At 38.9% G+C, this 115,343-nt stretch carries 78 protein-coding genes and 2 pseudogenes (2 of these 80 running past the window's edge); 56 read left to right on the top strand and 24 right to left on the bottom strand.

Annotation, left to right across the window (positions count from 1 at the left end):
• The 23 genes from KMW37_RS10790 to KMW37_RS10900 form a co-directional block, all read left to right on the top strand.
• On the top strand, positions 1-262 hold the 3' portion of the coding sequence (locus KMW37_RS10790) for a glycoside hydrolase family 43 protein (RefSeq protein ID WP_215224634.1). It extends 842 nt beyond the left edge of the window; 262 of the gene's 1,104 nt are visible here — the last part of the coding sequence; the start codon falls outside the window, past its left edge; it ends in the stop codon at positions 260-262.
• Between the two features lie 322 nt (positions 263-584).
• Positions 585-3,473 (top strand): glycosyl hydrolase 115 family protein, encoded by a 2,889-nt coding sequence (locus KMW37_RS10795; RefSeq protein WP_215224635.1) that lies wholly within the window; start codon positions 585-587, stop codon positions 3,471-3,473.
• 6 nt (positions 3,474-3,479) lie between these two features.
• Positions 3,480-5,450: a sialate O-acetylesterase gene (locus tag KMW37_RS10800; RefSeq protein ID WP_215224636.1), complete on the top strand. Its 1,971-nt coding sequence runs from the start codon at positions 3,480-3,482 to the stop codon at positions 5,448-5,450.
• 783 nt (positions 5,451-6,233) lie between these two features.
• Positions 6,234-7,091, top strand: coding sequence for a COG1470 family protein (locus KMW37_RS10805; protein WP_215224637.1), 858 nt, complete (start codon positions 6,234-6,236; stop codon positions 7,089-7,091).
• A gap of 4 nt (positions 7,092-7,095) precedes the next feature.
• Positions 7,096-8,067, top strand: a complete 972-nt coding sequence (locus KMW37_RS10810) for an ABC transporter ATP-binding protein (protein WP_246581445.1) — start codon at positions 7,096-7,098, stop codon at positions 8,065-8,067.
• Entirely contained in the window at positions 8,064-9,071 is a 1,008-nt protein-coding gene (locus tag KMW37_RS10815) for an ABC transporter permease (RefSeq protein WP_215224638.1), read from the top strand. The genes KMW37_RS10810 and KMW37_RS10815 overlap by 4 nt, the downstream gene beginning before the upstream one ends.
• Positions 9,072-10,310: 1,239 nt before the next feature.
• The gene (locus KMW37_RS10820; RefSeq protein ID WP_215224639.1) at positions 10,311-13,412 is read left to right on the top strand and encodes a SusC/RagA family TonB-linked outer membrane protein; all 3,102 of its coding nucleotides are present in this window, start codon (positions 10,311-10,313) and stop codon (positions 13,410-13,412) included.
• A 29-nt stretch (positions 13,413-13,441) separates the two neighbouring features.
• Positions 13,442-14,863 (top strand): RagB/SusD family nutrient uptake outer membrane protein, encoded by a 1,422-nt coding sequence (locus KMW37_RS10825; protein ID WP_215224640.1) that lies wholly within the window; start codon positions 13,442-13,444, stop codon positions 14,861-14,863.
• A gap of 94 nt (positions 14,864-14,957) precedes the next feature.
• Positions 14,958-16,367, top strand: coding sequence for a sulfatase-like hydrolase/transferase (locus tag KMW37_RS10830; protein ID WP_215224641.1), 1,410 nt, complete (start codon positions 14,958-14,960; stop codon positions 16,365-16,367).
• Positions 16,368-16,930: 563 nt separating this feature from the next.
• Positions 16,931-18,529: a sulfatase family protein gene (locus tag KMW37_RS10835; protein ID WP_215224642.1), complete on the top strand. Its 1,599-nt coding sequence runs from the start codon at positions 16,931-16,933 to the stop codon at positions 18,527-18,529.
• 882 nt (positions 18,530-19,411) lie between these two features.
• Positions 19,412-22,666 carry a SusC/RagA family TonB-linked outer membrane protein gene (locus tag KMW37_RS10840; protein ID WP_215224643.1) on the top strand — a complete coding sequence of 1,085 codons (3,255 nt, stop codon included), beginning with the start codon at positions 19,412-19,414 and terminating at the stop codon, positions 22,664-22,666.
• Between the two features lie 10 nt (positions 22,667-22,676).
• Complete coding sequence (locus tag KMW37_RS10845) at positions 22,677-24,416, top strand: RagB/SusD family nutrient uptake outer membrane protein (RefSeq protein WP_215224644.1); 1,740 nt, start codon at positions 22,677-22,679, stop codon at positions 24,414-24,416.
• Positions 24,417-24,447: 31 nt separating this feature from the next.
• Complete coding sequence (locus KMW37_RS10850) at positions 24,448-27,480, top strand: SusC/RagA family TonB-linked outer membrane protein (protein ID WP_215224645.1); 3,033 nt, start codon at positions 24,448-24,450, stop codon at positions 27,478-27,480.
• A gap of 27 nt (positions 27,481-27,507) precedes the next feature.
• Complete coding sequence (locus tag KMW37_RS10855; protein WP_215224646.1) at positions 27,508-29,268, top strand: RagB/SusD family nutrient uptake outer membrane protein; 1,761 nt, start codon at positions 27,508-27,510, stop codon at positions 29,266-29,268.
• An 18-nt stretch (positions 29,269-29,286) separates the two neighbouring features.
• A complete protein-coding gene (locus KMW37_RS10860) occupies positions 29,287-30,201 on the top strand; it encodes a DUF1735 domain-containing protein (RefSeq protein WP_215224647.1) in 915 nt (304 codons plus the stop codon).
• Between the two features lie 579 nt (positions 30,202-30,780).
• Entirely contained in the window at positions 30,781-33,117 is a 2,337-nt protein-coding gene (locus KMW37_RS10865) for a glycoside hydrolase family 2 protein (protein WP_215224648.1), read from the top strand.
• Between the two features lie 111 nt (positions 33,118-33,228).
• Positions 33,229-35,286 (top strand): arylsulfatase, encoded by a 2,058-nt coding sequence (locus KMW37_RS10870; RefSeq protein WP_215224649.1) that lies wholly within the window; start codon positions 33,229-33,231, stop codon positions 35,284-35,286.
• A gap of 15 nt (positions 35,287-35,301) precedes the next feature.
• Positions 35,302-36,780, top strand: coding sequence for a sulfatase family protein (locus KMW37_RS10875; protein WP_215224650.1), 1,479 nt, complete (start codon positions 35,302-35,304; stop codon positions 36,778-36,780).
• 69 nt (positions 36,781-36,849) lie between these two features.
• Positions 36,850-38,256: a sulfatase family protein gene (locus KMW37_RS10880; protein WP_215224651.1), complete on the top strand. Its 1,407-nt coding sequence runs from the start codon at positions 36,850-36,852 to the stop codon at positions 38,254-38,256.
• A gap of 78 nt (positions 38,257-38,334) precedes the next feature.
• Positions 38,335-42,408 (top strand): hybrid sensor histidine kinase/response regulator transcription factor, encoded by a 4,074-nt coding sequence (locus KMW37_RS10885; protein ID WP_215224652.1) that lies wholly within the window; start codon positions 38,335-38,337, stop codon positions 42,406-42,408.
• A 35-nt stretch (positions 42,409-42,443) separates the two neighbouring features.
• Positions 42,444-43,886: an arylsulfatase B gene (locus KMW37_RS10890; protein ID WP_215224653.1), complete on the top strand. Its 1,443-nt coding sequence runs from the start codon at positions 42,444-42,446 to the stop codon at positions 43,884-43,886.
• Positions 43,887-44,088: 202 nt separating this feature from the next.
• Positions 44,089-45,447, top strand: a complete 1,359-nt coding sequence (locus tag KMW37_RS10895) for a sulfatase (protein ID WP_215224654.1) — start codon at positions 44,089-44,091, stop codon at positions 45,445-45,447.
• A 12-nt stretch (positions 45,448-45,459) separates the two neighbouring features.
• Complete coding sequence (locus tag KMW37_RS10900; RefSeq protein WP_215224655.1) at positions 45,460-46,470, top strand: glycoside hydrolase family 43 protein; 1,011 nt, start codon at positions 45,460-45,462, stop codon at positions 46,468-46,470.
• Between the two features lie 493 nt (positions 46,471-46,963).
• On the opposite strand, the gene KMW37_RS10905 is transcribed toward KMW37_RS10900, so the two are convergent.
• The 3 genes from KMW37_RS10905 to KMW37_RS10915 form a co-directional block, all read right to left on the bottom strand.
• Positions 46,964-47,659, bottom strand: a complete 696-nt coding sequence (locus KMW37_RS10905) for a GDSL-type esterase/lipase family protein (protein ID WP_215224656.1) — start codon at positions 47,657-47,659, stop codon at positions 46,964-46,966.
• Positions 47,660-47,669: 10 nt separating this feature from the next.
• Positions 47,670-48,425 (bottom strand): GDSL-type esterase/lipase family protein, encoded by a 756-nt coding sequence (locus tag KMW37_RS10910; RefSeq protein WP_215224657.1) that lies wholly within the window; start codon positions 48,423-48,425, stop codon positions 47,670-47,672.
• Between the two features lie 82 nt (positions 48,426-48,507).
• A complete protein-coding gene (locus KMW37_RS10915; protein ID WP_215224658.1) occupies positions 48,508-49,749 on the bottom strand; it encodes an ROK family protein in 1,242 nt (413 codons plus the stop codon).
• 466 nt (positions 49,750-50,215) lie between these two features.
• Here KMW37_RS10915 and KMW37_RS10920 point away from each other — a divergent pair, with 466 nt between their 5' ends.
• The 11 genes from KMW37_RS10920 (at position 50,216) to KMW37_RS10970 (ending at position 67,851) form a co-directional block, all read left to right on the top strand.
• Positions 50,216-51,301: a DUF4434 domain-containing protein gene (locus KMW37_RS10920; RefSeq protein WP_215224659.1), complete on the top strand. Its 1,086-nt coding sequence runs from the start codon at positions 50,216-50,218 to the stop codon at positions 51,299-51,301.
• A complete protein-coding gene (locus tag KMW37_RS10925; RefSeq protein WP_215224660.1) occupies positions 51,301-52,728 on the top strand; it encodes a sugar porter family MFS transporter in 1,428 nt (475 codons plus the stop codon). The genes KMW37_RS10920 and KMW37_RS10925 overlap by 1 nt, the downstream gene beginning before the upstream one ends.
• Before the next feature lie 42 nt (positions 52,729-52,770).
• Positions 52,771-53,964 (top strand): AGE family epimerase/isomerase, encoded by a 1,194-nt coding sequence (locus KMW37_RS10930; protein WP_215224661.1) that lies wholly within the window; start codon positions 52,771-52,773, stop codon positions 53,962-53,964.
• Between the two features lie 10 nt (positions 53,965-53,974).
• Complete coding sequence (locus tag KMW37_RS10935; RefSeq protein WP_215224662.1) at positions 53,975-54,868, top strand: alpha/beta hydrolase; 894 nt, start codon at positions 53,975-53,977, stop codon at positions 54,866-54,868.
• A gap of 2 nt (positions 54,869-54,870) precedes the next feature.
• On the top strand, positions 54,871-56,607 hold the full coding sequence (locus KMW37_RS10940) for an FAD-dependent oxidoreductase (RefSeq protein WP_215224663.1): 1,737 nt from the start codon (positions 54,871-54,873) through the stop codon (positions 56,605-56,607).
• 53 nt (positions 56,608-56,660) lie between these two features.
• On the top strand, positions 56,661-58,190 hold the full coding sequence (locus KMW37_RS10945) for a DUF4127 family protein (protein WP_215224664.1): 1,530 nt from the start codon (positions 56,661-56,663) through the stop codon (positions 58,188-58,190).
• A gap of 490 nt (positions 58,191-58,680) precedes the next feature.
• Entirely contained in the window at positions 58,681-61,770 is a 3,090-nt protein-coding gene (locus KMW37_RS10950) for a SusC/RagA family TonB-linked outer membrane protein (RefSeq protein WP_215224665.1), read from the top strand.
• 19 nt (positions 61,771-61,789) lie between these two features.
• Positions 61,790-63,427: a RagB/SusD family nutrient uptake outer membrane protein gene (locus KMW37_RS10955; protein ID WP_215224666.1), complete on the top strand. Its 1,638-nt coding sequence runs from the start codon at positions 61,790-61,792 to the stop codon at positions 63,425-63,427.
• Between the two features lie 13 nt (positions 63,428-63,440).
• Positions 63,441-65,111, top strand: coding sequence for a DUF5018 domain-containing protein (locus KMW37_RS10960; RefSeq protein WP_215224667.1), 1,671 nt, complete (start codon positions 63,441-63,443; stop codon positions 65,109-65,111).
• A gap of 53 nt (positions 65,112-65,164) precedes the next feature.
• Positions 65,165-66,532 carry an alpha amylase family protein gene (locus KMW37_RS10965; RefSeq protein WP_215224668.1) on the top strand — a complete coding sequence of 456 codons (1,368 nt, stop codon included), beginning with the start codon at positions 65,165-65,167 and terminating at the stop codon, positions 66,530-66,532.
• A gap of 146 nt (positions 66,533-66,678) precedes the next feature.
• The gene (locus KMW37_RS10970; RefSeq protein ID WP_215224669.1) at positions 66,679-67,851 is read left to right on the top strand and encodes a hypothetical protein; all 1,173 of its coding nucleotides are present in this window, start codon (positions 66,679-66,681) and stop codon (positions 67,849-67,851) included.
• Positions 67,852-68,933: 1,082 nt separating this feature from the next.
• On the opposite strand, the gene KMW37_RS10975 is transcribed toward KMW37_RS10970, so the two are convergent.
• Positions 68,934-69,482 (bottom strand): hypothetical protein, encoded by a 549-nt coding sequence (locus KMW37_RS10975; RefSeq protein WP_215224670.1) that lies wholly within the window; start codon positions 69,480-69,482, stop codon positions 68,934-68,936.
• A gap of 928 nt (positions 69,483-70,410) precedes the next feature.
• On the opposite strand from KMW37_RS10975, the gene KMW37_RS10980 reads away from it, so the two are divergent.
• On the top strand, positions 70,411-71,061 hold the full coding sequence (locus KMW37_RS10980) for a hypothetical protein (RefSeq protein ID WP_215224671.1): 651 nt from the start codon (positions 70,411-70,413) through the stop codon (positions 71,059-71,061).
• A gap of 17 nt (positions 71,062-71,078) precedes the next feature.
• Here the strand turns inward: KMW37_RS10980 and KMW37_RS10985 are convergent, their stop codons facing one another.
• From KMW37_RS10985 to KMW37_RS11050, 14 genes are all read right to left on the bottom strand, one after another.
• On the bottom strand, positions 71,079-71,261 hold the full coding sequence (locus KMW37_RS10985; protein WP_215224672.1) for a hypothetical protein: 183 nt from the start codon (positions 71,259-71,261) through the stop codon (positions 71,079-71,081).
• 32 nt (positions 71,262-71,293) lie between these two features.
• Positions 71,294-71,539 carry a DUF3892 domain-containing protein gene (locus KMW37_RS10990; protein ID WP_215224673.1) on the bottom strand — a complete coding sequence of 82 codons (246 nt, stop codon included), beginning with the start codon at positions 71,537-71,539 and terminating at the stop codon, positions 71,294-71,296.
• A 116-nt stretch (positions 71,540-71,655) separates the two neighbouring features.
• Complete coding sequence (locus tag KMW37_RS10995; RefSeq protein ID WP_215224674.1) at positions 71,656-72,156, bottom strand: hypothetical protein; 501 nt, start codon at positions 72,154-72,156, stop codon at positions 71,656-71,658.
• 53 nt (positions 72,157-72,209) lie between these two features.
• Positions 72,210-73,499 (bottom strand): hypothetical protein, encoded by a 1,290-nt coding sequence (locus KMW37_RS11000; protein WP_215224675.1) that lies wholly within the window; start codon positions 73,497-73,499, stop codon positions 72,210-72,212.
• A gap of 4 nt (positions 73,500-73,503) precedes the next feature.
• On the bottom strand, positions 73,504-74,796 hold the full coding sequence (locus tag KMW37_RS11005) for a PA3715 family protein (RefSeq protein ID WP_215224676.1): 1,293 nt from the start codon (positions 74,794-74,796) through the stop codon (positions 73,504-73,506).
• Between the two features lie 7 nt (positions 74,797-74,803).
• Complete coding sequence (locus KMW37_RS11010) at positions 74,804-75,367, bottom strand: hypothetical protein (protein WP_215224677.1); 564 nt, start codon at positions 75,365-75,367, stop codon at positions 74,804-74,806.
• Positions 75,368-75,481: 114 nt separating this feature from the next.
• A complete protein-coding gene (locus KMW37_RS11015; protein WP_215224678.1) occupies positions 75,482-75,823 on the bottom strand; it encodes a hypothetical protein in 342 nt (113 codons plus the stop codon).
• 1 nt (position 75,824) lies between these two features.
• The gene (locus KMW37_RS11020; protein ID WP_215224679.1) at positions 75,825-76,484 is read right to left on the bottom strand and encodes a hypothetical protein; all 660 of its coding nucleotides are present in this window, start codon (positions 76,482-76,484) and stop codon (positions 75,825-75,827) included.
• A 1-nt stretch (position 76,485) separates the two neighbouring features.
• Entirely contained in the window at positions 76,486-76,881 is a 396-nt protein-coding gene (locus KMW37_RS11025; protein WP_215224680.1) for a hypothetical protein, read from the bottom strand.
• Between the two features lie 32 nt (positions 76,882-76,913).
• On the bottom strand, positions 76,914-77,978 hold the full coding sequence (locus KMW37_RS11030) for a DUF3137 domain-containing protein (protein ID WP_215224681.1): 1,065 nt from the start codon (positions 77,976-77,978) through the stop codon (positions 76,914-76,916).
• Complete coding sequence (locus tag KMW37_RS11035; RefSeq protein ID WP_215224682.1) at positions 77,978-78,802, bottom strand: DUF1266 domain-containing protein; 825 nt, start codon at positions 78,800-78,802, stop codon at positions 77,978-77,980. The genes KMW37_RS11030 and KMW37_RS11035 overlap by 1 nt, the downstream gene beginning before the upstream one ends.
• Before the next feature lie 2 nt (positions 78,803-78,804).
• Complete coding sequence (locus tag KMW37_RS11040) at positions 78,805-79,368, bottom strand: LemA family protein (RefSeq protein WP_215224683.1); 564 nt, start codon at positions 79,366-79,368, stop codon at positions 78,805-78,807.
• A gap of 355 nt (positions 79,369-79,723) precedes the next feature.
• The gene (locus tag KMW37_RS11045) at positions 79,724-80,461 is read right to left on the bottom strand and encodes a LytR/AlgR family response regulator transcription factor (protein ID WP_215224684.1); all 738 of its coding nucleotides are present in this window, start codon (positions 80,459-80,461) and stop codon (positions 79,724-79,726) included.
• Positions 80,442-82,673: a tetratricopeptide repeat-containing sensor histidine kinase gene (locus KMW37_RS11050; RefSeq protein WP_215224685.1), complete on the bottom strand. Its 2,232-nt coding sequence runs from the start codon at positions 82,671-82,673 to the stop codon at positions 80,442-80,444. Before KMW37_RS11050 ends, KMW37_RS11045 begins: the two co-directional genes overlap by 20 nt.
• A gap of 314 nt (positions 82,674-82,987) precedes the next feature.
• Between KMW37_RS11050 and KMW37_RS11055 the strand changes: the two genes are divergently transcribed.
• A complete protein-coding gene (locus tag KMW37_RS11055) occupies positions 82,988-85,348 on the top strand; it encodes a TonB-dependent receptor (protein WP_215224686.1) in 2,361 nt (786 codons plus the stop codon).
• Positions 85,349-85,751: 403 nt separating this feature from the next.
• Here KMW37_RS11055 and KMW37_RS22445 read toward each other — a convergent pair whose 3' ends face one another.
• Positions 85,752-86,138 carry a cation transporter gene (locus KMW37_RS22445; RefSeq protein ID WP_317195569.1) on the bottom strand — a complete coding sequence of 129 codons (387 nt, stop codon included), beginning with the start codon at positions 86,136-86,138 and terminating at the stop codon, positions 85,752-85,754.
• Entirely contained in the window at positions 86,054-86,410 is a 357-nt protein-coding gene (locus KMW37_RS22450) for a hypothetical protein (RefSeq protein ID WP_246581446.1), read from the bottom strand. The genes KMW37_RS22445 and KMW37_RS22450 overlap by 85 nt, the downstream gene beginning before the upstream one ends.
• Positions 86,411-87,022: 612 nt before the next feature.
• Here KMW37_RS22450 and KMW37_RS11065 point away from each other — a divergent pair.
• The 3 genes from KMW37_RS11065 to KMW37_RS11075 all read left to right on the top strand — a co-directional run bounded on the left by KMW37_RS11065 (position 87,023) and on the right by KMW37_RS11075 (position 88,835).
• Positions 87,023-87,499, top strand: a complete 477-nt coding sequence (locus KMW37_RS11065; RefSeq protein WP_215224687.1) for a hypothetical protein — start codon at positions 87,023-87,025, stop codon at positions 87,497-87,499.
• Between the two features lie 11 nt (positions 87,500-87,510).
• Complete coding sequence (locus KMW37_RS11070; protein WP_215224688.1) at positions 87,511-87,726, top strand: SHOCT domain-containing protein; 216 nt, start codon at positions 87,511-87,513, stop codon at positions 87,724-87,726.
• Between the two features lie 260 nt (positions 87,727-87,986).
• Positions 87,987-88,835 (top strand): ATP cone domain-containing protein, encoded by an 849-nt coding sequence (locus tag KMW37_RS11075; RefSeq protein ID WP_215224689.1) that lies wholly within the window; start codon positions 87,987-87,989, stop codon positions 88,833-88,835.
• Between the two features lie 154 nt (positions 88,836-88,989).
• On the opposite strand, the gene KMW37_RS11080 is transcribed toward KMW37_RS11075, so the two are convergent.
• Positions 88,990-89,376: a hypothetical protein gene (locus KMW37_RS11080; RefSeq protein WP_215224690.1), complete on the bottom strand. Its 387-nt coding sequence runs from the start codon at positions 89,374-89,376 to the stop codon at positions 88,990-88,992.
• 631 nt (positions 89,377-90,007) lie between these two features.
• Between KMW37_RS11080 and KMW37_RS11085 the strand changes: the two genes are divergently transcribed.
• A complete protein-coding gene (locus KMW37_RS11085; RefSeq protein WP_215224691.1) occupies positions 90,008-93,472 on the top strand; it encodes a PAS domain S-box protein in 3,465 nt (1,154 codons plus the stop codon).
• Positions 93,473-93,616: 144 nt separating this feature from the next.
• Here the strand turns inward: KMW37_RS11085 and KMW37_RS11090 are convergent, their stop codons facing one another.
• A complete protein-coding gene (locus tag KMW37_RS11090; RefSeq protein WP_215224692.1) occupies positions 93,617-93,871 on the bottom strand; it encodes a hypothetical protein in 255 nt (84 codons plus the stop codon).
• Positions 93,872-94,762: 891 nt separating this feature from the next.
• Here KMW37_RS11090 and KMW37_RS11095 point away from each other — a divergent pair.
• Together KMW37_RS11095 and KMW37_RS11100 are read left to right on the top strand one after the other, a co-directional pair.
• Positions 94,763-95,410, top strand: a complete 648-nt coding sequence (locus KMW37_RS11095) for a 7-cyano-7-deazaguanine synthase (RefSeq protein WP_215224693.1) — start codon at positions 94,763-94,765, stop codon at positions 95,408-95,410.
• A gap of 346 nt (positions 95,411-95,756) precedes the next feature.
• Positions 95,757-95,942, top strand: a pseudogene (locus KMW37_RS11100) (IS1595 family transposase); the annotation flags it as partial.
• A gap of 10 nt (positions 95,943-95,952) precedes the next feature.
• On the opposite strand, the gene KMW37_RS11105 reads toward KMW37_RS11100, so the two are convergent.
• Complete coding sequence (locus KMW37_RS11105) at positions 95,953-98,328, bottom strand: kelch repeat-containing protein (RefSeq protein ID WP_215224694.1); 2,376 nt, start codon at positions 98,326-98,328, stop codon at positions 95,953-95,955.
• A gap of 853 nt (positions 98,329-99,181) precedes the next feature.
• Here KMW37_RS11105 and KMW37_RS11110 point away from each other — a divergent pair.
• The 9 genes and pseudogenes from KMW37_RS11110 to KMW37_RS22655 all read left to right on the top strand — a co-directional run.
• A complete protein-coding gene (locus KMW37_RS11110; protein WP_215224695.1) occupies positions 99,182-102,328 on the top strand; it encodes a SusC/RagA family TonB-linked outer membrane protein in 3,147 nt (1,048 codons plus the stop codon).
• Positions 102,329-102,340: 12 nt separating this feature from the next.
• The gene (locus tag KMW37_RS11115; RefSeq protein ID WP_215224696.1) at positions 102,341-104,236 is read left to right on the top strand and encodes a RagB/SusD family nutrient uptake outer membrane protein; all 1,896 of its coding nucleotides are present in this window, start codon (positions 102,341-102,343) and stop codon (positions 104,234-104,236) included.
• A gap of 30 nt (positions 104,237-104,266) precedes the next feature.
• On the top strand, positions 104,267-104,953 hold the full coding sequence (locus tag KMW37_RS11120; RefSeq protein ID WP_215224697.1) for a DUF3823 domain-containing protein: 687 nt from the start codon (positions 104,267-104,269) through the stop codon (positions 104,951-104,953).
• Positions 104,954-104,988: 35 nt separating this feature from the next.
• Positions 104,989-106,278, top strand: a complete 1,290-nt coding sequence (locus KMW37_RS11125; protein ID WP_246581447.1) for a glycoside hydrolase family 71/99-like protein — start codon at positions 104,989-104,991, stop codon at positions 106,276-106,278.
• A 71-nt stretch (positions 106,279-106,349) separates the two neighbouring features.
• Complete coding sequence (locus KMW37_RS11130) at positions 106,350-107,609, top strand: hypothetical protein (protein ID WP_215224698.1); 1,260 nt, start codon at positions 106,350-106,352, stop codon at positions 107,607-107,609.
• A 2-nt stretch (positions 107,610-107,611) separates the two neighbouring features.
• Positions 107,612-108,907 (top strand): glycoside hydrolase family 71/99-like protein, encoded by a 1,296-nt coding sequence (locus KMW37_RS11135; protein WP_215224699.1) that lies wholly within the window; start codon positions 107,612-107,614, stop codon positions 108,905-108,907.
• Positions 108,908-109,876: a family 43 glycosylhydrolase gene (locus tag KMW37_RS11140; RefSeq protein ID WP_215224700.1), complete on the top strand. Its 969-nt coding sequence runs from the start codon at positions 108,908-108,910 to the stop codon at positions 109,874-109,876. It abuts the gene before it with no gap.
• Positions 109,877-110,026: 150 nt separating this feature from the next.
• Entirely contained in the window at positions 110,027-110,443 is a 417-nt protein-coding gene (locus tag KMW37_RS11145; RefSeq protein WP_215224701.1) for a hypothetical protein, read from the top strand.
• Between the two features lie 227 nt (positions 110,444-110,670).
• Positions 110,671-110,847 (top strand): annotated as a pseudogene (locus tag KMW37_RS22655) (DUF6088 family protein); the annotation flags it as partial.
• A gap of 58 nt (positions 110,848-110,905) precedes the next feature.
• Here the strand turns inward: KMW37_RS22655 and KMW37_RS11150 are convergent.
• Positions 110,906-111,799 (bottom strand): glycoside hydrolase family 16 protein, encoded by an 894-nt coding sequence (locus KMW37_RS11150; protein ID WP_215224702.1) that lies wholly within the window; start codon positions 111,797-111,799, stop codon positions 110,906-110,908.
• Positions 111,800-112,106: 307 nt separating this feature from the next.
• Here KMW37_RS11150 and KMW37_RS11155 point away from each other — a divergent pair, with 307 nt between their 5' ends.
• The 5 genes from KMW37_RS11155 to KMW37_RS11175 form a co-directional block, all read left to right on the top strand.
• Complete coding sequence (locus tag KMW37_RS11155; RefSeq protein WP_215224703.1) at positions 112,107-112,472, top strand: DUF1304 domain-containing protein; 366 nt, start codon at positions 112,107-112,109, stop codon at positions 112,470-112,472.
• A 527-nt stretch (positions 112,473-112,999) separates the two neighbouring features.
• On the top strand, positions 113,000-113,146 hold the full coding sequence (locus KMW37_RS11160; RefSeq protein ID WP_215224704.1) for a hypothetical protein: 147 nt from the start codon (positions 113,000-113,002) through the stop codon (positions 113,144-113,146).
• Positions 113,147-113,180: 34 nt separating this feature from the next.
• Entirely contained in the window at positions 113,181-113,711 is a 531-nt protein-coding gene (locus KMW37_RS11165) for a sigma-70 family RNA polymerase sigma factor (protein ID WP_215224705.1), read from the top strand.
• A gap of 627 nt (positions 113,712-114,338) precedes the next feature.
• Positions 114,339-114,719 (top strand): tetratricopeptide repeat protein, encoded by a 381-nt coding sequence (locus tag KMW37_RS11170; RefSeq protein WP_215224706.1) that lies wholly within the window; start codon positions 114,339-114,341, stop codon positions 114,717-114,719.
• A gap of 410 nt (positions 114,720-115,129) precedes the next feature.
• On the top strand, positions 115,130-115,343 hold the 5' portion of the coding sequence (locus tag KMW37_RS11175; protein WP_215224707.1) for an ArsR/SmtB family transcription factor. Its footprint extends 110 nt past the window's final position; only the first 214 of its 324 coding nucleotides appear in the window; it begins with the start codon at positions 115,130-115,132; its stop codon lies beyond the right edge, outside the window.

Raw genomic sequence — 115,343 nt, forward strand, 5'->3', positions numbered from 1 at the left:
ATACTCTACTGGAGATACGCATAAGATAGTTTATGCTACAGGAGATAATCCATACGGCCCATTTACTTACCAAGGTGTTATTTTAAATCCAGTACAGGGCTGGACCAATCACCACTCAATTGTTAACCATGAAGGGCAGTGGTATATTTTTTATCACGATACAGAACTTTCAGGTAAAAATTATTTAAGGAATGTAAAAATGAGCCCTCTTCGACATTTGGAAGATGGCAGTATAGAAGTTATTGATCCAATAATTAAATAGATAATGCTAAGCTGGAGCCTCATATTGGTTTGTGGGAGGATTTTAACGTGGGGTTTACCACTTGCAAGCCAGATGAGGTCGCCCAGTTAAGCAGACAGGTTGAAAAGATAGATGAGTGGTAAACAGAATAGTGATCTGGTTGTGGGGATAAAAATATTGGATAAAAAAGAATTAACACTGAACCATAGATAGGTTTAGGTTAGAATAGGGCTATACATAACGAAAAATCAGGAGGGATTCTCTCCTGATTTTTTCTACAAATGAGACAAAATGATTTATGCCATTTCAAAGGATTCTGAAAGACGATTTAATCGAAAAATACATGTTTATAATTAATGGAGTTAATATTAGATCAATATTACTTGTTTGGTTTGGACTTATACTTTCAATTCCTGCTCTGAAAGCCCAGCAATTGGCGGGAATTGTAAATTTTGAGGAAAATGAAACGGATTTTCCATTGGTTGGACCATATGGTTCTACTGCTTTTTTATTGGAAGCGGACACTGATGAAGGGGTGAAGATAGCAGCTGGTAATTTTTTAAATGATATTAGAGCTGTCACCGGAATTGCTCCAAAATTGTTTGATAGACCATTAGATGGTCAATCATCCCGAATGGTGATTATTGGTACCATTGGAGAAAGTAATTTGATCAATGAACTTATTGAAAGTAGGAAATTAGAAGTTGCTGATGTGGGAGGAAAATGGGAAAGCTTTGTGATTCAAACCATCCAAAACCCATTTCCAGGTATTGAAGAAGCGTTAGTGATTGCAGGCAGTGACAAGCGGGGAACAATTTTCGGAATTTATGAGATGTCTCGCCAGATTGGGGTAAGCCCCTGGAGCTGGTGGGCTGATGTGCCTGTAAAAAAGTCAGCATCACTTTTTGTCAAAAAAGGCAGATTCGTTTTGGGAAGTCCTGCGGTAAAATATAGGGGGATATTTATCAATGACGAAGCACCGGCTCTAAGTGGCTGGGCCCATGAGAAATTTGGCGGCTTCAACCATAAGTTTTATGAGAAGGTCTATGAGCTGATTTTACGATTAAAGGGAAATTTCCTTTGGCCGGCCATGTGGGGACGTTCCTTATATGAAGATGATCCTATGAATCCGGTTTTGGCTGATAAATATGGGGTGGTCATTGGTACATCTCATCATGAGCCTTTGATGCGTGCCCATGTAGATTGGGCCAGACATGGTGAAGGTGAATGGGACTATACCAAAAATGAAGAAAAATTAAGGCAGTTTTGGAGAGAAGGTATGGAGCGGATGGGAAGCCATGAAAGTTTGGTAACGATAGGGATGCGCGGAGATGGTGATGAGGCCATGAGCGAGGAAAGCAATGTGGCACTTCTGGAAAAAATAGTAAATGACCAACGGGAGATCATTGCAGAGGTCACCGGAAAGCCAGCCCAAGAAACCCCTCAGGTATGGGCCTTGTACAAAGAAGTACAGGAATACTATGACAAAGGCATGCGGGTACCGGATGATGTGACTTTATTATTGTGCGATGATAACTGGGGGAATGTCAGGAAGCTTCCCAAAATTGGTGAAAAACAGCATTCCGGTGGTTATGGTATGTATTATCATTTTGACTACGTGGGTGGTCCCAGAAATTACAAGTGGCTCAATACCAATTCCATTCCACGAATTTGGGAACAGATGCATTTGACCTATGAACATGGGGTGGATGAGATTTGGATTGTCAACGTGGGAGATATCAAACCCATGGAACTGCCCACCAGCTTCTTTTTGGATTATGCCTGGAACCCCAATGCTTGGTCAGCGGAAAGATTGCCTGAATATACGCGTAGATGGGCAGCGCAGCAATTTGGAGAAAAATTTAAGGTGGAAATCGCTGAGATCCTTGACCTATATACCAAATATAATGCCCGAAGAACCCCGGAAATGTTAGATCAGAACACTTACAGCCTTAGCCATTATCAGGAGGCCGAAAGGGTAGTGACTGATTATAAGGTTTTGGCTCAGAAGGCACAGGCCATTTATGACCGATTGGAAGGACAGTATAAGCCTGCTTATTATCAGTTGGTATTATTTCCGGTGTTAGCTTGTTCTAATCTGTATGAACTGTATTTAGCTTCAGCTAAGAACCAACTTTATGCCCAACAGGGCAGGGCCCTGACCAATGATATGGCGAAAAAGGTGGAAGAGCTGTTTGTTCGTGATGCGGAATTAACTCGCTACTATAACGAGGAACTTTCTGACGGTAAATGGAACCATATGATGGACCAGAATCATATCGGTTATACCTATTGGCAGGAACCAAAATCCAATGTCATTCCGGAAGTAAAACGCATTGAACTGCCTGAAACGGGAAATTTGGGAGTGACGATATCAAATGCTGATGCGTTTTATCCCCAAACCACTGAATTGGTGCTCGAAGAGATGAGTACTTTCCAAACCTATGATCAACAAATTGTTCTATTTAACCGTGGTCAATTGCCTATCCAATTCGACATCCAAAAAAGACCCAAATGGCTTGTACTGGATAAGGTTTCTGGCAATGTGGATGAACAAGAGGTATTGAAAATCAAGATAGACTGGGAAAAGCTTCCCTTAGGAAGAACTGAAGGAACGTTGACCATCAGGTCTGGTAAAGAAAAGGTGCAAATTCAAATTCCTGTTCATCGGTTTGAAGTGCCTGAAGACTTTATGGGTTTTGTGGAGAGCAACGGTTATATATCGATGGAAGCAGACCATTTTACTTCTAAAGAAGAGATCACGCCAGTGAGTTGGCAGATTATTCCTGGTTTGGGTAAAACCGGTTCTGCGGTTACAGCTTTTCCGGTGGCTTATGAAAGGGAGGATACAGGTGTACTAAAGCACCATGTTTCATTTGATACTTATTTTACTTCTTCTGGTGAAATCACTATTCATACTTATATGTCTCCAACCTTGAACTTCAAAAATACAGAAGAGGGGCTGTGTTTTGGGATTTCTGTTGATGATGGTGAGCCTCAGATCATTTCTATGCATAAGGAAGAAAGACCGGGAAGCTGGGATAAATGGGTCGGTGAGCACATCAATATTAAAAGCAGCCAGCACCTTATCAATCGGCCTGGGAAACACCAAATCAAACTATGGTTGGTAGATCCTGGCGTGGTGATCCAAAAAATAGTGGTGGATACAGGGGGATTGAAAGAGAGTTATTTAGGCCCGGAAGAAAGTTTTTTTAAGACCTCAAATAAATAATGAAGGATGAAAGTTTGTTTGAATAGAAATGCAGTTGTTTGTCTGATTATTTTATTGGTCCTTAAGGTTCAGTGGGGCTATGGAGAAGTAAAACTGCCCCATTTGATCAGTGATGGAATGGTGCTGCAAAGGAATCATGAAATCCGTATTTGGGGTTGGGCGGATGCCGGGGAAGAGGTGAATGTGGCTTTTGAAGGAAAAAGCAGGGCCGTCACGGCCAGAGCAGATGGCATATGGGAAGTGGTTTTTCCTGCGATGAAGGCAGGGGGACCCTATGCGATGAAAATTTCCGGAAATGCCAATGCCATTTCATTGGAGGATATCTGGCTGGGGGATGTGTGGATTTGCTCCGGTCAGTCCAATATGGAGCAGACCATGGCCAGGGTGGAGCCCATGTTCCCAGACGAAGTGAAAAGTGCCAATAACCCAAAAATCCGTTATTTTGATGTACCGGATGCCTATGATTTTGCTAGTCCCCAACTGGATGTGAGAGGGGGAAAGTGGCTCCCTGCTGATCAGGAAAATATCAAACAGTTTTCCGCTGTAGCTTATTTTTTTGCACAAAAGGTCTACCAGAAGTATGGAATTCCAATAGGTTTGGTCAATGCTAGTGTGGGTGGATCACCGATTCAATCATGGATCAGGGAGCGTGAACTCAAGCGTTTTCCAGAAGATTACGATGAAGCCGTTCGTTTTCAAAATCCCAATTTGATCAAAGAAATCCAACAGCAGGACCGTGACAATATGCGGGATTGGCACCGAACAGTCAGAAGTAAGGATAAGGGCTATGCCAATACTTCCATTCCCTGGCATGATCCAAAATATCATCCAGAAAACTGGAAGGAAATGGGGCGATTGGATCTGCTTCCAGTAGCACCAGGAAAACGGCCCGAAAATGGGGTGTATTGGTTCCGTAAGGAATTTTTTCTGGAGCAGGAAAATGTAGGAGATGTAGAGGCCAAATTGTTGTTGGGGACCATTGTGGACAGTGATTCAGCATATATCAATGGAAAACTGGTAGGCACCACCGCTTATCAATATCCTCCGAGAAGGTATAAAGTTTCTAAGGGTGTTTTGAAGCCTGGGAAAAACATATTGGTAGTGCGAGTGATCAATGAGCGGGGCAGAGGAGGCTTTGTCAAGGAAAAGCCTTATCAGCTGGAAGTAGGAGAAGAGATCATCAACCTAAAAAATAACTGGTACTATAAGCAAGGAGCAGTCATGCCACCCATGCCAGGACAGACTTTTATTAGGTTTAAGCCTTTAGGGCTTTATAATGCTATGATAGCTCCTTTGCAAGAATATACAGTAAAAGGTGTGCTTTGGTACCAGGGAGAATCCAATGCTGGCCAGCCTCATATATACGAGGATCAAATGCAAGCACTGATTGAAGGTTGGAGGAAATCCTGGGGCAGGCCGGATTTGCCATTTCTTTTTGTGCAACTCCCCAATTTTATGGCTCCAACGGACGACCCACATTCAGGAAACTGGCCTGAACTGAGGGAAGCCCAACGACAGACCTTAAAGGTTCCCCATACAGGAATGGCAGTAACCATCGATGTGGGTGAAGCCAATGATATCCATCCATTGGATAAAAAGACAGTTGGAAATAGGTTGGCCCTACAGGCTTTTAAAGTGGCTTATGGTGAAAAAGAAGGTCTTTTTTCAGGCCCTGCTTTGAAACAAGTAAAAGTTAAGGAAAGTAAAATAATCCTCACCTTCAGTGAGGTTGGGAAAGGACTAATTACAAAAGATGATAAGCAACTAAAAGGCTTTGCCGTAGCAGGAAAGGGGCAAAAATATCAGTGGGTAGATGCCAAGATTGAAAATAAAAAAGTCATCTTGGATTGCTCCGGTATTGAACAGCCCAATAAGGTTTGTTATGCCTGGGCAAATAATCCAGTAGAGGCCAATCTGATCAATGAAAAGGGATTGCCTGCCTCTCCCTTTGAAGTTGCCATAAGTGATCCTCGTTAATGATTATTAATATGGTGAAAAATTAATCCAATCGGTAGTTGTATAAATTTTTAATTAACGAAAATAATTGAGTCAAATATAATGGGGTAAGTGGTTTTAATATTTCAGGGAATTTAAATTCTTAATGTTACTCTTGTTTAGGATTAGTGTTTATATTTTGGAATTACTTGAAATTGATTGCAGTATTGTGATATCTTTTCATGTTTTCTTGAGACTAAAATCACTTCCCCATTTACCACTCGTTCTTATCCCAATTTTTTATAATAACAATCTGTGGTGAAATAGTAGGTTGGAAGTTGCTATTAGAGCTTTGGGTTGTGGGCCTTTAAGTACTTATTGCAAACGGATTTGTTTGAGTTGTGTGTGTCAATCGTGACTAAAACAATTATTAATAATCTTATGAGCTGGAACTGGGCTTGTTTTGGGGGCAGCAATAGGTAGATTGTTTAAGAGATGAGATTAAGGTAGAGGTAAAATAACTTTATTAACCTCTTTAACCATTCGGTAATTGGAAAGGTCAAAGCGTCTATGCGTTGATTGTTATGTCCAAAAATGAAAATAAGAGAAACATGATTTCAGTATTATATGGTGAACATTTAAATGATTTTACTATTTATTTAGGGACCAAAACTTAAAATGTGTTTGTTAAAAAATGTTAATTTACTTGTAAATTTTTTTCTTCAATTATAAAATTGAAGCCGTATTTCTAAAGTGCTATCATACGATAAATAGGCTAGGATTTAACTTTATTCATTTAATTTATAAATTTCACTTATTTATATTATGTCAGTAATCAAAGTTCACGAAAGAGTCCTCTGCGGGGGCTTATGCAGTTTATTATCGCTATTTGTGTTTTTTGTATCAGCTCTTTCTCCCTTGAATGCATGGGCAGAAAACAGTGATTCAGGTTCTTCTTTTACCGCACGTTTGATCAATATTGAAGCACCTGTCAACGAGACTTTTCGTTACCAAACTACACTCCAAAACAATTCAGAAAAAGCCCAGCGTTTTGAATTGAAATCAGATGTTCCCGAGGGATGGAGGGTAGTGTTCAAGGCAATGGGAAGCCAGCTTACTTCCATTAAATTGGAACCAGGTAAATCCGAAAGTATCAGTGTGGAGGTAAACCCTGCTTATGGCGCAAAACCTGATCAATATGAAATCCCTGTTCATGCAGTTTCTGGTGATGAGTCATTGGAACTTGAACTTGAGGCCGTTGTGGAAGGGGCTTATGATTTGGAGCTGAGCACTCCTACAGGTAGGCTAAGTGGGGAAATCACTGAAGGTGAAAAAGCTGAAATTCACCTAAAGGTGAAAAATACGGGCTCCCTGCCTCTAAATGAAATCTCCCTTTCATCCAAGAATCCCCCCAATTGGGAGGTGACTTTTTCTCCTTCTGAATTAAATCAGCTAGCCCCAGGTAAAACAGCGGATGTGGTGGCCACCTTGACGGTCCCCGACAAAACTTTGGCTGGTGATTATGTCACGAAGTTCACCGCAAAAAATGCTTCGAGTACAAGCGCTGCGACCTACAGGATGACAGTAAAGACCTCCATGCTTTCGGGGGGAATTGGGGTTTTGGTGATATTCCTTGCCATTGGTTTTGTAATTCAGCTTATCCGCAAATTCGGAAGAAGATAGGTATATGATGGATCAGCAAGTCATAAAGTTAAGTGGCCTTACAAAATGTTATGGCACTTTCAAGGCTGTCAATGAGTTGAACCTAAGCATCAATAAGGGAGAAATATTTGGTCTTTTGGGACCAAATGGCGCCGGTAAGACCACTACAATCCTTATGATGATGGGCTTAACGGAACCAACAGAAGGAACCGTTCATGTCTGTGGATACAATTCAACATATGATCCCATATCAGTGAAAAAGCAGGTGGGGTATATGCCGGATAGTGTGGGCTTCTATGATAATATGACGGCCTTGGAAAACCTGATGTACATAGGTGAGTTGAATGGGATTCCAGCTGATGAACTGGAGGAAAGGGCACTCGAAGTCATGGATGTTGTAGGGCTTTCAGGGGCGGCTATTCATAAAAAGACGTCTGCCTATTCTAGGGGAATGAAACAACGTTTGGGATTGACTGAAGTACTCATTAAAAAGCCTCAGATTATAATTCTGGATGAACCGACACTGGGGATTGATCCGAGTGGGGTAAAAGAGTTCCTTTCCTTGATAAGGAGATTGAGTAGGGAAAGGGGGCTTACGGTATTGCTTTCCTCCCACCACCTTTACCAGGTGCAGCAAGTGTGTGATCGTGTAGGCATTTTTGTTAAAGGAGAACTTTTGGTAGAGGGCAATTTGGATTCGCTTTCCAAGGGGCTTTTTTCTGAGAAATCCTATGAAATATGTGTCAGCTTGATGGATGATATTGAGGTGCCATGGAGGGAAGAATCTGCTTTATTACAGCTGGATGGCATTCAAAATGTATTAGTGGATGGAAATAAAGTTGAAATTACCGGTAATGAGGATGTCACCCCTGATATCGTAAGTTTTTTTGTGGAAAAGGGTTATCGCGTTACCGGTGTTCATAAGAAAGAATATGGACTGGAAGATATTTACCAAAAGTATTTTGAGAATAATAAAACGGAGGAGGTATATCAATGAAAGCAATCATAAATTCGTTTGAGAGACATTATTCTACAATATCATTGAATAAACCCACCAATCCTTTTTGGGTAATAGTGAGGAAGGAGGTTGCTGGACATATTCGAAGTTGGAGATTTATCATTTTACTGGCGCTGATCCTCCTTACATTTTGGGGGGCTACTGCTGTAGCGATGGCCAATTTGAGAGAAGTGGTAGCTAAGGTGAAAGATGCAGACCAGCTTTTCATATACCTAAAACTACTGACAACCACGGAAGGAGCTTTGCCACCCTTTCATGTCTTTCTGAATTTCTTGGGTCCATTGTTGGGAATAAGCCTGGGGTTTGATGCCATGAATTCCGAACAGCAAAATGGAACTTTGACAAGGATAATGGCGCAACCAGTTTACCGGGACAATTTACTCCTGTCAAAATTCGTAGGTTCCATGATCCTGGTAAGTACCTTATTGTTCAGCCTTTCTCTTTTGATGATTGGTGCTGGAATGGTGATTACAGGGGTGATGATCGAGGCTGAAGAGGTGTTTAGAATTATAGGTTTTAATATCCTATGTGTAGTATATGTTGGGTTCTGGTTGGGGATGGCTATCCTTTTGTCCATCCTATTTAAACAGGCTTCAACATCAGCTATTACTGCCATTGGTATTTGGTTGTTTTTTACGGTGTTCTATCAAATAATCATAAATATTGCTGTTAAGGCATTTGCTCCTGAAGTCAATGAAATATCACAAATTGAAATGTTGCATTTCAATGAGATGATATTAAATGTTTTAAGGTTGGCACCCAGTCAGCTATATAATGATGCCACTACTACTTTATTGATGCCCTCGGTAAGAAGTTTAGGACCAATCACCATGGAACAGATGGCAGGGGCAATCCCCTCACCACTTCCTCTTAGGGAAAGTTTGGTGATTGTCTGGCCACAGTTGAGCGGACTAATTGCGTCTACAGTATTGTGTTTTGCACTTTCTTATTATTTCTTTATGAGGAGGGAAATAAGGACTTAATAGGAAATCTTGACCATTTTACTGGAGCCTACCTATTTAATCAATTGATCTAAATTTGAAATAATAACTATTGGTAGTCACTTTGTAAGTGAGGAAGTAGTAAGGTGACCACGATGCTATATTTTTAGCAATTACTCCATCAATCTGCAAAGGTATTCCGAAAAGAAAAAGGATCAGGGGCAAGCTGAATGCTTCCTTTCGTCAGCGCCCTTGACTTCTTTTTCTTTCCATTTTTAAATGGGATCCAAGAGGAGTGAATGTGGTGGTTTGGTCAATTTTTTATACTAACTCAGAAATAAGGGATTAGTTAATTTGCGTTCTTATTTCCAAAAAGGTTGTTATTTCGATTTTTCAGGGCATATGTTATAATTCCTGCATCTTGTAAAAAATGGTGTCCAATTGTTGGGAAAGTATTTTAAGCAGTTATTTATAGCGGTCTTAGGTGGTATACAAAAAACCAGGTATAAATCTAGGCAAGGGGATAGTAATTGTCTTCTTATTTAGTTAATTAAAGGAAAGGGGGATTAGTCCTAATGAAGCTTTTTGAGATGATTTTTTTATTTGTTTTACCATATTTTAATCATTGAGTTTTTATTTTGAAGAAATTTAAGTGGCTCGGATTTTTAAAGTGGGATTGAAGTGGATTTTTGTAACTTTTCTCTTTTTTAAATTAGCTTGACTTGTACCAAAATATACAAATTTCACTTAATTCTGACATATTTTTTTTCTGCTCTAATGAAATTTAATATTCATAATGGCAATCAAATTTCTTTTCAAGCTAGGGCTCCACAATTACGCTGAAAAATGAGGAATCACCATTTTATAAAATATTCATCACAAAATGTAAAAAAAACATCAACCTAATTTGGATATATACAAAGATATTACTGATTGTATTTTCCTGTTAAAGATTTTGTAAACTAAAGCATTTTTTATGTTTTTTTTTATTTAAGTTGTTGTTTTTCATGTTTTTGTGTCTTTTTCTTCTGAGTTGTTTTTCCAAGTAAACCATTTTAAGGATTGGTGTTTACATAATTATAGACCTTTTGGACATTCCTGCTAACGGAAAAGTGAGAGGTGAAGTAATTTTAATTTCACACAGTTAGAAATACTAAATCAAGCCCTTAATTCAGCGTAGAGTGTTATCAAAAATTATCTACAATGAATTTTGGTCATTTTATTATGACCAAGCGGATGAATGCAACCGAATAACCATTTTAACATCAATAAATCCAAAATATGAAACCAAAAATTACACATTGGCTTTTAGCTAGAAAAAAATACTGGTTATTGGGAATAATAATTCTCATAGCATCGCAAGGTATTGCTCAAAATATTACGGTGAGCGGTCTTGTTGTCGACAAGTCGGGAGAAAGTCTACCAGGAGTTAATATTATTATTAAGGGGAGTACTAAAGGAACGATCACTGATCTGGATGGTAAATTTAGTATTGATGCTTCCAGTGAAGCTATACTGGTATTTTCCTTTTTGGGTTTTACTCCAAAGGAAGTGAAGGTAGGCAATCAGGATTTCCTAAATATTACCTTGGAAGAGGACCTTTCTGATCTGGATGAAGTGGTAGTGGTAGGCTACGGTACTGTAAAGAAAAGTGATCTTACAGGTTCAGTGGCTTCTGTCAAACCCGATGAGCTGAATTTGGGATCACTTCAAAATATCGACCAGATGCTGACAGGAAGGATGCCAGGTGTGCAGATTAACCAGAACAGTGCTGAGCCGGGAGGTTCTGTAAATGTAAGGATTAGGGGTGTTGGCTCTATTAATGCAGGGAATGAACCACTCTATGTGATCGATGGAATGCCTATTGATAATAGTCCATCTATATCAGGCTCAGGCTCGGGAATCAGTGATAACAGGAATCCGAAAAATCCACTCAACTTGATCAATCCCAATGATATCGCTTCTATTGAGGTACTGAAAGATGCATCCGCTACCGCTATTTATGGTTCGAGAGGAGCGAACGGTGTCATCATGATCACCACCAAAAGAGGAAGCAATAAGGGTACTCAGGTAACTTATGATTTTTCTGGAAGTCTTCAGCGAATGGCCAATAAAGTGGACTTGTTGAGCTCAACTGAATTTGCACAGGTGGTCAATGATATTCAAGAAGACAGCGGATTGGATCCATTGTATGATATGTCGCAAGTTACTGAGCAGTCTGATTGGTTGGATGAAGTTACCAGAACTGGTTATATACAAAATCACAATTTGGCCGTTAGCGGAGGGAATGACAAGAGCTCTTTCTATTCTTCTGTAAGTTATTATGACCAAAAAGGTATAGTGGTAAGTTCTGGCATGGAGCGTTTGTCTGCGAGATTAAATGCCGAATTTAAAGCCAGTGATAAGTTCCGTTATGGCGTCAACCTGACCAATTCCTATGTGAAAAATGACAATGTACCTTTTGGTACCGGCTTTAATGCCAGTGCGGGGGTGATCAACTCGGCCATGGAAATCGACCCCACTATAGACAAGTTCAATCCTGACGGAACACCCTATCAGGATTTTAGTATAGATATGGACAATCCCCTTATCATTGCAGATGTCTTTACAGAAGAAGAGAATACCAGGCTTTTGGGAAATGTTTTTGGTGAGTACACCATTATACCGGATCTTAATGCCAAGCTGACCTTGGGATTTGATAGGCTGAATGCCAGGAAGGATACTTATGTACAGTCGACCACCAAGACAGGGATTGCCAATGGCAGTGGTATCGGGACCATCATCACTGGTGATAAATCCAATAAAATGCTCGAGGCCACTGTGAACTATAAGAAGAGCTGGTCTGTCCACAATTTCAACTTTTTGGCCGGCTATACTTATCAGGACTTTATCAATAAGGGCTTTAGTGGTACCATTGATGGCTTTCCTTCAGATGCACTGTTGACCAATAATTTTGGTCTTGGAAATACAGAAAGGGATGAGGTAAACAGCTACAAAAACTCCAATAAGCTGATCTCATACCTTACAAGGGTCAATTACGACTATAATAGTAAATACTATATTACTTTTTCCATGCGAGCTGATGGTTCTTCCAAGTTTGGGGAAAACAATAAATATGGTTATTTCCCAAGTATGGCACTGTCATGGAGGGTTTCACAAGAGTCTTTTCTTTCCAGTTCAGAAGTGGTTACCAACCTAAAATTAAGAACCAGCTGGGGAAAAACCGGTAACCAAAGTATCGGGAATTTCATGTCACTTTCCACTTTAGGGGCTGGGGGACTGGCCTTGATCAATGGCCTGCAGCAGCAAGGAATTACGGCAACGAGGATTCCTAACCCGAATTTGAAATGGGAAACGACCACACAGTTTGATATAGGAGTGGACTTGGAACTTTGGGCAGGACGTTTAAATTTCGTCGCAGATTATTTTATCCGAAATACGGATGATTTATTGCTCAACCTTCCCCTACCAAAATCTTCAGGTTTTAATTCGATATTGGACAATGTGGGTTCTGTAGAAAACAAAGGATTTGAACTGGCCATTGAATCTTATAATATAGACGGACAAAAGTTTGCTTGGACAACAAGTTTTAATTTTACCAAGGTGAAGAATACAGTGACTGATTTGGCCGGAAGTGACCAGATCCTTCAGGGAGGACTGCCATTTACTTCTGATATTACAATAGTAACCGAAGGTCAACCGCTTAATAGTTACTATGGACATATTGTAGATGGTATATGGCAAGAAGGTGAAGATATCGCCAATTCGGCACAGCCTAATGCCCAGCCAGGTTATCCGAAATTTAGGGATATCAGTGGACCTGAAGGGGTGCCAGATGGAGCGATCAGTGATGCAGATAAAACGGTTATTGGAAGCCCGTTTCCTGATTTTTCTTTGGGATTACGTAATAATTTCCAGTATGGAAGGTTGAATTTGGATGTGTTCTTTGCCGGAGACTTTGGGCAAAGTTTACTTAACCAAAATTTATTGAATTCTCTTTATCCAATCGATCCAGGAAGAAACCGTTTGGCGGAGCCCCTGTTGAACAGGTGGACGCCTCAAAATCCAAGCAATGTATGGCCATCCGGTGTAAACCCAACCTCTTATGGAGGAAGCACGGTAAATAGTCTTTCAGTGGAAGATGCTACATTCATTCGCTTAAGGAACTTGAGATTAAGCTATGACTTCAATGTGGCCAATCATAAATTTCTACGAGGGGTGAACTTTTACCTTCAGGGAAGCAATCTATTGTTGATCACTGACTATATGGGCTTTGACCCTGAGGTCAATTCCCTGAACAATGGAGCGAATTCAGCTAGGGCTGATTATAACGCCTATCCTAATGCTAGAACCTATAGTTTGGGATGTAGACTTTCCTTTTAAGTTACGCTGTAAATTAAAATTGAAAACAAATGAAAAAATATAGTTTATATATCGCTGGATTGTTGCTGATGACCACCTTTACTGCTTGTGAAGAGCAGCTGGTTGAAGAACCTTATGACCAGCTTAGCCCCAGCAATATTCTTAATAATGAGGTGGGATTGGAATCTTTGTTAACATCTGCCTATGGATTTATGCAAGTCCATCGATTTGGACTTATCCAGTGGCACTATCTCGAAGAAGGTCCTTCTGATCTGTTTTTCGAATCAGGAGGCGGTCAAGCCCGGGATGCGGCATTTATACAGGATTTCACTTTTAATTCCGAGCATCCTTGGATAGGAGGTGTTTATAATGGCAGATGGAATGCCATTAGGGATGTCAATTTGTTTTTGGATAATGTGGAGGCGGTGAATTATTCCCAAGCAGATAAAGACGTGAGAATAGCTGAAGCCAGATTTATACGTGCCTTTAGTTACTACTTGTTGACCAAGTGGTTTGGGGAAGTGCCATTGACACTAAGCAGCACTCCTGAGCTATATCCTGCAAAGACTCCTTCCAATGAGATGAACCAATTTATTGAGTCCGAGCTACGTGCTGCTGCGAATGGACTGCCGCCAATTCAAGTGGAAGCCAACAGGATCACAAAAGGAGCTGCTTTGGGCATATTGACCAAGTTTTTCCTCAATACCAAACAATGGCAGAAATGTGTGGATGCTGCAGATGAGCTTATTGACTTAGAGATATATGATTTATATCCTGATTACAAAAGCATGTTTGCTCCGGAAAATGAGGTCAATTCAGAATTTATCTTTGTAATGCCTCAGACCCGGGATGCAAGTGGTATGGGTACGGAGTGGCTATCACTTTCCCTTCCTCCTGCTTATCCAATTGAGGGACCAAACTTTGCCGCACAATTCAGGTATTATGATGCCTTTGTCAACTCTTTCGCCGAAGAGGACAGCAGAAAGAGCCTGATACTTACCAGTTATGTCAGGACTGACGGCCAGCCTGTGCAGCTATTGGGGAATGACAATTCCAGAAGTTTCAAATTCTTGGATCCTAACCGTATAGGAGCTGATCAGGAAAATGATTTCCCTATGGTGAGATATGCGGATATTTTACTTAGCAAGGCAGAGGCATTGAATGAACTGCAAGGCCCCAATCAAGAAAGTATAGACTTGATTAACCGTGTTCGGTTGAGGGCGGGTGAGAATATGGAATTACTACAATTGACCAACTTTGATCAAAGTGCCTTGAGAGACCATATTTTGCAGGAAAGGGCATGGGAGTTTTACTCTGAGACCAAAAGAAGAAGTGATCTCTTAAGACATGGAAAGTTCATTGACAGGGCATTGGAAAGAGGAAAGGATGCCAAGCCATACAACGTATTGTATCCCATACCACAAGGGGAAATTAATGCCAATGAAAATCTCGTTCAAAACGATGGATATTGAGGGTTAAGGTCAGTCGGCCGATGCTATTCATCCCGCTTGGGGTGGGAGCTTCGGCTGACCCTTTTTAATGGTTTTAGTAAAATGGTCCAAAACAATGAATATAAAAGCATCAATAAAATACAATAACTTTATTTTTCTAAATTTCAGCTTATTGCTGCTTGTTCTGTTGTCATCATGTACAAGTGAGGAAAGTAGGCATGAAGCCAAAAAGCCAAACATTATTGTTATCTATACTGATGATATGGGAATTGGAGATTTGTCCTGTTATAACAGCGGATGGGTCAAAACACCTCATATAGATAAATTAGCAGCTAAGGGCATTAAGTTTAATCATTATTACGCCGGTTCCCCAGTGTGCTCACCATCTAGGGTTTCGATTACTACTGGAATGTTTCCTACTGAATGGGGCATCAATACATATTTGCATGATAGGAAAGGAAATGCTCGATGTGAACAATTAGACTATCTTGATGTTTCTACACCATCGATGGCCAGAGTGCTCAAGCAAATAGGATATAAAACCAGCCATGTAGGAAAATGGCATATGGGAGGAGGGAGAGATGTCGATGATGCGCCCCAAATTACTGAATATGGTTTTGATGAATATACTACGACTTATGAAGGTCCTGATCCCGATGAGTTGATCACAGCTTCCAACTGGATATGGAGTAAGCAAGACAGTATAAAAAGGTGGGAAAGAACGGGGTATTTTGTGGACAAAACCTTAGACTTTTTATCCAGAAATCAAGATAAACCTTGTTTTGTCAACTTGTGGCCCGATGATATGCATGATCCTTGGATTCCCAGTGACGAGTTTTATGATAAAAGGGAGACTTGGCCTAGTAAGCCAAATTTTGTTCCTGTTTTAGAAGAGTATGACCGTCAGATAGGAAGGTTGATGTCTGGACTGGAAGAGATGGGAATTATGGAAAATACATTGATTATTTTTACAAGCGACAATGGAGCCTATCCGACTTACGAGCAGATCAGAACAAACAGTCAGCGTGGAGCTAAAAACAGCCTCTATGAAGGTGGAATCCGTATGCCTTTCATAGTTAGTTGGCCAGAGGTGATTACTCCCGGAAAGACGGACAATGAAAGTGTAATTTGCTCTGTGGACCTTTTGCCGACTTTATGTGCTATTACAGGGGCAAGGCTTCCTGATGGATTTGATCTTGCAGGACAGGATATGAGTGATGCACTTTTGGGGATAAATACCCAAAGCAGACAAAAAGATATTATGTGGGATTTTGGTAGGAACCAACATTTTGGAAGGCCTCATAGACCCTACCACCAAAGCCCTCATCTAGCTATCAGGAGAGATGATTGGAAATTATTGATCAATTCGGACAGCAGTAGACTAGAATTATATGACATAAAAAAAGACCCTAATGAAACTACCAATATAGCTGACCAATACAAAGGTTTGGCAGGAGAGTTGAGCCATGAAGTGATCAACTGGTATTTCACAAAAAGGGTGGTTAGAGAAGAAAGAAATAATTAGGAAACTCAAATAGCCCAATAAATAGTACAAAACTTGAAATTGAATTATTCATTATTGTATTGATTTATTGTCCAATGGAATCTAACTGTTGAAACCAATTGTTTGTAGGACAGTGGTAGCAAAGGGTTGGTTTAGACTATGGATCTAGATGAAGCCATTTATCAATTTTTTTAGGGATTTTGGAAGGACCGGCCAGGATATAACTGGTCGGTCTGATTGTACTTATTGAGTTTACTTTTGCTATTTGTGGGAGTTATCAAAAGGATGGTAATTATTAGGCAGAGAAAGTATTCTTACTTTTAGTTTTTTCAGTTGAGAATAAAGTGCCCATTAACTTGATCATGAAAAATACCTAGTTATCCGAAATCATTTATTAGCGGTTTAGTTATTGAATCATCTCTTATAGAATACTACCGAACGGAATTGTTTTTCTTTGCTATTCCGTGTAAATGCCTATCAGCTAAGGTACAGGAAAGACATCGGATGATCATAAAAATCAATTTATTGTGCTGTTATTTAATAGGATTGTTATTTTGGACAAGATTTTAAATGGAAAAAACTATATGAAAGCTTTTTACCTACATTTATTTCCAATAATTTTTCTTGCTTTTTTTAGCTGCACAGAGGAAAAGCAGGACTTTAAATCTCCCAATATTCTATTTGTAATTAGTGATGATCAATCTTTTTCCCACACTAGTTTTTCTGGAAGTAGCTTTGTTGATACACCTGCCTTTGATAGGATAGCCAGCGAAGGTGTCTATTTTGCCCATTGTATTGCGGGATCTCCTGGTTGTGCCCCATCAAGAAGTTCAATAGTTACGGGAAGGTATCCTTGGCAAAATGAACAATCTGGCCAACATGCTTCTTCTTGGTTAAAGAAGTATGTACCATTTATAGATGTTTTGGGTGAAAATGGCTATATGACAGGAAGGACAGGAAAAGGGGTGGCTCCTTTTCAATATGCCAGCAGCCCTAAAGACTCACTTTGGAGAACTACAGATGCGGGGGGGATTGCCCATTCCAATATTCGCTATGAAGATGATAAAGAGGGGATTGAAGGATATGCAAAAGGAGTAAGTGGATTAGATTATTTTGAGAATTTTAAACACTTTATCGAAAATAAGAAAAAGGATCAGCCTTTCTTTTTTTGGTTTGGACCTTCTGAACCCCATAGGGCCTATGAAAAAGGTTCCTGGAAAAGAATGGGGAAGAATTTGGAGGATGTGGAGGTGCCAGGATTTCTTCCTGATAACGACGAAATACGAGGCGATTTATTGGACTATGCCGTGGAGATTGAATGGTTTGACAAGCATCTGGGAAAAATGTTAAAGTACTTGGAAGACATCGGAGAATTGGAAAACACCATCGTGATCGTCACTTCTGATAATGGAAAACCCTTCCCTAGGGCCAAGGCCAATGCCTATGAGTATGGTATTCATGTGCCCATGGCTGTGAGATACCCTAAAGCGTTTCCCGGAGGAAGAGTTATTGATGCACCCATATCCTTTGTTGACATTGCTCCAACTATTTTGGAAATAGCTGGCGCATCTCCAGAAGGGATGATGCCCATTACAGGTGAAAGCTTTTTGAAGCTCCTTACTTCAGAAGGAATAAATGAAAAGATCTTTTCCTATGCCTATTCAGGCCGAGAGCGTCATTCATCTTCTAGGTATAAAAATTGGGGATATCCCCAAAGAGCGATTCGCAGCAGAGATTACTTATATATTTGGAATATGAAGCCCGAGAGATGGCCCGCAGGAGCCCCTCAAAAATATAACCCTAAGGATACCGTACAGCTATTACCGATAAACGGTATTGGCTCCGATGGTAAATATATAGCCCAAAGTGCCTATACGGACATTGATGATTGCCCTACTAAGACCTATCTATTGGAGCATGGTGGAGATAGTGATATACAGCCTTATCTGGATTTGGCCATAGCAAAAAGACCAGAATTTGAATTGTATGATATTCGAAAAGACCCTGATTGTCTGAAAAACTTGGTTGGTAAGGAAGGATTCACTAAAGTGGAGGAAACATTAAATAAAGCTTTAGTAGCTGAACTTATAAGGACCCAAGATCCCAGAGTTGTGGGGCCTAAAAAGGATGTTTTTGATACGTATAAGCGATATTCCCCTATTAGAAGTTTTCCTAAACCATAATAGGGATAGTTCACTGTGGCACATATGATTGGATAAGGAGGGGGAAGTGGATGGTGAATATTGTTTTTAGGTTATTTTTTATTGAAGAATTGTACTTTTTGGGAAAATCATTGACCCTTGGGTCAGAGTATACCCAGCTTTACCCCAGCTTTGATGCAGCTTTGCCCCAGCTTTGGTATGGCTTTGCCTCGTCCTAAAATAGCTGGTTTGTGAAATTGTTTAGCTGTTTAACCCGAAATATCAATGTCGTTCAGTTAAGTGAAGCGCGGGACAGAGTCACCCTGAGCGGAGTCGAAGGGTAAGACACTGGACCTCGACTCCGCTCGGTCTGACATCTCTATAAATCCCTTAACTAAACGACATTGCCCGAAATATGCATTAGCCTATCTATTACGATTTAATCCGCTGCGGCTGATAAAATCAGTCGCTTTTGATAGGCAGTCAAAATGTTTGATATACGATGATGGCGTGTGAATATCTATCAAGTCTTAAGAGGTTGCTAGTAGCCCCAAATATCAGCCTATCTTGCTAAGGTTTTACACAATTAATTGTTTTTCAGTTGTTTATTATTGCCTTGTACAGGGTGGTATATTGGTTTTAAACATCATTCCACATTTTTTGTACATAAGTGCTACACCCTCCACCCTTCAAAAACTAGATTTAACACTAGCTAAAACCATTTAGATACTTTTGGATTCATTGTTTAAGATAGTTTTAAACCTAAAGTTGATAAACCTATAACCTTTAATAACCTATATCAAATGATACAGAAAACACCTGTGTAATTCTTTTTTCGAGTTCATGTAGCTCGTGAAATGCAAGGAAGGATATGCTAACCTATGTCATTCCAATTAAAAATAACCCAATCTAAACCATTTTCAAATGAAAAAAACATTACCAATGGCAGTAATTTTTTTTACTGTTAAGAAGCTATTTTTTCTTCTTTTTCTGATGTTTATCCTGGGCCCGCCCATAGCCTTTGGAGCCATTAGATCAGAAGAATTTTTTTCAGACTACGATGAGACCAATAAAGGTCGCTATCGGTGGGGAATAAAAGTCCCTATTGAACACCTTGTTAAAGGTAAAGTACTGGAGAAAGAAACAGGAGAGACCTTGCCGGGAGTGGCCATTATGCTTAAGGGGACCTCTATCGGGACAATTACTGATTTGGATGGGAATTATAGTTTAACTATTCCCGATGGACATGAAAACCCAGTAATTGTTTTCCGCTCTTTGGGATATTTACCAATCGAGATAGCAGTAGATGGGAAATCCCAAATTGATGTGGAATTGGTTTCGAGCATGGAAAATCTTGACGAAGTAGTCGTGGTAGGTTATGGTGTTCAGGAAAAAGAAAGCTCATTGGCTTCCATTTCACAGGTTACAGGCGAGGACCTTCAAAAAAATGGGGCAGTATCCTTATCGAATGCCCTCACCGGCCGTGCCCCTGGGGTTTTTACTGTTCAGACTTCAGGAGAACCTGGGGCCGATGCTGCTAGGCTGCTAATCAGAGGTAAATCATCATGGGTTGATAATAGTCCTCTTGTATTAGTGGATGGTGTTGAACGGAATTATAATGATATTGACCCCAATGAGGTTGAAACCATTTCTGTATTGAAAGATGCCTCTGCTACTGCTGTATTTGGGGTTAAGGGAGCAAATGGCGTAATATTGATTACCACCAAACGAGGTAGGGAAGGCGCTATTAAGCTCAATTATACTTCTGAATTAAGTTTAAAAGAGCCCTTGCTAAGAAGAAATATGGCAGGTAGTTATGAGACTGCATTGGTCATGAATGAAGCCTATAGAAATGATGGTAGCTGGAATTCCCTCATTCCAGAGTCGATTCTGGAGCATTACCGATTACAGGACATGCCCTATATTTATCCAAACACTGATTGGGAAGAAATGACGATCAGGGATTATGGTTATGCCCAAAAACACAACCTAAATTTTTCCGGGGGAACTAAGTTTGCAAAAATATTTACATCGCTAAGTTATTTGTACGATGGAGATATTTATAAGACGGTTAAGAATCCATTATACGATCCTGAGTTTAAATACAACAGGTATAATTATCGGACAAATATTGATATGGATATTACCTCTACTACCAAATTGTCTTTAGATGCAGGTGGTTATGTAGGGGTGAAAAACTCGCCAAACGAAACAGCTGGAATTAGGATTAACCGACCTATTTTTATGTTAGGGCCCATGGAAATTCCTCCATTCTATCCTTCAGAAGTGCTGGAGCAGTATCCTGATAGTGTATTCCCTGATGAAACGGGCCTAAGGTATTCCACCACTGGAATAATGAATGCTAATAACCCTTATAACGCATTGAATAATAGCGGGTTTAGGCAGATAAAAACAACCGAGCTAAATACCACCCTAAAATTGCGCCAAAAGCTAGACTTTATTACTGAAGGTTTGGTGGTGCAAGGTAGGTTGGCCTATAACCATGTGGAGGGCTATCAGAAGAATTATAATGTGGATGAGGTAGCCTATAAACTCTTGCCAGATGGAACTTGGGAAAGGTATAAGGGCAGGGATAATGAGGATAATCACGGTCCTAAATTGCCGATTTCTCCCGGGGATGAGTTTATTAACAGAGGGCCCTTCAGGAGTACTTATTATGAGGCTTCTATTAATTACGCAAGAAAATTCAACAGACATGATATTACCGCTTTATTCCTAGGAAATAGAAGGACTTGGCAGAATGATGTTGATTTCCCGCATTATGAAGAAGGGATAGTGGGAAGGGTGACTTATAACTATAATAAAAAATACTTGGTGGAAGTAAATATGGGACTGAATGGATCCGAACAGTTTGCTCCCAAGCACCGCTATGGTTTTTTTCCTTCCTATGCTGTGGGGTGGAACCTGCACAATGAAGACTTTGTGAAATCATTATTTCCATTTCTGACCAAGGCAAAAGCGAGGTATTCATATGGGGAAGTGGGATATGATGGTTCAGGTGGACAAAGGTGGCTTTACACATCTACCTATGTGAATGGAGGTACCAATCCAGAACACTATATGCCAGGTACAAAATCTAATTCTGGTTATAATATAACCCCAATTTTAGAAGGACAGGTGGCCAATATAAATGCCTCATGGGAAAGGGCCATCAAGCAGGATTTGGGTTTTGAACTAGGGTTTTTAGAAAACAGCATGCTGGGGCTTAGTGTGGACTTTTATCAGGAAAAGCGTGACCAGATCCTTTTGAACAGACTATCATTACCTTCTTGGTTTGGTGTGGATGCAAAGCAGCAGAATCTCGGGGCTACTGAAACAAGAGGTTATGAAGTAGAGCTTAATTATACCAATCATATAAATAATGAACTTTGGTATTGGTTTAAGGCAGCTTATAGCCGGACAGACAATAGGATAGTCGAAAGGGATGAGCCTAAGCTAAAACCTGAATATCAAAAAATGGCAGGAAAGCGAATAGATGAGCGGTTTGGCTATACTTCGGTAGGTTATATACAGGATGTAGATGACCGTATGGCTGCTCCAAGATATGGAAATGGTGTTTTTGGTCTTGGGGATGTTATGTATGTGGATTTCAATGGAGATGGAAATATTGACCAGATGGATATGGTGCCTATGGCATTTCCGGGAAACTATCCTTTGAATACCTATAATTTTGGAGGGGGCATGAGCTATAAAGGCTTTGACTTGGATTTTAATTTCCAAGGGGCCACAGAAATGTCCAGAAATTTTGTCGATGCCTATTTATGGCCATTGCATCGTTTAGGCAATCAGATTTTTGATTATCAGTTTGATTATTGGACACCTGATAATAGGGATTCAAGGTATCCAGCATTGCATATGGATGCCAACAGGACCCATAACAATATCAAGGATGGTGATAATACCACTACCAGTGTAAGAGATGCCTCTTATTTGCGTTTAAAGTCTGCACAAATCGGTTATGTTTTGCCGGAAAGGCTGCTTAATCCATTGAAGATAGATAAACTCCGATTTTTCCTTAGGGGGACCAACCTACTTTCCTGGTCGCCTGATTTGCCCATGGGCGATCCAGAAGGTTCCGATGGAGGGAATGGTAACATCACCTTTGGGTATTACCCGATAATCAGAAGATTTACTTTAGGCTTGGAGCTTTCATTTTAAAGGAGAAACAATGAAAAACATATTAATATTCAGCATTTTGATTTTGTCCCTGATATCCTGTGAAAGTGATTTCTTGGACAAACAACCTGAATCGGACGGCTATACATTTGAAAGTGTTTTTGGGGATTCTGTCAACTATAGGAGCTTTGTAGAAGACCTTGTGGCAAGACCTGCCCTTAAAAGGCATACTGCTAATAACAGTCCACAGGGAGATTTTGACGATATATCGGACAATTCCATCTCTGGAGCCACATTTACCGGGGTACCCTCGGTGCAAGCAGCTGTGGGGGATTTTTATGCCCTGCGCACAAATGGTGAAGCCACTCAAGCGAAAAATGGGACTTTTGAGAATATATGGAGTAAGATCAGGAAAGCCAATGTAGGCTTGGCCAATATAGACTATTACCCAGGGAGTGAACAAACCAAAAAGAGGCTCATAGGGATCTGTTATTTCTATAGAGCAGAGAGTTATTTTGAATTGGTTCGTCGATGGGGTGGAATGCCATATCTCTATCGACCATTAAATGCGGATGATGATATGGACCTTCCACGCCTTGGCTATCAGGAGACCATGAAGAGGGCGGCGATGGATTTTGATTCTGCATCCATGTATTTGCCGATTAAGTTTCCAGATAGCGAGTGGGGATTTCCTACAAAAGTAGCCGCTCTTGGCATGAAAGCAAGGACTTTATTATATGCTGCAAGTGAATTTGCTATGCAGGATAAGGGAGCAGAAGACCTTTGGGAAGATGCTGCTCTTGCTGCAGACAAAGCTATAAGAGCTGCTGAAGAGACAGGTTATGGATTGGTTGTTATGGAAGATTATTATTACCTGTTTAAGGAACAGGTCGAGAGTGTCTATATGAAAGAGGTTATTTATGGTAGGCGTTATCGGCATAACTGGGGTTCAAATTCTTACAGAAATCGATATAGGCCTCCAGGTCAGCTTAGTGGCAATTACGGAACCCAGCCAAATCAATTATTGGTGGACAGTTTTGAAATGCAGGAGACAGGCTTGCCTATCGATGATCCAGCGTCTGGTTATAATCCCCAAGAGCCCTATGCTGGTCGTGATCCAAGATTTGAGGAATCTATTATTCATAACGGCCAGCGGATTATGAACAGGAACATGCAAATCTGGAATGTGGATAATACGCAAAGCCCATCCACCAATGGGTCTCCCAGCTTAAAATATCAAGGAGGTGATGTGATAATGGGATATACTCAGACCGGATATTATAACAACAAATGGATGGGAAAGACATTTGGCGCAGATTTGGACATGGTGTGGCCCGATCTGAGAATGTCAGAACTGTACCTGAATTTTGCAGAGGCAGCTAATGAAGCCTGGACTTCTCCTGTCACCAAAGACAGTAGGTGTTTATACTCCGCGGAGGAAGCGCTCAATATGGTACGTAACCGTGCAAAAATGCCCAATATCAATTCTAAGTTTTTAGACAAAACTGCCTTTAGGGAACGTGCCAGAAATGAAAGAAGAATTGAGTTATGTTTTGAAGACCATCGATTGTTTGATATCAGGCGTTGGAAGATCGCCCATCTTCCAGAAAACAGAGATATCTGGAGAATGTTCATTTCCAAAGTTCCTTCTTCAGAGGAATATCCCACTGGATTTAAATATACCAAAGAGTTACTCAAGACAAGGGTATTCGAAGAAAAACACTACCTGTTTGTAATTAAACTGGACGATGCGAACATCGGTTCCAACTTTAATCAAAATCCAGGCTGGTAGCTAAGAATTTATTATTCAAATGGTAATAAAGATGAAACTAAACAAAATAATATACATTTTTTTCGCTTTCCTTTTGATTCCATGCCTAACGGTTGAAGCTCAAAAAGGAAAAGGGAAAAAAACAATTCACACGGTAGCTGCACAGGTTATTGATGGGGATGGACAGGCATTGAATGCACAGATATATTCCTCGGAACGAAGGAGAGTTGTCGGTACCAATTCAGAGGGGTATTTTACCTTCGAAGTGCCAGAAGGCGATATTTTGGTTATTAGATCAGAAGGATATCATGCTAAAACCTTAGATATATCTAGCGAGGAAATTATTTCCGGTAAAATTGCATTGGCCAAGGCTCCTGCATTTTCTGGCGAAAATCATATACTTTTCACTCCCTTTGACAGTACGTCAGAGCGGAGGAGTGTTGGTTCCTATTCTTATGTAAAAGGCGAAGAGTTGGAGAGCAATCCTACCCTAAGTCTTGAAAATGCTTTGGGAGGTCGCTTGACTGGCTTATGGCAGTGGCAAGGCAATATGGTTCCTGGATGGACCAGCCAGAATTTGTCAGCTGTTTCACCGGCATGGGGAGCTTATGTGGTCATAGTAGATGGAGTGGAAAGACCATTGGATTTTCTAGAACCTGAGATCATTGAAAGTGTACAATTGCTCAAAGACGCTACCTTCAAGTCAATGTATGGAGGTAGCCAGGCAAATGGTATTCTTGTGGTTAAGACCAAAAGGGGGAAAGTCAATAGAAATGGTATCAGGTTAAATGTCCAACGTGGTGTGCATATCCCTACGAGGTTACCAAAATACCTCAATTCTTATGACTATGCTAAGTACTATAACCAAGCTCTTGCCAATGATGGTTTTGCCCCTTTGTATACGGAATCGGATTTAGCGGCTTATAAAAATGGAAGCAATCCATACTTATATCCAGATGTGGATTATTATGATGAGTTCCTAAACAAATCAATGGATGTAACTAGGATGAGTACCCAAATGACGGGGGGGAATAAAGATGCAAGGTATTTTGCCCACCTAGGGTACCAGTCTAATGGAGGTTTGGAAAAGTACACCGATTACCCTCACAGTGAAGACATTATTACATTGCGAACAAATGTAGATCTCAACCTTAAGGATTTTATTACCCTGAATGCTGGATTTAATGGGGCCTTACAAAATAGGAATACCCCAAATGTCAGTGCTGCTGATATTATCCAGTCTTTGTCAACACTGAGGCCGAATGAATTTCCCATAAGCATCCCTGCTGACCTGGCAGGGGTTACCAACCGTGATTTTGTATTGGGAGGTACCGCAGAAAGACAGAATAATCCATATGGTCTTTTAACAGGTCGTGGCTATAGTGAAAGAAAGGCCAGCTATATTCAATCAGACTTGGGCTTGAATGTAGACCTTGGTCAATGGGTGAAAGGCCTTAGCTTTAGACCTTTTGTTACTTTCGATATTTACAATGTAGAGACCGCGACAAAGGGGCAGACTTTTGCAGTGTATGAGCCATCTATTGGAGAAAATGGTGATATTGGTTTCCAACAGTGGGGGGAATACACCAGGCAAACAGGCCAAAGCAGGAGCCTTGCCGAAGTAACCAGAAGATTTGCCTTTAACTTTAAATCCAGTTATCTGCGGACCTTTGGGCCACATGCCATTAAGGCCTATTTGAATATCTTTCAGTCGCAACTCGAAGTTAGGAATGTGCACCAAAACCCACGTAGGCAGAACTTTGGAGGCCACTTGAACTATATGTTCAAAAACAGGTATATCGCTGAAATAAATGTCAACAGGGTAGGGGTCAATACCTTTTCTCCCGAAAACCGATATGGAACATTTCCCGCAATAGGATTGGGATGGATTCTCTCCGAAGAAGATTTTATGAAGGAGATATCCTTTCTGGATTACTTCAAGTTTAGAGGATCATATGGTATTTTAGGTTCTACCGGTCAATATGGCAACGGAGGATTCTTTGCAGACCTTTATAGGGATAGATGGGTATCCAATGGAACATATAATGGCATTGCCGGAGATAATTACCGGCTCACTTTGGACCATACAGGCAATCCTGACCTAACCTTCCAGAAATCTTATGAATTTAACACAGGCTTTGATGCATTGCTTTTCAAGGAATCCACACTGCTTTCATTTGGCTATTTTAACCATAAACATACAGGCTTGTTTTCTACAATGGACAATATGGTTTCAGGCGTGATAGGGAGAAATGAAGCCTTGCCTTTTGTGAATCACAATGAAGTAAAGGTACATGGTGTAGAGGGACAAATTGAACATACCAGGAGCTTTGGAAAACTGAAAGTGAGCTTAGGGGGGAATATGACCTACAGTGTGGCTGAAAATGTAAAAACTAACGAAGCGGATTTCCCTGCAGAAACCCATGGTGGATTGATAAGAAAAGGCACAGAGATTGGGGCCATATTCGGTTATCAATCGGTAGGAACTTTTACCAATCAGGAGGATATTGATAATTCTCCCTTACAGCTGACTGGAAATGTGCGCCCAGGCGATCTTAAATATGAAGATACCAATGGGGATGGGGTAGTGGACCAAAGGGATCAGGTTGCAATAGGGAATGCATCTCCCAAGCTGTTTTACGGTGTTTCTTTAAAGCTGAACTATAAAGGATTTAATCTGGATGCTTATGGCATTGGCAGCGGAATGTACAACAGGCTTTTTGACAATGCCTATTACCAGATATATGGCAATAGAAAGTACTCGGCCGTTGTGGTCAGCGGTTTGCCAAATGGAAATCCTCATCCACAATTATCCACTACTTTGGCAGATAATAATTTTGTGAATTCTTCTTATTGGATAGGTGATGGCAGTTACTTCAAATTGAGAAATGTAGAGCTTGGCTACACATTTACACCAAACAGGGTTAGCTTTTTGGGATTGGGCGGTTTGAAAGTTTTTACCAGAGGCTTTAACCTACTTACACTTTCTAAGGTCAAAGATATGGATCCGGAAAATATCGGAGCAGGTATCTTCAATTTTCCTTTAGCAACCACCATAACAGGCGGAGTTTCCCTATCCTTCTAAACTGTATTGAATACGAAAAAGAAAACAATGAGAACGATAAAGAATTTTATATTAGTACTGGTATCATGGGCTGGAATGATGGGCTGCACCGAATTTCTGGACCCTATGATTGACGGTACGATTAGTGAAGAGGAGGCATTTGCAAATCATGCCTACTTCAGTGGCCTGCTCAACGAGGTGTATTTTAACCTTCCCAATCTATATGATATCGGAATGGACTGCGCTACCGATAATGCAGTATTCAACGATTATAGTGCAAATTACCTGAAGGCCAGTACAGGCATGCTTTCCCCGATGTTTAACCCTTTTGATAACTGGGTAGGGAGCTACAGAAATATTCGGCGGTTAAATCAGTTTTTGGATAAAATGGTTCTTGATCCGTCTAAAGCATACCTAACGCCGGTACGCTTTACAAAACTGGGGACTCCTGCTGATAGCCTGGACAATATCAATACGTTTTATAGGCTATTGGGAGAGGCATATTTTCTTAGGGCTTATAATGAATTTCAACTACTCCAAGCATATGGTGGAGAAGGGGCAAATGGGGAATTGCTTGGTTTTCCAATTGTCACCGAGGTATTGAATGTTGATGAAGATCTGGACCTTCCCCGTGATACCTATGAGGCTTGCGTGAGTCAAATAATTGCTGATTGTGATATGGCCATCAAACATTTGCCTATACAATACAAAGGAAATAATGCTGTCCTGGGTGAATCCATGAACGGTAGGGCCAGTGGAATTTCGGCCATGGCTTTAAAGGCCAGGACTTTACTGTATGCGGCCAGTCCGGCTTTTAACACCGTTAATGACCGTTCCAAATGGGAAGATGCAGCAAGAGCAGCTGGTAAAGCCATAGTAGAGCTAGGAGGATTGACGAATCTGACTGGCGTCAATGAGTTTTATTTTACCAGATTGAATGATAAGCGTTTTGATATTAAGGATCAGTTCCTGAGAGGGGCCGTTTTGAATAATAACAATGCCTATGAAAATGACCATTATCCACCATCTATGTATGGTAATGGTCGGGTAAACCCTTCTCAAAACTATGTGGATGCTTTCCCTGATAATGAAGGTTATCCCATCAGTGAAAGCACCTCCTACGATCCTGCTGATCCATACCTAAAAAGAGATCCTCGTTTGAAGCAGTTTGTGGCAGTTAATGGGTCTTCTATGGGGCCAAATAATTACCACACGGTGGAAACTTTTGTGGGAGGGACTGATGCTTTTAATCCATCCAGGAATACCACCAGGTCCGGATATTACTTGAAAAAATTATTAAGGTCAGGTAATGTGAGACTTATTCCAGGAAACCAAAGTTCCACTTCTAGGGCTACAGTACTTCTTGGACTTCCAGAACTGTATTTGAATTATGCCGAAGCAGCCTCGGAGGCTTGGGGCGCGGCAATGGATCCTGAAGGCTATGGTTTCACGGCTGCCCAGGCCATCTCCAAAATTCATCAACGTTATGGTGCAAGTGATGTCTATATGAATAAGGAGGCCTTGATGGATCCCATGAAATTTAGAGAACTGGTGAGGAATGAAAGGAGGCTGGAGCTGAGTTTTGAAGGGCATTATTATTGGGATTTACGCCGATGGCTCAAGGGTGATGATTTGTCTCCATTAAACAAAGAAGTGCATGGGATTAAAATCACTAAGGATAGTGAGGGTGAATTGGTCTATGATAGGTTTTTACTTGAAAAGAAAGAGTTCGCATCACCATTTTCCCCTATTCCATATAATCTTCTGTATAGTTCTTCGAAACTAGTGCAAAACAAAGGCTGGAATTAATAATTAATCATGAAATCAATGAAAAAGATACTGATACTATTGTTGACCTTATTGAGCGCCTGTGGCTTTGAGGATTATGATATCCAATATGGGGTAACATCTGTTTATTTTTATAATCAAGAATATAACAGAAATGTCGTTGTGGGTGAAGGGCTGGGCCTGAAGGTTGGTTCAATGCTTACAGGGGTTTTGAAAAATGATAGCGACCGATTGGTGAAATTTGCAATTAATAATGAGTTGGTGACTAATCCCAACCAATCCGTGCTACCGTCTAGTTTATATACGCTGGATAATGAAAACACTTTTATTATCCCAAAAGGCGAGTTTGTAGGTTTTTTAGGAGTGAAGTTTGACTCTGCAGAATTTGTAAATGACCCAAAGGCTGTTTCAGGAGAATATGTTCTTCCTGTTGAAATTACAAGCTGTGATGATGTAGATTCCGTAAATGCCGTCAAAAAGACGATTTTGGTTTCGGTAAGCTATTGGGCAAAACAACATGGGAATTATTATTATTCTGGAAGGACAATAAGGAAAGAAGAGGGCAGTATTGTAGATACTTTGGAGTATATGAATAATTCTGCCAATTCGGAAAGTGTCCGACAACTCATTACGGTTAATGCAAATACCTTGGAGCTTCATCCTGATGGAACAGGAATAAGCAATGACCCAGGTAAAGGAAGCTTTAGCTTTAATATAGATGTTCCGACATTTGGAGGTGGAGATGTGGGAATTAGTCCTTCGTCCAATTCCAATATAGTAGTTGAGGCAGACGGTATATCTTCTTATGTTGAGGATATAAAGACGTTTTATCTTAATTACACTTGGAATGATGGCGTATATGATTGTTATTCGACAGATACGCTCGTCTTTAGAAATAGGGTTCGGGATGTGCAGGCGGATGGCCAAGGAGTGAATGAATGGAGAGGTTTTTAGCGGATTATTTGCGATAGGATAGATGTCATGGGAAAATGGAATGATTGAGCTCAAAGCTCTTCATTCCATTTTTTTATGAGCGAATGAAAAGACTTGATTTTAAGGGAAGTTTTTCAAATAGTAGGCCGATTTAGAGGTGAGTAAGAGCATCAGTATTTGTCTGAAGTACTTTTTGATTTCCTGATTTGGGCAGAACTAAGCAAGAGGTTAATACAAAATGATAGCCAGTTTTTAAATGAATTATCAGGTTCTGAGCGCTATTGGGCCAGTATTTACATAATCAAAGGTCTTATGTACATCAGTGCTAATGCCTCAAGTAGGGGAAATGTAATTTTAAATTAAAGAGTTTTGGAACAAGGAAGGGATACCTAGGCCGATTAAGTGCTTTATCCTTTGCCACACGCTGAAATCAATACAAAAGATAATCTTTTTCAAAACACTTGAATTTGAGGGTTAAGGTCAGTCAGTTGATGCTTCTTGTTTTATTGATGTTAGAAGCATCGGCTGATCTTTTACCAGTTTGGTGAAGGATATTTCATGACCATAAAGTTTATAGTTTAAATTAATAAATTCGAATTAATGAAAAATGCTTACAGCATCACAGGTTTGTTAATGGCCTGTATGGCCTTTTTGGTCTTATTACCTGGGTATAGTCAGGTAAAGGACAGTGGACTCCTATCTTATGAAATGAAAACCCATTGGACGGATCAAGTTGACGCAAATAATCTTTGGTCAGCATATCCTAGGCCTCAGCTTCAGCGAGAGGAATGGACCAATCTGAACGGAACTTGGGAATATACTATCACCGAGAAAAACTCATCCAAGCCTAGAGATTATCAAGGTGAGATTTTGGTGCCATTTCCTATAGAGTCTGCCCTTAGTGGTGTAAAAAAGGCAGTTGGTAATGAAAATTATCTATGGTACCGAAGGAATCTTAAAATCGACCCATCCAAATTAAAACAGCGGACATTATTGCATTTCGGGGCGGTGGATTGGGAGACGGTTTTATATATAAATGGTAAGAAAGTGGGTGAGCACAAAGGAGGTTATGATCCATTTACTTTTGATATTTCCCAATTTGTGAAACGCGGGGACAACGAGTTGGTGCTGCGGGTATGGGATCCTACTGATGAGGGCATGCAAGCCAGGGGCAAACAAGTGTCCGATCCCAAAGGAATTTGGTATACACCGGTAACTGGGATTTGGCAAACGGTCTGGATGGAATCGGTACCAGTTGATTATATAAAATCACTCCGTATGACGCCTGATATTGACCAAAGAGAGCTGGATATAGAGGTGGACTACCCATCATTGTCTAAGGATTATGTGCTTGAAATCAATGCTACTTCCCATGGTGAAAATATATCAGGGACTAAAATTTCTGTAGGTGAAAGGTCAATTCACTCCACAGCAAGATTGGCGATAAAGGATATGATCCTTTGGGCACCGGATAATCCGCACCTTTATGATCTGGAAGTAAAACTTTATAATGAGAAGGGAGAATTGGTAGATAAGGTGGATAGTTATTTTGGAATGAGGAAGGTCTCTTTGGGAAAAGATGGCAATGGCTATACCCGAATTATGCTAAATAATGAACCCTTGTTTCAATTTGGGTTGTTGGACCAAGGATGGTGGCCTGATGGCCTTTATACCGCTCCAACTGAGGAGGCAATGGTCTACGATATTAAGAAGACCCAGGAAATGGGCTTTAATATGCTCAGGAAGCATGTGAAGGTGGAACCGGCCAGGTTTTACTACCATTGTGACAAGATGGGGATGTTGGTTTGGCAGGACATGCCGTCAGGTTTCAGTACTGCTGAAAAATCTGTCCAGCATGTGAAGCATGATGCGCTTTTGGACTGGGAAAGACCTTTGCCATCTGCACAACAGTTTGAAAGCGAACTTAAGTCCATGATTGACAACCTTTATAATTTTCCGTCGATTTTGGTATGGGTGCCTTTGAATGAGGGCTGGGGACAATATGAAACAGAGAAGTTGGCTACATGGACCAAAAAATATGATCCGAGCAGACTAGTAGATGCTCCAAGTGGCTGGGCAGACAGGAAAGTCGGCGATATGATTGATGTTCACTTGTATCCTGGTCCAGGCATGGAGCTTTCGGAAGAGAAAAGGGCGTCTGTTCTGGGAGAATTTGGTGGATTGGGACTCCCTGTAAAAGATCATTTATGGTGGGACAAAAGAAACTGGGGCTATTTGACCTATCAGGACCAAGCCGTTTACGAAAAAGAGTTCCAGGCCATCATTAAAAATCTGGAGGGATTGATCAGCTGGGGGCTTTCAGCGGCCATTTATACCCAGACTACGGATGTGGAAGGAGAGGTGAACGGCATGATTACCTATGATCGGGAGGTGGTGAAAATTGATCCTGAGAAAGTGAAAAAGTGGATCATGCCCCTTTATGAGCCAAGATGGAAAAAGCATGATTTAGTGACCGATTCGGAGCATTCTCCAGAAATGTGGAAAGTCAATTTTGGTGCGGTGGACAAGGATTGGGCAGCTCAGGACTATGATGATGCAGGATGGGAGGAACAGGTCGCGCCATTTAGTGGTGGAGTTAATCCGTTTTTACCCCCTTCGAGTCCTTGGGAAGGAGAGGAACTGCATTTGAGAAAAACATTTATATTACAGGCTGTTCCTGATAATATTTATATCAAGTATTATGCACCTCGTTCCGAAGCGAAGGTATTTATCAATGGTCATTTGGTGAAAACCTTAAATGATGGTGGGGGAAGAAAAAGGCATTATACGCATATCCTTTTGGAAGGTGCAAGGGAATATTTGCAAGAAGGGGAGAATATGGTGTCAGTTGAGGTGAAAACCAAAAATAACGAAGGGGCCTTTGATATAGGCCTGTATACTTCTGACACAGTAAAAGATATAGCTAGCACTGATTGATCCGTAAATTTTTTGGGGCATGTTTGGCATGCCCTTTTTTGGACTTAGATATTATATATTCTAATCTATTCTTCATTTAACAATAGCCAAGCCTAAATAACCATTTTTATAATGAAAAATATCAATAAGACCCTTATAGCCAAACTCTTCATTGGCATGACCATTCTTTCTTCCTGCAATCCCAAAGAAACAGTCAAGCAACCCAATGTCATAATCATTTTAGCAGATGATATGGGATTCTCGGATATTGGCAGTTATGGAGGGGAAGTAAAGACGCCCAACTTGGATAAATTGGCTAAAGGCGGCATCAGGTACACACAGTTTTATAACAATGCCCGATGTTGTCCTACGAGGGCATCGCTGATGACCGGGCTTTATCCTCACCAAGCAGGAATGGGGTGGATGACCGCTGCAGATCTTGGCACCCCGCAATATCAAGGAGAGCTGAACCAGCAGTGTGTGACCATAGCCGAAGTGCTTCATCAAACCGGTTATAAGACTTATATGTCAGGAAAGTGGCATTTGAGTAGGGTAAGAAATATTCAAGGAGAAGTCAAGGATAATTGGCCCATTCAGCGTGGATTTGATGAGTTTTTTGGTATTGTGGATGGGGCATCCAATTATTTTATCCCAAATGTATATAGTGATAATGAAAAATATCCGATCAAGGAGGAAGGCTTTTATTTTACCCATGCCGTAAGTGATTCTACTGTTAATTTCATAGACCAGCATTTTAAAGAAAACAAGGAGGATCCATTTTTTATGTACCTGGCCTACACTGCACCGCATTGGCCATTACATGCCCTCGAGAAGGATATAGAAAAATATAAGACCATTTATATGGCCGGTTGGGATAGCTTGCGGGCAGAACGATTGGAGAGACAAAAGACGCTTGGCATTTTTGATGGGGAGGTGGAATTGAGCAGTAGAAATGAAAAGGTGCCTGCTTGGAACAGTTTGTCCCAAGAAGAAAAAGAAGCCTTTGCCATGAGAATGGCTATATATGCTGCCCAGATTGATGCCATGGATCAGGGGATAGGCAGGGTTATCAAAAAATTGGAAGATGAGGGCCAGCTTGACAATACAATAATATTTTTCTTATCAGATAATGGGGCCTGTGCTGAATTTATCAGTAATGGCAAAAGCAAGGAATTAAATGGTCAAGCAGATACTTGGGAAAGTTATAGAATTAACTGGGCCAATATGAGCAGTACACCCTATAAGGAGTTTAAACATTGGATCCATGAGGGGGGAATAGCGACGCCTATGATTGTTCATTGGCCCAATGGCATCGATAAAGACTTGGAGGATTCTTTTGTAAGAGAACCAGGACATTTGACGGATCTCATGGCTACCATCGTGGATATTACGGGAGCCCAATATCCCGAAGCATTCAAAGGCAATAAAATCATTCCTATGCAGGGGCAGAGTATTGCGGATCAGTTTGAAGGAAATCCCATACAGCGAAAAGCCATTTTTTGGGAACATGAAGCGAATATAGGGGTTCGGGAAGGCAAGTGGAAACTGGTAGCCAAGACAGCAGAAAATGCTGATTTTGATCCCAGTACCCTAGAACTTTATAATATGGAAGAAGATCCTGCTGAGTTAAATGACCTCTCTAAGGATTATGCTGAAAAGAAAATGGCCCTTTACGAAAAATGGAAAGATTGGGCTGCAGAAGTACAGGTTTATCCCCTGGATACCCGTGATTATGGTAAACGATCCAGAGATTATCAAAAGCAAATTAACGGACAATTCCAATCAGGATTTGGCGGCTGGCAGCGCTCAAATAATAAAGGTATCCGCTATGAACTGATTAAAGAAGAGAGCAGCAATAAAGCTTCTATCACATTTTCAAAAGAAGTCAAAGAGGCTACAGAAATATTGGCTTGGCCGTTTTGGGCAGATAAGGGTGAAGCATTCAACGTAGCAATGGTTTTGGAAGGAGAAAAAGGAAAAGAGTTTAACCTGGTGGTGGAGACAGTGGGCAAAAAACCAGTGGTAGTTGCCCAAAGTAAGGTGAAATTGACTGATAGCCAATTGAAATATCAAGTCAGTGATGTGAGCATTCCAAAGAATGGCAGGTATCAATTGTCTCTTTATAGTGTCAGTGCTGATCAAGGAGATCATATTATTGTACACCAGGCAAGCCTTCAGTCAAAGGATTAAATAGAAAACAAACCTATGATTAAAAATATTAGCGCATTGAAAAGAGAAAGAGGCTTATTTAAAGCTTTGGTTATCAGTTTTTTGTTTTTGATAGTGATTTCTTCAGGACTTTTTGCCCAAGGGAAACAGGATAAAAACAAACAGTGGAATATAGTGCTGTTTATAGCAGATGATCTAAGTGTAAATGATATTGGCCCTTATGGAAATAAAGTGGTGAGAACTCCCTATCTGGATGAGTTTGATCAAAAATCGATGAGGTTTTCCCAGGCTTTTGCAGGATCTCCTACCTGTGGTCCATCCAGGAGCAGCATTTTGACGGGACTTCTGCCTTTTAGACATGGGGGGCATAGTAATCATTCCGGTGTGAGGCCAGGTACATATTCTATCATCCAGCACTTGAAGCCAATGGGCTATAAGGTTGCTATAGCGGGAAAACTGCATGTGGGACCAGCGGAAGTTTTTCCGTTTGAGAAGATTGCCCATACCAATGTCCCAGAACCTGGATTTGAAAATAGACCTGGACTCCACCATGACCTGAACTTAGGGCCAGTTGATAAGTGGCTTTCGGGACAAAAGAAAAGTAATGAGCCATTTATGTTAGTAGTAGCCGACCATAGTCCTCATGTAATCTGGCCAGAAGATGCAAGTTATGAACCAGACGAAATGGATGTGCCTTCCAAACATATCGATACCAAGGATACGCGATTTTCCAGGGCGCGCTATTATACAGATATTACAAAAATGGATAAGAACTTTGGGCATCTTCTTCAGTCCATCAAGGAAAATGGCTTGGAAGAGAATACCATTATCATTTTTACCTCAGATCAAGGTCCCCAATGGCCTTTTGCAAAATGGACATTATATGACGAGGGCATTCAGGTACCTTTGATGGTGCACTGGCCTGGGAAAATCAACCAATCTATGCACACCAATGCTTTGGTATCACATGTGGATCTCTTTCCGACATTTATGGACATTCTGGGAGGAGATGTTCTCAAAGATTTAGATGGAAGCAGTTTTATGCCAGTATTGAATGGTGAAAAGTTTTCCCATCGGGAATATGTCTATGCTTCCCATACCGGGGATGGAAAAATGAACCGCTCTCCATCCAGGATGATTAGGACGGACAGGTATAAATATATCCTCAATTTGGCACCAGAAATTCTTTATACCACACATATGGACAAATCCAAGAACCATGATGGCGGGAAGCAATATTGGAACTCATGGGTAGATGCTTCCTATAAGGATGAACATGCCGCCAATGTCTTATGGAGGTACCATAACCATCCACGCGAAGAACTTTATGATATACAAAGGGATCCTCAAGAAACGGTCAACTTAGCAGAAGATCCTGCATACCGAGCTTTGATGGGTTCATTTAGGGAAAATATGGAGACATGGAGAAAGGGTCAGGGGGACTTTGAAACCGGTCCTGAAGCCTTAGACAATAAGCAGCCAGGAGGCAAACCAGTGGCGCCCTATGTCTTTTAGCAGAATGGAAATTTTTTTTAAGGATAGGAAAGGAATCAGCAGATGATGACGCAAATTAAAGGATGCAATATGGAGACGTTTTTTACCAAAGTGACTTTGATGGTGATTATTTGCCTTATCTTCTGTTCTTTTGAGGGAAAAGTTTTTGGTCAAGCCAAAGAGAGGCCGAATGTCATCATGATATTTATAGATGATATGGGCTATGGGGACTTGAGTGCCTATGGAAACTGCGATATCCAAACACCCAATATGGACAGGATTGGTGCAGAGGGAGTGACACTCAAAAGGTTTTATGTTGGCTCTCCTATCTGTTCTCCCTCTAGGGTTACCTTGATGACTGGACAGTATCCGTCCAAGTTTAAAATCACCTCTTTTTTGGCCAATAGGGCGAGAAACGAAAAAAGAGGGATGGCCAATTATTTAGATGCAAGTGTCACTACCATGGCCAAGGTATTTAAAAGTGCCGGTTATTCCACTGCCCATTTTGGGAAATGGCATATGGGAGGCGGACGGGATGTGGGAGAAGCTCCCTTGCCTGCTGCGTATGGGTTTGATGCATCTTTGGTGTCTTTTGAAGGTTTGGGTGATCGATTATTGGATAAGGGGCATGGATTGGCAGAGGAAAGTGCAAAATTGGGAAAGGGAAAGGTTACTTGGGTAGAAAAGCATGAAAAGACACCGATTTATGTAGACAGAACCCTTGAATTTATTAAGGAGCAGCGAGGTGAGCCCTTTTATATAGATCTATGGCCCAATGATGTGCATGACCCTTTTCATCCTAAGGAAGAGCATGTGACCATGTTTTCTGAGTATGCCAACAATCATTATTATCAAAAATACCTGGCAGTCATTCACCAGTTGGATAAAGAAATAGGACGGCTTTTGGATGGTTTGGAGCAAATGGACCTTCTGGAAAATACCCTTATCATCCTTAGTAGTGATAATGGCCCGACTGATTGGGGATATTATTATAAGGAGAATTATGATCCCCCGGGAGATGCGGGACCTTTTCGAGGTAGAAAATGGAGCCTTTATGAGGGAGGCATCAGGGTGCCATTTATGGCGAGGTGGCCAGGGCATTTCAAGCCGGGTACTGTCATGGAGTCCATTGTTCACGCCACGGACATTTTGCCTACGCTGATTGCTTTGCTGGGACTTGAGTCAAGCGAAACGGAATTTGACGGGGAGGACCGTAGCGAAGTATTATTGGGCAATGCAGCAGAAAGACGTAAGCCCTTATTTTGGGAATATGGAGGGGAATTTGATATATCGCCAGGAAACCCGAGATACAGGAGTCCCCGATTGGCAATAATGGAAGGAGAATACAAATTATTGATGAATATGGACCGTAGCCAAATAGAATTGTACCATATTACTTCGGATATTGCAGAGACAAGGAACCTTGCCGATAGTCAGCCACAAATAGTCTCCCGATTAGGAGAACTGCTGCTAAACTGGAAAAGCAAGTTGCCTTGATCTTACTTGTACTTGATTTCCCGGTCAGAAAGCTTAGTTTTAAGTGGTAAAGACCCTTAGTTATTAACCCAGAATGCCATGAAAAGAATTTTACTCACCCTATGTATATTTGTTGGGCTGTTAGTGGAATTGTTTGCAGGAGTTAAACCTGTGTTCCATAAACTGACCACACAAGATGGGCTTTCGCACAGTACTGTCTATAGTATGGTACAAGACCATAAAGGCTATATATGGATAGGGACCAGGGAAGGGCTGAACAGGTATAATAGCTACGATCTAAAAACTTATTATAGCGAGGAAAAAGGAGGCAAAGGCTTAAGTGCGGATGAGGTTCTTTGCGTGGAAGCCGTGAATGGTGAGCGACTTTTTATAGGCACCTCTATTGGTTTAGACCGGTATGATTACAATACAGACAGGATAGAAAACATTCATTACGGAGGAAAGCCTTTGGGCTATATCAAATATCTTTTTGAATCCAGTGATTCTCTTTTGTATGTCTGCTCTACGGATGGGCTATTTCTGGTAAATCAGAAGAATGAGGTAAGCAAATTGAGACAAGAAGTCATCTTGGCCATCGCTGAGTATAAAAAAGACGTGTTTTGGTTGATGACAGTAGAAGGGGTATATCTGGTAAACAAGCAAGGGGAAACGATTAAGGAATATCCTGATTTCAGGCCCAATAGACTGACCAGAAATAATTTTTATTCCATGTTTAAAGATAGCCAAGGTACGATGTGGCTGGGCGCAAAGGAAGGGGTTTTCCGTTATTCTCCCAAAAGGGATGCATTTGAGAAAATTAGTGCCTCATCTGCCGTTCAGGATATTTCCTTGGTCAGGGCCATCAGCGAAGATGATCAAAACAGACTATGGCTAGGTACTGAAAACGGGCTTTATATTTATGATCAGAAGCATGGTGATTTTGAGCATTATTCCCAATCATTTGATCAGTCTCCCTATGCCTTAAGTGATCAATCTGTGTATTGTATTTACAAAAGCCGGGAAAGTATCATGTGGATGGGAACCTATTTTGGGGGTGTTAATTTTGTAAAATTAAACGATACAGGTTTTGTCAAACTAGTTGCTGATGGAGGTAAGTCTGCTTTGGGCGGTAAAGCTGTCAGCCAAATCATGGAAGACCGGAAGGGTAATTTGTGGATTGGCTCGGAAGATGTAGGGGTGACCGTTTGGGACAGCAAGCGAGAAAACTTCAGCTATTTAAAGCACAAGAAAGGTAAGGTCAGCATCAGTGGAAATAATGTCCACGCCATAGAGGAAGATGATGCAGGGAATATTTGGATAGGAACTTTTCTTGAAGGAATTAACCGATATGATCCTTCAACCGGGAATTTTAAGGTTTATAAACATAGACCTCGCAAGCCCGGTTCGATATCCCATAACAATGTGTTTTCTTTAATGAAGGATTCGAAAGGCAAAATATGGGCGGGAACCTGGGGAGGAATCAATATATATGATAAAGAAAGCGATAGTTTCCATTTGTTTAAACCCCATCAAATAGGTCAGAAATTTATCTATGATATGATCGAAGATGACCAAGGGATATTTTGGATTTGTACTCGAAATCATGGGATTTATAGATATGATTCCAATAGGGATAGCCTGACTTGGTTTAATAAGGATTTACCCAATAATCATGGATTGACGGCCAATAAAGTGATCAGTGCATTTCAGGACTCAAAAGAAAGAATTTGGTTTGGTACTTTAAATGGGGGGCTATTAAGATGGGATGATGCAGAACAAAAGTTTATCACCTATACAAAGGATGATGGCCTGCCCAATAATAATGTTTATGGGATTTTGGAAGATAGGAGTGGAGCCCTTTGGATGAGTACAAATAAGGGACTTACGGTATTAAGGCCCGAAACTGGGGAGTTTGTCACTTACGATAAATCAAAGGGCTTGCAGGATGTGCAATTTAACTTTAAGTCCAGTTATCAGGACAAAGAAGGTAGGATGTATTTCGGAACAGTAAATGGTCTCTATCATTTTCATCCTGACAGTATTAGGGCTGTGAATATTCCTCCCAGCGTACACTTTACGGAGATGAAGCTGTTCAACAAACCTTTACAGGTAGGGGGAAGTGAGAGGATACTGGAAGCGCAGATCGATGAGACGGAATACATCCAACTTAATTATAGCCAAAATGTGATCACATTTGATTTTGTGGCGACCAATTATTTTTCACCAGGAAAGAATGCCTATTCCTACTACTTGGAGGGCTTTGAAAAGACCTGGAATAAGCCAGCGGAGCAGAATTCGGCCACTTATACCAATCTTTCACCCGGAGATTATGTCTTTCATGTGAAGGCTGCCAATCCAAATGGAGTATGGTCTGGAGAAAGAAAAATCCGATTAACTGTGACACCACCCTTTTGGTTAACTATATGGGCAAAACTGTTTTATTTGCTTTTGGTGATCGCTGTGATATATGGTTATAAAATATATCTAAGTAGGAGAAGCAAGGAAAAGGTGGCTTATCAGTTGGAAAAGGTTGAAAAGGATAAGATGAGGGAATTGCACCAACATAAGCTCAATTTCTTCACCTATATATCACATGAATTTAAGACGCCATTGACATTAATTATTGCTGCCATTGACAAGTTCTTGGAAAATAGCCAGAAAGACAGTATTGAAAATCAAGATTTTAAATTGATCAAAAGGAACGCAGGAAGGTTACATTTTTTGATTGAGCAACTTATGGACTTTAGAAAGACAGAATCAGATCATACCTGTCTGAAACCCAGGCAAGGAGATATTGTTTTGTTTCTGAAAGATACTTTTAATGCATTTATTCCTTTGTATAATAAGAAGAACATTTCGTTTAATTTTCAGGCCGACAGAGAGAAAAAAGAAATTCTGTTTGATGCGGATAAGGTTGAGAAAATCATCACCAACTTGGTCTCGAATGCCATTAAAAACACCCCGGAATTTGGTGAGATCAATATGAGTGTAAGTATGGTTTCTTCAAAAGATAAAGAAGATTCCATACAAATTCAATTGGAAGATAATGGGAGAGGCTTGTCTAAGGAGGATAGGGACAAAATATTCCTGCCATTCTATCAAGCAGAGCACAATAAACCGAACAGTTCAGGTTCAGGAATTGGCCTAGCTTTGGTCGGCAGTCTTGCAAAGTATTTGGGAGGAAGTATTGAAGCGGAGATTATGGAAGAAGAAGGAACACGTTTTACCATTTTGTTGCCGATTAATATCAAAACCAATGAAGAGGAAAATTACAAAAAAGTCATCGGAAATAAGTCATTGTTAATAGATGAGGATCTTTATGAAATCAATGAAAACGAAGAGGTAGACCAATCTGTTGAGAAAGAGGATCAAGTTATTTTTGATATGATGATCGTGGAGGATAATGAGGAGATGCGAAAGTTTCTTGTTGATTATTTTTCCAAATATTATAAGATCATTTCAGCAAAAGATGGACTTTCTGCATTGGGAAAAATCAAGAAAAATGTGCCTGATGTGATTATCTCAGATGTAGTAATGCCTCAGATGGGCGGAGTGGAATTGTGTGAAGTTATTAAGAGTAATATCGATACCAGTCATATTCCTTTTATTTTACTTACGGCCAAATCGACTTTTGAAAATAAAATGGAAGGCCTTGGGATCGGTGCAGATGCTTATTTGCCCAAACCTTTCAACTTGCAGGAATTAAGGCTGATTGTTAAGAATACATTGGAATCCAGAAATAGTCTGAAACAACATTTTCTAAAGTTTGGAAGCATAGATAATTATGAAAAACCAGTTAATAATAAAGATCACGAATTTTTGAAAAAACTGATTGAGATTGTGCACCTAAATCTGGAAGACCCTTCTTTTAATATTACCAGTTTCAGCAAGGAAGCAGGAGTAAGCAGAACCCTACTTCATATGAAATTGAAAAAACTGGTCAACTTAAGCGCAACAGAATTTGTGAAGGCTATCCGTTTAAAAAGATCAACCATTTTATTGCTTGAGGACAAGAATGTTTCTGAAGTAGCTTATGCGGTAGGCTTCAGTGATCCCAATTATTTCAGTAGGACATTTAAGGAAAAGTATGGAGTTCCACCATCTGGCTATAAAGAAGGTTATAAACCGATCGATAATAATTTGAGTGACTTCCATGCATTTGTACAAAATTAACCAATAATAATACTTCAACATCAATTTGATTTTTAATGATTACCAAAAATAAATTAAGACAAAGGCCAGTGAAAATCATGTTTGTAATGACCGCTTTTTTCATGGTCGCTTTATTTTCGTCCGTGAGTTATGGTCAAGAGCGTCCCAATATTATCCTGATATTGGCAGATGATTTAGGATATGGAGATGTGGGCTTTAACGGTAGTGAAATTCCCACTCCCCGAATCGATGATTTGGCTTCTAGGGGTATCATAATGGATAGATATTATGTAGCTCCGGTATGTTCTCCTACCCGTGCTGGTCTAATGACAGGCAGGTATCCCGACCGCTATGGGTTAAGAGAAACGGTCATTCCTCCCTGGCGAGATTTTGGAGTGGATACTGCAGAGGTCTTTTTGCCAGAGATCCTGGAAAAGGCAGGCTATAAGCACCGGGCAATGATTGGGAAATGGCATTTGGGGCATTCAAAGCTAGCCTATCACCCGCTCAATAGGGGCTTTACCCATTTTTATGGTCATTATAATGGGGCCATCGATTATTTTACCCATGAAAGAGAAGGAGAACTTGACTGGCATGATGACTTCGCACCTTCTTATGACAAGGGCTATGCCACCGATTTATTGGCAGATGAGGCTGTGTCCTGTATAAAGGAATACAATGATGGTGAAGCACCTTTCTTCATGTATGTAGCCTTCAATGCGCCTCATGGGCCATTACAGGCGAAAGAAGAGGATTTGGTAGCAAGTGGTTTTGATAAAAGTTTGCCCAAGTTTTCTACCAATAAGGGTTATGGTGAATTGGGCCGAGGAAATACCAAAAAACAGACCTATGAGGCGATGGTAAGGGCATTGGATAGAGGAATAGGGCAAATTATGGATGCCCTGACTGAAGAGGGAATTCTGAAAAATACCATTGTGATCTTTCATAGTGACAATGGTCCAGCTCCAGGTGAAGGCGGTACTGCTGGAAATCTCAGGGGGCACAAGTTTCAAGAGTGGGAAGGAGGCGTGCGCGTGCCTGCTGTGATATACTGGAAGGAGAAGTTTGATGGAGGTAGAAAAATCGATCAGGTGATGGGCTTTGTGGATATGCTTCCCACATTAGCAGAATTGGCAGGATATCAGGGCGAAATGAAGAGGGATTTGGACGGGCTGAGCATGGTGCCGGTGTTAGAGGGTAAGGAGGAACATATTGAGCGGAATTTTTACCTGGGCTGTGGGGCAATGGTCAACCAAAACTGGAAGCTGGTAATGGAAAGTGGGGGCAATCCAGGTATGGAGCTAAAAGAAGATATATTGTTCAACCTGCAAAATGATCCCTACGAAACCAAAAATGTGAAAGGAGTCTACGAAGACAGCTTTTTGAAAATGAAATCATTGATCCAAAAGTATGAGGAGATCCAAGCAGAGGTAAGCGTCCCTCCCTATCATGTAGGCAAAAAAGGTTTCAAGGCACCAAAGGAATGGAAGATTCAGTAATGTGAGTTGATTGAAATATGATCCTTCCTTGTCTTTGAACTGGGATACTTTAAAAATCAATTTGTTTGTGATGAATAGGTGACAGGTGAATCTAGTTCGTCCAATTTTAAATTTAATTTACAGCATGGCTATTTGGAGAAGTATAATTGCAGGAATAATTTCTTTATCCTTACTACTTTTTTGTTTTTCGTATTCCTTTGGTATGGGGAATAAAACAAGGTGGCCGGATCAAAAGCCCGTAAATATTATTCTTATTATGGCGGATGATTTAGGCTGGGGTGAGCTAGGTTGCTATGGCAATACCTTTAATGAAACGCCTAATTTGGATGGGATGGCCCAAAATGGATTGCAATTCACCCATGCCTATGCTGCAGCACCCGTTTGTTCTCCAACCCGTGCCAGCTTGATGACAGGACAGTATCCTGCAAGGGTAGGCATTACCGATTTCCTTGCGCCAAAGTCCGAACGGTTTTTGGACCCAAAGCAATATGTTACGATGAATGAAGCATTGAATATGGAGGGGTACCAAACTGGAATAATCGGTAAATGGCATTTGGAGACCAATTTTATAAGTGGACTCGGAGGACCTCAAAATCATGGATTTGATGAAGTCATCGCAACGGAGACGAAATATATTGCAGATGGGGATTATTTTGCCCCGTATGATAAAATAGAAAGCCTAAAAGGGGAAGAAGGGGAGTTTTTGGCAGACAGGTTGGCCAATGAAGCAGAAAAATTTATTGAGCGGAACAAAGAGAAACCATTCTTTTTGTATTTGTCACATTATAGTGTGCATACAACCTTGGACGCTCCAGCGTCAACTGTAAAAAAGTACAAGCGAAAATTTGATGAGAAATATGGAGCGGGGATGGCCGATAAATTATTTGAAAATCAGCCAAGAAATAGGCATCGATCCAAACATCTGGACAATCCATATTTGGCAGCAATGCTTGAACATCTGGACCATGGTGTTGGAAGGATATTGAGAAAATTGGAAGCTTGTGGTATTGCAGAAAACACCTTGGTAATCTTCTTTTCAGATAACGGAGGGGCCGGCAATGTGGCCAATAATGGTGGATTGAGGGCCAACAAAACTTGGCTGTATGAAGGAGGTATCAGGGAGCCTCTTTTGATGTATTGGCCTGGGAAGATAGAAGGGGGAAGGGTGAGTAATGTGCCAGTTTCAAGTATTGATTTTTACCCTACCTTTTTTAATTTGGCAAAGGGGAAGCGGAAGAAAAAGACAAATTTAGATGGAATTGATCTATCGGAATTAATTATCAATGGAAAAAAGCCAGGTGATAGACCATTGTTTTGGCATTACCCGAGTGAAACCGGAAATTGGGAGAATAGGATGGCAAGTGCTGTCCAATATAGAGGCTTTAAGCTGCTTGAATTTTATGAGGATGGAAGGTTAGAGCTTTATGATCTGAGCCAAGATAAAGCAGAGAGAGAGAACCTGGTAGATGCCATGCCCCTAAAGGTAGATGACCTTTATGGTATGCTTGAAAAATGGAAAACAGAAGTGAAGGCTGAAATCCCAGTTATTCAAAAAAAGTAACTTATAAAAAATATGATAAAGCAAGACATGAATGATTTTTATAATATTCTTGGAAAGCTCGTGTTGGGCGTATTGTTTTTTTTGAAATTATCAGAATTATATGCACAGGAGGAAAATGGTGAAGTCCTTCAAATGGCAGATCCCACCATTTTTTATCATGAAGGTATTTATTATTTGTATGGCACAGGAAGGGCCGATGAAGGATTTCAAGTTTACACATCCAATGATGCTAAGACGTGGTCGAGCCCAGCAGGAAAGCTTAAAGAAGGTTTTTGTCTCCATGAGGAGGATGTTTTTGGAGATCGAGGGTTTTGGGCACCACAAGTGTTTTTCGAAAAGGGAAAGTTTTATATGGCCTATACAGCCAATGAACATATTGCTTTGGCAGAAAGTGATAATCCCCTGGGCCCTTTTCGTCAGACAGTAAAGCAGGCCATTGAAGGTGATGGTAAGATGATAGATCCTTTTTTTTATAGGGACCAAAAAGGTAAGGCTTATTTGTACTTTGTAAAAGTAGCAAATGGAGGTAATAGGATTTATATGGCCGAAATGAAGGAAGACTTGAGTGGCATAAAGAGAGAAACTGTGAAGCTTTGCATTGAAGCTACCGAGCCTTGGGAGAACATGGAAAATGCAAACTGGACAGTGACAGAGGGACCTTCAGTCTTATTTCATAATGGATATTATTATTTGATATACAGTGCAAATGACTTTAGAAGTAAACATTATGCCGTGGGAGTCTCTGTAAGTGAAAATCCAACGGGACCTTGGAAGAAGATGGATAACCAGCCAATGCTGAGTCAAGATTTATTGGGCGTTCCCGGAACCGGTCATGGAGATTATTTTTCTGTTGGAGATGAATTATATTATGTGTTTCATACTCATAACTCTGCTGACCGTGTTGGACCAAGAAAGACGGCTTTGATCAAACAGGATTTTATCGGTCAAGATGGAGGAGTAGCTATGTTAAAGTGTTTGCAAAAAAGCTGGAGATATCTATACGAAATCAATCTCTCTGAATAAGTATAAGAATAGATTAGGAATTCAAAATGGGTTCAATTAAATATATGGCTAATCAAAATCGTGAAGGGATTTGGTATTTCTTTCTGTTAAATCTAATTTCTTTGACTGCTAAGGTATTCTAGTGCTATAGTTTTCCATGTTACATGATGTTGAAATCAGAATTCAATTATCCCACTATTGCCGTATGAGATAGGAACTAAAAAAGGGCGGTTTTTCCGCCCTGATTGGTTTTGTGCAATCTTTGCTGATTACTAGCTGATTTTTTTTGAACCGTTTTGTGAAGGATTTGGAAGTGGTTTTGACGTTGTTAACATAAATAAGTGAAAATAATAAATTAATATAATCGATTAAAGTAAACCAAAGGATTACTGAATTTTTGCTCATAATAGATGAAATGCAATTGATGGTTCGACTTAAACATTCTGTTGGTTGTAATAATGGCTTAAAAAAGGAACATGATTTAAATTTTCATCTCCAATTCTCTAATAGGCTCTTAGTAAGTCGTGCGCAAAAAGTTATTATTAAGGTATTCAGCCCATAAAAAATAAGCCTCGGGTTTTAGGTGGATGCCATCTATGGTCAATTCTTTTTTAAGTTCTCCTGTTGGGGTGGACATGATTTTATTGATTTCGACGAAAGTAATGCCCCGATTCTTGCAGAGTATTTGAAGGTGGTGATTTAGTTTTATGATAGATCCACCTTTGTTTTTTAGGTAATCATATTTTAACACCTCTTCATTTAGTGGTAAAATGGATTGTATATAAATCTTGGTTTGTGGTAACTGGTTTTTGAGCTTTTGAATGATTCTATTGTGGTTTTTGACTATTGTCTCTACAGGCAGCCCTCTGCCTAGGTCGTTTATGCCTATGCAAATGAACAAATGCTCAGGCTGTAGCGCAATGATATTGTCTAGCCTGGCCAATACACCGAAGGTATTGTCTCCTCCGATGCCTCGATTAGCAACAGTGAATTCTGGTAGCAATTCTTGCCACTCACCTTTTTCGGTAATACTGTTTCCAAGAAAGACAATATTGTGTTTGATAGGAGGGATTTGATTGTATAATTCCATTCTTTGTTGATAATACCAGTTGTGGTATGAACTATCAATTTTAATTGTTGTTTGGGCGATGCTGTTTGACCAGAAAAGTAGGAGGAATATGCTGATATATAGGGGAGCTAGTTGTCTCATATGTAGGTGTTCAGTTGGTTAATAATCCATTTTCTTTTAAAAATTGGGCCCAATGGTAGTAGGCAATCGGTTTAAGGTGAATGCCGTCACTGGTTAAGTTCTTTTTTAGGTTTTTTGTTTCATCCTCAAAAACTGGCCATAAGTCGATATAGGATACTTCAGGGTAGGATGCTGTTAGCTTTTTCAGTTGATGGTTTAGGGTTTTGATGTTTTCGTTAGTGACTTTTGAAAAAGATGCCGGTATCAGTTCTTTGTTTATGGGCAAAACACTTTGGATGTATAATTTCGTGGTGTTTTTGTCTGACAAGGTTAATCGAATGATTTTCTCATAGTTTTTAAGAATTAGAGGAATTGGAATTTCTCGTTTGAGGTCATTGACCCCAATCAACAGAAAGATCTTTTCAGGCGAGGTCTCTAATAGGTCCTTATATCTGGCAAGAACTCCGAAAGAAATGTCACCGGATATACCCCGGTTTGCAACTGGTAGTCCTGGTAAAACATCTGTCCAATCTCCCGCTTCCGTGATGCTGTTCCCAAGAAAGATGATAGGAGATGGTTTGCTTGGAAGTGATGAAAAGAAATTGATCCTATCCATATAGTGCCCATTGGCAAAGCTGGAGTCAATCGATGTTTGAGCTGATGATGTCCCATGTAGCCTCATGATGAAGATGGCCGTTGCTAGAAGGAATATAATGGATTTTGAATATGTAGTGCTCCCTGGATGTAGTTTTCTATGGAGCATAAAAGTAAATGGATATTTGCACATGTTTTTTAATAATTTTATTATTTCGTTAATATTAGTAAATAAAATTATTAATTATAGGGTAAATGACTAAAATATGAATTATTTATTCTGCTTGAAGTAGTCTTTTTCTCACTAATTGACAGGCTCCTAGGGCACCAGCTTTTTCTCCAAGTTCTGACAAGACAATTTTACTGTCATTGCTTACTAAGCTAAGCGAGTATTTATTGATAGCCATTTTGATAGGTAAGAACAAATAATCTCCTGTTTTAGCAAGACTTCCACCAATGATGACCAGTTCAGGATTATATAAATGCAATAATGCAGATATTCCTCTTCCCAGCTTTTTGCCTATTTCGTCGATGAGTTCTATGGCTAGGACATCATCGTTTAAAGCGGCGTTTATGATGTCATTTAATTTTAAGTCATTTTCTGATTTTATCCTTTGAGATAGTGTGGACTGCGAGCCTTCTTGTAATTTTTTGTAGAATTTACTGATCAGTGCGCGTCCGGATGCTTCGGTTTCAAGACATCCTTTTTTACCACAATGGCAAATGATTTCATTTTCAAACAAAGGTATATGACCGATTTCTCCTGAAAAACCAGATTTTCCGTATACCAGCTTTCCGTCGGTCATGATTCCCATACCGATGCCATAGCCTGCATTGATGAAAAGTACATTTTTTTCTTCTTTTACTATTCCTCCTCCTTTAAATTCCCCAAATGCCATTGCTCGGCTGTCATTTTCTAGGAAGGTGGGGAAGCCGGTTTTTGTTCTGAATACCTTGCTTAATGGATTTTCGCTAAAGTTAAAATAACTGTAGCTGTATCCTGTCTTATAGTTGATTCTTCCGGAGAGATTGATGCCTATACCGATGATTTTCGATTTAGGAACATTGAACTTATCAATTTGCTGGTTGATTATCTTGCATAGTTCGTCCAGGGCTTCTTCTGTATTGTCTAGGTTGTAGGGGATATGTGGAAGGAATTTGAGTAATTGGTTTTTGAAATCAGTGAGGCCAAGGTTGATGTATTCCTTTTTGACTTCTATCCCGACAAAGAAGGCAGATGAAGCGTTCAATCCATATAGATTGGGACGTCTGCCCACGGATGAATCGACTTTTCCATAGTCTTGTACAACTCCAATTTCGGTCAGTTCAAGTATGATCTGTCCCATTTTGGGAGTACTGATTTTTAAGGCCTTGCTTAAGTCCTGAATGGTAGAGTTACCAAAGCTTGAAAAATAATTGAGTGCTTTTTTCTTTAAAAGGTGGTTTTTGTAAGCTACTCCAGATAGATCTTCGGCTTTAAGGCTTTCAAAAAAGCTGTTTTCAGGCAGGTTTGACATAATTTATCGTGTCTAATTTGGGGAAGTATTATCTGATTAATCAACTAAATTAATTAAATAAGCTATTATTAAGAAATAAATTTTTAAAGTATTTCGGCTTTTGTTTTGAAGTGGATATGCTTTTGAAGTGGGATTGTTTTGAGATTTAATTGAAAATGTGGTTTTATGTTGATCTGGCATTTCAAAGCTTTGGTTTAATTGGTTTAATGTTATTATAAATTTTTTTCACTTCATTTAATGTAATAAATTATTTATATCATTGTTAATTAAAAAAATAATTTATTAATTAGGTGCTGGATTTAATAACTAGTTAATATCACCTCGATAGTTTCTATTTTGATTAGGGAAATACTCCTATTGGCTTTATGGATACCCTGTATGTCAATTTGATCAGATATATAAGCGTGGAAAGGAGGTGTTCCTATGAGTTATGTAAGCTTTGTACTTGCCTAAAAAAATGAATAATATGAATTCACCGAAGCGAAGAAAATTTTTGAAAAGTACCTCCTTATTAGGGGCATCCTTATTCGCAGGATCCGCTTTAGTTAAGGGAGGGCAATTGCCGGCCTTAGAAGGACCTTCTCCTATTGATCTTATAAAAAAGGATGATGTCGGTCTTCCAATAACAGGGACATTTTTGGATGAGATTTCTCATGATATACCACACCAGAATTGGGGTGAAGAAGAGTGGGATGCTGATTTTCGTCATATGAAGCATATAGGTATTGATACGGTTATTATGATTAGGTCCGGTTATCGCAAGTTTTTGACCTACCCCTCCAAGTATTTGATGAACAGGGGCTGTTACCGACCGGGGACTGATCTGCTAGATATGTACCTTAGGTTGGCGGATAAATATGGGATGAAGTTTTATTTTGGATTATATGATTCAGGGGAATACTGGGACACGGGGAATTTATCTGCAGAAATTGAGCATAACCGATTTGTGATCGATGAAGTATGGGAGCAATATGGACAAAAGTATAAAAGCTTTCAGGGTTGGTATTTAAGTGGTGAAATCAGCAGGAAGACAAAGGGGGCGATTGATTCCTTTTACACCTTGGGAAAACAATGTAAGGATGTGAGTGGGGGACTTCCTACATTTATATCTCCTTGGATAGATGGGAAAAAGGCTGTTTCTGCTGCATCAAAGGATCTTAGTAAAGCGGAGTCAGTATCGGTAAAGGAGCATGAGGAAGAATGGGGTGAGATATTTTCAGGAATCCATGAGGTAGTAGATGCATGTGCTTTTCAAGATGGCCATATCGATTATGATGAATTGGATGCTTTTTTTACTGTAAACAAGCAATTAGCGGATAAGTATGGGATGAAGTGTTGGACCAATGCTGAGAGCTTTGATCGGGATATGCCCATCAAATTTTTTCCTATTAAGTTTGATAAGCTGCGAATGAAGTTGGAAGCCGCGAAAAGGGCTGGTTATGATAAAGCGATCACTTTTGAGTTTTCACACTTTATGAGTCCTCAGTCAGCCTATCTACAGGCAGGTCATTTATATAATCGTTACAAAGAATATTTTGAAATCAAGAAATAATGGAAACCAAAACAAATCTGCGATATATTCTTTTTTTGTCGGTTATAGCGGCAATAGGAGGTTTCCTGTTTGGTTATGATACGGCAGTAATTTCGGGGACGGTTAATATGGTGGCGTCTCAATTTCAGCTTGACTCGATGGAGCAAGGCTGGTATGTTGGCTGTGCATTATTAGGCTCTATCCTAGGAGTGGCTTGTGCTGGAGTGATGAGTGATTATTATGGGAGGAAAAAGATGTTATTGCTTTCTGCAATGTTGTTTTCAGTTTCAGCAGTTGGTTGTGCTTGGGCCGGGAATTATACTCACTTGGTCATTTATAGAATTATAGGTGGTGTAGGTATTGGGATGGTTTCTATCATTTCTCCTATGTACATTTCGGAAATAGCTGAACCAAAATACCGTGGGAGTTTGGTCTCTCTATATCAATTGGCAATAACTATCGGTTTTTTAGGTGCTTATTTGATGAATTTTGAATTGGCCAAGTTGGCTGAGCATTTGAATACCTTTGGATGGATGGAACTCGTTTTTCAAGAAGAAGTTTGGAGGGGAATGCTGTTGATGGAAATATTACCAGCAGGCTTGTTTTTAGCGGTTTTGATTTTTATTCCTGAAAGTCCTCGTTGGTTAATTGTTAGAGGGCAAGTTTCTTTGGCTGAGCAGGTTTTTTCAAAAATAACAGGATCAGTAGAATCTGCTAAGCATAAAATCATTGAAATACTCAGCCAACATAAAAAGGACGATTCATTAAGTGTTTGGGAGTTGATGAAATCCAGGTCTGTCCTTCGGCCAATACTGATAGGAGCTGCGATTGCTATTTTGGGACAATTTATGGGGGTAAACGCGGTTCTATATTATGGTCCTACAATTTTTGAGCAAAGTGGCCTTCCAGGAAATGATGCCTTGTTTTATCAGGTGCTTGTTGGATTGGTGAATGTTTTAACAACTGTTCTGGCTTTACTGATCATTGACAAGTTGGGGCGGAAGCAATTGGTGTATTTTGGGGTTTCTGGAATGTTGGTCACCCTGATTCTAATCAGTGTGTTTTTTAGCAAGGGGGAACAATGGGGGCTATCTCCACTGATTTTATTGGGTTTATTTTTGGCTTATGTGTTTTGTACAGCTATATCTATATCTGCAGTGATTTTTGTGTTGCTATCCGAAATGTATCCAAATAAAATCAGAGGGATAGCTATGTCTATTGCAGGTTTTGCTTTATGGGTTGGGACTTATCTAGTGGGGCAGTTGACACCGGTATTGCTGGAGGAATTATCCCCCGCAGGAACCTTTGTGCTTTTCGCTTTTATGTGTTTGCCTTACTTATATATCATTTATTATATGGTTCCCGAAACAGCGGGGAAATCATTGGAAGAAATAGAAGGGTTTTGGGAATTGGAAGCCCAAGATGTTGGAGAAAAAGTCTATAAATAAGTCCGTTTTGATAAATCAAGATGGCTTAAAATGAAATAGAATATGAAAGATTACGCGAGTTTATATAAAAGTGAGCTTCTGGATAATGTAGTGCCTTTTTGGATGAAATATAGTAAGGACGCCATAAATGGAGGGTATTATACCAGTCTGGATACAAAAGGAAAAGTGTTCGACAGGGATAAGTTTATGTGGCTCCAAGCACGCGAGGTATGGATGTTTTCAAAACTCTATAATGAGGTCAGCCAAAAAGTAGAGTGGAGGGGAATGGCCAAACACGGGCTGGATTTCATCCTTAAAAACGGTAGGGACAGCGAAGGGAATTTTTATTTTTCTTTGGATGAGAAAGGGAATCCTTTGGTCCAAGCTTATAATATTTTCTCTGATTGCTTTGCCGCGATGGCCTTGAGTGAATACAGCCGTATTGAAAGTCAAGAGATCTATGCAAAAACTTCCCTGCAGGTTTTTGAAGCCATTCTAAGGAGACAAATTAATCCAAAAGGTAAATTCAACAAGAAATACCCGGGAACCAGGGACATGAAGGACTTTTCCCTGCCTATGATCTTATGCAATTTAACCTTGGAATTGGAGCATTTATTGGACAAGTCTAGGGTGGATATATTGGCTAGAGAAACAGTCAATAAAATACTAAATGATTTTTATGATCCTGAATTTGGTTTAATGAGGGAAAATGTTCCTTTGCACGGGGGCTTTGCTGATACCTATGAGGGACGGTTGACCAATCCGGGGCATGCGTTAGAAGCCATGTGGTTTGTGATGGATGTGGCTGAAAGGTTTGATGATAAGTCTCTAATAGATCAGGTGGTAAATATTGGATTGAAGACTTTGGAATGGGGCTGGGATCAAGAATATGGGGGCATATATTATTTTTTGGATATACAAAAACTTCCTTCCGAGAAATTAGAGTGGAACCAAAAGCTTTGGTGGGTCCATTTGGAAGCCTTGGTTTTTTTGGCGAAGGCATATCAGCATACCAGAGGGGAAGAGTGTCTTCAGTGGTTCGAAAAGGTGCATCAATATGCATGGAAGCATTTTAGAGATGAAGAAAATGGAGAGTGGTTTGGCTATTTGGACAGATATGGTGATGTGCTTATTCCTGCCAAAGGGGGAAAGTGGAAGGGATGCTTCCATGTGCCCAGGGCCTTGCTCTTGATTTGGAAGACTTTTGAACGTTTACAAGGGGAGGAGATAGAAAATAAATTTGTTGCAGATCAATAATTAAATAGCTATGAGATATCCGTGGATATTATTCTTAAGCATGTTTTTTCATGTGCAGGTTTGGGCTCAAGTTTCAGAGCGAGTAAACTATAAGACAGTTGATGGGGAGGAGCTTTATTTTGATTATTATCCTGCCAATACAGGGAATAGCCAAAAAAGTATCGTGTTTGTTCATGGTGGAGGGTTTTCAGGAGGAAGTCCTGAAGGTCAGGCTCCTTTTGCTGAGGAAATGCAAAAGAGGGGCTATAGTGTTTTTGTTATCTCCTATCGTCTTTATGCTAAGGGCCATGGTTTTGGCTGTGATTTTCCAACACCTGAAAAACTCAAAGCTATTAGGTATGCGGCAGAAGATGCTGTGTCAGCCACCCGATTTATAGTAGAACATGCTGAAGATTATGGTGTTGATTCCGAGCAGATTTATTTGGCAGGAAGCAGTGCCGGAGCAGAAGCGATTTTACAAGTGCTTTTTAATCCTTTCAAGTCAAGTATGCCAGAGGCATTCTACATTGCTGAGGGATTTACATTCAAAGGGGCAATGTCTTTTGCAGGGGCAGTTTTAGACTTAAGATTGGTGAACAGGGAGAACTGGATACCTCTTTTGCTTTACCATGGTTCCAATGATCAATTAGTACCATACGAAACCGCACCGCACCACTTTTGTCCAGGGACAAGTCCCGGATATATGATGTTATTTGGATCCATGTCCATTTATGAAAAAGCAAAATCCCTAGGGCTATCAGTAGAACTGCATGCCTATCGTGATGGAGGGCATGAAATCAGTAATGCCATGTTTCGGGCCTTTGATGTAATGGATAATTTTATTAAAAACACACCAGCTCCTGAGAGTGATGAGGTTTGGTATTACCTTCATGATAGGTCAGACTGGGATAAATTAGGTAAATAGACATGAATAGAAGAAGTTTTATAGCCAAAGCAGGTTTAGGTAGTCTGTTGGTAAATCCGTTGAACTGGCCATTTGCTGCAAATGCTATAAGTAATCAAGCTGTCAGTAAGGCCAAGTATGTTCCGGAATCTAATCTCTATCGCGCAGATATAGTCATAGCTGGTGCAGGCTTAGGGGGCTGTGCATCTGCTTTGGCAGCACTTAGAAACGGTTTTTCAGTGATTATGACGGAAGAAACTGATTGGATCGGAGGTCAATTGAGCCAGCAAGGAGTGCCTCCTGATGAGCATGACTGGATAGAGGATCAGGGTTGTACTGAGCTTTACAGAGTGTTCCGACAAGCTGTCAGGGCCTATTATGTAGATCATTATCCACTTGTCAAAGAGGAAGCAGGAAATCCTCTTTTGAATCCAGGAAATGGAGTAGTTTCTGCATTATGTCATGAGCCTTTGGTAGCCGTTAAGGTTCTAGAGCAGTTGTTTGCTCCCTATATCAGTAACCGTCAGTTGGTTTTGTTGAAGGAGTGGAAGGTCAAAGATGCTGTGGTTAAAGATGATAAAGTGAGCCAGCTGGTGGCTGTCTCCCTTCGCTCTGGAAAAGAGCAGGTATTGGAGGGGAAATACTTTGTGGACGCTACGGAGTTGGGTGATTTGTTGCCTATGACAGGGACAGATTATCAGAAGGGAACTGAATCAAGGGAGCAAACAGGTGAACTGCATGCTGCTGAACAAGGAGATCCGGATAATCAACAAGCATTTACCATGTGTTTTGCGATGGATTATGTGGAAGGGGAGGACTGGACGATTCCAAAACCTGATAATTATGAGTTTTGGCAGTCTTTTAGACCTGAAATGGAGCCAAAATGGGCAGGAAAGTTATTAGAATTGAATTATAGTAACCCCAAAACTCTAAAGCCGAAAGCATTGGCTTTTGATCCTCGAGGAACTGAGTTCGATGGACTTTTAAATTTGTGGAATTATAGAAAGATTATCGATAAGCATAATTTTGATAAAGATTTTTTTGAAGGGGACATTTCCGTAGTAAACTGGCCTCAAAATGATTATTTCCTTGGGAATCTGGTGGATGTAAATGAAAGTGAGTTTAAGCAGCATGTAGAACAATCCAAACAGCTTAGTCTCTCTCTTTTGTATTGGTTGCAGACAGAAGCTCCGAGGGCCGATGGTGGAAAAGGTTGGCGAGGATTACGTTTGCGTAATGATATTATGGGAACAGAGGACGGTTTGGCCAAATACCCTTATATAAGAGAATCCAGAAGGATTAATGCTGAGTTTACTATTTTGGAAGAGCATGTGGGGAGAAAGCAAAGGGCACAGAAACTAGGACTATCCGAAGAAAATGTAAAGGCAGCTAGTTTTGATGATAGTGTTGGGGTTGGTTACTATCATATTGATTTACATCCAAGTACGGGCGGAGATAATTATATAGATTTCAGTTCTTTGCGTTTTGAAATCCCCCTTGGAGCCTTGCTTCCCAAGAAGATGAAAAACTTGCTTCCTGCCAATAAAAATATAGGTACTACCCATATCACCAATGGATGCTACCGCTTGCATCCAGTTGAATGGAGTATTGGTGAAGCTGTTGGAATGCTTTGCAGTTATTCGCTGTTTCATGAAATTTCTCCGAAAATTGTTTGGAAGGAGAAGGCGATTTTAAGGGATTTTCAAGCATTCTTACAATCTCAAGGTGTTGAAAATAAGTGGTCTCCAATAACTAAATGATGAAAAAGATATTTGCAGTCTGCATATGTATGTGCTTTAATATAGTTAGTCTCATGGCTATAGCACAAGAAGAAGGCAAGGTGTTAGCTAAAAAGGTGATTTTTATCCCTTTGGATGACAGGCCACCTTGTTTGCAGTTTCCGGTTAGAATGGGGGAGATAGCTTTGACTGAACTTGTAAGCCCGCCAGAGAGATTGTTGGGAAACTTGCAGGAGCCTGGGCAATCTGATGAATTGATTCAGTGGCTTTTGGCGCAGGACTATTCAGATGTAGACGCAGTGATCATTGCCGCAGATATGTTGGCCTATGGAGGATTGGTAGCAAGTAGAGTGTATCAGGTAGACGCGGAAATTGCCCTAGAAAGAGTTAAAGTGATTGAAAGTCTCCATAGTATTGCTCCTGAGGTGCCGTTATATGTACAGAGTGTGGTCATGCGTTTGGCGCCAACAGCTGATGGTACCAATGAAGATTATCGAGAAGCATTGGCAAGGTGGGCTGAGATTTCGGTAAGATCAGATGCAGCTGCTAAGAAGGAGGTCAAAAAGCTGAAAGATATCATTCCTAAGGAAGCATTAAGAGATTATAAGACTGCTAGAAAAAGAAACTTGCAGGTCAATCAGTTAATGATGGACTATGTAAACAAAGGAATGATCGATTACTTGATTTTATCCCAAGATGATGCCAAGCCAGAAGGAGTACATATGGAGGAAAAGAAAGGTTTAAGGAGATTTTTGGAGCAGCATCAGTTGGAGGAAAAAGTGACTATTCAGGCCGGTACGGATGAAGTTGTTATGCTACTTTTGGCTAGGGCAATCAATGATTTCGAAGGACTGGCCCCTAGGATAAAACCAGTTTTTTCTTCCACTGCCATGTCGGAAGAGGTAATGCCTTTTGAAGATAAGCCATTAAAAACAACTGTGGCCAAGCATATTGAGGCTGTTGGTGGCGTTTTGGTCCATTCTGAAGAAGAGGCTGATCTTGTCTTTTATGTCTATAGCTCAAGGAATTTGGATGGTGAAGCATTGCCTTTTGTGAAAAAGATAAGCCAAGCAATTAAAGAAGGTAAGCGTTTGATAATTGCCGATATAGATCCCATTGGAGATGTTCAGGGAGGGGCTGAGGAATTTACCAATTTGCTGGAGGAAGAGGGTGTTTTGGATAAAGTTTATGGCTATGCTTCGTGGAATACAGCCGGAAATACCATCGGGACAGCAATTCCTCATGGTGTGGTTTATTTTAATGGCCTACAAATGGCAGGTACAGATCAAAAGTTGCTGGGGAATGTGCAAAAAGCGCAGTATTGGTTTACGCTAAATAGGCTGATGAATGATTACTATTATAATAACCTAATTCGGAAATGCTTGAACAGCTATTATAAGCAAGTAGGCCGAAGTGCTTCTATAAGAACGGAAGATATTGTTTTAGAAATGGAAAGGAAGGGCAAGGAGGAACTGGAGAAAGAGGTAAATCGCTTGGAAAAGGTCTTTTTTGTTAAGGATGAGTACAGTATCGAAAATGTTGAGTTTTTTCTTCCTTGGAACCGAACCTTTGAGGCTTTAGTGGACTTTGACCTTGTTCGCTGAGGAGTGTTTATGATGTCAAATTGTTAAGAATGAGGAAGTAATGTGAATAAATATTTCACAAATAATTAATAAAAAATTTTATTAATTATTGCCATTTTAATTAATTAAAATTAAATTACAGTCTGTAATATGTAAAAAAATAACTATGTTTTTGTCGGTTTATTTTTGGTTTAAAGCAGAGTTTTTTGGAGGAGAATGGATGTAGCCATTTAAATGAGCCATTAGGGTGTTTTTTAAGTTTTTTAGGTCATGGTGATTTTTGGATGACAGGTGAAAAACAAAGCACTCAAAATTATTAGAAGCAGCACAGGAATTTGAGGGGAAGGCCTAAGGGTAAAAAGCCGGAGATGAGCATTTATTGATTCGGATTGAACTCTTTTTTTGCCTGCTTCAATGTCGGTCTTAGTTTGGACCAGTGTACCAAGAATGATTTTTAATAATGATAAATAATGCTAAATACATGGGATTAAGTTTTACTAAACTTACAAGGATGGCCCTGCTGGCAGTATTAATACTGTCTGTTTCTTTATTGGAGGCGTTGGGTCAGCAAGCAAATGTTACCGGGCAGGTAACAGGTGAAAATGGGGAGTCCATTCCAGGAGTAAATATTCTGGTTAAAGGGACTACTCAAGGTACCTCTACGGATATAGAGGGGAAATATCGACTAAATTTACCCCAAGGAAAAAATGTCTTGGTTTTTTCTTTTCTTGGCTATAAAAGCCAAGAGGTTATAGTGGATGGTGAAAAGGTGATTGATATTCAACTTTTGCCTAGTCTTAGTACAATGGATGAGGTGGTGGTTGTGGGCTATGGCACAGAGCGAAAGCAAAGCGTCACTGGTGCTATTTCTCAGATTGATGGTGAAGATCTTTTAAAAGCACCAATGGGAAATGTGACCAATCTCTTAGGTGGACGTGTGCCGGGAGTCATTAGTTTGCAGCAATCAGGCCAGCCAGGAGCAGATGCATCTAGCCTTTTGGTGAGAGGCTCTTCAGCTAAATATATTGTCGATGGGGTTCAGCGGAGTTTTTCAGAAATAGATCCAAATACAATCGAAACAATTTCTGTTCTTAAGGATGCTGCAGCAGCTTCGGTTTATGGTTTGGATGCCAATGCGGTAATTATCATCAATACAAAAAGAGGAAAAAAAGGAGAGTCTCGTATTTCTTTTACAGGAAACCATGGGGTCAGTTCAAATGCAGTAATGCTGGAAATGCTAGATGGCCCTGGATATGCCTATTGGTATAATAAAGCCCGGGAAATGGATGGTGATGAGCCTGTGTTTTCTTCTGAGCATGTAGAAAAAATGTTAAATGGGGATCCAACTGATGGTTGGGGAAATACCAATTGGTACGAAAAAACTTTTGGATTGGGAAAAACAAGAAGCTACAATGTCAATGCAACTGGGGGGACAGATAAAATCAGGTATTTTGTTTCCTTGGGGAATTTTAATCAAGATGGAAATGTCGATGGCTTCACTTATAATAGACTTAATTTAAGATCCAATATTGATGCTGAAATTGCCAATAATCTGGAGTTGACTTTTAATGTGGCAGGAAGGATAGAAGATCGTAAAAGACCAGGTTATTCCGCTTCGCCGGGAGATTGGAACAATATTCCACAGCAGGCTTTGAGGGCACATCCCTACGTGCCAGAAACCTATGATGGCTTTCCGGTGTCAACCCGTACATCCAGTTCCTATATCAATCCATTAGCCGCATCCTCCTTGACAGGATACAATAATTCTAAAGTGAACGTCATTCAGACCAATTTGTCATTGAATTATAATGTTCCTTTTGTAAAGGGCTTGAGCGCTAAGTTTATGAATGCTTATGATGTTTCCTATCAAATGACCAAGTCTTTTTCCACTCCTTACTACACCAATGTGGCCACTGTGCCTACTTCTACGTCTGGAGATATCAGTTATTCTTATGCCCCTGATGCTAGAGGAACTACTGCGGGTTTAGCAGAAGGGCTTTCACATTATGCCTATTGGGTTACGAATACTAGCTTACAGTATGAAACAACCATAGAAAAGCATCATATCAATGGGATGGCCCTGATGGAAACCGTTCAGCAGGATGGAAATAATTTTGCCGCTTACGGTTATGGTTTTGATATCTATGAACTGGATGAGTTGAGTTTTGCTAATCTGGATGATCGCAGGAATATCTCAGGAGGTAGCTATCAGCAAAGGAAAGCAGGTTTTTTAGGAAGGCTTGGTTATGATTATGCGGACAAATATCTTTCTGAATTTTCTGTAAGATATGATGGTAGTTATGTCTTTGGTGGAATGGTAGATGGAAAAAGATGGGGCGTATTTCCTGCAGCATCTTTAGGCTGGAGAATATCCGAAGAGAATTGGTTTCTTCCGAGATCTAATATCATCAATAACCTGAAATTAAGAGGAAGTGTTGGCTTGACAGGAACCTCCCAGATAGGTCCTTACTATTACCTCAATACCATGTCTTTTTTGAACACTCCAGCAGTTGTTTTGGGTGGAGAGCCTCAGAATGGTTTACTTACCTCCAGACCTGCTAACGTGAACCTGACATGGGCAAAAGCATTGCAGTATAATGGTGGCTTTGATGCGACCTTATGGAATGGCTTCTTGTCCATGGAAGTGGATGTTTTTTATAAATACATTTTCGATATACTCAGTTCGGTAGATGCTACCTATCCTGATTCTTTTGGAGGTTATGTTTACCAATATGAAAATAATAATGAGCAAGACCACAGAGGTTTTGAAGTTACGCTTTCCCACAAACAACAGCTAGGAGAGTTTTCCTACAGAATTGGTGTGAACGGAACTTATACAAAAAGGAGATGGCTCAGGTATGGTGATTCGGAAAATACCCCAGACTGGTTGAAACTGACAGGCAAGGAAGTGGGTGCTCAAATGGGCTTCATATCAGAAGGCCTTTTCCAGAATCAGGAAGAAATTGATAATTCTCCATTGATCGAGGGAAAAGCAGTTCGACCTGGTGATATCCGCTATCAGGATATTAATGGTGATGGCGTGATTTCATATGAACAGGACAGAGGGTATATAGGCAAATCTTCTTATCCAAAATTTGTAGGAGGATTTACCTTTGATGCTTCTTGGAAGCAGTGGGATATTGCTCTTTTGATGCAAGGAGCTTTAGGACGTGATGTCGCCTTGACTGGGGTTTATAGTGGAGGTATAATGGATCATACCTCCATGACGAGACCTTTTTACCATGGAGGGAACAGTCCTACATATTTGCTGGAAAACTCTTGGAGGGAAGATAATCCATCAGGAGAATTCCCTAGACTTTCTTTAGTGCCGGCAAGCTCAAATAATGCATATTCATCCACTTACTGGTATCGAAATGGAGACTACCTAAGGGTGAAAAGCCTTCAAGTTGGATATAGCTTTCCCAACAAATGGATGCAGTCCATTGGTGTGAATGCGCTTAGGTTGTATGCAGAAGGCCAAAATTTATTTACCTGGAGTAAGTTGACCAAGTATAATATAGATCCAGAGCAACCAGGTGTTTCCAATGGGTACTATCCTCAGCAAAGAGTGATTTCCGCAGGTCTGAAATTGACTTTCTAATTTTTAAAGGATGAAAACGATGATAAAAAAAATATATGCTATTGCAGCTGCCCTGACCATATTGGGCTTGGTAAGCTGCGAGGACTTTCTCGAAACTACGCCTACTGACAGAATTTCGGATAAGGTTGTCTGGGAAGATAAATCGAATGTAAACTTATACATCAATGGATTTTATCCCTATTTGGACCGATACGGGAATTTTGGTTCTTCCCAGTTTAGTGGAAACCTTACAGAGGGCTTGACAGAAACCTTAAAGTATGGTTCGTATGTACCTGGAAGCCGTGCAGGAGATGCCAATATGTATGTGTTTACTCCAGAGTTAATGTCAGCCACAGGTAATCTTTTGGGAACCTGGGGAGAAACCTACGAAAGAATCAGGAGAATCAATGAATTTTTGGACGGCTTGAACAAATATTCCCAGTTGGAAGAGGAAGATAATAGTCTTTTTGCTGGACAAGCCAGATTCTTCAGGGCTTTTCTCTATTTCCAATTGGCCAAGCGGCACGGAGGAGTTATTCTTTATACTGACATGAATTTGGAAAAGAATAAGGATCGTTCCTCAGAAGAGGCTACTTGGGATCTGATAGAAGAAGACTTGGACTATGCAGCAAGCGTGCTACCTGTTAGTTGGGAAAGTAATGAGAAAGAGAGGATTACCAAAGGGGCAGCACTGGCCTTTAAATCTAGGGCAATGCTATATGCAGAACGTTGGGAGTCAGCCAAATTGGCGGCTGATGCGGTATTGGATTTGGATATTTATGGCCTCATGGATAATTATGAAGATTCATGGAAAGGTGGAAATGAAGAATCCATACTAGAGTATAACTATCTGGTAACAGGCCCCAACCATTCTTTTGATACCTATTATGCTACTTTTGGAGAAATTGAAAATCAGGGAGGAAGCGGTACGCCTACTCAGGAAATGGTGGAGTATTATGAAATGTCAGATGGTTCCGAGATGGATTGGTCCCCATGGCATGCAGAAGGAGGTATCCAACAGCGTCCTCCCTATGAGGACTTAGAACCTCGTTTTCAGGCCTCTATTCTTTATAATGGTGCCACTTGGAAAGACAGGGTATTAGAGAATACCGTGAATGGTACCAACGGAAGATATATGGCGTATAGAGAGGATACTTATGCAAAGGGCCGGACGACCACAGGCTATTACCTGAGAAAATTCCTCGATGAGAGCCATAGGGATTTGGTGACTTATAGAAGTACGCAAACCTGGGTAGAATTGCGTTTGGCAGAAGTTTACCTCAATCGAGCCGAGGCTTCTTTTCATATGGGCAAAAGTGGAGATGCCATTCAGGATATCAATATTGTAAGGACTAGACCTGGAGTGGGCTTGCCACCCAAAGAAGGCTTAAGTGGGGATGATCTTTTTGAAGCTATCCGCCAGGAAAGAAGGGTAGAGCTGGCTTTTGAAGGTCACCTTTACTGGGATATGAGAAGGTGGAATCTAGCATATGAGGAATATAATGATTATCGGGTTCATGGTTTTAAAATAACAGGGGCTGGAGATGGCCTTCATTTTGAATATGTAGACTGTGATCTTCAGGATAGAAAATTTTTAGAAAGAACCTATGTATTGCCTATACCTTATAGCGAGTTAGCCAATAATTCAGCCATCGAGCAATACGATGAATGGAAATAAACCAAGACGTAAGATGAAAAAACATAATATCATTTATATGCTGGTCATTCTATTGCTTGTGATAGGATGCCAACAACCAGATGAGCTGTTGCCACCAGTTTCTAGAAATGGAATCAATAGTATTACAGCCACTTTTGAAGATGGAACAGGAGAGTTTATAGGTTATTTTGAAGAGGGGAGCAATGAGATTATAGTTCCTATTCCATATTATTTTCCAATAAGCAGTAATCAGGAAGTGACAGTGGAGCAAATGAAACGGATGCGCGTAAGTGCCAATTTGGATGATAATGTAACTATCAGTCCTTCTCTTTTGTATTTGGATCTAACCAGGGAAAATAATATTACTGTTACAGATCAGCGAAAAGAAAAGAAAGATTATGTCGTCAGAGCTGAGGTGAGAAAAAGTTCTGAAGCACATATTGAAGAGTTTAGTTTGCCAGAGTTAGGGTTGGCCGGGGTAATAAATGAATCTACCCAGACCATTTCATTAGTCGCCATAGGGGAATTGGCTCCTGCAAAGGCAGAATTAAGATTATCTTATCATGCCAGCATTTCACCAGACCCTAGGGAAGAATTGATTGATTATAATGGCGAAGTCCAGTTTACTGTTACAGCACACGATGGACTTACTAAGCAAGTTTATACTGTAAAGAAAGAAGTGCCTGAAAAATTACCATTCGGGATTAGATCTGGTAGTGCCAAATTAATGTTTGCAAAACAGCTTAATGTAGATTTGGGTATTGGTGTGGATCACTTAAGTGGAGGACTTGCGCTTAGTGGAGATCATATAGTAATCAATACAAGAGGTACCAATAGTGTTTATCTCAATGCAAAAACAGGAGAAAAAGAGGGTGAGATAGACTTAGGTGGAATAAAAGGTTCACTTACTAATTTCTATAGTACTTCTGATGATGCTGGAAATATTTTGGTTTGCAATCTGGCTCCTAATTCCGGGGCATTCAAGGTTTATACTATTTCATCCGTTGAAGATAATCCAGAATTGTTCCTTACTTGGGATGGGGGCGTTCCTATAGGCCGAAAACTATCTGTTCAGGGTAGTCTTGATGGAGATGCAATCATTACCGCTCCAATTTTGCAAGCTGGCCAACAAATAGCAAGATGGCAGGTCGAAGGGGGGACACTGGTGTCCCAAGAACCAGAAATCATTACTATGGCAGGTCTGGAAAAGGGCTGGGGAACCAATAGTGATGTAGTATATAGCTCAGGTAGTGATCTTAATTCGGACTACTTTGTGGCATCCTATTCTGATAACACATTTGCTTGGGTGGATGGTACTTCAAATACTGTAAGTAGTAAGCTGGATGCTATTAGTGCTAATTTTATTCCAAATGCGGTAGATTACATTGCCTTTAATAACTCTAGCTTTGCGACTTTGAACTGGGTAAACAGTTTTACATGGGGAGCAGCAGATGCGGTTTGGTTATTAGATGTTAGCAACGAGAGTGATTTTTCAGGAAACCTATCCAATAAAACTTGTCCTGCCGTAGTATGGGAGGCACCATTGAATACCTATGGTCCAAACGCTATAGGCGCCCCAGCAAACCTAAACGGTACTGGAGATGTGATACTGAAAGTATCCGAAGATGGCTATTATCTATACCTATATTTCATGTTTACCAACGGTTATGTAGTGGGGTATCAGTTTGATTGTATTGATCTTTAGTAAAAAAGAGCATGGAGCAGCTAGCTGCTCCATGCATTAAAACTAATGTAACAATGAGGAATTATAATTCAATAACTCCCTTATTATTTGTTTTACTTTTGCTAGTAGCCTCTGGTTGCGGGGAAGGTGAAGAGAATGATTATGATTGGGAGTGGGAAGAAGAGAAGAAAATAAAGAATCAGGATAAACCACGATTTATTTGGATTGATGCAGCTGCTAATTTTCCTGATTTTGCAAATAGCAGAGAAAATATTGCTAGGGACTTGGCTTTGGCAAAAGAAGCAGGCTTTACCGATATCGTAGTTGACGTAAGACCTACATCTGGAGATGTTCTATTTGAGACCGATGTGGTTGACCAAGTGAAATGGTTGGGAGCCTGGCTGTCTTCTGGCTACAGCAAAATTGAAAGGACTGCTACTTGGGATTATCTTCAGGCCTTTATTGATGAAGGTCATGCATTGGGCTTAAAAGTGCATGCAGGAATTAATACTTTTTCAGGTGCTGTAAGAACAAGTATCGGAGCACAAGGAATGCTTTATCGCGAATCCAACAAAAAGGAATGGGCAACCTCTTTACTTACGGAAAACGGAATAGTAAATACGATGGATTTATCTGATAATGGAGCGGTGTTTTTTAATCCATCCCATGAAGAGGTACAAGCTTTTTTACTGGATCTTTTGGCAGACTTGGCTGCTTATGAAGAGTTGGATGGGATTATTCTTGATAGAGGCCGTTACGACGGTTTGGATAGTGATTTTTCAGACCTTAGTCGCACCAAATTTGAGGATTATCTGGGTTTTAGTTTGTCCCATTTTCCTGAGGAAGTGATGACTTATGATTTAGTGAAATCTGGGCTTTCAGCAAATAAACCGGACTATTTTCATAAATGGTTGGAATATAGGGTGAAAGTGATTCATGATTTTATGGAAAAAGCCCGAACCAAAGTAAAGTCTATCAATCCAAAAGTGCAATTTGGTGTATATGTGGGTGCTTGGTACTCGGTTTATTATAATGTAGGGGTCAATTGGGGGAGTCCTGATTATAATATTGGTACCAACTATTCTTGGGCAACGGCAAACTATAAAAACTATGGCTACGCAGACCATATGGATATCATCATCATCGGGGCCTATGCTGCTCCTACTCGGGTTTTTGGAAATAATGAGTGGACCATACAAGGATTTTGTTCTCAAGCCATGAATAAGGTAAAAGGAGATGCCTTGGTAGTGGGCGGGCCTGATATTGGAAATGGAGAATGGGCCAATACCAGTGACGAGCTGACAGGGAAAGCTATTGTAGAATCTGTTGCTGCCTGTATGGATGCATGTGATGGTTACTTTTTGTTTGATATGATCCATTTAAAACAGAAAGGGCAGTGGGGGAAGGTCAAGGAAGGAATTGACCTAGCAATCAGTGAATAGGTAGCTTACTTTATCAAATAGAGTACTGTAAAGGGCGTGCTCAACAGGCTGGCAATGTCATAAATAATGTATTTATGATATTGTCCCAATTAATTTGTGGTAGAAAATAGGGCTGTAAAAAAGATTAATGAATTAAACTAATAGCAATGAAAGTAAGTGTATTCCTATTATTTATATGGGCAGTTTCTGTCAATTTGGCTGTAGGTCAAAACATACAAGATATAATTTCTGAAAAACTTATAGCAACAAAAAGAGGGGACATAGTGAATTTAGAAGGCTTTTTGTCAGAAGACTTTCCTAAGATGAATTATGATAAAACAATGATTCCAGGGCCTCAATTTATTATATCGGACGATCCCGAATATATCCGAGTTCCCGAGGCTATTGCCATGCAAGAAAGAGTTGTTCCCGGCGCTGTAAGATTATATGTGTATAATGTGAATGGCGTGAAGGAACCTCAGAAAATACCAAGAAAGATCTCCGCTGTAATAAAGAATCTTGGTGAAGAAAATATGCATTTAAGAATGCTTAAATATTCTTCTCAAAGACCCAGTGCAAATTATTTTAAAATCGGAAAAGAAGGTTTATATGATTACTTCTTGTCCAAAGAATTGAATAATGTTAGGGTGATCAAACCTGGGGAGGTAATAGCTATTGATGATAAATTAGAGAGGAATATAGTACAATATGATGAATTGGTTCATGGTATTTATGAGTTTGTGGTGGACCAGCCAGGAATGATCAGTGTGCTTCAGACTTCACCAGAAAAGGAAGGTCCTGAAGCATACGAAGATATTGATACAATAATTCCTTTCAGCCATGGAAATGCAGGTCGTGGTATATTTCCTGTTTCGAACTATCAAATTATTTCAAGAGATACAGTGGATACCAAAAATGGGACTGTTCAGCTTGTTGTTGCAGATGGAAAAGACGATCCTTGGATTACGGGGACGATAGGTAAGGAAAAGGAATTTGCGCAGAATGCCGGAAATTATGGGGTAATGTATAATACGAATATTAAATGGAAAAGCACCGAGGGAAAAGGCTTGGCATTAATTACATGGAATGCTCGGTCAGGAAATAGTCAATGGTGTGGAGGGATGGCAATGACCATGCAATTATCCGATAGAGAAGGAAACAAAACGGTTGTCCAATATCCTTCCAATCAGTTAGTGACAAGAGGTGCCCCTGAAGCTGTTTTACTTCAGATCTATGAGCCAGACCCGTCAAAAGAGGTACAGGAGATTAATTTTACTTATTCACCTCCCGGTGCCTCTTGTTTACCTACACCTTTGATTTTGGTGCCCATAGACCTTTAGTAATTAATAGGGAGATTCTTTGTGGTTATTGTTTTTGTGGCCCTGATTAAGGCTTGTGCGCCCAAATCAGGGCCAAGCATAGAGTTAAATTTATCGAAAAAGATGGAGAAAATCTTACCTAACGATTTTTGCATGTGTAGGTTGTTCTAAATTTTAGAAACGAGCGTTTAAGAGGGTAAATGCAAGTGACCAAGTGGCCAATGAAGAGAAGCAGGGCCAGGAAGGAAATATTGCTGTGTTTGGGGCTGAATGACTATTTAGTTCCCTCCTTAAGGCTTGGGAGTTGGGTCAGTTTAGATGAACCAATGCGTCCAGTCGTTTTACTTCAATGCTTTTGTTCAGAAGATAATAAATCTGAAGGGGAGTAGAAACTGATAAAGAATGGTTTTATAAGATTTTGTTGCGAATTTGCTATTAGAGGTCATGTGATAGAAGAAGTATTTGTGGATATGGAATTAAGAAAAGATGAAGCTTTTGTTGTCATAGATGAAAATGATCTTATCAATGTCTATAATCAAACTACCTGACTGAATTTTAAATTAGGTGAAGAAATAGGGATCATATCTTATAATGAAACGTCATTAAAACAACTGTTGGGGATTTCAGTTTTTTCAACGGATTTTGAACTTATGGCCGAATCTGCAGCCTATATGTTAAAAAACAAGATAGAAACTGTCCAGAACTATTTTGGATTCATAAATCGAGGTTCATTCTGATAGGTGGAGATTTTAGGTGAACTCCCCATGTTTCAATGTATGAAAAGTGCTTTCTGGTTTAATAAAAACTAATTTACTAAGGTGGATAAAAGAGGTCTTGTCTTTTTGCTTAAATTAGATTAACTGTTATAAACGTATTTGAAGTAAACAAAAAGGATATAGTTTAATAGATGAATCATGATTGTGTTTTATCATTTCTTGATAGCAAGATGTAGTTTTGTATTTGTAATAAAATTTACATTTTGGTAAAGGGATGACGGTGGTCAGGTTTGGTACAGTAGCGCTCTAAGATTGCCTTTGGGTACTATATGTATCGGTACTGTTTTATAAAAAGCACAAATTCTATTAAAAATATAACTTTCAGGATTATAGGATTTCATCTGCTTCCTTCTGTTTTTTTGAAAGATTGGTCCTTGTATACTCAGTGCTTCTCTGTCTCTTTTTTCGGTAATAATACAAAATGGCCGCAATGCCATTGACAAGTAAAAGCCCAAATAAGGTGTTACCTATTGGCGCCCACCCACTATCACCTGTAAAGAACAAGGATAGGAGAACCTTCCCAATAAGGGTGACATTCAGAATAATAAGCCCCCATTTCAATGAATGTTTCCAGAATGCTGTTAGGATGGCAAGGATGAAAAGAAACATGAACAAAATGGCTACTATGGCCGAAAGTGGCTCACTGAGCAATTTTTTTTCAAATTCAAGAACCTCTTGCATTTGCTGGTTTATTTCAGTAGGAGGCGGGAACCAGACCATGCTGCTCATCATCACCATGAAGGTAATAATGGTCGACGATAATTTACGCCTATAAGCGAAATAACATATCAGTATTAAAAAAACCGGGCGGATATACCAACTTAAGGGATTAAGGTGCCTTTGAAACGCCCAATCCAAAAACTCATTAAACTCCATAATTATTTGTCCATTAAATCTATAAACTGCTAAAAATAACCATATTAATTTCAAGCAACTTAGTGATTTTGCCTATCTGTTTGAAAGGTAAGTTTTCATTTATAAAGTGTAAATCCAAATAATAAACAAAGTTGATAGGTAATTAGGAAAGAGCCGAATTTCGGTAGGTGAATTTTAAAGTGGATTATGGTTTACACCCGCTTTATAGGGGGGAAAGGTCATTTTATTAAAGTAAGTTGTTCATGATTAAATAATTAAGGTTGTTGATTTAGTGGGTATTACGCTATTAGTATGATCATCCAATTAGATGATTATTTGTTTTTTCATCATTTTCTAAACCACAATTTTTAAAAGGTATGCCCTTAGGAAATTGATCAAGGACTTGATTAATGCTTTCTCTTGTCAACCAACTGGATCTTTATTCCTTACCGAAATTAAATGGCACACAAGAGGAGTGGATGGATTATGTTGGTCATAACTTATCATTCTATTTATATTTTTGGTATTCCTTTAGAGATAATAATGCGTTCTTTTATGTCTTATTTTACCAGAGTCAATACTCCTATCCATGACCATCACACTGGTCAATTGGAAACTCTTTGGTATTGTTCTTGAACTTTGAAATACCTGACTAATGGAAAAATATCGGGCTGTTGACAAGGAAAAGCTCTTGGATTGGTTTTAAGGCCATGTTCTTTTCAAGTTGATAATGTGAAATAGAAATCAAATGAAGTCCTGAAGGAATTCAATGTACATTGGCGGACAGCTGGTGTACGGTGACGAGAAATATTTGAATTTCGAAAACAAGGAAATGTGATTTTCTAACAAATGTTTAAAAGTTTGATTTCATGAAATTTTCACTTTTTGTTTTTCTATATCGAAATACAAGGAGCTACTTTATTTTGAATACAAAACATCTATAACGACCATGAGAAATTATTTGATTTATGCTTTGGGGCTTATGACCGTGGGGTACTTTTCCTACCAGTATCCTTTGTTCTCTTATGCTTTACTGTCTTTAATGGCCATACTTTTTGTTTATATATTATTAGCAGGAATTGTTCAGCTGTTCAGGAAGCATTTGGATGGAAAATGGTTTTATTTTCCTTTGGCAATTTTTTCCATCCCTATTTTCGGACTACTTATAGGATTGTTGAGGCCTTTACCAGATGCGATTATCCCATCCGATGATGTAAGCAAAAAGCTGGAATATGCATATAGTACGGATCAGGGGGATAGAAAGAATCTTAAATTTTTCTTGCCAACTTATAGAGCGCAAATGATAAAAAGAGACAGTATCAGGTTGGTACAGGTCAGAGATTTAAAAGAAAGAGGTAAGATAAATAAATCAATGGATAAGTTTCATGCGGCTTTTGTCCTGCACCATAACCACATAAAGGACAGTGCACTTTATCGGATGGCACATACCCTTGCGCATGAAGCAGATGCTGATAATGCAATGGAAGGCAACCTACAGGTGGAATGGCTTAAGAAAGCTACATATGATCGTTGGATGTTATCTATTGGAAAAGCACAAAAATATAATACCCAGGGAGGCATAAGTTTTGAAGTTCAGTAAATATGAAAAAAGAAAGATTAGGCCTTCATGTTCTTTCCAACTCTAATTGAAAGCATTACAATTCCAAATAAAATAAATACTAGAATAGGCACCTGATAGGTTTGAAAGCCAGTATTTAACCAGATAAAAATAAAAGCGCCCAAAACTATTCCGGTTAAAAATGCCATTAAAACCCATTGGGACAAGATCGCTTTATTCATTGATTATAAGTTTTTAAAAGTTGTTTTATATCCTACCAAGGACATTCCATAAGTGATCCCAAAACCGTCTCTTCAGAGGTAGAAAAAGTAATACTCTCCTCCAGCTTTTCCTGAATAATATAGAACTCCCACAAACCGGACTGTATGCCCTTAATGGCTTCTTCAACGGTAATATTCCATCTTTCACCATTTTCATTTAATCCACCAATTCTTTCGATAGAGCCTTTTAGTGGTCCCTTCTCTATCTTATTCACACATTGGATTTTTAGTCTTCGCATAATGGAATCCTAGTTTGGATGCCCAATATCTGCAAGTAAGCTAAGATTCCCAAACTGAAATTTCGGAAATTGAATTTTAATTGGGATAAATTGGTTGTCATCAGTTAAATAAATGATTAGTTTTTAAACTGATGTTGGTTCATCATCTCAAGGGTTTCAAATGCGATTTCCCTGTATGATGTTTTTACCCACTTCCACATTCGAAACATTGGTTTTGAATGATTTGTTTTTCTATAAATATTGGCTTTGATAATGTTTTTTTCTTTAAGGATCACACTGATATATGTGGTGTCAGTTTTAAAGGTTTCAAGTATAGTGGAAATATAATCAAATTCTTCAATAGGAGAGATTCCGTTTATATGTGTTACATATTCGTAGTCATTTTTTTGAGTGTTAAGTTTACCAATTGCATAATTATTAGGATAGTTGTACCTATCTGAAAAAGTGTTTTTGTCCTGATAAGCAATTTCATAATCTTTTATTACAGTTACTTTTACAAGTTGATTTGGTAGAGAGCGCATATCCACTAATTGAGCAAACAACTTTTCTTTGTAGTTAGGGGTGTTACAACTTATTAATAATGCTAAAGTAACTACTTGTAGTATGATTGCTTTCATCTTTTTAGGTCTTGTCCTAAAGGATTACTTACATTTTCTAGCTTTTGGAGGCTTCATGCGTCTTCACATAATTGCAGTAAATACGATCTTAATTTATCCTTAATTTCAGGGTGTTGGCTTTCTATATTATAATTATCATCTCCCTTTAATTTTATTTCAGCATTATTGTCCAAAGGTTTGCAGGTAAAGATATAGGTCTCAAAATACTCGTCAGTTAGTATTTCATTAACATACATTGCTATTTTGAATGTTACTTTATTGGAATTGTTATTCCTTACAATTTTGTTTTCAGTATAAGTCATGGCACATCCTGACCCGCAACTGATGGTAAAAGAGTTGTTTGCTGTTTTTTTAGAGTCAAGCAATACTATGCCTTCCAAGTCATATTTAAATTGGTCCGTTTTTGTGTAGCTGGAAACAGCATTTTCACGAATATTTAGCCCATTGACTTTATAGCGTATAGTAATGATTTGGGTTTGGGGATTGGTCTCAAGTGAAATTTCATCAAACGTAGATTGTATTGTGGCCGTATTGGGGATTGTGGGGCATTTTTTAAGTTTTTTTATAGCCAAAGTGTCTTTTGAAAACCATTGGTTTAAGAAACTTAAATGTTTATCAGAGCATTGGTATCCTAAGTCCAAGTAGCTTAGTAATTTACAATCAAGGTTGCTTCTGTTTTTATCAGGTATTCCACCAGCCCATTCGCATTCGTTTCCTATGAAGGTCGCTATATAGCCCAAAGCTGCTCTTTCTGCTTCGGTGATGTTTTCTTTATAGTCTTTATTGAGTACAATGGTATTGACTTCAGTTTTTAATTCTTCATCATACAGGGTTTCGCGCCATAAGACAGTTGCTTTTTTATTCTTTGGTCCAGCAACTTTTGCTTTTTTTGAAGAAAGTAAAAAGGCTGTAAAATTGATATGTTCAGGGTCACCGGCAGGTCTTATGCTGTCCGTTTTCCAGTTTATAATGATTCTTTCACCCTTGAAATATTTCCCTTCCCATTTATCTTCACTTAACATTACGATAGTGTCCATCCCCTTTTTTACAGTGAACAGCACTTCATCATAGTCATAATTATTGAAATCTATATACGTAACTGTGTCAGCATAAATATTTCCGAAATATAATCTTTCATAGGGTCTCAAACGGCTTTCTAAATTTTCGGGAATGCTAATTTGTTTCTCAGACTGCTGTGTGGCGGTGCTTTTTGTGCTTTTATTTATTTCAATCCCTGAACTTCTATCTTGGATTGAATGGTTCTGTGATGCCTTTTTACAGGAAACTAGGGAAAAAATTAGTGAAAATACCAGTAGTAAAAGTAGTATAGCGGTGTTTTTCATTTGTTTATTGATAAGTGATTCCATCAAATTTTAACACCGAGGTTTTAGTAGTAATGGTGTCTTTGCTGTCACAATCCCCATTTTCGTCTTTAAAAGCTATGCTATTGGTGATTTTGCTCTTTACCATAATATCAAAATAACCATTGCTTCTTTCTTCCAAGATAATGAGTGTTTTTTCCTCGCTTGCAAATTCACCTTCACAATCTCCGTCCCATCCACCTGTACCTTTATTTACTTCGTAATTATGTAGGACATTCTGTAAACTATTGTCCGCTATAATATACAAGGAAAGACGGTCACTTTTGTATGGATTTACTCGCGAACTACCGACAAAATGGGTTTTAATGCCAAAAGCCCTCTCGTTTTCTATTATGGTATAGGGTGCCGTGTCAACAGTTATTTCCTTTAGCATTATGGCATCCGAAATCCAGCCATTTGTTTCAGCGCTTTCAAAATAGTGATATAAAACCTGCTCATTTTCTATATTGACGAAGGCTATATGCGCATTGAGTTCAAAATAACCTTCTTCTTCGCTACCTTCTGCAATTTCCGGAATAACCACAACTGCTTCATTTGGACTATTAGGCAGTATTTTAAATGCTTGTAATTTAGGTATTAGTTTCGGATGGTTAAGGTTAAGATCTTTTATTACCAAGTCATAACATATATCTCTAATTCCTAAAAGTCTCAAATTTCCGTTGGCTTCAATTTTAACGATGCTTTTACCTGAATCTGGCTCATCATCTTCGTTTACTGTATATTGATAGTGATGTATGATGCGGTCCGCCTCAATTGTTGCTTTTGATCTAGCCCAGCTTTCTACCATTTCGTCATATGCTATCATTTCGGAAGCGATAACATTGCCGTATAGATCGTAGTTGATAAGCCGAGATTCTATTATATCATCATTTTGTAGTACGGTTACCACAATGGTATGAAAATCTTTAGAGAGATTTAATCGATAGGCTGAAATAGCATGGTAATTGAATTTGGAATTATTCCAATTAACGTCAGAAAGCTTTAATGCTTCGGCGTTTATGTTTTGGTAGTCACTTTTATCTTTAAAACTGCCAAGTGAGGTGCTATCCACTAATGGAACACTTTTTACTTTCAGTTTTTGTAACTCTTCTCTAAATATTGTGACCCCTTCTGAAGGTTCGACAGCTGCTTCAATTTGTTCAGCTGCTGCATCCACGGCATTTTCTGCTTCTTGTATTTCTATTGCTCCTTTTTGCTCAGAGTTTTGTTCGCCACATGAGAAAAACAATAATGATAATATGAAGTAAATATGTTTCATTTTTGGTTTAATTTACTGTACTATTTTCATGGGGTTTAATATTTAAGGTTTCTGTTTTGACAGCAAAGCCTTCCTCGAAATACTGCAGCTCTCCGCACTGCTCTATGGCTTCATCATCACAAAATATTACATCAAATGTTGCCAATTGGTACTTACGGTACATGGACAGTTCTTCAACAGAAAAGCCGCTAGGATCTTCTTCGTTATTTATAAAATAGGCAGTCCCATAATCCCCAAATATCAAGGGGTTCCAGTTTTTGGTATATTCATAAAATCTTAAGGAATAATTGGGGCTTGTTTCTTTAGCTCGGGCAAGTTGGAGGCTCACAAATTCTTTGATGGCTAGGTTTAAAGCTGTTTTGTCCTCAACAGGGTTTTTAATAAGGTACAAGTCTGCATATACCTTGGACTGGATAAACTCCATTTTTACAAAAAATAGCTGGTAAACTGGAACGCTTACAGTAACGATTATCAAAAGAATAGCTAGTCCAAGTCGCCTTTCTTTCTTTTTGAAAATCCAGCCCAAAAGTTTAAATAAGAGGAATGCCCCTATTCCAACTATTGTGAGCAAAAAAAATAGGATAAATATTTCCATTTGGTGTTAACTATTTTCGTTTAAAATATACTTTTTCAAAACACCATGAAGATATGGTTTTGTCTGGTTGGGGATTTGTCATTTGTTCTTTCAAATTACATCAATTACTTTTTCTAAAATATAATGACTTACTCCTACCATTATTGTAATGAGGAGAAGGATCATAACACGTAAAAATATTGCCTTTTTATATTGTTTTAATTGTTTTTTTATGTAGAGAACATCTAAAAGAATAAACAACAGCGCAATTGTAGCACCAATTGCTAAACCAACATGGACTATCCCCCAACTATAAAACATATGAAATAAATATCCCATCCCTTCTTTGGGTATCTTATTAGGCCCTAATACAAACCGCATATAAACCATGCCCAATAGCAAAGCCAAAGCAATCCAAATTGTGTAGGATAAAAGCTGCTTTAAAGTTTTCATTTTAGTGTCTTTTTTCTTTTGTGCAAAGGCTATCCCTTATGGTTTCATCGGGGATAGTTTTTAATTTGTATAGCAGATCCTTATCTCTTAAATCGATGTTTTGGGTGACCTTACAAACAAAGGTGAAGGCGTCTTTTTCATTACCAGACTCTGTTTTGTAAATAGTATGAGTTAACATCCAACGGCCATTTTTAAAGATAATAAAGTAATGCGCTTCAAAAAGCCCCCTGTCGGGGAAAGCGGTTTCGATAACAAATCCATTTTTATCCTTTTTAATGTGCTTTATTTGATTGCCTCCATCCTCAGAAAAATTCACGGTTTTTAAAGCCAGTTCATAGTGGTCATTTTTATTGACAAATAATAACAGTTCATCTTCTTGGTAAGGTCCAGCACTCACGACTTTGTCAGGTATAGTATCATTATTAATATCTAAGTCAATTATAAAATAATGTTCAGCACCTACGTAATCAGAAATTTTATAAGTTGTTGGAGCTTGGTTCAAATCTGTGATTTCATTATCGCTACTCAAAGCTTTTTCAAACAAATCGGCCAGTAATTGCTTTTTTGAAGGACTTAGATGATCAACCAAGCCTTTTTCAATCACAGGATGCGGGGAATCGAAAAGGAAAAATAGTATTGAACGGGCTTCTTCGTCACTCAATTCAGTTAATTAAATGGTACTTTTTATGTTCTTTGATATAAAGCACGGTTTTGTCTTGAAGATAATCAACTGCGTCCGGTTCCCACTTCCCTTGTTTACAGAGTTTAATAAGGTCTTTTTCGTGGTTATTATGTTTGCTGATGAGGAGGAACCAATAGTCAATATATTCATTTGCTTCTTTGTATAATTCTTGTGGTTTATCATTTCCCTTATCCAAACTAAAATAAGTTCGAAATCTGGCAAACTCTTTTGGAAATTGTCTTAAAAAGTTCTCTTCATCTTTGGTTATAAAGCTTTCTCGCAGGTTAAAAACACTGATTTCCGATCCTTGTTTTTTTGTAGAGTTGCAGGCTGTTATTAGTAAAGAAAAAAGTACAATATAAATTTGCTTATTCATGACAGGTCTATTTGAGGCCTTGTTAATAAAGGTTACACAGCTTTTAAGTTAAGTTCAGAAGCAATCTGTAGGCCCGTTTGAATGTCATGTGTCAGCTCTTCCACAATTTTAAGATCATCTAGTTTTCCGGAAGGGAAGGAGAACAAACCATGTTCGTTCTCTACCGCCAAGAACAGTTGCTGGTGCTGAAAGGATAATAAAATAGGTTGATTGAATTTTTCTTTTAAAGTGACTATGCGCTCCATCAGCGATGCAGAGAGCACATAACGTGCTTCAATTTGATCGGTGCTATACACTAGAAATTGTTCAGCAAAACGTGGATCTTCCAATCGTATTCGTTGTTCTTCAGTAAAGTTATAACTAATTAACCTGTTCAATTTTGTGCATGTATTATTGGGTATTACTACCGTATGTCCATTCAGTTTCTTTTTAAACTTAAGCCAACAAAACATTCCCCGAAAAGTAAAGGTGTGATTGTCCACTGAGCTGTTCGAAACCATGTTCTTGAGTACATATTGATACAGCAAAACAAACATATTGAGTAGAGGGATCTGCAGTAATGCACCAAGTAGCTGGTTGGATGCATTGTTTTCTACAATGCCGATATCTGCAATATTTATTTGGAGGTCCCTGGAATGACTTCTGATTTGCCCGAAGCTGTACATGGGCGACTCTTTTTTTAGCCAAGAAAAAAGTTTGCTTTTAATAATCTCTTTATTGGGGGCTATAAGACCTTGTGAAAATTCAACTTCCGGGAACAGGTTGTTTACCATATTGACCATGGTTTCGTTTTCTTTTATTTTGAAATTTTTAAAGGCCTGGGCAAATCCAAGACTACTGGGGTATAACAATAAAACAAGCCCTGATAATAAATATACATTGATATATGGATTATTAGGGGAAACTTGAAATGGTTTTAAAAATGCAGGTGTATTTGCAAAGTAGTTTAGCCCAAAAATAATAAGCATGGCTATAATATAGAGTGCAGTAATGCTCCATAGTACTTTTTGATAAAATAAACTGCGTTTCCTCTTGCGATACAGTTGCGCCAAGGACTTGCTGGTTGCTATATAGGTATTCTGTATTCTTGCTTGCATTATTCTTTTGGCCAAGAGATTGTGTTCCAAGGGCTGGCAGGATCTTCCACAACTTGTTTATAAATATGGAATACCCCTTCCTTGTATTCTTTAGCGCTTTCTCGCCTATCAGGGGCAAAATCAAGGGCAAAACCAAGGGCCAAGCTTTTTCCAAATTCATCCCAAGATGAAAAATGTTGAACAGCCAGCTCTCTGGCAAACTGGATGACTTTCCAAGCTTCTTCTTCAGAAATAATATTGGCAGTATAGGCTTTTCGGGCTTGTCCTACTAATACCGCAGCATCGTAAGCTGTTACTCCTAAGTCCAGTTCGGAATCAAAAGTAAGTATGCCGTTTTGCTTTAATTTCTGTAATGTTTCTCCCGTTTTTAACTGATCAAGATAGTTGTATGCGCGTTCATTAGTACCAAATTTTTCGGCCATCAATATAGCCCATTGCTCTTTGGGCTCATGTTGGATCATATTGTAAATAAAATCGAAATACCAACGGCGACCATCTTTCATAAAATACTCGGTTAGGTCCCAGTAGCCTACTTTGGTGTCAATGCCCCAACCTTCCAAATAGGGCAGAATGTCCTTGGCCTTTAAAAAACCTAAGGTGTTGGTGTCGGCCTCCCACCACTCAGAAATGGGTGTATAAAAAGCAATGGCAAAGAGCTGATTTTTGTCGAGCGTACTGTTTGCTGATTTTTTGAATTTTGCTTTAAATGTGCTGTTTTCATCATAGCCTTCTTTGGCTTTTAAAAAGTACCTTATTATATATGAGACAATGACGATGATCAGTATGGCATAGGTGTACCATGGTAGGTTCTCTAATTGTTGCATAATTATGAATTGAATAATTGGTTAATATTGACTTCTTTTTGTTCGGCTTCAGGAATATCCAAAAGGGGCTTTGCTTGGTCTTTTCTGATCCCTGCTACGATATTTGCCGGAAACATTTCTATGGTATTATTATATGCTGTTACGGCTGCATTATAGGCCCTTCGTGCAGCTGATATTTGTTCTTCTATATTGGACAATTCATATTGAATGTCCGAGAACTGTTTGTCAGCTTTTAAATTGGGGTACTGCTCTACATTCAGTCGTAAATAGCCCATCAGCTTTGTCAATTCATTTGAAGCTTCAATTTTTTCTTCGGCCTCATTTGCTTCTTTTACCTGACTTCGTAAGGCAGTAACTTGTAGCAGTATTTCTTTTTCGTGGGCTAGATACTGTTTTAATAGTGTTACCAAGTTGGGTATAAGGTCAAATCTTTGTTTTAAATAAATTTGTATGCTTCCGAAGGCCTGTGTGACTTGGTTTTTCCGTGCAACTATTTGATTGTTGACCACAACCGAACAAATAATTACCGCCAATGCCAAAGCCAATAAAATTATCTCTACAATCATATCTATTGGTTTAATCGTGTTCTGATGTTGTTTTTTTGAATGACTTAGATTAAAATGCTTCATTATATTTTTGGGCAAAACCTTTTAAAAACTGGTTTTCGAAATGCTTCTCTTGCTAATTAGAAACAATGCTGGTTTAGGTGAAAAAATATTTCCAATTAAGTCAGGATTAAAAATCTCCTAAGTAATTTTTACTATACTTTCAAGTTGGTCAAATACTTTCATCCGGTACATTGTTGATTTTTTACAACAATGAAAGTACATCGGAAAAAGGAAGCGGGAAATAGAGAACCTATTTCCGAAGAGGTAGAATGAATAAGTGTAATACTTTATGGAATATCCGCTAAATCACTATCTAGCTGTTGTACCAATTTAAAAATGTGCTTAGAAAAGGTTCTTTTTTCCGGGAGGAAACAGGTATTTTTATACCGTTTTTGAGGTGAATGACTCCCGATTTGTCATACTTGTCTATGAATTTTAAATTGACCATATATGATTGGTGGGGACGTGTGAAATTTGCTTTACAAAGACGATCCTCGAATTCTTTTATGGTTTTTGAAACGATGTATTTTTTATTGTCTTTACAGTAAAAGGTAGTGTAACCTTTATCAGATTCACAATACATTAATTCGTTTAGATCAATTACCTGAAGGCTGTCATGGAGAGATAATACCAATGTATTGCTATTATTGCTCCAAACCTGTTTTGCCATTTTCAATTGCTGCTTTTGCCGGTTTACCGGAAGTTGCACCACTTTTTGAATTGCGGTTTGTAGTTCGTCTATATCAACAGGTTTAAGTAAATAGTCCACTGCTCCAATTTTTAATGCCCTTAAAGCATGTTCTTCATATGCAGTAATAAAGATAACTTTGAAGTCCAGGTGCTCAGTTTGTTCTAGAAAATCAAATCCACTGCCATCTGTAAGGTTGATGTCCAAAAAAACCAATTGTGGTCTACACGCATGGGCCACCATGACCGCTTCCTTCACTGATTTACATTCTCCTATTACGCTTATTTCAGTGTCGAGGATTTGGAGAAGGTTACACAGACCCTTCCTTATATATTCCTTATCTTCAATTATAAGTGCTTTCACTGTTTTGTGTTTTTATATAGGGGATTATCAATTCAACAGTTGTTCCTTGTTCATGATACTGTTTTCTATCCGTAATGGTTAGGCTCCCTTTCTTGTTAAATTCCTTGGATAATATTTTTAACCGTTCTGATGTGATGGCGGTTGATATAGATTTCTTGTTTTGGTTTTTATGTCTGTTCTGGTAATAGATACCCAAACCGTTGTCAGTAATTACGCAAATTAATTCTTCATTGGAATAGCTGAGCTCAATTTTAATGTCTCTATTTCCGGTGAGGTTTACAAAAGCATGTTCTATGGCATTTTCAACAAAGGGCTGAATAAGCATCGGGGGAATTTTAAAAATCGATGTGTCAATAGTGTCTTCAACTGTTATGGAAAAGTAGTACCGTTCATTTTCCAGATTTTGAAGTGCTAAATAATTTTCAACAGCCAATAACTCTTGTGAGAGCAATACAGTTCGGTCCCTGGAGTTTTCTAAAATGGTACGAAGTAGTTTTGAAAACTTAGATAGATAGGAAACCGATTTTTTTTGCTCTTTATTCAAAATCATGCCTTGCAAAACGGATAATGAATTAAAGATAAAATGCGGGGTCATTTGGGATCTCAATAGTTTTTGTTCTATTAATGCATTTTGGGTTTTGGATTTTTCATTCCTTAATTTCAATAACAAAATGATGATTCCCAAAATCAGGGTGGTTATTAAAAAGGTAACAATACCTATAAATAAGTTACGCTGTGACTCTTTTAAGCTTTGAGAGGTATCTAGGACAGTTTGTGTTAACTTAAGCTCCCGAATACTGGCCGAATCCAAGGCTTGTTGGTATTTGTATTCGTATTCTAATTGGGTGATTTTTTCAATGTTTTCTCTGTTGAAAATGCTATCATTTAATTTTTTGTATTGTTGGTGACTTCTGAAAGCTTCTTTGAAATTATTGGTATTGCTATAAATTTCTGAAAGTAGTACTGAAGCATTTTTTTGCCCTTCTATCAATTCTAGTTCTTCTGCAATTTTCTGCCCCTCCAATGCATAAGTAAGGGCTTTGGGATACTTTTTTTCGTGTAGAAACGTTTCGGCAGTGCCTAAAAGGCTAGCTGATAGAAGACGTTTGTTTTTAGTCTCTTCACTGATTTTTCTAGCTTTGCTATAATTTTCGCGGGCAGTTATGAGTTTGTTCTGTAGCAAATGGATATTTCCAATCTGGATCAAGTCAGTAGCAATTTGTTTTAGATTATTACTTTCTTGACCTACTTGAAGCGCCATATTAAAATATTCAAGCGCCTTTGGATATTCCTTTTTCTTCAAGTATATCTTGCCAATATTGCTGTGGTTGGCATTTACAAGAGTCTTATATTCTGTATTAATTAAAAGTGCTAATGATTTTTTATGGTAGTCCAGGGCTTTATCATATTTCTTAATTGAAGTATAAGCGTCCGCCAAATTGTAAAGCATGTTTGCTATACCTATGGTGTTTCCCCTTTTTTCTTCATGGGCTAAGCTTTTAGTATAATAATCAATGGCTAAGGGGTAGTTTCCTTGTCTTGAGTATACAATCCCTAAGTTGCTATACACTTGTGATACTCCATCCTCATCATTGATAACTTCACTTAAAGTTAAAGCTTCTTTAAAGTTGTCTATGGCACCTTTATAATTTCCAATTTCAGAATATACATTTGCAATATTTATTAAACAGGTAGCCATTTCTCTTCTGTTTCCTAAATCGTTATAAATTGCTATAGCCTTTTGATAATTTTCTATGGCTTTTACATACAGAGATAAATCATAATTAGTAATACCGAAAGCTACGTAAACATCTGCAGTCCTCTTTTTATCTTGAATGGCTTCAAAATACTTTAGTGATTTCTTGAAAAAAAATAGACTTTCTTCATAATTGGCCTTCATGTTTTCAAGCCTTCCTTTAGCAAAAAGCACCCGAGCTTTTCCTTTTGTGTAATTTAAAGAATCGCTAAGTTTATCTGCTTTATCAAGGTATAACTTAGTTGTGTCTAAATCTTTTCGGAAATTGGCATATGCAATATCATATAAAAGGTTTACTCGAGTAGTATCATTTGTTATGTGGCTTTCCAAAATATTTTTTAGGCTATCTATATTTTCAGTTTGAGCGGTTAGGGCTGAAATAAATAACAGGGAGGCAAGTATTGAAAGAATGGAGTTTTTCACAGGGTGCATAAATGGGAAAAATTGGTTTAGCATTGAAAAATAGTAAATGATAGAATAGTGGCTTAATATCACAATTTTTTGGTGAAAGGTAAGAGTAAGTATTTCAGATTGTATGCCTGCGAAACGAAAAGCCTGCCACAAAATTATCCATTTCTAACCAAGTGCTTCACTTGAAAACAGTATCTATTCATTAATTCCTTTGTTTGAAAGTATAATTGGCTTCTTAGCTATCGAATGCTATTTATCATAGATTTTTAATATAAGGATTCACTTTCTGTTTTTTTGGACAAGAAAGATCACCTATTAATTTTGCATCTTCTTAATTAAATTAAATCTAAATAAATATTATGAAGAAGCGTTTACTCTTTTTAGTATTGGGATTGTTAAATACTACTATGATACTAGCTCAAAATACAGCGGTGATCAAAGGAAGAATTTTTGATTCATCGGGTCAAGAAGTGCCTTATGGAAATGTCTTGATCAAAGGAACCAGTAAGGGGACTGTTGCTGATGAAAATGGAAAGTTTCTGATTTCAGGGCTTCCTGAGGGTAACTTTACGTTAATGGGATCTTCTGTAGGATTTAAGGGAAGCGAGATCAGTGTTGGTCTTGGAACAGGTGAAATTGCTTCGGTAAGTATTATTTTAAAAAATGAATCTCTTGATCTTGCGGAAATGGTGGTTTCAGCAAGTAGAAATCCGGAATCCATAGATGAAGTTCCATCTTCATTTACCATTCTTTCTCGAAAGACCATGGACGAATCGATGGTCGTAACTACAAATATCATCGATATTTTGAGTAATAATGTACCTGGACTTGGACCAAGCACAGGTACAAGTAGTAATTGGGGACAGACATTAAGAGGAAGGCCACTTTTGATCATGGTGGATGGTGTACCGCAATCTACTCCCCTAAGAAATGGTTCAGTAGATTTGCGATCCCTTGATCCTGATTTGATAGAACGTGTAGAAGTCATAAAAGGCGCTACGGCAGTTTATGGAAATGGAGCAGCTGGCGGTTTGGTCAATTATATCACACGCACCCCAAGGACTGAAAAAGCATTTAATTCAAGAACATCAATAGGAAGTTCGGGTTCGCTTTCCAATATTGATAACAGTGTGGGGGCTAGGATAAGCCAAATGTTTTATGGAAAATCTGGCAAGATGGACTATGTGGTCAGTGGCGTCTTTGAGCAGACAGGTGAATGGAAAGATGCCGAGGGAGATGTGCTTCCGCCTACCTATGGTTTGGGGGAAACCGATTCCTATAATGCTTTTTTTAAGTTTGGATATGATCTAAGCTCCAAACATCGCCTTCAGTTCAGCTATAATTATTACACGAGCGAACAGAAGACCAACTATGTTTCTGAATTTGGAAATTATGAGGAAAGGGAAAAGACCAGAGCAATTTTGGGCAAACCTGAAGGAGAACCACAGGGGATTAGAGGAAACCATAATGCTTTCCTAAGGTTTTCTGGCAAGGAGGCTTTTGCCAATACGGATTATGAGGTGGATCTTTATTATCAATCCGTGGACAATGTTTTTTTCCAGTCAGATGTATTTATTGATGGGGGACAATCCATGATTTCATCTGATAAAAAAGGGCTTAGGTTCCAGTTCAATACCCCCTTATTGGCTTCCGATAATGTGAAAGGAAATATTTCATATGGACTTGACCTGATGAACGATATTACTTCTCAGCCATTGGTAGACGGAAGGCAGTGGGTACCTGAAATGGATATGTTCAATACGGCCCCATTTGCACAGTTGAAGCTGGACTTTTTTGATGCCATGGTTTTCAAAGGGGGCCTACGATTCGAAAAGGTAAATATTGGCGTAGAAGATTATAAAACCCTGGAGACCATCAATTCTTCCACAGGAGAAATAAATCCTTCATTTGATGTAAAGGGAGGTGAGCTTGCCTATAATACCTGGTTATTCAATGCTGGTTTAAGATATAACAAATGTGGGTGTTTCTCTCCATACTTGAGTTTTTCACAGGGTTTTAGCGTGGCAGATGTTGGGGTTATGCTTCGATCTGCTAGTGTAAATGACATGAAGGATATAAGTACCGAAGCAGTAGTGGTCAATAACTACGAAACTGGATTTGTAAGCGAGTTTGATCGCTTCCGATTTGAAGGAGTGGGATATATTAGTACCTCCGAGCTAGGAACCAGTGGTAAATTTGTAGATGGAGTCTTTGAGGTTCTTAGAAGCCCGGAAAGAATCCATGGTTTTGAATTCGTCTTTGATATGGAAGTGACCGATCAATTGACTGCTGGGGCCAATTATGCCTATGTGGAAGGTAAAATGGATGTCAATGACAATGGTTCATTTGATGATTCAGAAGACGCTTATCTAGGTGGGGAGAGAATTTCAGCTCCAAAGATGGGGGCATATTTAAGGTACTTATTGTTGGATGAAAAGCTATCCTTAAAGCTTCAGTACAATGGGGTGGGGAACAGAAAAAGGTTTGAAAAAAATGAGGCTGGATCCTATGATGTCTATAAGGCGCCAGTAGAAGCCTATCATCTATTTGATCTTGCGGCAAGTTATCAGGTAAATTCAACGGTTGCCCTGAATCTAGGAATTCAAAACCTTTTTAATGAGGATTATTTCCCTGCCAGATCACAATGGTTTACTCGTTCGAACTTGTATACTAAAGGTAAAGGAACATCATTCAATATTAGTGCAGTGATCAACCTTTAAAATACTAAGGAAAAACATTATTACATTAACCAAGCATATAAGGCCACTAAACAAGTGGCTTTTTTCTATTTCATTTTAGTTTGATGTATTGGATTTATTTTTTACGCCATTTTTAATTTCATGAGCTTCAGCATGGTTATGTTTTGCCTATACTTGATGCTCTTGAATGAGGAATTGCAATTATATAAGTTAGTAAGTTAATCATTGGCTCTCCTGGTACCTGTCTTGTTCAAGATGAAAAGGAAGTTCACTTCAGTTGAATGTTTGCTAGGGGCCTCAAAGATGATAAAATGGAGGTTTTAAGGACTAATTTTGTGGCTTGTTACCATCTTTTGTTTTATGCTTATGATTTTGTTTTGCCACCATTGCTGAATCAATGAAACCATTGTGGTTATTAATTGCTTTAATCAGTCACAACAGCAATTTTTATCACTATTGGCTTTTTCAAAGCATTCTTTTCTTCTTTAAACGCAAAGTATGAAAGTCCGAGTGTTCCGATACTGTCTATGAATGAAATTTCAAACAGTTCATAAATACCACTGCTCACAAGTAAAATGATGGACATATAAACACAACCCATAGTACAATTGGCATCTGCTAAAATTGGTGCAGAATTCAGGTGATTTCCAACATTTCTTTTCCAAATGACCAAAACCCGCATTATTGTTATTGAAACTATTGAAATAAAAACTCCCCAATAAGTTGTTAGTGGCCTGTCCGAATGTTTTGAATACTCGTTATTACAAGTCCGAAAACCAAAATATAAAAAGTAATTTCCGTTACTCTTAATGCTGTTTGCTTAAAGTCATCACGTTTATTTTGGGGATTGTTTTGAATTCTTACAATCATATGGGCAATTCCAAGTCCCGATATTACTTCGATAAAACTGTCAGAACCAAAACCAAATAGAGCTAGACTTTCATCTTCAAATCCAATATATGTCGAAATCAGCCCTTCTGCAATGTTGTAGATTATTGTGAACACTGCGAGTCCAAAAGCAGTTTTATATAGTTTCTTTTTATTTGTTATTAATATCATCCCCTTTTCTTCTTTACATATCATTATCGAACATTGAAGGAGAACTTAGTGCTTAGGTACTGTTCTGATTTGAAGAGGGAAAAAGAGGGGGGATTCCTACACCTCAGTATCGGAATTAGCATACTTGGTCACAGACCATACTACACCTTTATTCTGCTCTTTTTGATTTGCTATAAATATTTGATTTTCAGATTTATATCTGAAAATAGTTTACGCTTATTGGAATTGCAAATTCCTAAGTTAGTAAGATACTATCTGTGGCCAAACTTAGAGGGGGAAAGAAGAAAACTGGTGATAAAGATGTTTTTTCTAATGAATATCATCTCTGTAGCCAATTTTGATCATTGTCAGCATATGAAATTAGTGATACATTTTAGATCATACTATCCTAAGTCAAAATAAAAGGAATATGATATTGAATACTTCAGGCTATTTAAGTGGCTCGAATATACGTTATAGCATTATGTTAGGATTTGTTCTTAACTAACTCGTCTCGGAAAGGGGCAGAATAATTAAAGTAAACACTCGTATCACTTGGATTTATTTAAGGGGGATCATGCCAATAGCTAATACCTCGTAAAAGTACAGGTAGAGAAGAAATGGTATTCCTCATGAAGAGATTGTAAAAAAAATATTATGGAAAAGACAAGATTTAAAATATTGGTTCTGTTGATCGTGGCGAATAGTCTATTCGTCGGTTGTTCTAAAAATGGTGTTCAAAGTACAGAAGAATTGCTGAAAGATCCTGTAAAACAGGATGAAATAATGACAACAATCAGTAAGGACCATCAAATGATGACCAATATGATAGAACATATGACGAAGAATGACCATGCCCTGCAAATGATAGCTGGAAATAAAAGTATGATGCAGCAAATGATGGGCAGCAGCCAGATGATGAAGGATAGCACAATGTCTGAAGTAATGATGGGCAATATGATGGAAATGATGGGACAGGATTCCGTTTTCTGTAACAGGATGACCAATATGATGATGGAAAATCAGCATATGATGAGTGCCATGATGGACATGATGAACCGAAATGGCATGGAGATGGGGAAAGGAAAAGAGCTGGAAGGGATGCAAATGCACCGCCATGAAGGTGTGCATTAAAATAAGATCATATGCATGAATGGAACTGGAGCAACTGGGGAATGGCTATGATATGGCTAGCTTGGATACCGTTGATTGCACTGGCGGTATGGCTCATAGCCAGACAAAAGGATGAGCAACAGATAAGCAGGGAAAGTCCATTGGATTTATTAAAAAGAAGGTATGCTAATGGTGAAATCTCCAAGGAAGAATATGAGGAAAGAAAGAAAGTCTTGAAAAAGGATTAATATATGCACGGAATAGCTTGTGGCAGATAGGCTTGATTTCTGGACTAGGGTACTTTTCCGTAAGGGAATAGTGTTTCTTTATATACTAAGCTTGGTGGCGATTGGTGTAATATATTGATTTATAGGTTTTTTGTAGTTTTAAAGGTAGCCCCTATATGTGGATTTTTCCCGGTGAGCTAATTGGCTAATTGAATCCAAAGCCATTTTAAATCCATATTTCGGTATAAGCATGTTGTATTTTGGAGAAATAATCATGGACGATGTCAAATCTTGATAAGAACACTACCATTACGAAAGCTTCAGGAGAAAAAGCCCTATTTGATTTATCAAAACTCAGGAGATCTTTAGAAAGATCAGGTGCCAATGAAATGGTTGTTCTTCAGGTGCTTGAAGAAATTCAGGGCTTACTATACAATGGCATAACTACTGAGGAGATTTATAAAAAAGCTTTTTCTTTATTACAAAAAAGTTCCCGTTCTACAGCCTCCAGGTACAAATTAAAAAAGGCTATTTATGAACTGGGACCGACAGGTTTTCCCTTTGAAAAATTTGTAGCTGCCATCCTAAAATACGAAGGGTTTCAGACCGAGATCGATGTTATAGTGAAAGGACATTGTGTGAATCATGAAGTCGATATAGTAGCTGAGAAAGAGGATAAACATTTTATGGTTGAATGCAAGTTTCACAACGATCAGGGACGGGTTTGCGATGTTAAAATACCTTTGTATATACATTCCAGGTTTCTTGATGTGGAAAAACAATGGAAGCAACACCCAGGACATGAATTCAAGTTTCACCAAGGTTGGATTTTTACAAATACCCGTTTTACTTTCGATGCGATTCAATATGGAAATTGCTCTGGGTTAATGTTAGTCGGTTGGGATTACCCAAAAAAGGGTAGCCTGAAAGAACGAATTGATTTATCAGGGCTTCACCCTATTACCAGTATGACCACAATTACCAATTACGAAAAAAAGAAATTATTGGCCAAGGAAAAGGTATTATGCATGGAAATCTACCACCACCCCGAGCTATTAAATTCTATTGGAATAAGTGAGAAAAGGCATAAAAGAATACTAAAGGAAGCCCAGGAATTGTGCGGTACGTAAAAATTGAAAATAGGAAGAAGCATGCTTCATTCCGTCATGGATATTTTTGGGGCAGCAACAGTACTTTTTGATCGCTTTCCTATCAACTATCTTTTGTTTTTGAGGATAAATATAGTAAAGGTATTTATGGCAATAGCTGTAGATTGTGTGGTATTCATTGCTGGAAATGAAGTTGTTGTATTCGCTTGTCTGCCAGCATGCTATGGATTTTACTGGGGAGATAGCCTTCTTGATAGGGAGGGGATAAAGCTTTGATGTTTTTTCTGCTCTCAATAAGATTGGCTGCTTTATCCAAATCTGTGGTAAAACCATTAAACAATACCGGGCAACCTTTTTTACTGAAATAGGAGGCCAGTGAAAGTTGCTCATAGGAAACTTGATAGGGTGTAGGATCAATTAATAAAAGGTCAGGAAAGTACTTTGGATCTTTCCGGAAAATATCCATTGTTGATATTATTGGCTGAAAACCCATTTGGCAGATAAGATCAAGTAAATTGTCCTCTACAAGATCATTATTGGCAATAATTAATACTTTTAGCATGAGATATAATACGTTGGTGACGTAACACAAGAATAAAAGTATTAAAATGAAAATTGATTCTTATACGTGTAAATGGTATACAATATATGTTTAATTGTGTTTTTTGTAGTTTATCTGATGTTGGAGTGTTTAAGTGTGTGTTATCGACATATTTTTAGGTTTATAAATATTGTTGAACGCGTCATTGCTTGTTTTAGGTCGGAAAAGTGATATCATTTGATCTTTTGCGACGGGATTTTTTTAAGGAGAAGGGATATTACCCATTTTTTAAAAAGTATAGGTAAGCCACATGTTCTAATTTATCATCCCATAAATTTGTTATGATTTTTTGTTTTGTTAAAACTGTTTTTTGTGTTTAAAATATTGTTTTTTGTGTCTAACAATGGTTGTTGGCTATTTTTTATCTTTTAAGACCATAATTTTGGACTACCTTTATAAAATAATCTAAAGTAGGAGGTTATTGATGCTATCAAGTGATATTTATATGCTTAATAAAATTCTGGAATGAATTTGGCATCCTTTTACGCAGAATCCTAGCAGGATCAATAAACAACCTGGTTTTTAGGTAGAAATCGTTCAGTTAATTAAATGTCGATTGAATTGTCTAAAAATCATATGAAATTATACTAACATGGCAAACTACACTGGTCAATCGGATAAGGAATTAATAGGGGTTTTGGAATATTCCCCGTTTCCCATGTGGATATATGACATAGACTCATTGAAATTTTTGAACGTGAACGAGGAAGCCGTTTCCCATTATGGGTATTCTAAAGAAGAGTTTTTATCTATGACCCTTGAAGCTATTAGGCCAGAAGAAGAACTGCCAAAGTTCCGGGCGGCAATTAATTCTTTGAGAAAAAGAGAAACCTCACCTTATGATGATCTTTTTACCCATAAAAAGAAAGATGGAACGCTTATTAAGGTCTTAATAAGAGGAAAAAAAATAGATTACCAAGGAAAAAAGGCGGAGGTCATTACGGCCATAGATAAGACTGAGCGGTTTAATTTTAATAAGGAAATTTCAAGACAAAAAGAGCAGTTGAAATTGCTTGACAGGATCAATGCAGAATTGATGAAAAGCAGTGATTTGAGGAATGCAATAGGGCCGCTGACTGCCTTATTATACGAGGCATTTCCAGTAATAGGTGCCAGTTTCCTTGAATTCGATGGTCTCATCGAATCCGGGGCGGTAAGTTATACCTGCCATCTCAAAAATGGAACAGGGGAGTTTTTGCGGAAAGGAAATATCAGTCTATCCTGTCCAAGATCTTATTTACCAGGTGTTTACCCTTTTGGCTCAAAAGAGGTTGAAATGTTTAAGGGGTTGTGGGAGAATGAGGACAAGGACAAGGATCTGATGCTCATCTCCATCCTGATTCAAGAAAAGATTATTGGTCTGCTCTTGTTTTTGATGGAACCATCTGGGATAGCTTCGCACAGTGGAAATAGTCATTTTATTTCATCGATTAGCAGTAGCTTGTCTCATTTTGCTGAAAAATGGCATTTATACAAGAAGCTTGAAGACAGTGAGGAAAAGTTCAGGGCCCTGGTGCAGGAAGGAACTGACCTGATCGCCGTGCTGGACGAAAATGGCACCTATACTTATGTCAGTCCAACTTCCTCCCATGTCCTTGGGATTCATCCGGATGGCTTTATTGGAAGAAGCCCCTTTGAGTTTATACATCCTGAAGATAGGGAGAAGGTCAGCAAAGATCTTGAAAGCGTTTTTACCACGAAATATGTAAAAGTGGCACCGTTTCGTTTCATGGATGGAAATGGTAATTATCGATGGATAGAGACGACTTTGACAAATATGATGGCCAATAAATCAATTAAAGGTATTGTGGCCAATTCGGTGGATGTTACCGATTTCAAGAAGCAGCAGCAAGAAATAGATATGGTCAACGAACGGTACCGCTTGGCGACCTTAGCTTCCAAAGACCATATCTATGATATGGATATGCGTACTGGAGAAGTGGTTGGAATGGGGAAAGCATTGGAAACGGTTTTTGGATATGTGGACAATACCAATAGCGCGTATCATGTTGATTTTTGGAAGGAGAATATACATCCGGATGATCAGGAAAAAGTCCTTTGGATGTTTGAACAGTTCATCAAAAACAGGGACCAGCATCACCTTTCCCTAAATTACCGTCTAAGAAGAGCTGATGGAAGTTTTGCCATAGTAGTGGATTATTGCAGTGCTATTAGGGATAATGAGGGCAAGGTAATGCGGATAGTAGGAATAGTGAGGGACATTACCAAGGCCATACAAAAAGACCGTATGGAAAATCTCAAATTTCGTATGTCCTCCGCCATTGGCCAGCCTGGGAAATTAACCACAGCACTTAAGAAAGGATTGAGAGAACTTCTGAACTTTACTGGACTGGATAGGTGTGAAATCTGGATCAGGTCCAAGGATGGCAAATATTTGGATTTAAATGCGGCGGTTTACAGAAATCCTAAACACAAAATGGCCAACCATTTTAGTAAAGCTAAAAAAGATGAGGGATTTCCAGGTACAATATGGAAAACAATGAAGCCCGTGGTTTGGGACAACCTGGATAGCCATTTAGCGTTTAAACGAGGAAAAGAAGCCATTTCAGCGAAATTGGAAAAGGGAATAGGAGTGCCTATCCTTCACGAAAATGAATTTATTGGAGCCTTTATACTTTTTTCTTCGAAGGAAGGTGTTACGCTTCATGAATGGAAAGACTTTTTATTCGAAATTGGAAAGCAAATTGGGGGAGCTATTAAGTACAAAATATTTGAAACGGAAATGGAAACATTTTTTAATATTTCCAGTAACCTGTTTGCCATAGTAGGTTTTGATGGAGAAATCAAAAAAGTAAATGCGGCATTTTCCAGTTTGTTCAGCAACAGTAATTTAATAGGAAGGAAGTTTAATTCCTTGGTATATGATGAAGATAAAGAAAGGATAGATAGTTTTCTTAAGCCAAAGGAGCCTCTTTCAGTGATAGAAAGCAAATGTAAAGTTAATAAGGGCGGTAGTATCTGGGTTTCATGGAAAAAGAATATAAGAAGTGAAGAGAAATTGCTTTTTGTCATGGGTCAGGATATTAGTGAAAGAAAAAAATCCGAAATGGCCCTTCAGGAGGCATTCAAAAAATTAAGCCAGGCCCAAAGTATTGCAAAGTTGGGCTATTGGTCGCGCAATATTGATGAAAATATATCCGAATGGACAGCTGAAACCTATAAAATTTATGGCTATAGGAAAGATGACTTTATTCCTACTTATGAAAATCTCCTAAGGACTTTTCATCCAGATGACCGTTATATGATGGAGGAATTGACTTTTGAGGAACTGGCGGCACAAAGTCCCAAAAAATATACCCATAGGGTCATTACTGCAAAAGGTGAGCTCAGATGGGTCACGCAGACCGTCAATGTCCTGACCGACCAAGCCAATAAGCCGTACAGGATAGAAGGAGTGATCCAGGATATCACAGAACAAAAGGAAATTGAAGAAAAGCTGAAGACAAGCAATGATCGTTTTAACATGGCGATGATGGCCACCAAGGAAATGATCTGGGATGTGGACCACGAATTAGGTCTGGTTTACAGGAGCAAAGCTTTTATGGACAAAGTAGATTATATGGAAATGGACAAGCTGGGGCTGAATGATTCCTGGCTATCAAATATTGTGGAAGCAGAAAGAGAGGAAGTATGGAGGTCATTTATGCTGGTATGTGGAGATAAAAATCAGCATTATTGGCAAAAAGAATATAGCGTAAAGACCAAAGAGGGCAATAATATGTATGTGTTTGACAGGTGCTATATAATGAGGGATGGACAGGGAATGCCTAACAGGTCTGTGGGTGCCATTGAAGATATATCCGAAATGAAGAAACAAATGGAGTTGGTGCAGTTGCAGAATGATAAACTTAAGGAAATCGCCTGGAAACAGTCCCATGAAGTGAGGGCACCCTTAGCGAGGATCATGTCTTTGGTCAATTACCTGGAACTGGTTAAAGATAATAGGGAAAATATTTATGAAACACTGGGTTATATCATGCAATCTGCCAATGAACTCGATGAGGTCATTAAAGAAATTACCCAGGACACCAATTAAATGGAAATTTACAAAAATCCATTGTGCTATCTAGTGTGTACAATAATTGGAGAGAAGAATTGAATGTTTTATTGTGCTTGGAGAAAATTATTAAGTTTAAAAAGTTGTTTTCCAATTATTTGGCCAATCAAAAAGGCCAGTAGTTTACTGGCCTTTTGGTTGAAGCGTTTCAGTCGGTTTAAATGATTTTATGGCTATACCATGGTGTTGGTTTTCTGAAGGCCCTGTTAATTGCCGATTTGATTTATAATATTTGTTATTGACCCAGTTTTTTAAAAGAAATGCCTCTTCGGGGCTTAGGATAGATAAGGCTTTATGGTATTCCTTTTTCCAAAGTGAAGAATCGAAACTCACCTTATCCAAAATCAACTTGTAATAATCTAAATAAGATGTTCTCATGATCAAAATAGATTTATTGTTAAACAATCGTTGTGATTCATGTAATAAAACGAATATGCCTCTTTTGAGTTACTATTAATGTGATTTTTGGTAAAATTTTATGTCAATAGCAAAGCAAGCTTGGAGCCTTATTATACCTCATGCTGCTGTGCTGTAAATAATGGTAACTATTCAATACTTGGTACTATTAATTTGAAAAATGGTAAGAGCTTTTAAATAGGGATAGACCATATGACATGGTAGTGGAAGAGTTTGGAGTTTATGTCCTTGAGGTAAGTGCTTTGAGGCATGTGGGATTGAGGAAGTAGGGAGTGAAATGAGGAGAAGTATTAAATATTGAAGTGATTTGTTTAATAATGAATAAATCAGGTGATCTAGGAACTGTTGAAAATTAACCCTATGGTTCTATGGATTAGAATTAATAATGAGGGGGGTAAATCTAATTTTGATAAAATAAATTATGATTATTCGTTTTCACACCAGTAACCTTATTTTTCACTGATTCCACAGATTTACACTCGTTTAATTCATCATTTCGGTAAGATCTGGGCCATTTTTTAGAGAATGTTTTGAAGGGTGAACTTGACTGGTGCAATAGCGGATATACAGAAAAAAATATTAAAAGAAGTACTTTGGGATATTTTGAAAAAGAAAACAGCTACGGTTAGTGAATGTTTAGTTTTAAATTCTTGCTCAAAATCTAGAGTTAAGGTATTAGATTTTTTAGTTTAATAAAGTTAAACTAAACATTTCCAAATACTTACAAACGACAATAAATGTTTGAAATTGGGTTTTAATTTAATAGATATTTAAATTCAATAAGGAAGATTGCAATTATTGTTTTACCTGTAATCATCACTTTTTTTATTAATCAACGAAAAATGCATTGTTATGAAAAATTTCCAGAAAAAATCCATTTTACTTTTATCAGGAGGCCTTGATTCAGCTGCATTAAGTCTCGAACTAATGAAAAAAAATGAAAAAAGAATTTCGCTTTATTTTGATTTTGGTAACCTATCAAGTAAGCGTGGACTTGATGCTTCAAGGGCAATTGCCGGGCTTACTGATTCTAGATTAGATGTTATTCAAGCAAAAGGACTATTAGAAGCATTTGGATCCTCTGAGCTTGCATCTGTTGATCCTGCACCGAATCCAGGCGAACATGTAATAGAATTAGGAACACTTTTGATTTTACCAACTGCACTAACTTATGCACATAGGATGAATTCTGATGTTATTTATATTGGCTATTCCAAATTAGATGCTGATGCTAGTCCTGAGTACACTCAAAAGTTCCTAAACTCAATTTCGAACCTATCGGAGCTGGCAGGATTTCCGAAAATAAAAATAGAGGCACCATTTATTTCAAATACGAAATCTGAAGTTCTAAAAAAATTAGTTGATCATTTTGATATTTTAAAACAAAGTTGGTCTTGTATTTATGGTGGAAAGAAGCATTGTGGAACGTGTCAAGCTTGCTTATCCAGAAAAGAAGCATTCAAGGATGCAAAGTTGAAAGACCCAACTAAATATTTATAGTTAGCCCATAAAAGACAAAGGGTGGAGTATACGAAATAGAAGTTCATAAAAGTCTTATTTCCTATTGGATTGCTAAACGGAGTTGTTCATGAAGGCAATTTGGAACACGAATAAATATTTCGATGAACGTGAAGGGAGAAGGGGCGAAAATTTGAGAAAATTTTCTTTTTTTACAAAACTTGTTTCCTAAGCAAAAAATAATGCTTTCGATGGTTTTTAGTGGGTTTTTATATGTATATCCGTAATTGCACCAGTAGCCAAATAAATTAACAATGAAAGTTGGTGTCAATTGCTTCAGTTGAGTTTTAACTATCTATAAATTAGGTCAAAACAAACGGTTCTGACCATGAATATCATCAACTTTATCAATTGGTTTCCTGAGGAGTCTTCCTGTATGGAGTTTATCTGGCAGAAAAGGGTCCAAGCTGGTATCATTTGTAAAAGCTGCAAAGGTACCAAGCATTATTGGCAGGAAGACAAGAAGTGCTTCCAATGTTCCTCCTGCGGCTTCAAGACAAGTATCAAAAGCGGTAATAATACTATTACTTTTGAGGGATAAATTCATTAAATGATATAGGATACTGAATGCCAAGTAATGTTTGATACTCTTTGCAAAATAGATCATATGATTGCTTTGCAAGCCCCTTTTTTCCTTCCCTACAAAGAGCACTGCATTTTATCATTATTGCCTCTTCGTTAAGTGGATCATAGTTTAACATACAGTCTGCTAACATTATATGGAAATGATCCTCAGAAACTACTTTTAAGCAATTTTCAAGCTCATTAACGATCTTATTGGCAAAATCCACTTTAAACGGGTCCATCCATTCTGATTGTATAGTTGGGCATATATCACCCTTTGTTAGTAAGTGAACTATGTTAAGAATTTCCTTTTCAGATATATTTGAATTGTTAAGTTGGTTAAGCAAATGAATAGTTTCTATATAATCACAATACACATCGGGACCAATTTCAATTCTCCAATAATTACTCTCTCCAAAAAGTTCTATAGGACCTATTTTTTCTAGCAATAACCTTAGTTTACTTATATTAACATTTCTGTTGTTCCTGGCACTGGAATCTGTTTTGTCAAACCACAAGATTTCATTCAATTTCACAGAGGAAATCCCTTTGCCGTATTTTACTGTGTATAGCAAAATTAAAAGGAATAATTGTTTGACTGTAGGTGTGAATTGCGAAGTTATATTTTCGCCTTCTTTATTATATACTTGGAATCCTCCTAGTAAATAAATGGCAGATTTTTCTCTTTTCTTTGGCGTTTCTTTTTCCTTATCTAATATGGAGGGAGTAGAGTGTTTTGATTTTTTCTTTTTGCTTCTAAGTTTAAAAACTAATGGTGCCAACATTAGAATGATAATTAACAATCCGAATAGAAGATATTGGTAGTTCCATTTCTTTGGGCTAGGTTGGAAAACTTCGGACGGAAGAAGTGGAGGATAAGCTTGGGATAATATGCTTATTCCATCCCTTGAGGATGTTAAGGCGATTAGTTTTCTGGAAGCCGGGTTAAGAAAAACGTTACTCCAAGATTGAGTATCCAGAAATTTATATGGTATAGAATCCGCATAAAACTCAATTGACGGTTCTGTTAGTCCAAAGCTAGCTAATTTTAAATAGGTGTTATAATTGCTGCTGTTAAATATCAAAGTATAAAATTTGCCTAGGTCTTGGTCCACAATTAGGCTCGAAGTAGGAACAAATGGTTGGCTTGGTTTTTCCATTTCCCACACCTTGGTGGCTTGATTGTCCAAAAGGTTCAGTCTATAAAGATCATAGAAGTATTCTGTGTTGATTCCCTGTTTTCCTAGTTTACTTCCATATCCCCCAAATATTAAAACTTCCCTATCTCTGTCTTTTCCCAATGCGCTTAAGTACCTGGGTGGGATTTCTGAAGCTAATTCTACTGAGTCGAGGCGGCTGTCTTCAAGGAAAAACTTGAATAACTTGCTTTTATAAGTATAATGGCCATATCCCCCAAAGGTATAGAATACGGAATCTATTGAAGAAAAAAACTTGTTATGATGCCAGTGATCAGTTTCATTACAGATATTAGGTGATTTGTCCCAAGTTTTAGATTCAAAATCAAATATATTTAGTTCGCCACCATCAAAGGAATAGGACAATAGTTGATTTTGTAGGGGGGAGTAGGTAATAGTGTTCCCTAGGCAAGGAAAAGGATTTCCCCACTCTACATTATATGTGATAAGACTGTCAGTAGATACCATGTAACGATGTACAGCTTCTTCAGTGACGAAAAATACTTGGTTGCCTTCTGCATCGTTGGTGATTCCAATCAAATTATCAAATTGGAGTCTGGTTCTATTTTTCCACCGGATATGTTCGTCAATTTGCCATATTGGATTAGAAACAACAGCTTCAGAATAAGAAATTTCGTCATATACTTTGTCTATGCCATGTTTTCCCAGTTTCCAATTTTTGTCTAGTTTTCCATTCCCATTAATAACTTGAATATTTCTGAGTGTCATGGGGCACACATCAGTATTGAGAAAGGATGGTACCTTGCTAGCGCCATAAATTATCTTAAATGATTTCAATCGTTTGGCTGGACTGTTTTTTTTTGTCTTTACTTTTCCATTAATAGAAAGTGTGACCTCTGAATTTGTTGGCGAAAATGTGAATTTGATAGGCATCCATTTGTCAAAACCACCTTCTGGAATTTCATTCCATTTGTAATTGAAAATGACACTATCCTTTACAACCAACCAAAAATTTGCATCCGTGGATGCCAGATTGGAGACTAAGTCGATATTGGTTCCATCTTCTGAAATGATTCTGAAAATATATCCATAATGTCCATCTCCCTGCCTGAAGTTCGCTTCAAACTCAAGGTCGAAGCCATTGCTGTATTCGAATGGCTTATCGGGGGTCAAGTCCAATGAAGTTCGTTTATCTTGGATGACCTCGTGAGAGGAAAAATATAACCCCGTGCTTAAATCGCTTTGGCCGAATGACTTAAAGGTTAGGCAAAGGATTAGAGCTAATAAAAAGATGTACCTAGAAAAGATAATCACGTCGTATGTTAACTAATTTTGTCATACTAATGTATTAAAAAAAAGGATTGTAACCACTTCATTCTTTACATATGGTAGTTAGTTAGATTGATTTTGAAATCTTGAAATTTCAAATATTAAAGAGGACTTATTGATTATGTTTTTTTTTATCAGCTTGAATTTAATGTGTAATTATTAAGCTGATGTTGATAAGTTCTTTTGAGTGGTTTTCGGTATGAAATTTTATTAATACTTACTTTTTTTTCAAAAAAAGTAAGTATTAATCGAAAATTAAGCGATTATTTATTGCTATTATCATTTTGTTAATACCCTAAAGTTTTATTTGGTCAAGTTTTTATTTCAAAACCCCAAATGACCATGATTAAACTTTCTACAAAGCGGATTACATATTGGAAGGGTCTTTTCCTTTGCTTTTTATATCAGTACCATATCGATTCTAATAAAGAGAATTGTCCATTTAGATTTAAGAGGTTCGTCCCTAAATTTTTTTTAGAGAATCTACAGCCCATTTATTTATTCGATAAACGAGGAATTGGAGTGATTTAAATCTCCATCAGCAATAAGACTGTATCCATTATTAAAAAATGATGGTTGAAACTGATCTCATTTGTATAGGACAAAAGGGTTCGTTTACAGTCAACCTAAAATTTCGAAATGACTGGCCAAAACGTCGGTGAAAATAAACAAAAACAATTTATCTATTCTTAACCTAATAAATATGAGAAACAATAGACCTATTAACAAGTATTATTCGCGAGGGCGGTTTAGTAGCAGGGCTTGCTTTATTGTTCTGTTATTGATAGGACTTTCCTATGCTGCCATTGCGCAAAATAGTAAACAAGTCACGGGAAAAGTGACCGATGAGAACCAAGAACCCATTCCGGGAGTGTCCATTTTGCTAAAGGGAACTTCTACCGGAACTGTTACGGATATTGATGGTATTTACTCAATTTTAATAGTTGAGGATGACCCAACCTTAGAATTCAGCTTTGTTGGATTTGTCAAACAAAGTATTCCTGTAGCAGGAAGGTCCATAATTAATGTTTCCTTGGAAACAGATGTTGCAGGATTGGAGGAAGTGGTAGTTGTAGGGTATGGAACACAGAAAAAGGAGTCGCTTACAAGTGCGGTAAGCCAGATAGATTCTGAAAAAATCGAAACTACTACAAATGCAAGTTTAGCACAAAAACTTCAAGGGAAAATCCCGGGGTTACAGATCAGGCAAAACTCAGGACAGCCTGGAGAATTTAATACATCCATTAATATTCGTGGGTTTGGTGGTGCACCACTTTATGTTATTGATGGAATACCTAGAGATGGATCTAGTGAATTTCAGCGGTTAAATTCAGAAGATATAGAATCAATATCAGTCCTAAAAGATGCATCAGCTGCAATTTATGGTGTACGGGCGGCCAATGGTGTTATTATAGTAACTACAAAAAAGGGAAATGAGGGAAAGGCTAAATTTAATTATAATGGTACTGTAGGAGTTCAAAGCCCAACTGATGTTCCCCGAATGTCGAGTGCGAGCGAGTGGGCACAAATGAGAAATGATGCTGCATTACTAGGGACTGGAACCCCTTTTTATTCTGAGGAGATTCTACAAAATTACATTAATGGTGTGTCAGGATATGAAAGTACTGATTGGTACAATGAAACGATGAAAAAAAATGCCTTTCAGTACCAACATAACCTGTCTGCAAGTGGAGGGAGTGATAAAACTCGGTATTTCATAAGCGGAGGTTATTTTAATCAGGGTGGACTGCTGAAGACAAATGACATTAAATATGAAAGATATACCCTTAGATCCAACGTAACAGCCAAATTGACAGATAATCTTGAAGCAAAGGTTTTCGTGGCAGGCAGGGTAGATGCGCAAAGCCAGCCTGGGGAAAACTTTTTTAATATTTTCAAGGGAACTCGAACTACTCTGCCGATTGAAAGTCCTTATGCAAATAACAATTCAGCATATCCAGGAATAGTTAGTTCAGGACAGAATCCCGTAGCTTTATCAGATAGGGACCTTACAGGATACAATGAAACTACAGATAAGAACATCCAATCTTTGGTAGGGTTGGAATATAAAGCTCCCTTTGTTGAAGGCTTGACTTTACAGGGTAATATAGCTTATGATTTTATTCAAAATAATAATAAAAACTTATTTAAAAGCTATCGATTGTTTGAGTTTGATGCTGGTGAAGGACAATACTTGTCTCAAACACAGCGCTCGGGAAATGCAAATATCTCCAATAGGGCATCTGATTTCAATAGGCTGACACTTCAGGGACAGATATCATATGAGCGCATAATTGGAGACCATCATTTGAGCGGAACAATGGTCTATGAGCAGCAGCAGACTTGGTCTAGATGGATGTCAGCGCTCAGGTATTATGATTTCTATACTAATGATCAAATCAATTTTGCCGGACTTAATAACCAACAAGCCCAAGGATTAGAGGATAAAACAGGTAGGATTTCTTATGTAGGTAAATTCAACTATGATTATAAGGGTAAGTATTTGGTAGAGTTTGCCTTTAGGGAGGATGGTTCTTATCGATATCATCCTAATAGCCGCTGGGGATTCTTTCCTGTGGGATCCTTGGGCTGGCGTTTGGCAGATGAGCCTTTCATGCAACAAATAAGGTGGATTTCTGACCTGAAACTCCGTGCCTCATATGGGATGGTAGGTGAGGATGCTGGAGCCCCTTTCCAATATGTAGCAGGCTTTTCTACATCTGGAGGACGTGGATATGAGTTTGAAAACAATTCGTATACCGTTGGGGCGGTTTCACCAGGAATTGTAAATGAAAATCTGACCTGGTTTACTTCCAAACTATTGGATATAGGAGTCAACCTTGGCCTTTGGAATGGAAGATTTAATTTGGAATTTGACGTTTACCAAAGAAACCGAGAAGGATTACTTGCTGTTAGAAACCAATCATTGCCCAATACCTTTGGAGGTTCATTACCTGAAGAAAATCTTAATAGTGACCAAGTTAGAGGGTTGGATATGATGCTTTCATATCGAAACCAGACTGGGGGATTTAATTATGGGATCTCAGGTAATTTCAACTATGCAAGGACCAAAAACATTTATGTGGAGCGAGGCCCCTTCCTTAATAGTATGGATAGATGGCGTGGAGGAAATTTGGACAGATATAATGATGTGGTCTGGGGCTATGATTATCTTGGTCAATTTCAGAATGAAGAACAAATCATCTATGCTCCCATACAAAATGGAGATTTGGGTAATTCAAGGGAACTCCCTGGAGACTTTCGATATAAAGATGCCAATAATGATGGTGTGATTAATGGCGATGACATGTTGCCAATATTCTGGAATGGTACACCCAAAATGTTTTTTGGTTTGACGTTGGATGGGAAATACAAGAATTTTGATTTCAGCTTACTTTTTCAGGGAGCTGCCAAATACTCTGTCAGATTTCAAGAAGTATATGCAGAAATACTGGCCTTCAAAGGAAGTAATACCCCCGCCTACTTTTTTGACCGATGGCATAAAGAAGATCCCTATAATTCAGATAGTGAATGGGTACCAGGAAAATGGCCTTCATCCAGACTGGTAGAAAACGTGGGAATGCTCTATGCTGAAAGTGAAAAATGGAGAAGAGATGCATCTTATGTCCGATTCAAGAGTGCAGAAGTTGGGTATACCCTTTCTGGGAATCTCCTGACCAAAATCGGATTTGACCGACTTCGAGTTTATGGTAATGCACATAATATTTTTACCATTACCGATCCTTTCGTTAAGCCATTTGATCCAGAAAAACTGGAAGGGCTCTTCAATACTGGTTTTACCTATCCATTGCAAAGAAGTTTCAACTTCGGTCTAAATGCTAGCTTCTAAATCAAGGAAAATATGAAAAAGTTAATTTATATATCAACAATTTTGTTTTATCTGGTAGGGTTTACCAACTGTAATAATGTATTGGACCTGGAACCCCTGGACAGAATTCAAGGAGAAGACCTCTTTAGTGATCCTGAGGGTGTGAGGCTATATATGGCCAATTTGTATGCCCAGCTACCAACCGAAGATTTTACTTTCTTCAGAAATGGATTCAATATTAATAGCGGAGATCCCAATAATGGAGGTTTTGTTGCTGCAATGCTTACTGATGAAGCAGTTCATTCTGAGTTCGGGGATTTTATGCGAAATGAGGACTTTGGCTGGTGGGAACCTGCCTATTCATTAGTTAGGGATGTAAACCTGCTTTTTGACTATATCCCTTCACTTGATGTGACAGAGGAAGATAGGGCTATGCTATTGGGTGAGGCATCTTTTATTCGAGGCTATGCCTACTTTGGTCTGGCCAAAAGGTATGGAGGTGTCTCTATTATAGCAGAGAGTCAGTCTTATGATGGAAATATTGAAACCTTAAAAGTTCCAAGGTCTACTGAAAAGGATACATGGGATTTTATTATGAGTGAATTGGCTACTGCAGCTGATAATCTACCTGAAGGGTGGCCCGGTGGAGAAAGAAGAGCTACCAAATGGGCAGCATTGGCTTTGCAGTCCAGGGCGGCACTTCATGCTGCATCGATTGCAAAATTTGGGGATAAGGCACCATTTTCTGGGGATGCTGCCGAGCAACAGTTAATTGGGATTCAATCAAATCAGGCAAACACCTATTATCAAATCGTGATTGATGCCGCAGAAGAAATTATCCTCAACAGTCCACACGGATTATTTAGGCCAGATCCTTCTAGCCCGGAAGAAGCAGCAGAAAATATCCGTTTGATGTTCCAAGACCCGAATATTTCACCAGACGAAGCCATCTTTATCAAAGGATATGCTTTACCAGGGGCAGATAGAGGACATAACTATGATATTTGGTTCCAACCAGCACAGCTTGCAAATGGATGGCCTCATCCGGGAAGGATGAACCCTACATTGGATCTAATAGATATTTATGAGACCTACGATAACCCGGGAAAGATCCAGCCGCTGGTTACTCGGGCGGATGGTATAGTGGATGATTATAATGGGTACAGTCCATCAATAAGTTATCTTCACTTTTCTGATCCTAATGAGCTGGTCGCAAATAGAGATGCTCGCTTTCATGCTTCTGTTGTGGCTCCTCTCAGCGAATGGAAGGATAAGGAAATTATTATTCAAGCAGGATATGTTAAGCCCGATGGTAGTGCTGTGATCAGGACCAAAGATCAAATTGAGGTAAATGGCCAGATGTATTATACTTATGGTGCCCCCAGTACCACTCAATATTCTGGGTTTGATGGGTTTGGTGGAAATAATACAAGAACAGGTTTTTCTTTCAAAAAATTTCTAAACCAAAATGTTCCAGTAACTCCAGGATGGAACCAAAGCACTACTGATTTTATGGACATGAGATACGCCGAAGTATTGCTGAATTACGCTGAAGCAGTTTTGGAAAGTGGGCTCGGAAATATGGAATTGGCAGCAAAGGGATTAAACGATATCCGTAAGAGGGCAGGGCATACGGTGGAGGTTCCCCTTACAATTGAGAATTTAATTAGGGAAAGAAGGGTTGAGCTTGCTTTTGAAAATAAACGCTATTGGGATTTAATCCGAAGAAGGGAATATGAAGAAACTTTCAATAACCGTAGGATTCATTCACTATTGCCCCTTCTAGATCTCCGAATGGATAACCCTCAATACATTTTTGTCAGGACCTATACTCCAAATTTGGAACAAAGGAATTTTGATCCAAAGTTTTACTACCGGCCTATTCCAGGAATTAGTGGAAATGGACTGGTTCAAAACCCTCAATACTAAAATTTGTTTAGCGAAAAAGAAGATTAAATTATGAAAAAGAGATCATTATATATGCTTTTCCTGATCATATGGGGTTGTTATTCCTGTGAACTGGACAATTATGAAGGGCCTACAGCTGGCATTTCAGGTAGGTTTATCGATGCGGAAACTGGAGAGTTGGTCGAGCAGGATATTGTTAGGGGTACCGTGATACAATTGACCGAACATGGTTATGATCCTGTTGCCCATCAATATCTTGTGGTAAAAAATGATGGCTCATATGAAAATTCAATGCTTTTCGAAAATACCTATACTGTACAACCAGTTCGGGGGAATTTTGTTCCTGTTGAACCAATGGATATTTATATATCAGCAGGTACGGTACAGGACTTTGAGGTGTTGCCTTACCTAAGAATAAAAAACTTGGACATACGGGTTACTGATAGAAAAATAATAGCCACCTTCAATGTGGAACAGAATGTAATCAACAATGTAAGTAAGGTGGGACTTTACCTGCATACTGAGCCAACAGTAGGAGAACCCATACATTCCCTTTCTGCCGAATTGACTCTCGGACGAGCAGTAGAAGAAAGTGAATCCATTACCCTCGAAATAGATTTGGAAGCAAATAGTAGCCTAGTTGACCCAGATGATCGTCATTTTGTTCGGGTTGGAGGGTTGGTTGATGCCGCGGAAGCCAAGTTTAATTACGCCAGTGCACAGGAGGTGGAACTATGAGATTTTGTTCGGTTATAACGACTATTGTACTTCTTATGCTTCATTCTCTTGTCTTGGGATGCTCAGCAGAAGAATCTCCTGAGCCAGGCTCTCCGGCCCCAGCCCCCCCTAAGGAAAAGGAATATGATGAAACGGGTTTGCTATACACTTCGGTGGATGGTTTGGTGATGGCTGGATATCAAGGTTGGTTTGGAGCAGAAGGTGATGCCTCGGAACGAGGATGGTACCATTATCAAAATCAATGTGGTTTTATGCCAGGTTGTTCCACCATAGATATGTGGCCAGATATGACGGATTATCCCGATAAATACGAAAGTCCATTTATTTATGCAGATGGATCACCGGCCTTTTTGTTCAGTTCTTTTGACGAAAGTACCATAGACCTACATTTTAAGTGGATGAAAGAATATGGTATTGATGGGGTCTACATGCAAAGGTTTGTGGCCGAAGTACGGCCTTCCAATGAAAAAGGCAAAAGACATTTTGACACAGTTCTAGGGCATGCGTTAAAGGCAGCGAAAAAATACGACCGTGCCATATGTATTATGTATGATCTAAGTGGGGCAACAGCCAAGGAAGTCAGAGAATTTGTTGAGGAGGATTTCACGGAATTGCAAAGCAAGTTTGACTTGTTTGATAATAAAACGAACCCAACTTATTTGAGACATAATGGAAAGCCCTTGGTAGCTGTATGGGGAGTCGGATTCAATGATAACCGCCCATATGGTATCGATGATGCCAAGATTATGCTGGAATCCCTTAAGGGTTATGAAAATAAGTATTCTGTAATGCTAGGTGTTCCTTATCGTTGGCGGACGTTGGGAGATGACACCGTAAATGATTCCAAGCTGCATGACCTGATTAAGGACTGTGATGTGATCATGCCATGGGCAGTGGGAAGATATAGCTCAGAGAATTACACTTCCGTTGCAGGAGAAACGCTTGTTGGAGATATTCAATGGTGTAAGTCCAACAATGTGGATTACATACCATTGGCATTTCCCGGATTCAGTTGGGGGAATATGTATGCTGGAAATCCCTATAATGCTATCCCACGGCATAAGGGCGATTTCCTCTGGAAGCAGGTCGCTGGGGCAAAAATGTCAGGAGCATCTTCGCTTTATCTTGCTATGTTTGATGAAATCGATGAAGGTACAGCAATTTTCAAGGTTAGCCATGAAGGAGATACTCCTTCCAATGGTGATGGTAGATTCATTGGAATAGATCCGGAATTGCAGACAGACCATTATTTATGGTTGGCTGGTGAAGCAGCAAAATGGTTCCACGGTTCGGCTGGATACGGGCCCAACCAACCATCGAGATAAACTTATTTATATAATCGAGAGTATACCTGTCGTCAATTATGTCGGCAGGTGCTCCCCTAGCTTTGAATGAAATGAACAATAAGAACATTATATCCAAAGGACTTGTTTTAGTTATCCTCTTTGTCCTGACCTTGGGAAAAACTGGATTTGCGGATAACTGGCAGCGGAGTATTCAAGAATTTAATGTGATTCCAGAAAACAGTCCGGAAGAGAATACAAAAAACTTACAATTGGCAATAAATTGGGCAGAGAAATCTGGCGCAGCTTTGTATATAGAACCAGCCGAAAAGCCCTATCCGATACTAGATGGAATAGTTCTGAAGCGAAATGTGTCTTTGATCGGTGTTCATGGGCCAACACCCCGAGGCACAAGCCATCCTTCAAAAAAATCACCCGTAGGGAGCGTTTTTAAAATCACTGGACGGAATAATCCGTTCATTACTGTTGAATCTGCCACTCAAATACGAGGGGTGCAATTTTGGTATGCTGAACAAGAATTGGAAGATCCTTCCAAGGTTATTGAATATCCTCCAACCATCCAAGTCAGTAAAACCTCCAAAACGGAAGGGGTAACCTTGACCAATCTAACTTTTTATGGGGAATTTATTGCTATGGATTTTAATTCCAGCGGTGAAAACCCTTGTGAATTGATCTTGATAGAGCATTGCTATGGATATCCCTTAAGCGGAGAGTTTATTAGAATTGACTATTGTTATGATATCCCACGTTTTTTGCATTGTCATGTTAATCCGTCCATCATGCGTCAAATCGGGAATCAATACTCTAAAAAAGTTATAGACTCTGTGGTCGATAGAGGGACATTTGCCTATGCGGTAAATCATACGGACAATGCACAATTGATGGACGTATTTACCTTTGCTACCTATGGAGGGATTTTACTTGGCGAGGAGAGTTATGGCCAGCTAACTAATTTTAATTTGGATTGTGTGGCTGTTGGTATCCATAAAAAAGGAGCCAATACAAAAAATAGGAACTGGATGATCGCTCAAGGTTCCATTATAGCCAATGCCGGTTCAACAATAGAGGACACCCATCCTTTTATCATAGAAGGCCGAGGCCATGCAGCTATTACCAATGTAGAGGCTTTTTCTGGAGATAATGGTGCACTTACCAACCTGGGGAAGTCAGAAGATTACATGTTGATTAGAGGTAGAGAAAAACTGACGGTATCCTTGATAGGTTGCCGAATGAGAAATTATAGATCTGACCAGCCCATCACCATGGAGAATCCTAAAGCATTTTTGCAAGCAGTGGCCTGTGTAGATAAGGAAGAAAACCTTTTCAATAAAACCATAGAAAACGGAAAATAGATATGAAACGGAGGGAGAATTTACAGAGGGCCCTTAAGGGCGCCTTGTGTTTTATAATACATGTTTTAGTCACTACCAATGGGGTACAAGGGCAATCCAAACATGGAGATGAGACTGTTTTTAAGAGTTATTCGGGATTGGTAATGGCTGGATATCAGGGGTGGTTCAAGGTGCCTGAAGATGGTGTAATGTATCCTGATGATGCCAAAATACGAATTGATATGTGGCCAGAGGTTTCTGAATATGAGGAAACTTATCCTACAGGATTGAGACATCATGACGGTAGTATCGCACGTTTTTTCAATTCCGCAGATAAAAGCACTACTGATCTTCACTTTAGATGGATGAAAGAATATGGGGTCGATGGTGTGTTTATGCAGCGTTTTTTTAATACCGCCAGAGAATCTTCCAATGCGGAAATACCCAATACCATTCTGCAAAATGCGCTGGAAGCTGCTTCTGCTAATGAAAGGGCAATTGCTGTTATGTATGATCTTTCTGGATTGAGAGGATCAGGGGAAGATTGCTCTGCATTGATCGAAGATTGGAAGTTTTTGGTTGATTCCTTGAAGGTTACTTCTCAGAAAGGGAAGCAGACTTATCTTTTTCATAATGGAAAACCCTTGGTAGCTATTTGGGGCTTGGGTTTTCCTGACAGGCCTTACGGTATCCGAAATATTGGTATCGCACGATTTATTGATTTTTTAAAGAATGATCCTGAATATGGTGGGTGTAGCATCATGCTTGGAGTACCTACATTTTGGAGAACCCTCGAGGCAGACTGTATTTCCGATCCCTATCTTCATGAGCTCATCAAGAAAGTGGATATTGTCCTACCATGGATGGTACAGCGGTTCTCTCCATTGCTCCATAATGATATGGATCGATATAGGGACCTGATATTGGGTGATTTGAACTGGTGTGAGAAATATGGAATTGATTATGTACCTAGTGTGTATCCTGGGTTTAGCTGGCACAATCTAAGCCGATTTGAATTTCCTAATGATATCAAACCTGTTGGGTCCATACCTAGACAAGGGGGGAAGTTTTATTGGCAACAAATTTCTACCGTACTCAATGCAGGTGTCGGAATGTTGTATGTGGCTATGTTTGATGAAGTAAATGAAGGAACGGCCATTTTTAAAGTGTCTGATAATCCTCCAGTTGGAAAGGTTTCCAAATTTGTTGATTTAGATGGACGACCCTCAGACCATTATTTGTTTTTGACAGGTGAGGCAGCCAAAATACTGAGGGGTGAAAGGGAACTGGATTTCCAAATGCCATTAAAAAATCCTTAAATGATAGAAATCAAAATAATAATGAACCAATTGTCTAAAAAATTATATGTGTTGATAACATTGTTGTCGACTTTTCCTGCATGGCTGCATGGGCAAGGCAAAAACCCTTTTATAACAGAAATATATACTGCGGATCCTTCTGCACATGTATGGGAAGATGGGCGTTTGTATGTCTATGCCAGTCATGATATTGCTCCTCCAAGAGGTTGTGATCTGATGGATCAATACCATGTCTTTTCTACTGATGATATGATAAACTGGGTGGACCATGGAGAAATTCTAAGTTCAAAGGATGTAAGTTGGGGAAGAAGTGAAGGAGGTTTTATGTGGGCCCCTGATTGTGCATTTAAAGATGGAACTTATTATTTCTATTTCCCACATCCCAGTGGTGATGATTGGAATAATACATGGAAGATAGGGGTGGCAACAAGCAGTGAGCCAGCAAATGGGTTTGAGGTCCAAGGGTATATTGAAGGATTGGATTCAATGATTGATCCCAGTGTCTTTATCGATGATGATGGACAAGCCTATTTTTACTATGGGGGTGGTGGCGTCTGTAAAGGAGGAAAGATGAAAGAGAATATGATGGAAATAGAAGGGGAAATGTTAAACATGGAAGGGTTGGTGGATTTTCATGAGGCTACTTGGGTGCATAAAAAAGATGGCGTGTACTACTTGTCCTATTCTGATAATCATGATGATGGAGAACTACATAACCGAATGAGGTATGCTACGAGTAATAGTCCGCTGGGGCCTTGGGAGCACCAAGGTGTATATATGGAGCCAACAGATAGTTATACCAACCATGGATCTATTGTGGAATTTAAAGGGCAGTGGTATGCTTTTTACCATAATAGCTCCTTATCTGACCATGACTGGTTAAGGTCTATCTGTGTAGATAAACTTTACTATGGAAAAAATAAAAGGATCAGGATGGTAGAACAGACTGAGGGGATAGTATTTGAATAAATTTCCTTATCAAGGATTTTTACCTTTCAAAATGTGGAAAAACAAACTGTTTGTCTGGGTAATTCCTTATTGTATTGGGTTTGTTAAAGTTTGAAAAGGCCAGCCTTAAATCGGCTGGTTTTTCTCCTTCATTCCATTACACAACTTGTTATGAAGAAATATAGAAATCATTTATGTATTATTTTTGTTATTTCAATTTCCCTCCAAGGAATTGGACTTTGTCAAACTACGAACCATAAGGGTTATTACTTTGATAACGATGGTATTTCAAGGGAGGTATTGGATAATTATTTAAGCAAAGCAATTACCATGGCCTTTTTTCTGGTTCCATACCGTCCAGAAGGAAATAGGACCTATCCATATCATACTGACGATATTAGAATGGTTATGGATATTGAAGCAAAATTCATTGGAAGGTCAATCTACAGATGGGGGGAGGAAAGTATTCTTAATGAGAAGGAATTCTGGAATACAGCCCGACAGATTATTGGGAGAAGCTCTTTGGGGGGAGGGATCGACCTCTTTAACGAGAGTGCCTGCCCTGCAGGCTGGTTGCTCGTTCACTGACTGTTTTCTTTATGCTCGTCCCTCCTATGGATGCTCCAATGCCTGTCCCATGCCGCGATAAGGATACGTTTACTTTTGGATAAAATCTTAGAGGATTTGATGCTTTTGGGCAGAGTAAAGTTTCTGTAAGCATGTTAAATACCGAAAGAACCATTGAAAAATCCATTAAATCAAAGCCTAAGGGTACCATATTGTTTCCTGAGGATTTCAGGTAATATGGATCAGGAGTAACTGTCCGTAAAGCCTTGAAAAGGCTGAAAGATAATGGTATGATAAGATCATTGGTACAATGTATTTACGTGCGCCCAAAAATTAATTCACTTATCGGAGAGGTTCTACCCACTGCCCATGAGGTCACCCATGCAATAGCTAAGAGGGATAGAATCAGGATTATGTTGACGTGAACTTAGCCATTAAATGCATTTGGACTAAGTACACAGGTTCCCATGAAGTTGGTTTTATTTACTTCAATTTACTATTAAAAGGATCATAAGACATCCAGTCTACCTCCAATTCATAAGGGTGCAAGGGTTTTTCAATAGATAGTGGATTCGTTTCAACTGGCCAATCGGCGGTATGCCAAAAATTCATTCGGTACTGCGTTCGGTTTTGTGGTATGCCCCTATTGGATCCCTGATAATCCCACAATATTACCTTTTTACCGCTGTCGGGATGAATGATCCACCATCTGATTCGATCTTCAAACCAATCAAAACCGTAGGTGTAAAATGTAGATGAGGCATCAAATTTCGGTATGGCCATAATGGTTTCGGGCTGGTTTTGTTTACCGGTTAAAGGCTCACGTGTACCTGCATGACCCTTTCTAAAAGTCGTTTCATAGATTATTCCTTTGGAAAGATTGATGGTTCTGCCAATTCGTTTTAATTCACCGGATTGTCCTCCTGTCCAAGTACCTATATAAATTACAGTAGGGTCAGCAAGGAGCCATTCAAAGTCTATTTCACTAAGTCCGGCCAAACTGTCTTTATGGTAGGTGAAATATCCTACGACTGCTCCGACATTCGGCTGAATATTTCTCACTTTTGGAACTTTTAACCGCGCTGAATAAGTACCAAAATGTGTAAAGTCTTTTGAGATAATTTCAGGTCCACGTCCAGCACCTGCCTTATCCTCTGGATTTATTTTAAAGGAAAGAATTTTAGTGCCCGGCTCTGATGGAGAGTTCACACCTACCTCATATTTGAAACTGGCTTTGGTGCCGGTAGAACCGTAACTAAAGTAATTAAAATCAGCATCCTCAAAATTCTCAACAAATGAACGATGGTAATTATCAGGTTGGGCAACTGCGAACATGGGAATGAAAAATAATATAGACCATAAAATGTGTAGATTCATAGTTACAGCTATTTGATTTCAGTAATCAATATACAAAAAGAAGGGTAGGTTTGTTAAGGCCAGTTTGACGAATATGTGTTCTTTTCATCCTTTTTACAGGAAGGGGCAAAGAGAAGTTTGACATGTTAATACCCTTGGGATAAGCAAAGGATTAACTGTTTTTCAGCTTGGGTATTTTTGCTGTTTGATGCCTTCCGAAATTTAATGAGCTTAAAACCCAAATGAATCCATTATATTGGTAAGGTAAGCTTAAATGAAATAATGAGTTGAGGTTTGTAATATTACAGGATATTGATGAGGAGAGTATATGATAATAATTAGCAAAATACTAATAGCCTTGGTTGCCATTGAGCATTTATATATTTTATATATTGAAATGTTTGCATGGGAAACTAAAGGAAAAGCTACTTTTAGATCCATTCCACCAGAATTATTTAAACCAACCAAAATATTAGCTGCCAATCAAGGCCTTTACAATGGTTTTTTGTCAGCTGGATTAGTTTGGGCATTGCTTATCGAAAATGGTTTGTGGGCAAAAAATATTGCTTTATTTTTTCTTAGCTGCGTAATTATCGCTGCCATTTATGGGGCAGCTACAGCTAGTAAAAGTATATTTTTTAAGCAAGGTTTGCCTGCCATTATTGCCTTGATTTTTGTCTTATTAACTCCATAAATGAGCTAAAGAAATTGTTGATCTGAAGGCAGGTGTCCCTAATACATCTCCGCTCAGGGCAGACTAGAATCCACTCGGAATTGTTAGGACCAAGGATTAACCGAAAAACGTTAGCTTTAATGCTGAAACCGATGGTTACACTAAGGGATGTATACAATCTTTAATTGAATGAAAGAGGTCTTAGAACAAGTATTGATATCCTATGGTGAGTTGTCGAAAGACGATATAAACAGGGGGCGAGACTTTTATACCCCGGCTGGGTGAATGGATGAAGTTTGACACTTTACCCTTTTATTTTGAGGATTTGTAATTCCCATTTTGGTGAACGAATTATAATCTTCGGACCTGGCTGTACTAAAAGGGAGAAGTCATGGGAATGTCTTGGAGATGTCCGGTTTTATTTGGTGGTATTTCGAAAAGGTTTATTTCAACGTGAACAGGAAGTAACTAGATTATCAATATTTTCAAAGTATTCCAATTTTTTTTAAATTAAATAGTATCCTTTTTGAGCTCTTGGCGTCTACCTTATGAAACAAAAATTAAGAAGATTATGGATACTTGTAAATGCACCAATTGCGATTGCCAAAAATGTAACTGTGTCAATTGTTTGGAGAGCAATTGCCCTTGTGAAAAATGCGATTGTCAAAAATGTAGTTGTTGTCAATCCTAAGTGATAAGGCCTTTGGCTTTGTCTTAACTTATTTTACCATGGAAAAAACATCCCGTGCAATAGTTGATAGATTTGGCGAGCAACTCTATTTTTTTATCCTGAAAAAGGTAAAGAACAAGGATATCGCCAATGACATTTTCCAGAATACCATTTTAAAAATCCATGCCCATATTGATCAGGTAAAAGAGCCTGTGAAGATCAAGTCCTGGATTTTTCAAATTGCAAGAAATGGGACTATGGACCATTTTAGGGAACGTACATTTCTATCGGAAGAATATATGATGAACCTTTCAATTCCCCAAAGTCCATCCAATAAATTCTGCTGTTTTGACAGGTTTATAGAAGAACTGCCTGAAAATTATAGGGTATGCATAGAAAAGGTGTACTTGGACGGGATGAAACAACAAGAGGCAGCGGTTCGCTTAGGGATATCCCTGGCCAATTTGAAAGCCAGGGTCAGAAGGGCGAAAGGTATTATAAAGCAGCGGTTCAGGGAATGTTGTAAATACAGTTTGGACGAGAGAGGGATGTTGGTCGGAGAACCTGACTGTTCCTATTGTGCAGATTAAAAAGAAATGGACAAAATGATGCTACTTTGATTCCATGAGCATTGAAAAAAACGGGGCTGTCAATTGCACAATGACAGCCCCATTGTTCATATAATCAATTCCCTTATTATAGACCGAGCTTAATGCCTCCATTGATCCCCGACTAGGTAAAGAAAGTTTCTTCACCCTAATATCATGGGTATTTGTAATACCCATTTCCGGATTTTATAGTTGCAGCTAGGTTATTAGAATATAGAATATTTCCAAGAAATAATTTACCAGTAGGCAGGGTGCCCTCTAGGTATATGATAGAAAGGTATTAGGGGGAAGGAAAACCGCAGGAGGGGTTATAGTCAGGAGTATTGCGTCTTGAGATGGAAGGATATGAAACACAGAGGGCGCGGAGTTCTCTAAGAAAGCAAATAGGAATGGGGTAATATTGACTTTTGAAGATGAGGATTGCGCTGGAAGATGGATGAAAGTGGCTGAGCCGGAGACTCAACTACAGGCGGTCCTGCAGCTAAGCTGGCAGGACAACAGGCTCGCAATGAATTGTGGGGGTATTTTATATGCTTTGGGGATTGTTTAGTTTTAAAAGAGATAGATGTGCAATGTTAATAGGCTCGTTAACTGCCATTTGAAATAAAAATGAAAGAACAATTCAAGAGAGAGTTTTTACCTAAAGAAATCTTGCTCAAATTGGCCAGTGATTTTGGTGCTGAACAATTTGAACAAAAAATAAATTTAATCAAGGATTATACACTCACCATTAAATCATCTTTTGACAGTCGGGTCTTTAAAACCAGATATAACAATGAAATCGGATTTGTTTATTGGCAGGCTGAACAATATGAATCAGCAATTAAATTTTTTAGAAGGGCTATTAAAAACAAGCTTGTCAATGTGTTTGTACCCATCATTGATACTACTTTATTGGTTGTAAAATCCCTAGAGCGGTTTAAGAGATGTTCTATGCTGTCCCCCAAAAAAGAAACAACTGATTACTCAAAGAGCAAAGACGGGAAATAACTGTCCACTTTTGCATTGTTTTTTTATGAACTGTATGAATGATTACTTTAAACCATTAGGATTTGTATTTCTGTATATTTTAAATCAATTCACACCTTGTTTGTCCAATGCTCGTTGGTATCCCTTAAGTATTTTGAGTCCCGTTTTATTGTTTGCGATGACATGATTTGGGGCATTCAGATAAATATCCTTTGTATCTACTCAATAATGGCCAATAAAATTGTATAGTTGAATTTGGGAAATGTGAATTTTTACTCTGAGGATCATAAAAATGTGATGTTTTAGAATAATCAGGGAAGTCAAGTCGTGATTATATTCCCCCAAATTTAAGTGGCTTAAATATTGATTTTTTTAAATAAACTTGCGCAACTAAATAGTTGCGCATATATTAGCAGTTAAGTAACTGCATAATGAAACTTAGAAGAGACGTATTCCAGGCCATAGCTGACCCTACAAGAAGAGCAATCATTTCTTTGGTTGCTCTACAGGCATTAACTCCAAATGCCATTGCTGAAAACTTTGACTATTCAAGGCAAACCATTTCTAAGCATATTCAAATTCTTGCTGAATGTGAGCTATTGGAACATGAACAGAAAGGGAGGGAAATATACTATCAGTTAAACC

This window comes from Echinicola shivajiensis, from assembly GCF_018642165.1.
Classification (GTDB): domain Bacteria; phylum Bacteroidota; class Bacteroidia; order Cytophagales; family Cyclobacteriaceae; genus Echinicola; species Echinicola shivajiensis.

Bases quoted from the DNA above. Each gene is read 5' to 3' on its own strand.
- KMW37_RS10795 (WP_215224635.1), top strand. From the start codon at position 585: ATGTTTATAATTAATGGAGTTAATATTAGATCAATATTACTTGTTTGG.
- KMW37_RS10800 (WP_215224636.1), top strand. From the start codon at position 3,480: ATGAAAGTTTGTTTGAATAGAAATGCAGTTGTTTGTCTGATTATTTTA.
- KMW37_RS10805 (WP_215224637.1), top strand. From the start codon at position 6,234: ATGTCAGTAATCAAAGTTCACGAAAGAGTCCTCTGCGGGGGCTTATGC.
- KMW37_RS10810 (WP_246581445.1), top strand. From the start codon at position 7,096: ATGATGGATCAGCAAGTCATAAAGTTAAGTGGCCTTACAAAATGTTAT.
- KMW37_RS10815 (WP_215224638.1), top strand. From the start codon at position 8,064: ATGAAAGCAATCATAAATTCGTTTGAGAGACATTATTCTACAATATCA.
- KMW37_RS10820 (WP_215224639.1), top strand. From the start codon at position 10,311: ATGAAACCAAAAATTACACATTGGCTTTTAGCTAGAAAAAAATACTGG.
- KMW37_RS10825 (WP_215224640.1), top strand. From the start codon at position 13,442: ATGAAAAAATATAGTTTATATATCGCTGGATTGTTGCTGATGACCACC.
- KMW37_RS10830 (WP_215224641.1), top strand. From the start codon at position 14,958: ATGAATATAAAAGCATCAATAAAATACAATAACTTTATTTTTCTAAAT.
- KMW37_RS10835 (WP_215224642.1), top strand. From the start codon at position 16,931: ATGAAAGCTTTTTACCTACATTTATTTCCAATAATTTTTCTTGCTTTT.
- KMW37_RS10840 (WP_215224643.1), top strand. From the start codon at position 19,412: ATGAAAAAAACATTACCAATGGCAGTAATTTTTTTTACTGTTAAGAAG.
- KMW37_RS10845 (WP_215224644.1), top strand. From the start codon at position 22,677: ATGAAAAACATATTAATATTCAGCATTTTGATTTTGTCCCTGATATCC.
- KMW37_RS10850 (WP_215224645.1), top strand. From the start codon at position 24,448: ATGAAACTAAACAAAATAATATACATTTTTTTCGCTTTCCTTTTGATT.
- KMW37_RS10855 (WP_215224646.1), top strand. From the start codon at position 27,508: ATGAGAACGATAAAGAATTTTATATTAGTACTGGTATCATGGGCTGGA.
- KMW37_RS10860 (WP_215224647.1), top strand. From the start codon at position 29,287: ATGAAAAAGATACTGATACTATTGTTGACCTTATTGAGCGCCTGTGGC.
- KMW37_RS10865 (WP_215224648.1), top strand. From the start codon at position 30,781: ATGAAAAATGCTTACAGCATCACAGGTTTGTTAATGGCCTGTATGGCC.
- KMW37_RS10870 (WP_215224649.1), top strand. From the start codon at position 33,229: ATGAAAAATATCAATAAGACCCTTATAGCCAAACTCTTCATTGGCATG.
- KMW37_RS10875 (WP_215224650.1), top strand. From the start codon at position 35,302: ATGATTAAAAATATTAGCGCATTGAAAAGAGAAAGAGGCTTATTTAAA.
- KMW37_RS10880 (WP_215224651.1), top strand. From the start codon at position 36,850: ATGGAGACGTTTTTTACCAAAGTGACTTTGATGGTGATTATTTGCCTT.
- KMW37_RS10885 (WP_215224652.1), top strand. From the start codon at position 38,335: ATGAAAAGAATTTTACTCACCCTATGTATATTTGTTGGGCTGTTAGTG.
- KMW37_RS10890 (WP_215224653.1), top strand. From the start codon at position 42,444: ATGATTACCAAAAATAAATTAAGACAAAGGCCAGTGAAAATCATGTTT.
- KMW37_RS10895 (WP_215224654.1), top strand. From the start codon at position 44,089: ATGGGGAATAAAACAAGGTGGCCGGATCAAAAGCCCGTAAATATTATT.
- KMW37_RS10900 (WP_215224655.1), top strand. From the start codon at position 45,460: ATGATAAAGCAAGACATGAATGATTTTTATAATATTCTTGGAAAGCTC.
- KMW37_RS10905 (WP_215224656.1), bottom strand. From the start codon at position 47,659: ATGAGACAACTAGCTCCCCTATATATCAGCATATTCCTCCTACTTTTC.
- KMW37_RS10910 (WP_215224657.1), bottom strand. From the start codon at position 48,425: ATGTGCAAATATCCATTTACTTTTATGCTCCATAGAAAACTACATCCA.
- KMW37_RS10915 (WP_215224658.1), bottom strand. From the start codon at position 49,749: ATGTCAAACCTGCCTGAAAACAGCTTTTTTGAAAGCCTTAAAGCCGAA.
- KMW37_RS10920 (WP_215224659.1), top strand. From the start codon at position 50,216: ATGAATTCACCGAAGCGAAGAAAATTTTTGAAAAGTACCTCCTTATTA.
- KMW37_RS10925 (WP_215224660.1), top strand. From the start codon at position 51,301: ATGGAAACCAAAACAAATCTGCGATATATTCTTTTTTTGTCGGTTATA.
- KMW37_RS10930 (WP_215224661.1), top strand. From the start codon at position 52,771: ATGAAAGATTACGCGAGTTTATATAAAAGTGAGCTTCTGGATAATGTA.
- KMW37_RS10935 (WP_215224662.1), top strand. From the start codon at position 53,975: ATGAGATATCCGTGGATATTATTCTTAAGCATGTTTTTTCATGTGCAG.
- KMW37_RS10940 (WP_215224663.1), top strand. From the start codon at position 54,871: ATGAATAGAAGAAGTTTTATAGCCAAAGCAGGTTTAGGTAGTCTGTTG.
- KMW37_RS10945 (WP_215224664.1), top strand. From the start codon at position 56,661: ATGGCTATAGCACAAGAAGAAGGCAAGGTGTTAGCTAAAAAGGTGATT.
- KMW37_RS10950 (WP_215224665.1), top strand. From the start codon at position 58,681: ATGGCCCTGCTGGCAGTATTAATACTGTCTGTTTCTTTATTGGAGGCG.
- KMW37_RS10955 (WP_215224666.1), top strand. From the start codon at position 61,790: ATGATAAAAAAAATATATGCTATTGCAGCTGCCCTGACCATATTGGGC.
- KMW37_RS10960 (WP_215224667.1), top strand. From the start codon at position 63,441: ATGAAAAAACATAATATCATTTATATGCTGGTCATTCTATTGCTTGTG.
- KMW37_RS10965 (WP_215224668.1), top strand. From the start codon at position 65,165: ATGAGGAATTATAATTCAATAACTCCCTTATTATTTGTTTTACTTTTG.
- KMW37_RS10970 (WP_215224669.1), top strand. From the start codon at position 66,679: ATGAAAGTAAGTGTATTCCTATTATTTATATGGGCAGTTTCTGTCAAT.
- KMW37_RS10975 (WP_215224670.1), bottom strand. From the start codon at position 69,482: ATGGAGTTTAATGAGTTTTTGGATTGGGCGTTTCAAAGGCACCTTAAT.
- KMW37_RS10980 (WP_215224671.1), top strand. From the start codon at position 70,411: ATGAGAAATTATTTGATTTATGCTTTGGGGCTTATGACCGTGGGGTAC.
- KMW37_RS10985 (WP_215224672.1), bottom strand. From the start codon at position 71,261: ATGAATAAAGCGATCTTGTCCCAATGGGTTTTAATGGCATTTTTAACC.
- KMW37_RS10990 (WP_215224673.1), bottom strand. From the start codon at position 71,539: ATGCGAAGACTAAAAATCCAATGTGTGAATAAGATAGAGAAGGGACCA.
- KMW37_RS10995 (WP_215224674.1), bottom strand. From the start codon at position 72,156: ATGAAAGCAATCATACTACAAGTAGTTACTTTAGCATTATTAATAAGT.
- KMW37_RS11000 (WP_215224675.1), bottom strand. From the start codon at position 73,499: ATGAAAAACACCGCTATACTACTTTTACTACTGGTATTTTCACTAATT.
- KMW37_RS11005 (WP_215224676.1), bottom strand. From the start codon at position 74,796: ATGAAACATATTTACTTCATATTATCATTATTGTTTTTCTCATGTGGC.
- KMW37_RS11015 (WP_215224678.1), bottom strand. From the start codon at position 75,823: ATGAAAACTTTAAAGCAGCTTTTATCCTACACAATTTGGATTGCTTTG.
- KMW37_RS11025 (WP_215224680.1), bottom strand. From the start codon at position 76,881: ATGAATAAGCAAATTTATATTGTACTTTTTTCTTTACTAATAACAGCC.
- KMW37_RS11030 (WP_215224681.1), bottom strand. From the start codon at position 77,978: ATGCAAGCAAGAATACAGAATACCTATATAGCAACCAGCAAGTCCTTG.
- KMW37_RS11035 (WP_215224682.1), bottom strand. From the start codon at position 78,802: ATGCAACAATTAGAGAACCTACCATGGTACACCTATGCCATACTGATC.
- KMW37_RS11040 (WP_215224683.1), bottom strand. From the start codon at position 79,368: ATGATTGTAGAGATAATTTTATTGGCTTTGGCATTGGCGGTAATTATT.
- KMW37_RS11050 (WP_215224685.1), bottom strand. From the start codon at position 82,673: ATGCTAAACCAATTTTTCCCATTTATGCACCCTGTGAAAAACTCCATT.
- KMW37_RS11055 (WP_215224686.1), top strand. From the start codon at position 82,988: ATGAAGAAGCGTTTACTCTTTTTAGTATTGGGATTGTTAAATACTACT.
- KMW37_RS22450 (WP_246581446.1), bottom strand. From the start codon at position 86,410: ATGATATGTAAAGAAGAAAAGGGGATGATATTAATAACAAATAAAAAG.
- KMW37_RS11065 (WP_215224687.1), top strand. From the start codon at position 87,023: ATGGAAAAGACAAGATTTAAAATATTGGTTCTGTTGATCGTGGCGAAT.
- KMW37_RS11070 (WP_215224688.1), top strand. From the start codon at position 87,511: ATGCATGAATGGAACTGGAGCAACTGGGGAATGGCTATGATATGGCTA.
- KMW37_RS11075 (WP_215224689.1), top strand. From the start codon at position 87,987: ATGTCAAATCTTGATAAGAACACTACCATTACGAAAGCTTCAGGAGAA.
- KMW37_RS11080 (WP_215224690.1), bottom strand. From the start codon at position 89,376: ATGCTAAAAGTATTAATTATTGCCAATAATGATCTTGTAGAGGACAAT.
- KMW37_RS11085 (WP_215224691.1), top strand. From the start codon at position 90,008: ATGGCAAACTACACTGGTCAATCGGATAAGGAATTAATAGGGGTTTTG.
- KMW37_RS11090 (WP_215224692.1), bottom strand. From the start codon at position 93,871: ATGAGAACATCTTATTTAGATTATTACAAGTTGATTTTGGATAAGGTG.
- KMW37_RS11095 (WP_215224693.1), top strand. From the start codon at position 94,763: ATGAAAAATTTCCAGAAAAAATCCATTTTACTTTTATCAGGAGGCCTT.
- KMW37_RS11110 (WP_215224695.1), top strand. From the start codon at position 99,182: ATGAGAAACAATAGACCTATTAACAAGTATTATTCGCGAGGGCGGTTT.
- KMW37_RS11115 (WP_215224696.1), top strand. From the start codon at position 102,341: ATGAAAAAGTTAATTTATATATCAACAATTTTGTTTTATCTGGTAGGG.
- KMW37_RS11120 (WP_215224697.1), top strand. From the start codon at position 104,267: ATGAAAAAGAGATCATTATATATGCTTTTCCTGATCATATGGGGTTGT.
- KMW37_RS11125 (WP_246581447.1), top strand. From the start codon at position 104,989: ATGCTTCATTCTCTTGTCTTGGGATGCTCAGCAGAAGAATCTCCTGAG.
- KMW37_RS11130 (WP_215224698.1), top strand. From the start codon at position 106,350: ATGAACAATAAGAACATTATATCCAAAGGACTTGTTTTAGTTATCCTC.
- KMW37_RS11135 (WP_215224699.1), top strand. From the start codon at position 107,612: ATGAAACGGAGGGAGAATTTACAGAGGGCCCTTAAGGGCGCCTTGTGT.
- KMW37_RS11140 (WP_215224700.1), top strand. From the start codon at position 108,908: ATGATAGAAATCAAAATAATAATGAACCAATTGTCTAAAAAATTATAT.
- KMW37_RS11145 (WP_215224701.1), top strand. From the start codon at position 110,027: ATGAAGAAATATAGAAATCATTTATGTATTATTTTTGTTATTTCAATT.
- KMW37_RS11150 (WP_215224702.1), bottom strand. From the start codon at position 111,799: ATGAATCTACACATTTTATGGTCTATATTATTTTTCATTCCCATGTTC.
- KMW37_RS11155 (WP_215224703.1), top strand. From the start codon at position 112,107: ATGATAATAATTAGCAAAATACTAATAGCCTTGGTTGCCATTGAGCAT.
- KMW37_RS11160 (WP_215224704.1), top strand. From the start codon at position 113,000: ATGAAACAAAAATTAAGAAGATTATGGATACTTGTAAATGCACCAATT.
- KMW37_RS11165 (WP_215224705.1), top strand. From the start codon at position 113,181: ATGGAAAAAACATCCCGTGCAATAGTTGATAGATTTGGCGAGCAACTC.
- KMW37_RS11170 (WP_215224706.1), top strand. From the start codon at position 114,339: ATGAAAGAACAATTCAAGAGAGAGTTTTTACCTAAAGAAATCTTGCTC.